This is a genomic window from Mucilaginibacter sp. UYCu711, assembly GCF_050433825.1.
Classification (GTDB): Bacteria; Bacteroidota; Bacteroidia; order Sphingobacteriales; family Sphingobacteriaceae; genus Mucilaginibacter.
In genome coordinates this window covers 288,358-403,700 of the sequence record NZ_JBNPWM010000005.1, presented here as the reverse complement: position 1 = coordinate 403,700, position 115,343 = coordinate 288,358, and the positions used below count along the sequence as shown (strand labels likewise).

At 42.0% G+C, this 115,343-nt stretch carries 112 protein-coding genes, 1 tRNA gene and 1 other RNA gene (1 of these 114 running past the window's edge); 81 read left to right on the top strand and 33 right to left on the bottom strand.

The window, feature by feature from the left end:
* Positions 1 to 168 precede the first annotated feature (168 nt).
* The 40 genes from ABIB50_RS13400 to ABIB50_RS13205 all read left to right on the top strand — a co-directional run bounded on the left by ABIB50_RS13400 (position 169) and on the right by ABIB50_RS13205 (position 41,645).
* Positions 169 to 735, top strand: coding sequence for an RNA polymerase sigma-70 factor (locus ABIB50_RS13400; RefSeq protein ID WP_429380234.1), 567 nt, complete (start codon positions 169 to 171; stop codon positions 733 to 735).
* A gap of 66 nt (positions 736 to 801) precedes the next feature.
* On the top strand, positions 802 to 1,935 hold the full coding sequence (locus ABIB50_RS13395; RefSeq protein WP_429380233.1) for a FecR family protein: 1,134 nt from the start codon (positions 802 to 804) through the stop codon (positions 1,933 to 1,935).
* 200 nt (positions 1,936 to 2,135) lie between these two features.
* Positions 2,136 to 5,426 carry a SusC/RagA family TonB-linked outer membrane protein gene (locus ABIB50_RS13390; protein ID WP_429380232.1) on the top strand — a complete coding sequence of 1,097 codons (3,291 nt, stop codon included), beginning with the start codon at positions 2,136 to 2,138 and terminating at the stop codon, positions 5,424 to 5,426.
* 11 nt (positions 5,427 to 5,437) lie between these two features.
* Complete coding sequence (locus ABIB50_RS13385) at positions 5,438 to 6,802, top strand: RagB/SusD family nutrient uptake outer membrane protein (protein WP_429380231.1); 1,365 nt, start codon at positions 5,438 to 5,440, stop codon at positions 6,800 to 6,802.
* Positions 6,803 to 6,948: 146 nt separating this feature from the next.
* Positions 6,949 to 7,881 (top strand): ABC transporter ATP-binding protein, encoded by a 933-nt coding sequence (locus ABIB50_RS13380; RefSeq protein ID WP_429380230.1) that lies wholly within the window; start codon positions 6,949 to 6,951, stop codon positions 7,879 to 7,881.
* Complete coding sequence (locus ABIB50_RS13375; RefSeq protein ID WP_429380229.1) at positions 7,882 to 10,185, top strand: Gldg family protein; 2,304 nt, start codon at positions 7,882 to 7,884, stop codon at positions 10,183 to 10,185.
* 1 nt (position 10,186) lies between these two features.
* The gene (locus tag ABIB50_RS13370; RefSeq protein WP_429380228.1) at positions 10,187 to 11,524 is read left to right on the top strand and encodes a MutS-related protein; all 1,338 of its coding nucleotides are present in this window, start codon (positions 10,187 to 10,189) and stop codon (positions 11,522 to 11,524) included.
* Positions 11,521 to 12,855 (top strand): MutS-related protein, encoded by a 1,335-nt coding sequence (locus ABIB50_RS13365; protein ID WP_429380227.1) that lies wholly within the window; start codon positions 11,521 to 11,523, stop codon positions 12,853 to 12,855. The genes ABIB50_RS13370 and ABIB50_RS13365 overlap by 4 nt, the downstream gene beginning before the upstream one ends.
* A gap of 12 nt (positions 12,856 to 12,867) precedes the next feature.
* Positions 12,868 to 14,004: a redoxin domain-containing protein gene (locus ABIB50_RS13360; RefSeq protein ID WP_429380226.1), complete on the top strand. Its 1,137-nt coding sequence runs from the start codon at positions 12,868 to 12,870 to the stop codon at positions 14,002 to 14,004.
* A gap of 19 nt (positions 14,005 to 14,023) precedes the next feature.
* Positions 14,024 to 16,861, top strand: a complete 2,838-nt coding sequence (locus ABIB50_RS13355) for a M16 family metallopeptidase (RefSeq protein ID WP_429380225.1) — start codon at positions 14,024 to 14,026, stop codon at positions 16,859 to 16,861.
* Positions 16,862 to 17,197: 336 nt separating this feature from the next.
* Positions 17,198 to 18,043 carry an RteC domain-containing protein gene (locus ABIB50_RS13350; RefSeq protein ID WP_429380224.1) on the top strand — a complete coding sequence of 282 codons (846 nt, stop codon included), beginning with the start codon at positions 17,198 to 17,200 and terminating at the stop codon, positions 18,041 to 18,043.
* Between the two features lie 147 nt (positions 18,044 to 18,190).
* Entirely contained in the window at positions 18,191 to 18,691 is a 501-nt protein-coding gene (locus tag ABIB50_RS13345; protein ID WP_429380223.1) for a hypothetical protein, read from the top strand.
* Positions 18,688 to 18,981, top strand: coding sequence for a DUF4134 domain-containing protein (locus tag ABIB50_RS13340; RefSeq protein ID WP_429380222.1), 294 nt, complete (start codon positions 18,688 to 18,690; stop codon positions 18,979 to 18,981). The genes ABIB50_RS13345 and ABIB50_RS13340 overlap by 4 nt, the downstream gene beginning before the upstream one ends.
* A gap of 52 nt (positions 18,982 to 19,033) precedes the next feature.
* On the top strand, positions 19,034 to 19,342 hold the full coding sequence (locus ABIB50_RS13335; RefSeq protein ID WP_429380221.1) for a DUF4133 domain-containing protein: 309 nt from the start codon (positions 19,034 to 19,036) through the stop codon (positions 19,340 to 19,342).
* On the top strand, positions 19,329 to 21,758 hold the full coding sequence (locus ABIB50_RS13330) for a TraG family conjugative transposon ATPase (RefSeq protein WP_429380220.1): 2,430 nt from the start codon (positions 19,329 to 19,331) through the stop codon (positions 21,756 to 21,758). The genes ABIB50_RS13335 and ABIB50_RS13330 overlap by 14 nt, the downstream gene beginning before the upstream one ends.
* Positions 21,755 to 22,045: a hypothetical protein gene (locus ABIB50_RS13325; RefSeq protein WP_429380219.1), complete on the top strand. Its 291-nt coding sequence runs from the start codon at positions 21,755 to 21,757 to the stop codon at positions 22,043 to 22,045. The genes ABIB50_RS13330 and ABIB50_RS13325 overlap by 4 nt, the downstream gene beginning before the upstream one ends.
* The gene (locus ABIB50_RS13320; protein WP_429380218.1) at positions 22,042 to 23,283 is read left to right on the top strand and encodes a hypothetical protein; all 1,242 of its coding nucleotides are present in this window, start codon (positions 22,042 to 22,044) and stop codon (positions 23,281 to 23,283) included. Before ABIB50_RS13325 ends, ABIB50_RS13320 begins: the two co-directional genes overlap by 4 nt.
* The gene (locus ABIB50_RS13315; RefSeq protein WP_429380217.1) at positions 23,270 to 23,893 is read left to right on the top strand and encodes a TerB family tellurite resistance protein; all 624 of its coding nucleotides are present in this window, start codon (positions 23,270 to 23,272) and stop codon (positions 23,891 to 23,893) included. The genes ABIB50_RS13320 and ABIB50_RS13315 overlap by 14 nt, the downstream gene beginning before the upstream one ends.
* 5 nt (positions 23,894 to 23,898) lie before the next feature.
* A complete protein-coding gene (gene traJ / locus ABIB50_RS13310; RefSeq protein WP_429380216.1) occupies positions 23,899 to 25,092 on the top strand; it encodes a conjugative transposon protein TraJ in 1,194 nt (397 codons plus the stop codon).
* A 6-nt stretch (positions 25,093 to 25,098) separates the two neighbouring features.
* On the top strand, positions 25,099 to 25,710 hold the full coding sequence (gene traK, locus ABIB50_RS13305) for a conjugative transposon protein TraK (RefSeq protein ID WP_429380215.1): 612 nt from the start codon (positions 25,099 to 25,101) through the stop codon (positions 25,708 to 25,710).
* Positions 25,707 to 25,907 carry a hypothetical protein gene (locus tag ABIB50_RS13300; protein WP_429380214.1) on the top strand — a complete coding sequence of 67 codons (201 nt, stop codon included), beginning with the start codon at positions 25,707 to 25,709 and terminating at the stop codon, positions 25,905 to 25,907. Before traK ends, ABIB50_RS13300 begins: the two co-directional genes overlap by 4 nt.
* 2 nt (positions 25,908 to 25,909) lie before the next feature.
* Positions 25,910 to 26,914 carry a conjugative transposon protein TraM gene (gene traM / locus ABIB50_RS13295; protein WP_429380213.1) on the top strand — a complete coding sequence of 335 codons (1,005 nt, stop codon included), beginning with the start codon at positions 25,910 to 25,912 and terminating at the stop codon, positions 26,912 to 26,914.
* Between the two features lie 4 nt (positions 26,915 to 26,918).
* Positions 26,919 to 28,115 carry a hypothetical protein gene (locus ABIB50_RS13290; protein ID WP_429380212.1) on the top strand — a complete coding sequence of 399 codons (1,197 nt, stop codon included), beginning with the start codon at positions 26,919 to 26,921 and terminating at the stop codon, positions 28,113 to 28,115.
* 122 nt (positions 28,116 to 28,237) lie between these two features.
* On the top strand, positions 28,238 to 29,008 hold the full coding sequence (locus ABIB50_RS13285; RefSeq protein ID WP_429380211.1) for a DUF547 domain-containing protein: 771 nt from the start codon (positions 28,238 to 28,240) through the stop codon (positions 29,006 to 29,008).
* A gap of 83 nt (positions 29,009 to 29,091) precedes the next feature.
* Positions 29,092 to 29,685 carry a sigma-70 family RNA polymerase sigma factor gene (locus ABIB50_RS13280; protein ID WP_429380210.1) on the top strand — a complete coding sequence of 198 codons (594 nt, stop codon included), beginning with the start codon at positions 29,092 to 29,094 and terminating at the stop codon, positions 29,683 to 29,685.
* 2 nt (positions 29,686 to 29,687) lie between these two features.
* Positions 29,688 to 29,960, top strand: a complete 273-nt coding sequence (locus ABIB50_RS13275; RefSeq protein ID WP_429380209.1) for a hypothetical protein — start codon at positions 29,688 to 29,690, stop codon at positions 29,958 to 29,960.
* Between the two features lie 61 nt (positions 29,961 to 30,021).
* Positions 30,022 to 30,333: a DUF6660 family protein gene (locus ABIB50_RS13270; protein ID WP_429380208.1), complete on the top strand. Its 312-nt coding sequence runs from the start codon at positions 30,022 to 30,024 to the stop codon at positions 30,331 to 30,333.
* A gap of 60 nt (positions 30,334 to 30,393) precedes the next feature.
* The gene (locus tag ABIB50_RS13265; RefSeq protein ID WP_429380207.1) at positions 30,394 to 32,574 is read left to right on the top strand and encodes a TonB-dependent receptor; all 2,181 of its coding nucleotides are present in this window, start codon (positions 30,394 to 30,396) and stop codon (positions 32,572 to 32,574) included.
* 204 nt (positions 32,575 to 32,778) lie between these two features.
* Positions 32,779 to 33,174: a TlpA family protein disulfide reductase gene (locus tag ABIB50_RS13260; RefSeq protein WP_429380206.1), complete on the top strand. Its 396-nt coding sequence runs from the start codon at positions 32,779 to 32,781 to the stop codon at positions 33,172 to 33,174.
* Between the two features lie 65 nt (positions 33,175 to 33,239).
* Positions 33,240 to 33,659, top strand: coding sequence for a DUF6789 family protein (locus ABIB50_RS13255; RefSeq protein ID WP_429380205.1), 420 nt, complete (start codon positions 33,240 to 33,242; stop codon positions 33,657 to 33,659).
* Between the two features lie 282 nt (positions 33,660 to 33,941).
* Complete coding sequence (locus ABIB50_RS13250; RefSeq protein ID WP_429380204.1) at positions 33,942 to 34,277, top strand: arsenosugar biosynthesis-associated peroxidase-like protein; 336 nt, start codon at positions 33,942 to 33,944, stop codon at positions 34,275 to 34,277.
* On the top strand, positions 34,277 to 35,326 hold the full coding sequence (arsS, locus tag ABIB50_RS13245; RefSeq protein ID WP_429380203.1) for an arsenosugar biosynthesis radical SAM (seleno)protein ArsS: 1,050 nt from the start codon (positions 34,277 to 34,279) through the stop codon (positions 35,324 to 35,326). The genes ABIB50_RS13250 and arsS overlap by 1 nt, the downstream gene beginning before the upstream one ends.
* Positions 35,327 to 35,340: 14 nt before the next feature.
* Positions 35,341 to 35,988, top strand: a complete 648-nt coding sequence (locus tag ABIB50_RS13240; protein ID WP_429380202.1) for an MIP family channel protein — start codon at positions 35,341 to 35,343, stop codon at positions 35,986 to 35,988.
* Entirely contained in the window at positions 35,985 to 36,959 is a 975-nt protein-coding gene (gene arsM / locus ABIB50_RS13235; protein ID WP_429380201.1) for an arsenosugar biosynthesis arsenite methyltransferase ArsM, read from the top strand. Before ABIB50_RS13240 ends, arsM begins: the two co-directional genes overlap by 4 nt.
* The gene (locus ABIB50_RS13230; protein WP_429380200.1) at positions 36,901 to 37,578 is read left to right on the top strand and encodes a TIGR04282 family arsenosugar biosynthesis glycosyltransferase; all 678 of its coding nucleotides are present in this window, start codon (positions 36,901 to 36,903) and stop codon (positions 37,576 to 37,578) included. The genes arsM and ABIB50_RS13230 overlap by 59 nt, the downstream gene beginning before the upstream one ends.
* Entirely contained in the window at positions 37,575 to 38,270 is a 696-nt protein-coding gene (locus ABIB50_RS13225) for a TIGR04283 family arsenosugar biosynthesis glycosyltransferase (RefSeq protein ID WP_429380199.1), read from the top strand. Before ABIB50_RS13230 ends, ABIB50_RS13225 begins: the two co-directional genes overlap by 4 nt.
* A gap of 11 nt (positions 38,271 to 38,281) precedes the next feature.
* Positions 38,282 to 39,718 (top strand): dihydrolipoyl dehydrogenase family protein, encoded by a 1,437-nt coding sequence (locus tag ABIB50_RS13220; RefSeq protein WP_429380198.1) that lies wholly within the window; start codon positions 38,282 to 38,284, stop codon positions 39,716 to 39,718.
* Positions 39,719 to 40,081: 363 nt separating this feature from the next.
* Positions 40,082 to 40,795: a sterol desaturase family protein gene (locus ABIB50_RS13215; protein ID WP_429380197.1), complete on the top strand. Its 714-nt coding sequence runs from the start codon at positions 40,082 to 40,084 to the stop codon at positions 40,793 to 40,795.
* An 18-nt stretch (positions 40,796 to 40,813) separates the two neighbouring features.
* A complete protein-coding gene (locus ABIB50_RS13210; protein WP_429380196.1) occupies positions 40,814 to 41,080 on the top strand; it encodes a hypothetical protein in 267 nt (88 codons plus the stop codon).
* A gap of 46 nt (positions 41,081 to 41,126) precedes the next feature.
* Entirely contained in the window at positions 41,127 to 41,645 is a 519-nt protein-coding gene (locus ABIB50_RS13205) for a DinB family protein (RefSeq protein WP_429380195.1), read from the top strand.
* A 124-nt stretch (positions 41,646 to 41,769) separates the two neighbouring features.
* Here the strand turns inward: ABIB50_RS13205 and ABIB50_RS13200 are convergent, their stop codons facing one another.
* The 8 genes from ABIB50_RS13200 to ABIB50_RS13165 form a co-directional block, all read right to left on the bottom strand.
* Positions 41,770 to 42,084: a hypothetical protein gene (locus tag ABIB50_RS13200; RefSeq protein WP_429380194.1), complete on the bottom strand. Its 315-nt coding sequence runs from the start codon at positions 42,082 to 42,084 to the stop codon at positions 41,770 to 41,772.
* 25 nt (positions 42,085 to 42,109) lie between these two features.
* The gene (mobC, locus tag ABIB50_RS13195; RefSeq protein WP_429380193.1) at positions 42,110 to 44,020 is read right to left on the bottom strand and encodes a conjugal transfer protein MobC; all 1,911 of its coding nucleotides are present in this window, start codon (positions 44,018 to 44,020) and stop codon (positions 42,110 to 42,112) included.
* A gap of 2 nt (positions 44,021 to 44,022) precedes the next feature.
* Positions 44,023 to 45,219 carry a relaxase/mobilization nuclease domain-containing protein gene (locus ABIB50_RS13190; RefSeq protein WP_429380192.1) on the bottom strand — a complete coding sequence of 399 codons (1,197 nt, stop codon included), beginning with the start codon at positions 45,217 to 45,219 and terminating at the stop codon, positions 44,023 to 44,025.
* Positions 45,186 to 45,596: a plasmid mobilization protein gene (locus ABIB50_RS13185; RefSeq protein ID WP_429380191.1), complete on the bottom strand. Its 411-nt coding sequence runs from the start codon at positions 45,594 to 45,596 to the stop codon at positions 45,186 to 45,188. The genes ABIB50_RS13190 and ABIB50_RS13185 overlap by 34 nt, the downstream gene beginning before the upstream one ends.
* A 558-nt stretch (positions 45,597 to 46,154) precedes the next feature.
* The gene (locus ABIB50_RS13180) at positions 46,155 to 46,763 is read right to left on the bottom strand and encodes an AAA family ATPase (protein ID WP_429380190.1); all 609 of its coding nucleotides are present in this window, start codon (positions 46,761 to 46,763) and stop codon (positions 46,155 to 46,157) included.
* Positions 46,764 to 46,782: 19 nt separating this feature from the next.
* Positions 46,783 to 47,094 (bottom strand): hypothetical protein, encoded by a 312-nt coding sequence (locus ABIB50_RS13175; protein WP_429380189.1) that lies wholly within the window; start codon positions 47,092 to 47,094, stop codon positions 46,783 to 46,785.
* A gap of 58 nt (positions 47,095 to 47,152) precedes the next feature.
* Positions 47,153 to 47,473 (bottom strand): helix-turn-helix domain-containing protein, encoded by a 321-nt coding sequence (locus ABIB50_RS13170; RefSeq protein ID WP_429380188.1) that lies wholly within the window; start codon positions 47,471 to 47,473, stop codon positions 47,153 to 47,155.
* 172 nt (positions 47,474 to 47,645) lie between these two features.
* The gene (locus ABIB50_RS13165) at positions 47,646 to 48,293 is read right to left on the bottom strand and encodes a LytR/AlgR family response regulator transcription factor (RefSeq protein WP_429380187.1); all 648 of its coding nucleotides are present in this window, start codon (positions 48,291 to 48,293) and stop codon (positions 47,646 to 47,648) included.
* Between ABIB50_RS13165 and ABIB50_RS13160 the strand changes: the two genes are divergently transcribed.
* Positions 48,293 to 48,547 (top strand): hypothetical protein, encoded by a 255-nt coding sequence (locus ABIB50_RS13160; RefSeq protein WP_429380186.1) that lies wholly within the window; start codon positions 48,293 to 48,295, stop codon positions 48,545 to 48,547. The two genes, ABIB50_RS13165 and ABIB50_RS13160, sit on opposite strands and share 1 nt — an antisense overlap.
* Positions 48,548 to 48,817: 270 nt before the next feature.
* On the opposite strand, the gene ABIB50_RS13155 is transcribed toward ABIB50_RS13160, so the two are convergent.
* From ABIB50_RS13155 to ABIB50_RS13105, 11 genes are all read right to left on the bottom strand, one after another.
* Positions 48,818 to 49,153 carry a hypothetical protein gene (locus ABIB50_RS13155; RefSeq protein ID WP_429380185.1) on the bottom strand — a complete coding sequence of 112 codons (336 nt, stop codon included), beginning with the start codon at positions 49,151 to 49,153 and terminating at the stop codon, positions 48,818 to 48,820.
* Between the two features lie 54 nt (positions 49,154 to 49,207).
* Complete coding sequence (locus tag ABIB50_RS13150) at positions 49,208 to 49,930, bottom strand: nitroreductase family protein (protein ID WP_429380184.1); 723 nt, start codon at positions 49,928 to 49,930, stop codon at positions 49,208 to 49,210.
* Positions 49,931 to 49,998: 68 nt separating this feature from the next.
* Positions 49,999 to 50,706, bottom strand: a complete 708-nt coding sequence (locus ABIB50_RS13145; RefSeq protein WP_429380183.1) for a hypothetical protein — start codon at positions 50,704 to 50,706, stop codon at positions 49,999 to 50,001.
* A 111-nt stretch (positions 50,707 to 50,817) separates the two neighbouring features.
* A complete protein-coding gene (locus ABIB50_RS13140) occupies positions 50,818 to 51,249 on the bottom strand; it encodes a hypothetical protein (protein ID WP_429380182.1) in 432 nt (143 codons plus the stop codon).
* A gap of 32 nt (positions 51,250 to 51,281) precedes the next feature.
* On the bottom strand, positions 51,282 to 52,142 hold the full coding sequence (locus tag ABIB50_RS13135) for a universal stress protein (RefSeq protein ID WP_429380181.1): 861 nt from the start codon (positions 52,140 to 52,142) through the stop codon (positions 51,282 to 51,284).
* A 47-nt stretch (positions 52,143 to 52,189) separates the two neighbouring features.
* A complete protein-coding gene (locus ABIB50_RS13130; protein WP_429380180.1) occupies positions 52,190 to 52,606 on the bottom strand; it encodes an Hsp20/alpha crystallin family protein in 417 nt (138 codons plus the stop codon).
* Positions 52,607 to 52,725: 119 nt separating this feature from the next.
* A complete protein-coding gene (locus ABIB50_RS13125; RefSeq protein ID WP_429380179.1) occupies positions 52,726 to 53,088 on the bottom strand; it encodes a hypothetical protein in 363 nt (120 codons plus the stop codon).
* Between the two features lie 352 nt (positions 53,089 to 53,440).
* Positions 53,441 to 54,160, bottom strand: a complete 720-nt coding sequence (locus ABIB50_RS13120) for a TIGR00730 family Rossman fold protein (protein WP_429380178.1) — start codon at positions 54,158 to 54,160, stop codon at positions 53,441 to 53,443.
* A 9-nt stretch (positions 54,161 to 54,169) separates the two neighbouring features.
* Complete coding sequence (locus ABIB50_RS13115; protein WP_429380177.1) at positions 54,170 to 54,364, bottom strand: cation-transporting P-type ATPase; 195 nt, start codon at positions 54,362 to 54,364, stop codon at positions 54,170 to 54,172.
* Positions 54,365 to 54,714: 350 nt separating this feature from the next.
* On the bottom strand, positions 54,715 to 57,225 hold the full coding sequence (locus ABIB50_RS13110) for a cation-translocating P-type ATPase (RefSeq protein WP_429380176.1): 2,511 nt from the start codon (positions 57,223 to 57,225) through the stop codon (positions 54,715 to 54,717).
* A 99-nt stretch (positions 57,226 to 57,324) separates the two neighbouring features.
* Positions 57,325 to 57,627 carry a hypothetical protein gene (locus ABIB50_RS13105; protein ID WP_429380175.1) on the bottom strand — a complete coding sequence of 101 codons (303 nt, stop codon included), beginning with the start codon at positions 57,625 to 57,627 and terminating at the stop codon, positions 57,325 to 57,327.
* Positions 57,628 to 58,002: 375 nt separating this feature from the next.
* Here ABIB50_RS13105 and ABIB50_RS13100 point away from each other — a divergent pair, with 375 nt between their 5' ends.
* The 3 genes from ABIB50_RS13100 (at position 58,003) to ABIB50_RS13090 (ending at position 60,586) form a co-directional block, all read left to right on the top strand.
* Complete coding sequence (locus ABIB50_RS13100) at positions 58,003 to 58,110, top strand: hypothetical protein (RefSeq protein WP_429380174.1); 108 nt, start codon at positions 58,003 to 58,005, stop codon at positions 58,108 to 58,110.
* Between the two features lie 66 nt (positions 58,111 to 58,176).
* The gene (locus ABIB50_RS13095) at positions 58,177 to 58,938 is read left to right on the top strand and encodes a patatin-like phospholipase family protein (protein WP_429380173.1); all 762 of its coding nucleotides are present in this window, start codon (positions 58,177 to 58,179) and stop codon (positions 58,936 to 58,938) included.
* Between the two features lie 25 nt (positions 58,939 to 58,963).
* The gene (locus tag ABIB50_RS13090) at positions 58,964 to 60,586 is read left to right on the top strand and encodes a L,D-transpeptidase family protein (RefSeq protein WP_429380172.1); all 1,623 of its coding nucleotides are present in this window, start codon (positions 58,964 to 58,966) and stop codon (positions 60,584 to 60,586) included.
* Here ABIB50_RS13090 and ABIB50_RS13085 read toward each other — a convergent pair.
* Positions 60,561 to 61,007, bottom strand: a complete 447-nt coding sequence (locus ABIB50_RS13085; protein ID WP_429380171.1) for a universal stress protein — start codon at positions 61,005 to 61,007, stop codon at positions 60,561 to 60,563. The two genes, ABIB50_RS13090 and ABIB50_RS13085, sit on opposite strands and share 26 nt — an antisense overlap.
* A gap of 968 nt (positions 61,008 to 61,975) precedes the next feature.
* On the opposite strand from ABIB50_RS13085, the gene ABIB50_RS13080 reads away from it, so the two are divergent.
* The 3 genes from ABIB50_RS13080 to ABIB50_RS13070 are packed head-to-tail and all read left to right on the top strand — an operon-like array spanning position 61,976 to position 66,919.
* Positions 61,976 to 62,362, top strand: coding sequence for a response regulator transcription factor (locus ABIB50_RS13080; RefSeq protein ID WP_429380170.1), 387 nt, complete (start codon positions 61,976 to 61,978; stop codon positions 62,360 to 62,362).
* Positions 62,355 to 63,443, top strand: a complete 1,089-nt coding sequence (locus ABIB50_RS13075) for a HEAT repeat domain-containing protein (protein WP_429380169.1) — start codon at positions 62,355 to 62,357, stop codon at positions 63,441 to 63,443. Before ABIB50_RS13080 ends, ABIB50_RS13075 begins: the two co-directional genes overlap by 8 nt.
* Before the next feature lie 5 nt (positions 63,444 to 63,448).
* Complete coding sequence (locus tag ABIB50_RS13070) at positions 63,449 to 66,919, top strand: sulfatase-like hydrolase/transferase (protein ID WP_429380168.1); 3,471 nt, start codon at positions 63,449 to 63,451, stop codon at positions 66,917 to 66,919.
* Between the two features lie 30 nt (positions 66,920 to 66,949).
* On the opposite strand, the gene ABIB50_RS13065 is transcribed toward ABIB50_RS13070, so the two are convergent.
* Positions 66,950 to 68,191 carry a YaiO family outer membrane beta-barrel protein gene (locus tag ABIB50_RS13065; protein WP_429380167.1) on the bottom strand — a complete coding sequence of 414 codons (1,242 nt, stop codon included), beginning with the start codon at positions 68,189 to 68,191 and terminating at the stop codon, positions 66,950 to 66,952.
* Positions 68,192 to 68,307: 116 nt separating this feature from the next.
* A complete protein-coding gene (locus tag ABIB50_RS13060) occupies positions 68,308 to 69,195 on the bottom strand; it encodes a universal stress protein (protein ID WP_429380166.1) in 888 nt (295 codons plus the stop codon).
* Positions 69,196 to 69,771: 576 nt separating this feature from the next.
* On the opposite strand from ABIB50_RS13060, the gene ABIB50_RS13055 reads away from it, so the two are divergent.
* From ABIB50_RS13055 to ABIB50_RS13005, 11 genes are all read left to right on the top strand, one after another.
* Positions 69,772 to 71,109 carry a TolC family protein gene (locus ABIB50_RS13055; protein ID WP_429380165.1) on the top strand — a complete coding sequence of 446 codons (1,338 nt, stop codon included), beginning with the start codon at positions 69,772 to 69,774 and terminating at the stop codon, positions 71,107 to 71,109.
* A 9-nt stretch (positions 71,110 to 71,118) separates the two neighbouring features.
* The gene (locus ABIB50_RS13050) at positions 71,119 to 72,231 is read left to right on the top strand and encodes an efflux RND transporter periplasmic adaptor subunit (RefSeq protein WP_429380164.1); all 1,113 of its coding nucleotides are present in this window, start codon (positions 71,119 to 71,121) and stop codon (positions 72,229 to 72,231) included.
* Positions 72,232 to 72,236: 5 nt separating this feature from the next.
* Positions 72,237 to 75,461, top strand: coding sequence for an efflux RND transporter permease subunit (locus ABIB50_RS13045; protein ID WP_429380163.1), 3,225 nt, complete (start codon positions 72,237 to 72,239; stop codon positions 75,459 to 75,461).
* A complete protein-coding gene (locus ABIB50_RS13040) occupies positions 75,458 to 75,763 on the top strand; it encodes a hypothetical protein (RefSeq protein WP_429380162.1) in 306 nt (101 codons plus the stop codon). The genes ABIB50_RS13045 and ABIB50_RS13040 overlap by 4 nt, the downstream gene beginning before the upstream one ends.
* A gap of 18 nt (positions 75,764 to 75,781) precedes the next feature.
* Positions 75,782 to 75,979, top strand: coding sequence for a YgaP family membrane protein (locus tag ABIB50_RS13035; RefSeq protein ID WP_377124446.1), 198 nt, complete (start codon positions 75,782 to 75,784; stop codon positions 75,977 to 75,979).
* Positions 75,980 to 76,063: 84 nt separating this feature from the next.
* A complete protein-coding gene (locus ABIB50_RS13030) occupies positions 76,064 to 76,300 on the top strand; it encodes a hypothetical protein (protein WP_377124448.1) in 237 nt (78 codons plus the stop codon).
* A 57-nt stretch (positions 76,301 to 76,357) separates the two neighbouring features.
* Complete coding sequence (locus tag ABIB50_RS13025; protein WP_429380161.1) at positions 76,358 to 76,669, top strand: rhodanese-like domain-containing protein; 312 nt, start codon at positions 76,358 to 76,360, stop codon at positions 76,667 to 76,669.
* 77 nt (positions 76,670 to 76,746) lie between these two features.
* Entirely contained in the window at positions 76,747 to 77,382 is a 636-nt protein-coding gene (locus ABIB50_RS13020) for a Crp/Fnr family transcriptional regulator (RefSeq protein ID WP_377124452.1), read from the top strand.
* 454 nt (positions 77,383 to 77,836) lie between these two features.
* Positions 77,837 to 78,283 (top strand): OsmC family protein, encoded by a 447-nt coding sequence (locus ABIB50_RS13015; protein WP_429380160.1) that lies wholly within the window; start codon positions 77,837 to 77,839, stop codon positions 78,281 to 78,283.
* 11 nt (positions 78,284 to 78,294) lie between these two features.
* Complete coding sequence (locus ABIB50_RS13010; protein WP_429380159.1) at positions 78,295 to 79,560, top strand: NAD(P)/FAD-dependent oxidoreductase; 1,266 nt, start codon at positions 78,295 to 78,297, stop codon at positions 79,558 to 79,560.
* A gap of 60 nt (positions 79,561 to 79,620) precedes the next feature.
* On the top strand, positions 79,621 to 79,830 hold the full coding sequence (locus ABIB50_RS13005) for a YgaP family membrane protein (RefSeq protein ID WP_377124458.1): 210 nt from the start codon (positions 79,621 to 79,623) through the stop codon (positions 79,828 to 79,830).
* On the opposite strand, the gene ABIB50_RS13000 is transcribed toward ABIB50_RS13005, so the two are convergent.
* The 3 genes from ABIB50_RS13000 to ABIB50_RS12990 all read right to left on the bottom strand — a co-directional run bounded on the left by ABIB50_RS13000 (position 79,732) and on the right by ABIB50_RS12990 (position 82,024).
* Entirely contained in the window at positions 79,732 to 80,346 is a 615-nt protein-coding gene (locus ABIB50_RS13000) for a DUF1016 N-terminal domain-containing protein (protein ID WP_429380158.1), read from the bottom strand. The genes ABIB50_RS13005 and ABIB50_RS13000 overlap by 99 nt on opposite strands.
* The gene (locus ABIB50_RS12995) at positions 80,334 to 81,635 is read right to left on the bottom strand and encodes a site-specific integrase (RefSeq protein WP_429380157.1); all 1,302 of its coding nucleotides are present in this window, start codon (positions 81,633 to 81,635) and stop codon (positions 80,334 to 80,336) included. Before ABIB50_RS12995 ends, ABIB50_RS13000 begins: the two co-directional genes overlap by 13 nt.
* 315 nt (positions 81,636 to 81,950) lie before the next feature.
* Positions 81,951 to 82,024 (bottom strand) — tRNA-Ile (locus ABIB50_RS12990).
* A gap of 90 nt (positions 82,025 to 82,114) precedes the next feature.
* Between ABIB50_RS12990 and ABIB50_RS12985 the strand changes: the two genes are divergently transcribed.
* Both ABIB50_RS12985 and ABIB50_RS12980 read left to right on the top strand, forming a co-directional pair.
* Entirely contained in the window at positions 82,115 to 83,092 is a 978-nt protein-coding gene (locus ABIB50_RS12985) for a sugar phosphate isomerase/epimerase family protein (RefSeq protein WP_429380156.1), read from the top strand.
* A 2-nt stretch (positions 83,093 to 83,094) separates the two neighbouring features.
* On the top strand, positions 83,095 to 83,727 hold the full coding sequence (locus ABIB50_RS12980) for an HAD family hydrolase (RefSeq protein ID WP_429380155.1): 633 nt from the start codon (positions 83,095 to 83,097) through the stop codon (positions 83,725 to 83,727).
* Between the two features lie 15 nt (positions 83,728 to 83,742).
* On the opposite strand, the gene ABIB50_RS12975 is transcribed toward ABIB50_RS12980, so the two are convergent.
* Positions 83,743 to 84,921: a proline dehydrogenase family protein gene (locus tag ABIB50_RS12975; RefSeq protein ID WP_429380154.1), complete on the bottom strand. Its 1,179-nt coding sequence runs from the start codon at positions 84,919 to 84,921 to the stop codon at positions 83,743 to 83,745.
* 140 nt (positions 84,922 to 85,061) lie between these two features.
* Between ABIB50_RS12975 and ABIB50_RS12970 the strand changes: the two genes are divergently transcribed.
* From ABIB50_RS12970 to ABIB50_RS12930, 9 genes are all read left to right on the top strand, one after another.
* Positions 85,062 to 85,268: an RNA-binding S4 domain-containing protein gene (locus ABIB50_RS12970; RefSeq protein ID WP_429380153.1), complete on the top strand. Its 207-nt coding sequence runs from the start codon at positions 85,062 to 85,064 to the stop codon at positions 85,266 to 85,268.
* Between the two features lie 6 nt (positions 85,269 to 85,274).
* On the top strand, positions 85,275 to 86,372 hold the full coding sequence (gene aroB / locus ABIB50_RS12965; RefSeq protein WP_429380152.1) for a 3-dehydroquinate synthase: 1,098 nt from the start codon (positions 85,275 to 85,277) through the stop codon (positions 86,370 to 86,372).
* Between the two features lie 316 nt (positions 86,373 to 86,688).
* Positions 86,689 to 87,594 (top strand): prephenate dehydratase, encoded by a 906-nt coding sequence (locus ABIB50_RS12960; RefSeq protein WP_429380151.1) that lies wholly within the window; start codon positions 86,689 to 86,691, stop codon positions 87,592 to 87,594.
* Between the two features lie 48 nt (positions 87,595 to 87,642).
* Positions 87,643 to 88,773, top strand: coding sequence for a chorismate mutase (locus tag ABIB50_RS12955; RefSeq protein WP_429380150.1), 1,131 nt, complete (start codon positions 87,643 to 87,645; stop codon positions 88,771 to 88,773).
* 8 nt (positions 88,774 to 88,781) lie between these two features.
* On the top strand, positions 88,782 to 90,062 hold the full coding sequence (aroA, locus tag ABIB50_RS12950) for a 3-phosphoshikimate 1-carboxyvinyltransferase (RefSeq protein ID WP_429380149.1): 1,281 nt from the start codon (positions 88,782 to 88,784) through the stop codon (positions 90,060 to 90,062).
* 38 nt (positions 90,063 to 90,100) lie between these two features.
* Positions 90,101 to 91,198 carry a chorismate synthase gene (gene aroC / locus ABIB50_RS12945; protein ID WP_429380148.1) on the top strand — a complete coding sequence of 366 codons (1,098 nt, stop codon included), beginning with the start codon at positions 90,101 to 90,103 and terminating at the stop codon, positions 91,196 to 91,198.
* Positions 91,199 to 91,419: 221 nt separating this feature from the next.
* Entirely contained in the window at positions 91,420 to 92,652 is a 1,233-nt protein-coding gene (locus ABIB50_RS12940) for a serine hydrolase domain-containing protein (protein WP_429380147.1), read from the top strand.
* 239 nt (positions 92,653 to 92,891) lie between these two features.
* Complete coding sequence (locus ABIB50_RS12935) at positions 92,892 to 94,067, top strand: serine hydrolase domain-containing protein (RefSeq protein WP_429380146.1); 1,176 nt, start codon at positions 92,892 to 92,894, stop codon at positions 94,065 to 94,067.
* Positions 94,068 to 94,223: 156 nt separating this feature from the next.
* Complete coding sequence (locus tag ABIB50_RS12930; protein ID WP_429380145.1) at positions 94,224 to 95,480, top strand: MFS transporter; 1,257 nt, start codon at positions 94,224 to 94,226, stop codon at positions 95,478 to 95,480.
* Here the strand turns inward: ABIB50_RS12930 and ABIB50_RS12925 are convergent.
* A complete protein-coding gene (locus ABIB50_RS12925) occupies positions 95,461 to 95,973 on the bottom strand; it encodes a DinB family protein (RefSeq protein WP_429380144.1) in 513 nt (170 codons plus the stop codon). The two genes, ABIB50_RS12930 and ABIB50_RS12925, sit on opposite strands and share 20 nt — an antisense overlap.
* Positions 95,974 to 96,157: 184 nt before the next feature.
* Here ABIB50_RS12925 and ABIB50_RS12920 point away from each other — a divergent pair, with 184 nt between their 5' ends.
* Positions 96,158 to 97,582 (top strand): L,D-transpeptidase family protein, encoded by a 1,425-nt coding sequence (locus ABIB50_RS12920; RefSeq protein WP_429380143.1) that lies wholly within the window; start codon positions 96,158 to 96,160, stop codon positions 97,580 to 97,582.
* Positions 97,583 to 97,677: 95 nt separating this feature from the next.
* Entirely contained in the window at positions 97,678 to 98,337 is a 660-nt protein-coding gene (locus ABIB50_RS12915) for a porin family protein (protein ID WP_429380142.1), read from the top strand.
* A 63-nt stretch (positions 98,338 to 98,400) separates the two neighbouring features.
* Here the strand turns inward: ABIB50_RS12915 and ABIB50_RS12910 are convergent, their stop codons facing one another.
* From ABIB50_RS12910 to ABIB50_RS12900, 3 genes are all read right to left on the bottom strand, one after another.
* On the bottom strand, positions 98,401 to 99,186 hold the full coding sequence (locus tag ABIB50_RS12910; protein ID WP_429380141.1) for a murein L,D-transpeptidase catalytic domain family protein: 786 nt from the start codon (positions 99,184 to 99,186) through the stop codon (positions 98,401 to 98,403).
* 186 nt (positions 99,187 to 99,372) lie between these two features.
* Positions 99,373 to 99,951 (bottom strand): nitroreductase family protein, encoded by a 579-nt coding sequence (locus ABIB50_RS12905; protein WP_429380140.1) that lies wholly within the window; start codon positions 99,949 to 99,951, stop codon positions 99,373 to 99,375.
* A 71-nt stretch (positions 99,952 to 100,022) separates the two neighbouring features.
* Positions 100,023 to 102,455, bottom strand: coding sequence for an alpha-ketoacid dehydrogenase subunit alpha/beta (locus ABIB50_RS12900; protein WP_429380139.1), 2,433 nt, complete (start codon positions 102,453 to 102,455; stop codon positions 100,023 to 100,025).
* A gap of 274 nt (positions 102,456 to 102,729) precedes the next feature.
* On the opposite strand from ABIB50_RS12900, the gene ABIB50_RS12895 reads away from it, so the two are divergent.
* From ABIB50_RS12895 to ABIB50_RS12850, 10 genes are all read left to right on the top strand, one after another.
* Complete coding sequence (locus ABIB50_RS12895) at positions 102,730 to 103,143, top strand: DUF1573 domain-containing protein (RefSeq protein ID WP_429380138.1); 414 nt, start codon at positions 102,730 to 102,732, stop codon at positions 103,141 to 103,143.
* 164 nt (positions 103,144 to 103,307) lie between these two features.
* Entirely contained in the window at positions 103,308 to 104,543 is a 1,236-nt protein-coding gene (locus tag ABIB50_RS12890) for a pyridoxal phosphate-dependent aminotransferase (RefSeq protein ID WP_429380137.1), read from the top strand.
* An 80-nt stretch (positions 104,544 to 104,623) separates the two neighbouring features.
* Positions 104,624 to 104,993: a transfer-messenger RNA gene (gene ssrA / locus ABIB50_RS12885) on the top strand.
* A 234-nt stretch (positions 104,994 to 105,227) separates the two neighbouring features.
* Positions 105,228 to 105,464 carry a hypothetical protein gene (locus tag ABIB50_RS12880; protein WP_429380247.1) on the top strand — a complete coding sequence of 79 codons (237 nt, stop codon included), beginning with the start codon at positions 105,228 to 105,230 and terminating at the stop codon, positions 105,462 to 105,464.
* On the top strand, positions 105,406 to 105,669 hold the full coding sequence (locus ABIB50_RS12875; RefSeq protein WP_429380136.1) for an AraC family transcriptional regulator: 264 nt from the start codon (positions 105,406 to 105,408) through the stop codon (positions 105,667 to 105,669). Before ABIB50_RS12880 ends, ABIB50_RS12875 begins: the two co-directional genes overlap by 59 nt.
* A gap of 74 nt (positions 105,670 to 105,743) precedes the next feature.
* The gene (locus ABIB50_RS12870; RefSeq protein WP_429380135.1) at positions 105,744 to 108,047 is read left to right on the top strand and encodes an InlB B-repeat-containing protein; all 2,304 of its coding nucleotides are present in this window, start codon (positions 105,744 to 105,746) and stop codon (positions 108,045 to 108,047) included.
* 107 nt (positions 108,048 to 108,154) lie between these two features.
* Positions 108,155 to 110,095 (top strand): OmpA family protein, encoded by a 1,941-nt coding sequence (locus ABIB50_RS12865; RefSeq protein WP_429380134.1) that lies wholly within the window; start codon positions 108,155 to 108,157, stop codon positions 110,093 to 110,095.
* 490 nt (positions 110,096 to 110,585) lie between these two features.
* A complete protein-coding gene (locus ABIB50_RS12860; protein WP_429380133.1) occupies positions 110,586 to 111,401 on the top strand; it encodes an SDR family NAD(P)-dependent oxidoreductase in 816 nt (271 codons plus the stop codon).
* Between the two features lie 21 nt (positions 111,402 to 111,422).
* The gene (locus ABIB50_RS12855; RefSeq protein WP_429380132.1) at positions 111,423 to 112,322 is read left to right on the top strand and encodes a helix-turn-helix domain-containing protein; all 900 of its coding nucleotides are present in this window, start codon (positions 111,423 to 111,425) and stop codon (positions 112,320 to 112,322) included.
* A gap of 24 nt (positions 112,323 to 112,346) precedes the next feature.
* The gene (locus ABIB50_RS12850) at positions 112,347 to 112,781 is read left to right on the top strand and encodes an SRPBCC family protein (protein WP_429380131.1); all 435 of its coding nucleotides are present in this window, start codon (positions 112,347 to 112,349) and stop codon (positions 112,779 to 112,781) included.
* A 928-nt stretch (positions 112,782 to 113,709) separates the two neighbouring features.
* Here ABIB50_RS12850 and ABIB50_RS12845 read toward each other — a convergent pair.
* The 3 genes from ABIB50_RS12845 to ABIB50_RS12835 form a co-directional block, all read right to left on the bottom strand.
* On the bottom strand, positions 113,710 to 114,486 hold the full coding sequence (locus ABIB50_RS12845; protein ID WP_429380130.1) for an SDR family oxidoreductase: 777 nt from the start codon (positions 114,484 to 114,486) through the stop codon (positions 113,710 to 113,712).
* 29 nt (positions 114,487 to 114,515) lie between these two features.
* Positions 114,516 to 115,142, bottom strand: a complete 627-nt coding sequence (locus tag ABIB50_RS12840) for a methyltransferase family protein (RefSeq protein ID WP_429380129.1) — start codon at positions 115,140 to 115,142, stop codon at positions 114,516 to 114,518.
* A gap of 94 nt (positions 115,143 to 115,236) precedes the next feature.
* A protein-coding gene (locus ABIB50_RS12835; protein WP_429380128.1) for a Crp/Fnr family transcriptional regulator crosses the window boundary here: on the bottom strand, positions 115,237 to 115,343 show its 3' portion. 484 nt of this gene lie beyond the right edge of the window; 107 of the gene's 591 nt are visible here — the last part of the coding sequence; its start codon lies off the right edge, out of view; it ends in the stop codon at positions 115,237 to 115,239.

Sequence of the window (115,343 nt, the reverse complement as noted above, 5' to 3'; positions counted from 1 at the left end):
GCAGAGGAGGCCGCTTTACAAATAAAACTAAACCTTTACGATGACGCGTTTGGAATTTATTAAAACTTATCGCAATAATACACTTTTTGGATTATTGTGCTTAAACTTTGAAATTGCTCGTTTTCGTTTACAAATAAAAATTAAGTAAATTCGTTCTTTACATAACTGATGGTCAAACCGGGTGCGCTTTTGGATGAGGAGTTGCTGCTGCTTTTAGCAGGGGGAGACCGCGTAGCGTTCGAGGAGTTGTTCTTACGTTATGATACTTTGTTATTTAGTTATGCTTTTCGGAAGTTGCAGGATAAGTATGAGGCGCAGGATGTGGTGCAGGAGGTGTTTATTGCTTTATGGAATAAACGGGAATCATTTATGTTGCAGACAACTTTGCGGGGCTATTTGTATAAATCGGTGTTGAATCGGGTACTGGATATTTTTAAGCATCGGAAGGTCAAGGCGGCTTATAGTAGTCAATTCGTGGAAGTGGATAGCGCCCAGACTGATTATTTGCTAAGGGAAAAAGAGATAACGGCGTTAATTGAGAAGGAGATAGCTATGATGCCACCGAAAATGCGGGAGATTTATGAACTGAAGCGCAAGGATTTCCTGTCGACCAGGGAGATCGCTGGAAAACTGGACATTTCTGAGCATACCGTTAATACCCAAATGAAACGGGCTTTAAAACACCTGCGTGTTAAATTGGGGGTTTTAGTTTACCTCTTCTATATCTTACATTAACAATTTTTTAATTTTTTTTTAACGCGTTGTACCTAATCGGTATTTCATGATCGTCTATGTCTTATAATGGAGCAAAAAACGATCACCGAGTTATTAGAGAAAATAAAAAACTGTACTGCAACTCCAGCTGAAGAAGCAAGTGTTAAAGCCTGGTTGCACAAACTGAATGAAGCAAATGCTTCCGGTCTTTCCGACGAAGACCTTTTACATGGCCGTACCGCCATGTGGCAGGCTATTTACTCTGCGACTACGCCTCGCACACGCTCTCTTTGGCCGCGCATAGCCGCTGCCGCGTCCATATTATTTGTATTGTCATTCGGAGGTTATTATTTACTATACAAGCAGGCTTTCCAGACAGTAGCTGTAACCTACAAAATTGATATTGCGCCTGCCCTTCATCATGCAACTTTAACTTTAGCTAACGGCCAGCAAATTGCCTTAACCAAAACGGTCGCCGGAAAGCTGGCCCAGCAAGGAAATACCGCTGTCGCCGTATTGGCAGGAACAGGATTGACTTATTCGACCATTCCGGAAGATAATAGTACAAAAGTTGAATACAATACACTTACTACTGTAAGAGGCGAACAAGCACCATATCCATTGCAATTGGCTGATGGGACAAAAATTTGGTTAAACGCCGCTTCTAGTATTACTTTCCCGGTGGCTTTTAATGGTAATGAAAGGAAAGTAACGGTTACCGGCGAAGCTTATTTTGAAGTTGTGCACAACGGCGCAAAACCATTCCGGGTATCGGTGAAAGATCAAACGATTGAAGATATAGGGACTCATTTCAATATAAATGCTTACGATGATGAGGCAGTTATTAAAACTACGTTATTTGAGGGAAGTGTCAGTATTGCTAAAGACAAGGCTAAGGTTGTTTTAAAACCAGGTCAGCAAGGTATAACAGCTGCAAATATATCCGGAATTAAAGTTAATAATGTGGATACAGAGGAGGCATTGGCCTGGAAAAAAGGCCGTTTCTATTTCGAACACGAAACATTACAAAGTGTAATGCGGAAGATTTCGCGCTGGTATGACGTTGATGTACAATATCCAACCGACCAGACATTACACACAAATTATTGGGGCAGGATGTCCCGTGAGACTAATATATCTGTGGTATTGAACAGGCTTGCGGTAACTAATAATGTACGATTTATAGTTGACGGAAAAAAGGTCATTGTTTTAAAGAAATAACTTATAAAACCTAAATAAAAACTATTAATTAATCTCAAAGTATAAGGCGTATGAATAAATAAGGAAACCGGCAACTAAGGTGATCAGTGTAAAAAATAAAGCGGAAGTGTTCTAGCACTCCCGCTTATTATCTGGCCAACCTCTCCAGGAAAGGAGGAATTATTATTGAGCAATATTTCACAATTAAACCAGACCATCAAATGTATAAAAAATTTACCCAATTTTTTTGTACGCCGGAAGGCTACATCCATAAATTCTTGCTGATCATGAAATTAACGGCAGTTTTAATCATCGCAACACTTTTACAGGTGAGCGCAGCAAGCTTCGCTCAGAAGATAACCTATGTCAATAGCAGCGCATCTTTAAAACAAATTTTTATAGAAATTCAGAAGCAGACGGGTTATGATATTTTAATTTCGGGCGATGCATTGAACACAGAACCCAATCAAGTAGTTAATTTTAATCGAACCCCTTTAAAAGAAGTCTTGGATAAGTCTTTGCAGGGGCTGTCACTTACCTATGAAATAGAGGGTAAAACCATTTTAATAAAAGAAAAATCATTTTTCAGCAAAATACTTGCTGCGGTATCAGCAAAGAATGTTAACGGGAACGTTGTTGATAAAGAAGGAAACCCATTAGTAGGGGCTACAGTTATTGTTTTAGGTACTACCAATTCAACTTCAACATCCCTATCTGGTAGTTTTTCCTTAACAAATGTAGATGAGGGTGCCACCATTCGCTTTTCCTATATAGGCTATATTTCCAGGGATATTAAAGCAAGTGCCGACTTATCTGTTATTAAGTTGGAAATTGGCAACTCTAAATTAGATGAGGTAAAGGTTATCGCCTATGGTACTACCACGCAAAGGTTAAGTACCGGTAGCCAGGGAAGCATAAATGCAGCAGACATTGAAAAACAACCGGTGAACAATATTTTAGATGCCTTAGTCGGCCGCATTGCCGGTCTGCAAATTACCCAGACTAGCGGAATTTCAGGAGCCGCGCCTAAAGTAAAGATCAGAGGTCAGACTTCTATACTTGCTACAACAGATCCCTTATATATATTGGATGGCGTTCCAGTTAGTAGCGCGCAAGCTCTTACCGTATCCGGCGCATTAGACAACCGATCATTAAACCTGTTAACTAGTCTAAATACAACTGATATCGAATCGGTAACCGTTTTAAAGGATGCCGATGCGACAGCTATTTATGGATCCAGAGGTGCAAACGGAGTTATTCTAATAACCACTAAACGCGGTAAAGTGGGTAAGATGGCCATCAATATAAGGGCTTCAACAGGCATACAGCGGGTAGGCAATCGGTTAAATCTGCTTGATGTAAACCAGTTCCTCGCCATGCGTAAGGAAGCCTTCGCCAATGACGTTACTTATGGGGGGTCCACTACTGTTCCTACGGTAACCAATGCGCCGGATCTTTTATTGTGGGACCAAGCTAATGTACACGACTGGCAGAAAGAGTTTATAAGCAAAACAGCGGTAAGCAATGACCTTGGGCTTTCTATTAGCGGGGGTAACGAGAATACAAAATACTTGATTAGCGCGGGCTACCACAAAGAAGGTACAGTAATGCCCGGCGATTCAAAATTTATCCGTAAATCTCTTGCGGCGAATATCAGTAGTAGTTCAGAAAACAAGAAGTTTAATATGGAGGCACGCACCACCTATAGCGAAACCACTATTAACCTTTTGCCTACGGACTTAGTACAATCCATTTTCCTGGCACCCCATTATCCGATTTATAATTCTGATGGCAGCCCGAACTGGACCTATACTACTTTTCCATTGTCTTATACCCTGCAACACTACTATGCGCCAACTACAAACATTGGTATAAACGGCCTGATGAGCTATGAATTTATACATGGCCTCAAACTTAAGTTGACCGGTGGCTTTAATACAACTACATTAAAAATGTCGCAGGAGCAACCGCTCGGTTCTTTTGATCCGACCAGCAGTTCCGCAACCGCAACATTGGACAAACAGACTACCGACAATAAAAACTGGATACTTGAACCCCAGTTGGAGTACAGCCACACTTTCAATAAACATCACATCACTGCCTTGCTTGGCAGCACTTTCCAAGAAACTAAATATAATTCCCTCTTACAAAAAGGTACGAATTTTCCTAATGACAACTTGATAAGTAATATAGGTTCGGCGGGAACAATTACCACAAGCAGTCAGTATACGCCTTATAATTACAACGCCTTTTTCGGCCGCTTATCTTACGATTTTAATCAGGAAGTTCTGGCAAATGTTACTTTCCGTCGCGATGGGTCATCCCGTTTCGGCCCCGGAAATAAATTTGGAAATTTTGGCGCGGTAGGTTTGGGCTGGATATTTACGCAAAGGGAATGGATAAAAGATAATCTTCCATTCTTAAGCTATGGAAAAATAAGGGGCAGCTATGGTATTACCGGAAATGACGGGATCGGAGATTTTGCCTATCTGAATACTTATTTCTCAGGCTTTGGAGGATATAATGGTTCACCTGGCCTGGTGCCCGCGGGAATTGCGAATCCGGACCTGCATTGGGAAACAACTAAAAAACTGGAAGCTGCGTTAGAACTTGGATTTTTAAATGACCGCATTTTATTATCCGGCACTTATTTCAGAAACCGTTCAGGCAACCAACTGGTAAGTAACAATGTTTCAACACAAACAGGGTTTTTCAATTATCCAGCCAATTTCCCTGGTTTGGTTCAGAACAAGGGCTATGAACTGGAGCTTAATACCAAAAATATAGCTGGTGCTTTCACTTGGAATACTAGTTTTAATTTCTCTAAATCAGACAATAAACTGGTGGAGTATCCTGACTTTGCTTCATCAGCATATACATTTAGATATGCGCTCGGTGAGTCATTAAACGTTATCAAGGCCTACCAATTAGCCGGGCTAAACGCAAAAGGTTTACCAATTTATAAATTGGCAAACGGTACTACGGGCGAATTCCCGGGCAATGATGACCGTATTATTGCGGGCGCTGCTGACCCTATGTATGGCGGTATTTCAAACGAATTTAGCTACAAGGGATTTACCTTTAGTTTCTTTATACGTTATGAGAGGCAAGTAGGAGTGCCTGCATATTATCCTAACAATAACGTAGGAGGCAGTTCTACTGCCAACTGGAGTACTTTTGTACTTGGCAGGTGGCAAAAACCTGGTGACGAGGCTAATACCATTATCCCGAGGTTTACGAGAAACTTTGCCTATCAGTCTTTTTATTACCTGAGTGCTGACCAACTTATCCAGACCAGGCATATTTTTAGGTTAAGTAACGCAGCATTGGCCTATACACTGCCCGCTGCGTTTAGCTCTAAACTAAAAATGAAACGTGTGCAACTATACGTAAATGGTCAAAATCTCTATGTTTTTGATCAACACAGAGCGTATGAACTGGATCCGCTAACCGGTAACCAATCTCTGCCACCGCTCAGAACAATAATATTTGGTATGAATGCATCATTTTAATCTGATTTTATATGAAAAATTATCATAAACAAACTATAAAAGCCATTTTCGGTATTCTGCTAATCAGTCTTCCACTATGGTCATGCAAAAAATTTGTAGACATTAAGCCGACGACAAGCCTTTTGGGCGAATTTATTTTCGACAATGATGCAACTGTAAAGTCGGCATTAAATGGAGTATATATAAAGTTTTCCAGTAACTATAGCTCGGCTTATACAGAGCCGGCTTTGTACGCAGATGAACTTACCTATGCCTACGATAAGGTACCGGAACTTAATGCTTATACTCCAGATATCTCCAATGGTTTTTTTGACCGATATTATGCTACAATATATAGTGCAAATGCCATCCTGGAAGGGATAGGTAGCGCATCGAAGATAACCCCCGCCACAGCTGCTTTAGTAAAGGGCGAAGCACTTTACTTGAGGGCTTTCAGTTATTTTCAACTGGTGAACTATTATGGAACTGTACCCTATGTCACGATGACCGACGCCAATATTTCCGGCCAGGTAGGGAATACACCGGTTGCTACCATTTATCAGAACATCATCGCCGATTTGAAAACATCTGCCGGTTTGTTAATGAATGCTTATCCTGTGCCGAACCGCACAAGAATTAACAAACAGGCGGTCAATGCGCTATTGGCCAAAGCATATCTTTACACTAAAGATTGGGTAAATGCGGCCAGTACCGCAGACTTGGTTATAGGTTCTGGTATTTACAGTATTAACAATGATTTAAACGCTGTGTTCGCTGCAACTAGTAACGAAACGATTTTTCAGGTATGGAATTCAAGCGGTACAGCATTGGGTAATCAGTTCCTGCAATATAGTCCGACCTCTAGCGTAACTTATCCGATAAGACCGGAATTGGTAAATAGTTTCGCGGCGAATGATCTGCGTAAAGGAACTTATATTAAGCCTGGAACGGGACCCGCTTTAGCAACAAATACCTACGTTGTAAGTAAATATAAGGCAAATGGCGCAACCGCCGGACAACCTGTGGAATATCCTATCATTTTCAGGTTGGCAGAAATCTATCTGATCAGGGCTGAGGCACTGGCACAGCAAGCTACACCAGCGTCGATAGCTGCAGGTGCGTCCGATCTGCAGGTAATTCGCACCCGTGCGGGTTTAACAACGCCATTAGTAATCAGCACATCAACGCAACTGCTTACTGCTTTGGCCGATGAAAGAAGAAAGGAATTATCATTTGAATTAGGAAACCGCTGGTTCGATATAAAACGCACTGACCAGGCACTTGCTGTTCTACAGCCACTAAAGCCCGGTATTGATGCGCATATCTTACTGCTTCCTTTTCTAAGAAAATACACAACGCTTAACAAAAACCTTATACAAAACTTGGGCTACAAATAAATAATAAACCTTTAAGTTACGGTGTATGCTAATAAGCGAATTAACGTACACCGTGCTTTTTATTTATCAAATAACTTACCATTTATTAACCAATATGCACAGCTATGATATCATGGACTGGGAGAAATTCGTAAAAAAAATATTTAATGAAGAATCAAATTTTAAGAATTGAGCATTTATCGCACCGTTATAGTAGTAATTGGGCCATACGCGATATTAACTTGGAGATAAACCAAACAGGCATTACCGGCTTGTTAGGCTCCAACGGCGCGGGCAAATCTACTACTATGAATATCATGTGTGGGGTGTTGAATCAAACTGAGGGTGAGGTTTATATTGATGGTATAAATATGCGTAAAGATCCAGAAGCTGCAAAGAAATTGATAGGCTTTTTGCCGCAAAATCCCCCTTTATATCTTGATCTTACTGTAGATGAGTATCTAACCCATTGCGCGTATTTACGCCTGATGGATAAGAGCCAGTTAAAAGCTGCGCTTGACGATGCAAAAGAGCGTTGCGGCATAACCCACTTTAGCAAAAGACTGATAAAAAATCTTTCGGGAGGCTACCGTCAGCGTGTGGGCATTGCCCAAGCCATTATTCACCGCCCCAAAATGGTAGTATTGGATGAGCCAACAAACGGCTTAGATCCTAACCAGATTATTGAAGTCAGAGCATTAATAAAAGAAATTGCCGAGGACCGTACGGTGATATTTTCTTCGCATATTTTATCAGAGATCCAGTTGTTGTGCAAGGATATTACCATGATCGAGGGCGGTAAGATCGTATTTGCCGATACCATGGATGCATTTAACAATTATGTGGAGCCTCATAGCGTGCTGGCACAGCTATACAATCCGCCGCCAAAAGAAGAGCTATTGAATATACCGGGCGTTACACAAGTTGAATTTCTGACCGAAAGACAAGTACGCTTGTTTTTTACCGGAGATGCAGCGATTTCTGAAAAGATTGTGGAGGTCAGTGTTAAAAAAGGCTGGCAGTTAAGAGAGATCCACCTTGATAAAAGCTCTGTTGATGAAGTATTCGCCCAATTGTCAAACAAATCAAAAACTAATTAAATGAAAACTATCTACAAAATAGCCAAATTAGAACTTAGCACGCTATTTTACTCGCCCATTGCATGGTTTTTAGCCATTGTTTTTCTATTTCAGGCAAGTATGGCGTATACGGGAAATATACATAGTTACCTAAATCTTCAAGATCTGGGCGGGGCTAATTTATTATACCTCAGATATCTTACTTTACATGTATTCGGCCCCCCTTTTGGGATGTTTTCAGTGGTCATGTCTAAAATATATCTGTATCTCCCTTTGCTTACTATGGGGCTGATCAGCCGTGAAGTTAGTAGCGGCACCATCAAACTTCTTTATTCATCCCCAATAAAAGTAAGCCAAATCGTTCTCGGAAAGTTTTTTGCTATGGTGGGTTATAATCTGTTGCTTATTGCCCTATTGGGTATTTTAGCTATATCAGGCCATTTTAACATTAAGTCGCCTGATACCGGGGTGTTGCTATCAGGGATGCTGGGTATTTTCCTGTTGCTATGTGCCTATTCGGCCATCGGGCTGTTCATGTCCTGCCTTACTTCTTACCAAATCGTGGCGGCCATCAGTACTCTGGTGGTATTTGCTGCTCTGGAGTATGTTGGAGAACTATGGCAGGGTATTGACTTTGTCAGAGACCTTACTTATTTCCTTTCTATCTCCCAGCGTACAAATCATTTCCTTTTGGGCCTCATGGAGACTAAAGACCTCTTATATTTTGTTATTATTTCGGCCCTTTTTCTTGCCTTCAGCATTATTAAACTACAATCAGATCGGTCAACCAAATCATTTATTGTCATAGCGGGCAGGTATAGTGTTGCCTTCGTTTTGGCCCTAGCACTAGGTTATATCAGCGGTATTCCCGGCTGGATTGGCTACCTCGATGTAACATCCACCAATATCAACACACTTACACCCAATACGCAGAAGGTGATAGCGCAGATTGGGGATGAGCCGTTAGAGATCACTTCTTATGTGAACCTCTTGGATCCGCATTTTTCTTTAGGTGGCCCGGAACATCGAAATGCTGATCTCGACCGTTGGGCAAGGTATTTAAGGTTCAAGCCCAATATCAAATTGAATTATGTATATTACTATGCCGCACAACTTGATCCAAACGCAAATTTGGGAAAGTACTATCCGGGAAAAACGCCTAAGCAACTTGCCAAGCGGTTTGCTGATACTTACAAGGTTGATTTTAAAAAATTTAAAACCCGGGAAGAAATAAATCAGATCATTGATCTCCGGGCTGAACAATATAGAAATGTGGCGCAAGTGAAGTTTAAAGGTAAAACCACATTTTTGCGGTCCTTTAATGACCAAGAATATTGGCCTGGGGAGGCCGAGGTCACTGCTGCGTTAAAAAGACTGACAGTAAGCCTTCCCAAGATAGCATTTTTACAAGGGGAGTACGAGCGAAGTATCGATAAATTAGGCCCCCATGACTTTGGCGCGATAGCGAATGACATTACGTTTAGATACGCTTTAATCAACCAGGGATTTGATGTTGAGACTATAACACTGCAAAATCAGGATATCCCTAAAGGCATTAGTGCGCTGGTAATAGGCGACCCCAGGACTGCATTCAGTCCCGTAGTTTTAGGAAAAATTCGAAAATATATTGCCGATGGCGGTAACCTTCTTATTGCAGGTGAGCCGGATAAAAAGGCTGTTCTGGAACCCATACTTGAGACTTTGGGCGTAAAAGCAATGGATGGCTTATTACTGCAAACCAACAAGGATAATCCCCCGGACTTGGTAAAACCACTGTTAACCAAAGCTGCAACCGAACTCTCGGCTGGGCTGATAGAACCCTTTACTGATAGCGTAGGCGTAAAAATGCCAAGCGTAATGGGATTAAACTATAGGCCTAGTAACTCTTATCGGGTAAAACCTTTATTGATGACAGACGCAAAAATAACCTGGAACAAAAAAGGCAAGGCTGTGCTGGACTCTGCGGCGATCGAATATTCTGCCGTTGATGGCGACGATCATAGTTCCATTTCAACCGTATTGGCATTGACCAGGAATGTTAATGGAAAAGAGCAGCGCATTATTGTGGCGGGGGATGCCGACTTTCTAACCACAACTGCAATGACACCTTACGGAAATTCCAACTTTGCATTTAATACACAGCTATTCAGATGGTTCACCTATGGGCAGTTCCCGATTGATACCAGTCGGCCAGAATCACAAGAAACGAAAATTAATTTAACCAGTTCAAGTTTTGACACCCTCAAAGTTTTCCTTTTAGGAATCTTGCCCGGAATCATCTTAATATTTGCCGTTATATTCCTGATCAGGCGTAAAAGAAAATAATATGCTATTTACTACCGACCAGCAAACTATTGAGGACCTGAACATATTCGGGAAGCATTCGCGCGCTTCAATATATACCTTGTTTAATCATACGCATACAAGGGGTGCCGCGGATCTGTTGGAAGAGATGTTCAGGTTCCCACTGTCTGATGCCGCTGCTATTAATAAGCGCAGCGGCGTCATCAGGTATTTTTCTATCATTCCCTCATTTCCTTTTGATGCCGAGCTTTTTGATATTGTAGAACAATACCTGGGTAATACAGACGAAAGGACAAAACTATCGCGCGAAGGCGACACCGTTATAAAAAGGCTCAATAACTTAATAGCCGAGGATAGCAACTATAAATTTATAAACAATGGTGTATCTGCTTTTGTAGCGATCGTAAACGCGCTTAAAGCATTTACAACGTCGCTTACGTCAGTAAATAAAACAGCGTATCAGCAGGATAAGGAAGCTATTGATGGTTTACTTAATGAGGCGTTGTTTAAACAGGTGCTTCTAAATAGTAATAACAGCAAGTTATCCTTTGAAAAACTATCCGAACTGGATATTTTATTCCGGTTTCAGTACCGTGAAACACTGATGAAGCTATTACGCTATATTTATTATATAGATGTTTATATATCAGTCGCGCGCATTGCTGTCGAAAATAATTTTGTGTTCCCAATAGCGCTGGAAGGCAATACACATAGCATGCGGGTAGAAGGCGTTTATCATCCGCAGTTAAAAGGCGCGGTAGCTAACAATTTTGATCTCACGCCGGCAGGTAATGTTGTGTTTTTAACCGGGGCAAATATGGCCGGTAAATCAACCTTCATGAAATCATTAGGTACTGCTATGTACCTGGCACATATGGGTTTTCCGGTAGCGGCAAGATGCATGGAGTTTACCGTAATGGACGGGATTTACACCACCATTAACCTGCCCGATAACCTTGGCTCCGGTACCAGTCATTTTTACGCTGAGGTATTGCGGGTAAAGAAAGTAGCCAAGGAACTGAGTTTAGGTAAAAACTTATTTGTAATCATCGATGAGCTTTTTAGGGGTACCAATGTAAAGGATGCCTACGAAGCCACGATAGCTATCACCGCAGGTTTTGCTAACAAGCGCAACTCTATGTTCGTTATTTCCACCCATATTATTGAAGCAGGCGAAGTATTGAAAAGGATGTGTGAGAATATCAGCTTTAGCTATCTGCCTACCCTTATGGATGGCAATAAACCTGTGTACACTTATACGCTTGAAAAAGGTATTACCGACGACAGGCACGGAATGATCATAATTAATAATGAAGGTATTATAGACCTGCTGAAAAACGGCACAAAGAAAACAGCATGAGTTTTATAGCAGATAAACAAACTCTGGATGACCTGAACCTCACGGGCAGGTATAAACAGGATTCCATATTTAATCTTTTTAACGGGGTAAAAACAACCGGCGGCGAAAAGCTGCTCGAAAAAATGTTCCGCCAGCCACTGGCTGATCCGGAACAAATGAACCTACGCACCCGGATCTTCAAATATTTTCAGGGTAAAGCGTTAACCTTCCCTGCAGGCAGGCAGGAGTTTGATGTAATGGAAAACTATATCAGCGGGGGTACACCAAACCCTAATTTAATATTTGCCGGCACGGGCAATTTACGTAAACTGGTATTGGCAGCGGCGATAAAAGACGAACAGTATGTCACTATGCAAACCGGGATTCTTGCTACGATAGCCATATTAAAATCCTTTGCGTTGTTTATAGATGAATTTGATGACAAGGACAACCCTTACGCACAACAGCTACAAATTGCGAAAGCATTTTTTAATGACAATCGCCTTAACTGGCTTAGTTGGGAAGACGCTAAAAAGCTATCATTTAGTAAAACCACTTTTTACGATCATTTACTAAGGCATACCCTGCAAAAAGAGATGCAGGTGCTTATAAACATCATTTATCACATAGATGTATATATAGCTGTTGCCGGCATTGCTGAAGAAAAAAACTTCACTTATGCAACCGCATTACCAAAACAGAGCAATCTTATAAAGGCAGAAGGGCTTTATCACCCATCATTAAAAAACGCGGTAAGTAATACGCTAAGCCTGCACCAACAAAGCAATTTGCTTTTTTTAACAGGCGCTAATATGGCCGGCAAATCAACGCTGATGAAAACGTTTGGTGTGGCCATGTACCTGGCGCATTTGGGTTTCCCGGTTGCGGCTAAACAAATGGAGTTTTCTATTATGGATGGTATTTATTCATCCATCAATGTGCCCGATGACCTGAGTATGGGTTACAGCCATTTTTACGCGGAAGTATTGCGGGTAAAAACAGTGGCTGAAGAAGTAAGCAATGGCAAAGATATGGTAGTAATATTTGACGAGCTGTTTAAAGGGACCAATGTTAAAGATGCCTTTGATGCAACGCTTGCGGTAACAGAAGAATTTTCCGCTTACAAGAATTGCTTTTTTATCATTTCTACGCATATTATCGAGGTTGGCGACAAGCTGATGGAAAAAGAGAATGTGCAGTTTGGTTATATGCCTACTTTAATGGATGGGAATGTGCCCACCTATCCCTACACCATGTCAGAAGGCATCACTACCGACAGGCAGGGTATGATAATTATTGAAAATGAGGGCATACTGGAAATATTAAATAGCGCATCAACAATACCAAATTAAACAACAAATACCATGAAAAAACTAATTCTATTGGCCCTCGTTATAGTTCCGGCATTGGTTTGGGCGCAAGACGGCACTTTTACCTTGAAAGCTAAAATTGGTACTGAAAAAGCACCGGCCCAAGCATACTTAATTTACCCGATAGCCGGAAAATATATTATTGATTCTGCTTTGCTTGATAACGGGGCCTTTACTTTTAAAGGAACATTAGCCGAGCCGACAAGCGCGCAATTGGTAATGGATCACCATGGCGTTGGACTGGCTAAACTGCGCGGCAAACCGGGCGATCTGCAAGCATTATACCTGGACAAAGGCACCATAACTGTTAACGGGAAAGATTCGGCGAAGACAGCTATAATTACAGGTTCCTCTATAAACGAAGCGTATAAAAAATTCATACTGGCAACTTCACCCCCTGATAAAGTGATAGCCAGGATCAATGCCGATTATGCAGCAGCAACCGCAGCTCAAAAAAACGATCAGGCGTTTGTGGCTGGTCTTCAAGCCCGTTTAAGTAAGGCAAACGAAGAAAAAAAAGCGCTGTTGTTTGATTTTGCAAAAAAAAATCCCACCTCTTACATTGGGCTTGTGGCATTAACTCAATTTGCCGGTGATGTCATTGATGCCGAACAAATTGAGCCGGTATTTAAAACTTTACCTGCTGCTATACAAAACACTCACTTGGGCGTGCAGATTGCCAAAGCGATAGCTTCAACACGTGCTACAGCTATTGGCGCTATAGCACCATTGTTTATTCAGAACGATGTAAATGATAAACCGGTGTCGCTGGCAAGCTTTAAAGGTAAATATGTACTGCTTGATTTTTGGGCATCGTGGTGCGGCCCATGCCGCAAGGAAAACCCTAACGTAGTAAAAGCCTATCATCAGTATAAAGACAAGAACTTTACCGTGTTAGGCGTTTCATTGGACATGCCAGGAAAAAAAGCAGACTGGCTTGCGGCAGTTAAAGCTGACAGGCTCGAATGGACCCAGGTATCTGATCTTAGGTATAGTGAGAACGCGGTTGCAAAACTTTATGGCATCAATGCTATCCCGCAAAACTACCTTATTGACCCCAATGGTAAAATTATAGGTAAAAACCTTCGCGGCGATGAATTAGCAAAAAAGCTGGCTTCAATATTTAATTAACCCAACTAGTACTAAAAATATGAAACTTAAAAATGCACATTTAATATTTGTGTTTTCAGCCTTGCTGATCACAGCAAATTGTGCTAAAGCACAACTAAAGCGTAAAGCACCGGTTAAATCAAGCGAGCAGGTTTTACCTTTTGATAAAGCAGTTAGAACAGGCAAACTCGCCAATGGATTTACTTATTATATTCGCCATAACGAAGAGCCAAAAAACCGCGTGGTAATGTATTTGGTTAATAAAGTCGGTTCTGTTTTAGAGGACGATGACCAGCAAGGTCTTGCTCACTTTATGGAGCATATGAGCTTTAACGGTACCACGCATTTTCCACATAACGAAGTAGTGAATTATCTACAAAAATCGGGCATCAGGTTCGGAGCAGATATTAACGCTTATACCAGCTTTGATGAAACAGTGTATGAACTGCCGTTGCCGTCTGATAAGCCGGAGATCTTTCACCAAGGCATAGAGATTATGCATGACTGGGCGCAAAGCGCCACGCTGGATGCAGGTGAGATAGATAAGGAGCGCGGGGTGGTGCTGGAAGAAAAAAGATTAGGCAAAGGCGCCGGCGAACGCATGCAGCGCCAATACTGGCCGGTTATTTTAAATAATTCGCGCTATGCCGTGAGAGTACCGATAGGGTTGGATACGGTACTGAATAATTTTAAGCGGCCCACCATAGCCCGTTTTTATCATGACTGGTACCGACCCGACCTGCAGGCGCTGATAGTTGTTGGCGACATTAATGCAGATAGTTTGGAAAAAGTGGTGAGAGCTAAATTCAGCGATCTAAAGAACCCAGAACATGAAAGGCCAAGGCTTCCATATGGTGTACCTATTGATGGAAAGAACCATTTTATAGCGGTTACAGATAAAGAAATGACCGGCACCGTAGCGCAGGTGCTTATCAAACATTCATTACCGCCGCTTAAGACCGCCGCAGATTACCATAGAAGCATCGCTACCGCGCTGTTTAACCGGATACTGGCTGCACGATATGCCGAGCTATCGCGTACCGCGAACCCACTTTACTTGCAGGGTAATGCAGGGATATCCGGCTTTATAAGCAACCTGAACAGTTTTAATGTCAGCATAGCTGCTAAACCCGGCGAACTCGAAAGCGGCTTTAAAGCTGTATGGCGTGAGGTAGAAAGGGTGCGCCGTTTCGGCTATACCCAAACCGAATTGGATAGGGTTAAAAAGGATTTCCAGGGCAGCATGGATGAGGCATTGAAAGAAAAAGACAAAACAGGTTCAGGCAGCTTTGTAAAAGAATACCAAGAATATTTCCTGAAAGGCACTGCCGCCCCTGGTATTGTTAAAGAATATGATTTGGTTAAAGAAAGCCTGCCTGCTATCACCTTAAACGAAGTTAACGGTTTAACCAAAACCTATATTACCAACATTAACCGGGATATACTGGTAATGGCGCCCGAGAAAGAAAAGAGCGGGTTGCCTAATGAACAGACATTTAACAACTGGATAAATGCTGTTGCTGCCGAAACTCTGGAACCTTACCAAGACAAGATGAGTAACAAGCCATTGTTAACTACTGAACCGATAGCCGGAAAGATTATAGCTAAAAAGCATGATAACGCATTAAATATTACCGCACTTACTTTAAGCAACGGTATAGAAGTTTTACTAAAGCCAACCGCGTTTAAGAATGACCAGATTATTTTCAGTGGGTCTTCAGCGGGTGGCAACTCTCTGTCAACTGATGCAGAATATCAGTCAGCTGCCAGTGCCGCGAGTATCGTAACGGCCGGAGGGGCAGGTAATTACTCACAAACCGAACTGCAGAAATACCTGAGCGGGAAACAGGTTGGTGTATCAGTTTTCATTGCAGAACGTAACCAGGGTATCAGCGGATCATCAACAGTAAATGACCTCGAAACAGCTTTACAACTAAGCTACGCCTACCTTTCTGAACCGAGAAAAGACAAAGAAGTGTTTGACGGAATAATTAGCCGCAGTAAGGCTGCTATATTAAATCGGGGGAATGATCCTAAAAGTGTTTTTAACGATAGTGTAAGCGCTGTGTTGGGTAATCATAGTCCGCGCCGCACCGGCCCCAGTCTGGACAAATTGAGCCAAATCAAATTGGATGTGGCTTATGATTTTTATAAAGCACGTTTTGCGAACGCTACCGGCTTTACATTCACCTTCATCGGTAGTTTCGATGTAGAAAAGATAAAGCCATTACTGGAAAAATACCTAGGTGGCCTGCCAAGCCTTAGCCAACCAGAAATGGCAAAGGATTTGGGAATCCAGATCCCAGAGGGGAAATTAGAAAAAACTGTTTACAAAGGCACTGAACCTCAATCTACAGTAATATTAGTGTATTCTGGCAAATATGATTATAACGCCGAAGATAATATTAGCATGGATGCTTTAAAGGAAACATTAGAGATCAGGCTGATACAAAGGCTCCGTGAGGAAGAAAGCGGGGTTTATAGCCCTGGTGTATTTGTAAGTACCGGCAAATATCCACAAGCTCGTTTTAGTTTGGTGGTGCAATTTGGTTGTGCCCCGAAAAATGTGGAAAAGTTGATAGCCTCGGCAAAAGAGGAAATCAATAAACTGAAGACAGACGGTCCATTACAGGATAATGTGGATAAATGGCGAACGGAAACTAAAACCGTGCAAGAAACTGCGTTAAAAACTAATGGCTTCTGGTTAAATTACCTGAATAAGCAACTGGAAAATAAGGAAGATGTCGACCAGGTAAACCAGCTTTCGGCTGTGCAAGATCAGGTTACGCCAGCAAAAATCAAACAAATTGCAGCAAAATATCTAAGCGGTGATAATTACATCCGTTTGGTACTGTTGCCTGAGCAAAAAACACCCTAAATTTTATTTCAAACCAAGTACTCTCCCCGTTCTTTTCATTTTTTCATGTCAGTTATGAGAAAAGCTAGTTAATTAATAAAAGCGCCCGCTGATGGAGCGGCGGGCCTTTTTGTTTTGCCAAATTGCAATCAGATCAAATATGAAAACTTAGGATAAAACATAAAACGAAATAATACCCCGTATAAGAAAACTGGTAATTTTTAATAGGGACGGGAACATGCTATGCCTGCTGATACGCGGGCTGGCTTGTTCTGTCCCTGGCATACCAGTGCCACTTATACAGTTCAGGTCTGTCCCGCGTATAAGTATTAACTAATACAACACCTACCTGAATCTATGAAAACATTTACCGAGCGCTTCCTAAGCGCTTTAGAAAATCAATTAACTGAGATATCGCTCAACAACCAACCCCTGCCCGGCCAATTCAAAGCTTCTGTCCTGGTCTCCAAAAAAGCAATGACGAAACTCAAAAACTACGTCGCCAGCTACGCTTTTGATACTGTGGCCGAAGAGGTCCACTTCTTCAAGGAGGTCAAACCCAAATTCTACAGCAGATACATTTATTTTATCAGCCTGTATAATTTCGCTATGCAAAAGCCCAGCGGCGGCGAAGATATTCAGCGGGACTATATCCGCATGCACCTTTCCGAACTCAAAACTTTTTTTGACCACAACCGCGCATTTTATGCCTATTACCGCTCAGGTATGAAGCAACTGGATGAACTTTATTTTACTCGCGGAGGCTTCGATGTCCATATCGAGCTGGAAGACTTTGAAGAAGATGAACAATTCTCCACGAGTCACGATTATAAATTATCGAAGCTTATTGCGAACGAAAAATTCCAGGATTATCTGAACCTGGAGCTGGCCAAAATTGGCAACGAGGATTTGGCTAACTTAAATGGCCATAAAGTTTTTCCTTTCACTCACCCAAGTTGGACCGCCAGCCCTACTGACGCAATTGAATTGATCTATTCCTTAAAAGCCTCCGGTTCGGTCAATAACGGCAATGTCGATGTAAGTGAGCTCGTCGGCATTTTTGAATTTGTTTTTCAAATGGAGATCAAAGAATCCTATCACAAATTATTGGATATCAGCAAACGTAAAAAAGTCACCCCACTCTTCTTGAATAAACTGAAAGACGGACTGATCCGCTTAATTGAAGACAAGTTAGGCCTGTAAATGTATTGCAGTCTATAAACAGCCATAACAGTCCTTCATTCAGGGAAAATCACACCACCTGCGGAAGTGTTGTGAAAGAAAAAATCAGGCACTCACCACTTTTGTTTTGCCCGGCGGCATGGTGTCGGCGGGTTAAAACAAAAGGATATGTTAAACGCGATCTCCTGGCAGCAATATAGCACTGCCCTCCTCCTACTCTCCTTACTCTGGTATGGCTACGTCGGTCTGCGCTATTATCGCGCTGAAATTTTCGCAAAGCTTAAAATTGCACCACCGGTACAGACTATAGTTCCTGCAGTTGCCAAGGTCGTAATGGGTGAAGCAAAACCGGAAACTGATACGGGGCTGTTTGATCCAGATGAACTGATTTTCAGTAATTCCCAACCCGACGATATCAGCGATCAAACGCTGCCTAAAGGGCCCGCCAATGACTTGCTGGCGGAAGCGGAAACATTGGTTGCTGCCTTTGCCGAAACCGATAACAAATCCGAGTTTCTTTCGCTGCTCAAATTACTTATTGACAAATACGATGTATACGCTGATGAGATTAGTCTGCCTGCTATTATCAGTTCGTTAAAAACTTTCGCGGCCACCAAACTTCCATTTACGATACAGGCTGCGGAATGGCCTTTAACTTTTACATCATGAAAAAGATAACCGCAATCATCTCCCTGCTATTGATAGCAACGGTAACGATGGCTCAGGACGGCAATGCCGGCATCAATGAAGCTACCAATCAAGTTAAAAGTTATTTCGCGACAGGAACCAATTTAATGTATGCCATTGGGGCTATCATAGGGTTAGTCGGTGCTATCAAGGTTTATAAAAAATGGAATGATGGCGAACATGATACAGGCAAAGTCGCCTCCAGTTGGTTCGGCTCCTGCATTTTTTTGGTAGTGGTGGCTACCGTACTTAAATCATTTTTTGGCGTATGAAGCCCCACCCAAACCCTCCCCGGAAGGGAGGGCTTAAATAAATGAAAATACTATGAGTTATATAATTAACAAAGGCATTAATAAGCCAATAGAATTTAAAGGGTTGAAAGCACAATACATTGGCTATTTAGGCGGTGGATTAGTTGGCCTATTAATCCTATTCGCTATCCTCTATTTAGTTGGTATGGCCGTATATTTCTGTATCACCATCATTGCCGGTTTAGGAAGTTTATTATTTTATAAAGTATTTGGCTTAAGCCATAAATATGGTGAACACGGCCTTATGAAACGCAATGCCCGCCGTTACCTGCCGACCTATTTAAAATTCAAATCAAGAAAGCTATTCTATGAAAAATGCTGAAGACATATTCCCGATCTACCGGGTAGAAAATAACGCGATGCTATCCGCACAGGGTGACCTGACCATCGCATTCGCGGTGACGCTGCCCGAGTTGTTCACTTTGTCGAACGACGAGTATATGGCCTTTCACCAGACCTGGGTAAAAGCGATCAAGCTGCTGCCAAAGAACAGCATCTTTCATAAACAGGATTGGTTCGTCGAAGACAATTACAAAGCAACCTTTGTCGACCAAACCTTTTTAGGGCAAGCCAGCGAACGCTTTTTTAATGAACGGCCCTATTTAGCGCACCATTGTTTGGTGATGCTGACCAAACGCCCCGAAAACTTCAAAGCAGTGAACAGCGCGGCGAGTAGTCTGATGCGCAAACATATTACGCCCACTGCTTCCAGCGAAGCGTTCAGCGATTTCATAGATAGCGCCGGGCAATTCAAACGCGTGTTAGAAGATAGTGGCCTTTTAAAACTACGTCGCCTCAACGATGACCAATTAACCGGCACATTAACAACGCCTGGTATTTTGGAACAATATTGCTTCTTATTAGGATGCAACGATGAACCCATACTCAAAGACATTCATCTGCGCGATGAATTACGCATCGGCGATAACCGTTGCCAGTTATTTACGTTGGCCGAAGCCGAGCACCTGCCAGCATTAGTTGGCCCTCGTATCACTTACGACCAGTATAGCACCGACAAAACCAAATTCAGTACCGGCTTTGCCAGTCCCATCGGCGCGCTACTCGACTGTAATCATATTTATAACCAATATTTATTCATAGAAGATAGTGCCAAGACCTTAAAGAAACTGGAAGCCAAGAAGCTGCGTCTGCAATCGCTCTCGGCATACTCCCGCGAAAACGCAATTGGCCGTGATGCTACCCAGGAGTTCCTGCACGAAGCGATCAGCCAGCAAAGGCTTCCGGTTAAGGCACACTTTAACATCCTGGCTTGGGGCGAACCCAAGGACATCAAAAACAAAGTCAGTTCCGCACTTGCACAGTTGGATGCTATACCCAAACAGGAAACGGATGGCGCACCGCAGATCTGGTGGGCCGGCTTGCCCGGCAATAGTGGTAACTTCCCGATGAACGACACCTTCGATACGTTCGCGGAACAAGCAGCCTGCTTTTTTAATCTCGAAACCAATTACCGCAGTTCTTTATCGCCTTGCGGCATTCGCCTGGGCGACCGCATATCGGGCAAACCGCTGCATGTGGATTTAAGTGATGAACCGATGAAAACCGGTACCACCACTAACCGTAATAAATTCATCTTAGGCCCATCCGGCAGCGGTAAATCCTTTTTTACTAACCACCTGCTCCGCAGCTATTATGAGCAGGATGCGCACATCGTTTTAGTCGATGTCGGCCATAGTTACCAGGGGCTTTGCGAATTCGTTGGTGGCTATTACTTCACCTATAGTGAAGACAGCCCTATCAGTTTTAATCCCTTTTATGTAGGTAAAGGCGATACACTGGATACTGAAAAACGCGAAAGCATCAAAGCAATGATCCTCGCACTCTGGAAAAAAGAAGATGAAGGCGTACAACGAAGTGAATACATCGCCATTTCAGATGCGCTGTTTCATTATTATGAAGCCGAGCCGGAGTTTGCCAGCTTTGACAGCTTCTATGAATTTTTGAAAGGTCCATTTTATGAAACTATGAAGGCCTCTAAAGTAAAAGATGCGAATTTCGATATAGACAACCTCATCTTTGTTTTGCGGCCCTATTACAAAGGTGGCGAATATGATTATTTGCTGAACGCCACCGAAAATTTGGATCTGTTGCAGCGCCGCCTTATTGTTTTTGAACTGGATAATATCAAAGATCACCCCATCCTATTCCCGGTCGTCACCCTCATTATCATGGAGACTTTCGTGAGTAAAATGCGCAAGCTGCCCAAAGATGTAAGAAAGATGATCCTGATCGAAGAAGCCTGGAAAGCCATCGCCCGTGAAGGCATGGCCGAATATATTAAGTACTTATTCAAAACGGTTCGTAAATACTTCGGCGAAGCTATCGTAGTAACACAGGATATTGAAGACATTATTTCTTCACCAGTTGTAAAGCAAGCCATTATCAACAACAGCGACTGTAAAATCCTATTAGACCAGCGCAAGTACCAAAACGACTTTCCAAAAATTCAGCAACTACTCGGTATAACCGATAAGGAAACCGCACTCATCATGAGCATGAACCGGGCGAATGATGAACGGTACAAATACAAAGAAGTATTCATATCGCTCAACGGCCAGCTATCGCGGGTCTACCGCACAGAGGTGAGCCGCGAAGAATATTGGACCTATACCACCGAATCAGCTGAAAAAGCAAAAGTTCAACAATACACCCAAAAGTACGGCGATATCCGGAAGGCTATCGCGATGATCGTGCTCGAAGAAAAACAAGCCGCATGAAAAAGTTCCTTTATATCGCGCTGCTACTCTCAGCCTGTAACATCAAGAATAATGATGGCATCTATGTCAACCATACTAATGGGCAATACTCTGTGGTAGATGACACGCTCATCATCCGTGATACAGTCGTCATCAATCATACGGGGTTTCAGAAAATACGCAATGGGCAGTTATTACCTAAAGCGTATAAAACACGTCAATGGACGCTACATAGCCCTGATGCGCCGCCGATGATTGTCGGCGAAGAAATTCAGATCGGTAACACTATTTATACTAAACTGCCATGAAAAAGCTAATTGTTATTATACTGCTATTAGTAGCAACCAATAGCCAGGCCCAATACCAAATTGTGACTGCTGTAGTCAAGAAAGTGATCAAGGCCATTGATCTCAAGGTGCAGCGCATGCAGAACCAAACCATCTGGCTGCAAAATGCGCAGAAAACCATCGAGAATGAATTGTCCAAATTCAGGCTTAACGAGATCTCCAACTGGTCGGATAAACAAAAGACGCTTTATGACGACTATTATAAGGAATTAAGCCAGGTCAAATCAACCATCACCTATTACCAGCGAATCAAAGACCTGACCCTTAAACAAGTTCACATGGTTAGTGAATACCAAAGGGTTTGGAACTTATTCAAGTCAGATAAGCATTTCCGGGCTGAAGAGATCGACCAAATGCAACGGGTTTACTTAGGCATTTTAGATGCCAGTGCCAAAAACCTTGACCAGATCATGCTGGTCATCAATCCCGGCCGCACCCAAATGACCGATCAGCAACGGCTGGAAATGATCAACCAGGCCGGGAACCGGCTGGATGAGAATTACGGTGACCTGAAGCAATACAACAATCAAAATATCTTATTAAGCCTCAACCGTAGTAACGGGCTAAACGAAGTACAAACCATCAAAAATTATATGGCATCCATTAAAATCATCATCGTTCTGTTGCTTTCCGCCAATTGCGCCCAGGCGCAAACTTTCGCGGAGTGGTTCAGCCAAAAGAAAACGCAAAAGAAATATCTCTTGCAGCAAATTGCCGCTTTGCAAATTTATAGCGGTTTTTTAAAAACAGGCTATGGCATCGCCAAAGGCGGTTTAAGTGCTATCGGCAACTCGGCCAAATCAGAATTTGGCTTGCATACAACTTACTATAATCACTTAAAAACTGTCAGTGTGCCGGTCAAAAACAATCCGCAGGTCAATGATATCCTGCGTTGGCAACATGATATCCTGCTTCGGTTAAACACCATTGAAAAAACAACTTACAACAAAAAGGTATGCGAAGCTCTGCTGACGGATTGCGATGCGCAGTTAACTGATCTGCAAACGGTCCTGACGGATAACAAGGTTGAAATGAGCGATGAGGAACGATTACGACAGATTGCGCGGATTCATGCGAATATGCAAAGTAACTATCGTTTTGCAGCCAAGTTTAGCAATGATGTCAAAAATATAAATCTGCAAAGACAACAGGAACAAATTGATGTAAACACTTTAAAAAGTTTGTATGAAAACCATTAAAATAATTGCTGTAATCTTATTAGTCAGTATCAAAGTTCAGGCGCAAAGCGACGAACTGCAGCAACTCATGTTGAACATCGAAAAGCTGACTCAGTTCAAGAGTATCCTGTCCGATCTGAAACAAGGTTACCAAATCTACCAGCAAGGCTATAGTACCATTTCGAATTTGTCGAAAGGCAATTTCAATTTACATAATGCGTATTTGACCGGTTTGATGGCGGTCAGCCCCTCGGTGCAGAATTATGGCCGGGTCGCGGAGATCATCGGGCAGCAAAGCAGCATCGTCAGCGAGTACAAAAAGAACCTGAGCCGGTTCCGACAGAGCGGCACCTTCAGCGTTAATGAACTGAATTACTTTAATAATGTCTATAACCAACTCATTAAACAAAGCGGCCAAAATCTGGATGAACTCGGCAATATCATGACCGGCGGAAAACTCCGCATGTCGGATGATGACCGGCTTCGGGCTATAGACCGCATTTATAATAGTAGTTCTGATCAGCTTCAATTCCTAAGATTTTTTAATAGACAGGGCACCATGCTCAGCCTCCAGCGAAGCAAGGATTTGCACGATACCAAAGCACTTAAACAACTCTACGGCTTAAACTAAAACCTATGAAAAACAAAATAATTATAACTGCGCTGGCCGCAGTTACCGCGATAGCTCTGCCCCAATTCGCCCGGGCTGGCGACCTCTCGAACGACATCCACGGCCTGCAAAGCGTGCTGGACGGCGTATATAAAGATATGCTGCCCATGTGCAGCCAACTCATCGGTGTTGGCCGCGGCATCGCCGGTTTCGGTGCGCTTTGGTTTATCGCTGCCCGTGTCTGGCGGCAGATCGCCGCAGCGGAACCGGTGGACTTCTACCCACTATTGCGCCCATTCGCTTTAGGCATGGCTATCCTGTTATTTCCCACCGTGATCGCGGTGATCAATGGCATTATGAACCCAACGGTTACCGCCACCGCCAATATGGTGCAAAATTCCGATGCGGCGATAGCGCAGCTGTTAAAACAGAAGCAAGCCGCTATTGAAAAAACCGATACCTGGCAGATGTATGTCGGTGATGATGGCGAGGGCGACCGCGATAAATGGTACAAATACACCCATCCCGACGATCCCAAAGGCGATAAGGAGGGCATTTTTTCCGGCGTGGGAAATGATGTAAGGTTCGCGATGGATAAAGCCGGCTATAAATTTCGCAACAGCGTCAAGCAATGGATGTCCGAAGTGTTACAGGTGGTTTATGAAGCGGCGGCTTTATGTATCAACACCATCCGCACTTTTTACCTAGTGGTATTAGCTATACTGGGCCCGCTTGTTTTCGGTTTGTCGGTATTCGACGGCTTTCAGCATACGCTGACCACCTGGCTGGCCAAATACCTGAATGTCTTTCTATGGCTGCCAATCGCCAATATCTTCGGCGCTATCATCGGTAAAGTGCAGGAAAACATGCTCAAACTGGACATTTCGCAGGTCAATAATGCGGGTGATACTTTCTTCAGTTCAACCGATACGGCTTATCTCATTTTTTTATTGATTGGCATCGTTGGTTACTTCACCGTACCTGCGGTAGCAGGCTATATTATCAATCCCGGCGGCGGTAACGGCTTGCTCAATAAAGTCACCAATCTAACCTCCATCAGCCTGAGCTCGGCCAGTTCAGGTGCATCAGCCACTGCCGAACGCATGGCCGATGGTGCGAAAAACATCGTTCAGGCACCAGGTCATATTGCTGACGGTTACCGCAGTGCCGGCTCGAACGGCCATCAGGAAGAAAAACTAAACGGAAACCCTAAAAAATAAAGCACTATGTTCACTCATCTTAAAAATATCGAAACCGCTTTCCAGCAAAATAAAAAGATCGTCGCGCTGGTCATCTTGACCAGCGCCTTCATCTCCGTCGCAGCCATTTATTTTTCATTTGTTGCTTACCAAAAAGCCGATGGCCGTGTATATGTTCTGGCTAATGGCAAAGTATTGGAAGCTGTGGCCGCTGACCGGCGTGAAAATATCCCGGTTGAAGCCCGTGACCATATCAAGATGTTTCATTACGACTTCTTTACACTTGACCCCGATGAAAAGGTCATCGAAGCCAATATTTCAAAAGCTTTGTATTTAGCCGACGGCAGCGCGCGTAATCAGTATAACGACCTTAAAGAGAAAAGTTATTATAATAACCTCATCTCCGGCAATATCAGCCAGCAAATCAGTGTGGACAGCATTACGCTCAATTTAAATAGTTACCCATACTATTTCAAATGCTTCGCCACTGAAAAACTGATCCGTTCTACCTCGACCATCAATAAGTTATTGGTGACCCAAGGCTACCTGCGCAACGTCAGCCGCTCAGATAATAACCCGCATGGCTTTTTGATCGAACGCTGGGAAACCATTGCTAACCGTGATACGATCCTGCCATGAAAAAAATAACCCAATGGTTCAACAACCTGGCAGCAGCCAATCAACGCTGGGCCTTATTAGCCTTTTGCCTGCTATTCGCCGCATTACTGGTGGCCAGTATTAAGTGGCAGCAGACGGACATCAGCACAAAGACCACAGTTCCGACCAACATCGGCAGGGCTTCAGGAAAATTAACAGATACACTAAAAAAACAATGATTATGGACAAGCAACGCAAATTCCTACTGGTATTACCACTACTGGTGATCCCATTTATAACCATGGCTTTTTGGGCCTTAGGCGGCGGTAAAAACAACCGCGAACAAGTAACTAATACGCAAGGTCTTGACGCCAGTCTGCCGGAGGCACAGTTCAAGAAAAATAGTAATAGCAATAAAATGGCCGTTTACCAGCAGGCCGTCCGCGATTCCGTGCACGACGGTATCAGCCCCGGTTTTTTGAAGTCTATGGGGATGGATAAAACCAAGTCCACCGATTCGGTCGTGACCGCCGATGACCAGGCGCAGCGTATCCAGACTAAGCTGGCGCAGTTGAATAAACAAATTAATCAACCGCAACAAACACCGCAAGCGAGTTATGATGAACCTGAGCCTCAGAACGTAAAGCAGTTGCGCAAGATGATGAAACGCATGAACAGCAGCGAGCCCGATCCCGAAATGAAGCAGCTGAATCAAATGCTGGATAAAATACAAGAGATCCAAAATCCAGCTTCGGTTAAGAAAACCGTAAAGAACGAGGTCGCTACACCATTCCGCGCCATACCAGCGATGATCGATGGTAAACAAAAAGTAGCCGACGGCGCTGCGGTCAAACTTAAATTAACCGATACCGTAACCCTAAAAAACCAGTTGCTGCAAAAAGGTCAGCAATTGTTCGGCATCTGCCAGGTCACCAACCAGCGACTGTTATTGACTATTCAGAATATCAGGTTAGACAATCAAATTATCCCAGTTAATCTTACGGTGTTCAGCCAGGACGGAATGCCCGGCATACCCGCACCCGAAGCTGAACTGGCCGGAGCAGCAGGCGGCGGTGCCGATGACGCGCTGCAAAGCATGCAATTCATGACAATGGATCAATCCATCGGCGCACAAGCCGCCGCCGGTGGTGTCAACGCCGCAAAGGGACTGTTCAGTAAAAAAGTAAAGAAGATCAAAGTCAAATTGAAAGACGAATACCCCGTGCTTTTAAAGATCAATAAATAAAATCATGGAAGACGAACTGAACATCGACCCACGGGAAACCGATTATTTTGATGATTACGATATGGAAAAAGCCATGAATTTCTTCGAACTGAAACGCGAATTAGCTGACCTGGGCTTTTCAGAACCAGCGTTGGTAGATGCCCTCCGCCAAAGTATCCTTAATGCCGAATACGCCGTGATCTCTGCCGGGTACCGTGAAACGATCAATGACCTACAGTTCACCGGCTGGTTCGAGTTCCACCGCGATCAGGAAAGCGGTCAGTACCAACTGGAACAATACCAGGCCACCCTCTATAACCTCGACGGCAAAGCCGCCGATATGCTGCTCGATAAAGACATTTCTAAAACTGAAGCCCTGAAAGTCCTGCGGACCGAATGGGCCCGCGAAGAACCCGACCTCACCTTATACTGGCCGATGACCCGGCAAACCATGTCATCTTATTTTGAAACATTAAACAATAATACCATGAACACAGAAAATTTAAGTTACCTGCACAAACAATTGTTGAACACCGGCTTCGGCGACAAGTTAAACGATCAACTGGAAGAAAAGATCAAAAGCAAAGAAAAGGAGTTCACACTGAACACCACACAAGAGTACAACAAACAGAACGTCGATTATACCCTGCATTACAAGGCCGGTGATAAAGATGAAATGTACTTCTTCAATAAGTACGATGCCAGCCTGAACGACACCAAACAAACGTTCTATTTAAACAAAGGCCAGGGCATCACCGCCAAGGAGGCTTATAACCTCATGGATGGCCGTGCCGTACACAAACAATTAGAAAACCTCGAAGGCGAAAAATATAATGCCTGGATCGTCCTGGATAAAGAAAACAAAACCGAGAACGGCAATTTCAAATTACGTCCTTTTACCGACGGCTGGAACTACAAACCCGAAAAAGCCATTGACAAAATGGATATTGTCGGCATCAATGATGAGGGCGCCCGCGAAAAACTCATGAAATCGCTTGAAAAAGGCAATAAGCACCAAGTAACTGCCATGAAAGACGGCAAAGAAGTGAAGCTATTTATTGAAGCCAATCCGGCCGAACACCGGGTGAACCTAACCAATTGGAAAGGTGAAGCGCAGCAATTGGAGCATTATAAAAAGCCGGAAGCCAAGCAAGCGCAAAAAACCGAGCAAACCCAGGAGACTTCAAAAAAAAAGTCCAAGGGAGTTAAGCATAAGGTTTAACCCATCATAAGAGTCCCCTACAGCGAGTGTTTAGGGGGCTTTTTTTAAAAGCCTATTTCCAAGCAATTATATTCTGTTTTTCCAATTCAAACTTGCGCGCGGCAAATTGCGTATCTTAGGATATGCGTTTATCCCTACTGCTTTTTTTATTTACCGGGTTTTCTGTTACCCATGTGTTTGGCTCAAAGCAGGCCCCGAGCGTCAATTACATCAAAATATCTCAGGATTTTTTATACGCCGCCAGAACGCAAGACACCACAGCTGGTTACATAGATACCCTTAAAAATGCTGATGAAGCCGTATTAGCAATGGAATTGAACACCGATGATAAGCGCCTGGCATTTTGGCTGAACCTATATAATGGCTTTACACAGGTGATTCTCCGGAAAGATCCGGGTAGGTATAAATCCCGCAATTCATTTTTTTCGTCTCAGCAAATCAATGTCGCCGGGAACTGGTTAAGTTTAGACGATATCGAACATGGCATACTTCGCCATTCTAAGATCAAATGGAGCGAGGGCTATTTGGTTAAACTATTTCCTTCGGGCTTCGAAAAGAAATTCAGGGTTGAAAAATTAGATTACAGGATACATTTTGCCTTAAATTGCGGAGCCAAAAGCTGCCCGCCCATTGCCTTTTACGAACCTGAAGATATCGACAGGCAATTAACTATGGCGGTTAAAAGCTATTTACAGGGAGAATGTAGTTATGACAGCGTCGGGAACGTGGTGCATGTACCCGCATTTATGGGCTGGTTCAGGCGTGATTTCGGTGGAAAGAAGAACATGCTGAAAATCTTAAAGAATAATGCGATCATCCCGCAGGACAGCAACCCTGCCATTCATTTTAAAAAGTATAATTGGGAATTATATTTGAATAATTATAAAACTTAAAACGCCAGACTACAAATGTGGTGATACTAATTGACGTTAAATAGATACTTTTGTTTTGTGAGTCGCATTAACTACAGTTCCTTATGAATGTCAATCTCGTTTTAGCGGCTAAAGTTTTTGAATCCTGGGTCGAATTGTACACTAATAATTTGTATAGCTGGGCATTATTCAAAACATCAAACAAAGAAACAGCGGAAGATCTGGTACAGGAAACCTTTTTAACCGCACATCAGCAATTCGAAAAATTCAGGGGGGATAGCAGCCCTAAGACCTGGTTATTAGCCATATTGAATAACAAAATCAATGCACACTACCGGAAAAAATACCTGCAAATTAACTTTAACCAGAATCACGATACAGCCACAAAGGACTTGAATATTTTCCACCAATTGTTTGATGACAATGACCGCTGGAAAGACAAAGAAAAACCAATGAACTGGAATGCAGACGAAGGCTACCTTCTGGATAATAGGGAATTTAATATGGTTTTAACTTCTTGCCTCGAAAAATTACCCGATAACTGGCGTTCCGCCGTCAACTTAAAATATATCGAACAAAAAAAAGGCGAGATCATTTGTCAGGAATTGGATATTGCGCCCACTAATTTCTGGCAGATATTACACAGGGCTAAATTACAGTTAAGAAAATGCCTTGAAATAAACTGGTTTAAAGCATAATCATGATGAAATTAATGAACTGGCTCATGTTGTCCTGTAAAAAGGCTACCGAACTCATGGAAAAACAATCTCTTGTCGGCCTTTCAAAAAAAGAAAAATTCCGGTTGCGGATGCATACTTCTATGTGCGATGGCTGTACAGCTTACCAGAAGCAGAGCCTGCTGATCGACAATTTGTTGCATCACCATTTCGATGATATGTTGCCGAACGCTATGCCTGAAGTTGAGAACAAAGAACTCAGGGACCGTATTCTTTTGAATTTACCAAAAAACTAAACTTTCTAAGGACGACAAACATTGGTCTTTTAAAGCCAATAGGAATTAAATAGCTTTGTACGTGAAAATCATCTGCCTGATATTATCTTTTTACGTGGTATTACTTTCGATCAAGCCATGCTGCGCGGATAATGATTGTAATGATGCAGCGCTCCGAAAAGAACAAGCGGGTAACCGGCCCCATAAAAAAGAGTGTTCCGGATGTTCACCATTTTTTACCTGCGGCAGTTGTGTTGGCTTTATTGTAACCAAACCTTTAGCCATTGCTTTAGCACAAGCGGCAGAAGTACCTTTTAAACATAGTACAGCCTACCAGCAGCCATGTATTCCCGCAGTTTCGCTTGCCATCTGGCAGCCGCCGCAATTAAGTTAATACGCTTATACGGGGCCGCCTGCCTCTGTTCAATTGTATTAACTTTACACTTATTCATTTATGAAAAAATCGACCGTGCTTTTAATAGCACTCCTATATACTGTTGCGGCTTATAGCCAAAATACTTTCAAAGCATTTATCAAGGATGCCAAAACAAAGGAAACACTGATCGGCGCGACCGTCGTTTTACAAGGTACTGCAAAAGGCGCTGCCTCCGATACCAGCGGTTTGGTTAGACTGACCAATATACCTGATGGTCAACAGATCATCCGTTTCAGCTACGTTGGCTATGAGACAAAAACGGATACCTTAAGTTTTCCATTAGCCGAAACTCTGACCATACTGCTTCAATCAGCCGGAAAAGGCGATGGTGATGAACTATCCGAAGTGGTGATCGGCGCAACCCGAAGCAGCCGTACGATTGCCAATATTCCTACCCGCGTAGAAGTGATCTCCGGCGACGAGCTGGACGAAAAGGGCAACATGAAGCCCGGCGATATCCGCATGATGCTGGCCGAAAGCACCGGCATCCAGACACAACAAACATCGGCTACCAGCGGTAATTCCAGTATCAGGATACAGGGACTGGATGGTAAGTACACGCAGATCATCCGCGACGGTTTTCCTTTATACTCCGGCTTTTCAGGAGGTTTAGGGTTATTACAAATTGCCCCGCTTGACCTGAAACAAGTGGAAGTGATCAAAGGCTCCTCATCCACGCTTTACGGCGGTGGGGCCATCGCTGGCTTGGTAAATCTGGTATCAAAAACGCCAACTGATGTACGGCATCTTGATTTTTTGTTGAATGGAACATCCGCTTTGGGGTTGGATGCCAGCGCGTTCTATTCGCAGAAGTTCGGCAAGATCGGTATCACCACTTATGTTGGTTATAATCATGGAACGGCTTATGATCCATCAAATATTGGCCTGTCGGCTGTTCCCAGGTTTAACCGCTATACGCTTAATCCCAAATTGTTCTTTTACCTGAATGATAAAAACACGCTAATAGCAGGTATCAACTCCACCATAGAAAACCGCATCGGTGGTGATATGCAATACCTGGAAGGGAACGGTAATACCCAGCATTCCTACTTCGAGGAAAATAAGACAGGCCGTTATAGTTCGCAACTGGAATTTGACCACAAGTTGGGCGACAAAGAGAAACTAACCGTTAAAAATAGTGTCAGCTATTTTGACCGAAGCATCAGCCTGCCTGCTTACCGTTTTTCAGGTGTACAGGTTTCCTCTTATAGCGAAGCGAATTATGCTTATAATAGCGATAAAACAGATTGGGTCGCGGGGCTGAACTACCTGACCGAAAACTTTAACGAAGACCATAACAGCAGTTTCCCCTTACGAAGCTATAACTACAGTACTATTGGTGCTTTTGTACAAAATACCTGGAACGCAACGGAAAAGTTCACGCTGGAGTCAGGGCTTCGCGGGGATTATCATAATGCCTATGGATTTTTTGTATTGCCGAGAATATCAGGTTTATATAAGATCAATTCCCATTTCACCACCCGTTTAGGAGGCGGATGGGGTTATAAAGCACCTACCGTGTTTACCGAAGATGCGGAACGGATCGGGTTCAGAAATGTATTGCCGATAGATGTGCCCAACACTAAAGCCGAGCGCTCCTACGGAGCTAACTATGACATTACTTACAAAACGGGTTTGTTCGACAACATGGTAACTTTTAGTATCAACCAGCTTTTCTTTTATACCCGTATAGATAATCCCATCCTTTTAACATCGTTAAGTAATGGCAACCTGCAATACCTGCAACCAGGGGGCGACCTCAACACCAAAGGCATGGAAACCAATGTGAAGATCACTTATAATAACTTTAAATTGTTCTTGGGTTATACCTTAGCAGATGTTACGCAACATACCGGTAATACTATATCCACTTATCCGCTGGTGTCAAGACACCGGTTAAATAATGTATTGGTTTACGAAGTGGAAAACAAACTCAAGATCGGCCTGGAAGGTTATTATTACAGCCCGCAGCAACTGAACGACGGTACCACCGGCAGAGGTTATTGGACAGCAGGACTGATGGCCGAGAAAATATGGGAACGATTTTCGCTGTTCGTTAACTTTGAGAACCTAACGAATACACGACAAACCAAGTTCGGCCCGATCTACACCGGCAGTATCACCGATCCCGTGTTTAAGGACATATATGCGCCTTTGGATGGTTTTGTGGTGAATGGCGGCATTAAATTCAAGCTCTAAAATGGAAAGTTAAACCCGGCAACAATATCAGTTCGCTTTAGGGCTAAGTATCTTTACCATTGCTTATAATACTGCGGAAGGGTTGGTATCCGTTCTGTTTGGCGCGCATGATAACTATAAAAAAATAAAAATACTTTGTCAGGTTTTCGAAATGGGTGCAACTACTTAGGTAATTAATCAAATAATTATTTAAATCAATTTACAATGAAAAAGTTATTAGTTGGAACATTCTTATTTATGGGTATTGCTGTTTCCGGATTTGCGCAGCAGGCAAAAGTTATTGCCTTAGTGAACAAAGCTTCCTGGTGCCCGGTATGCCAGGCGAACGGCCCGCGTTTTGAAAAAGACATTATGCCGATGGCTATGCAGAACAAAGATGTGCAGATCGTAATGAATGATCTTTCAGACGACAAGACCAAAGCCGCATCTTTACCAATGCTTGAAAAGGCCGGTATTGCTTCATTCGCCAAGAAGAACACCGGCACCGGCACTTTGTACTTTATTGATGCCAAATCAAAAAAGTTAATTTCAGAAGTTAGTCTTTCAAAAAGCGATGATGAAATTAAAAAGGTGTACATGGCAGCCCTTGCAAAAGGATAATCCAGGTAACTCATTGATCTTTCACAAGGGTTAGCCAGAGGGTTAACCCTTTAAAATTAAACAACATGGATTCTAAAAAACTAAAACAAGCCCTAACGGGCGGAATAATTGCAACATCAGTAATGACGATGATTATGCTGGCCGCACCGATGATGGGTATGCCTGATATGAAGATCGGTAACATGATGGCCGGCTTTATGGGTATTCCTGTTTGGCTGGGCTGGGCTATGCACCTGATGATCGGGATCGTTTGGGCTATGGTCTATGTATTTCTGATCAAAGACAGGCTTACCTTAAACCCGGCGATCAAGGGTATGCTCTTTGCCCTTCTTCCCTGGATACTAATGCAACTGATGGTGATGCCGATGATGGGTATGGGTGTATTCTCAGCTAATTCGCCAAATCCGGTTATGATGGTAGTAGGAACAATGATGGGACACCTGGTGTATGGTCTTGTATTGGGATTGAGCACGAAGGGCGAATAACATTAATAATTTTGAATGATGAACAATCAAATCATTTTAAAAAAGATAACCAGCCTGAGCTTTAGGCAGGTTATTTACGTGACCATCGGGCTTATACTATTGGTTAACGGCATAGTTGGAAAAGATTGGACAACAGGTATATTAAGTTTACTCTTTTTATATCAGGGTATATTTAACGCCTGCCTGTTCGGGTCCTGTGCTGTTCCCCGGCGCCGATAAAGCTGAGAGGTAAGAAACATTCGCTTTATTCCAGGGTTATGCTGATATTGAAAGAAAAAAGAAATGAGCGATCACTATTATAACGCTGGCGATCTGGCCAAATTTGGCAATATCGCAGAATATCAAAAGGAAATGGCTGATAAATTTTTCTCCTATTATGGGGATGTATTTAAAGACAGCCATTTAACTGCTAAAGAAAAGTCACTTATCGCCCTGGCGGTTGCCCATGCGGTACAGTGCCCTTATTGCATCGACGCTTACAGCAGCGATGCTTATGAAAAAGGCTACAGTGAGGCTCAAATGATGGAGGCTGTACACGTTGCGGCGGCGATCAAAGGCGGTGCGGTATTGGTGCATGGTGTACAGATGATGAATAAGGTAAAAGAGATAAGCATGTAATGATAAAGTCACTTCACGTTTTGCAACATCATTTGGCAGATTCCAACAATCAGCTGGCGATCCTTGAAGACGAAGGGCTGCACAAACACTCGTCATTCACAGAAAAACTGACCGGGCTGGGTGAATTTCCTTTACGGGCGACTGGCGTGGAAATCTTTCAGGTCAATGTTGGCAAAATGTGTAACCAAGTATGCAGGCATTGCCATGTGGACGCGGGGCCTGACCGTAAAGAGATCATGACACGGGAAACCATGCAGCTTTGTTTGGACGTGCTTGCTGTATCGGATATCAAAACGGTCGACCTTACGGGAGGCGCGCCCGAAATGAATCCCGACTTCCGTTGGTTTGTCACCGAGATAAAAAAACTGAACAAACACATTATCGTCCGATGTAACCTGACCATTATCTTGGCTAATAAGAAATTCCATGACCTGCCTGTTTTTTTTCGGGATCACCAGATTGAAGTGGTTTCATCTTTACCAAGTTTCACAAAAGACCGCACAGATAGGCAGCGGGGCGACGGGGTTTTTGAGGATTCCATCAAGGCCTTGCAACTGTTGAACGAAGCGGGCTATGGTGAACCCGGTAGCGGCTTGTTGCTCAATTTGGTCTATAACCCGGCCGGGGCGTTTTTGCCGCCTTCGCAGCAGGCGCTTGAACAAGAGTATAAAGATGAACTGCTCAAAAACTTCGGTATCCGGTTCAATAATTTATTTGCCATAACCAATATGCCGATCAGCCGTTATCTTGACTATTTGCTATCAACCGGCAACTATGATAAATACATGGAAAAACTTATAAATGCTTTTAATCCTGTGGCTGTTCATCATGTGATGTGCCGCAATACGATCTCTGTTAGTTGGGATGGCTATCTGTATGACTGCGATTTTAACCAGATGCTGGATCTGCCGGTGAGTATTACATCTTCCCGCCATCTCAGCGATTATGACCCCAACGCTTTAAATAACCGTGCGATTGTACTAAAACAGCATTGTTATGGCTGCACCGCCGGTGCAGGGTCAAGTTGCGGAGGCGCTGTTACAAGTTAACTTATTGGCACAAGATGAAAAAGCACCTCGCAGAATTTATCGGCACCTATATCATGGTCTTTTGCGGCACAGGAGCTGTGGTGATCGATGAGCAGGTGCATACGGTTACCCATGTAGGGGTCGCCGTAACTTTCGGCTTGGTGGTCATGAGCATGATCTATGCGTTAGGGAATATTTCAGGTGCGCATATGAATCCGGCGGTCAGCATCGCGTTTACACTGGCCAGACGTTTTCCCCTCCGGATGTTAGCACCCTATATTGTCAGCCAGTTAAGCGGGGCAACGCTGGCCAGCCTAACCTTAAAATATTTATTCCCGGGCAACCGCGATCTGGGATGGACGGTGCCGTCGGGCAGCAATGGACAATCATTTATTTTGGAATTGATCCTGACCTTTATCCTAATGCTGGTCATCATTAACGTAGCTACCGGAAGTAAAGAACAGGGGATGTTTGCCGGATTGGCCATCGGTGGGGTAGTATTGTTTGAGGCGCTGTTTGCCGGCCCTATCTGCGGCGCATCCATGAATCCCGCACGTTCCTTCGGCCCGGCTTTGATCACAGGTAATATGGGCACGTTATGGATCTATTTACTGGCACCCATTGCCGGGGCGGCGCTGGCCGTATTCTGCTGGAACTATCTATTTAAAACACAAGTTATATGAGTACAGGATATTTAGAAACAACCAAGAATATTTATAGAGAAGCGGCTGAACACCCGCAGGTCGGTTTATGCTGCACAACGACCCCGATCTGGTCACTACCAGGATTGAAAATTCCCAAAAGAATGCAGGAAATGAACTACGGTTGCGGAAGCACTGTAAATCCCCGTGACCTGGTAAAAGACCCGAAAATATTATATGTGGGTGTTGGGGGAGGGATGGAATTATTACAGTTCGCCTATTTCAGCCGTCAGACAGGGGGTGTGGTCGGTATAGATGTGGTAGATGAGATGCTCGAAGCGAGCAGAAAAAATTTCGTGGAAGCGGAACGGGTTAATCCCTGGTTCAAAAGCGAGTTTGTTGAACTCCGCAAGGGAGACGCCCTGCATTTACCTGTAGAAGATAACAGTATCGATGTAGCCGCTCAAAACTGCCTGTTCAACATTTTTAAGGAAGACGAACTGAAACAGGCGTTAACAGAAATGTACCGGGTATTAAAACCCAATGGCCGCCTGGTATTGAGCGATCCAACATGCGAAACTTTCATGCCCGGTGCCTTAAAAGATGATGAGCGCCTGCGGGCTTTATGCCTTAGTGGCGCACTACCGTTGAAGGACTATATTAAAATGATCACGGATATTGGATTTGGCACCGTAGAAATAAGGGCCAAACGCCCTTACCGTATCCTCGACCCTAAGCATTACGCTACGGACAAATTGATCTTTATAGAAAGCGTTGAAGTCTGCGCGATAAAAGACCCCATGCCGGATGATGGCCCTTGCGTGTTCACCGGAAAAACTGCTATTTATTTTGGTAACGAAGATTTTTTTGATGATCATAAAGGTCATGTGCTGATGCCTAATCAGCCATTAGCCGTATGCGATAAAACCGGGGGCAACCTAGCGGCTTTACAGCATGAAGATATTTATATTTCTGAATCGACCTGGTTTTATGATGGCGGAGGATGTTGCTAACCTTTATCATAAAACAGCAATGAGCAATGATACCTTATTGATATTCGCACGCAACCCGGTTTATGGCAAGGTTAAAACAAGGCTTGCCGCTACTATAGGAAACGATAAGGCCTTACAGATCTACCGGCAACTCCTTGAACATACAGCTGCGGTCACTCAACCTATAAATGCCGATAGGGTGGTGTATTATTCTGATTTTATAGCCGACAATGATGCCTGGGATAATAACTATTCTAAAGCAATGCAGCGGGGGATTGATCTGGGTGAACGGATGTCCAATGCGTTCAAAGATAAACTTGAAACCGGCGCTAAGAAAGCAATCTTTATTGGCACGGATTGTTATGAATTGAATACAGAAATTATCGCAAACGCATTTTCCGAATTGACTCATTACGATATCGTTGTTGGCCCTGCACTGGATGGTGGTTATTATTTATTAGGGATGAACAGCCATTACCCTAAACTATTCAACGATATAACCTGGAGTACGGACACGGTGATGAAAGAAACAATTGCCCGTTGTGCCGAATTGGGCCTGCGTTATTTTCTGCTGCCGGTATTGTCTGACATTGATGATGAAAAAGATTTGTTAAATCACCCTATTTTAAACGGATCATGATCAGCATTATCATACCCACCTTTAATGAAGCCGATCAGATCCTAACAACCATTGGCCAGGTAAACCAAACAAGGGCAGATGAGCAATTTGAGATCATTATTGCTGATGGGGGCAGTACGGACAATACGGCTGCATTAGCCAAACAAAGTGGTGCTATCGTATTAAACTCAACTCGTAAAGGTCGCGCTGCCCAAATGAATACCGGAGCGAAGCAGGCCAAAGGGGATATACTCTATTTTTTACATGCCGATACCGTTCCACCAAAAGGTTATTTGGCGGACATAAAAGAGGCGGTGGCTAATGGTTATGCCGCAGGGTGTTTTATGTTGTCATTCGATCATTCGCATTGGTTCTTAAAAGCCAATTGCTGGTTTACCCGTTTTGATGTTGATGCCATCCGTTTCGGCGACCAGAGTTTGTTTGTTACGAAAACCGCCTTTGAACAAGCGGGTGGCTTTGCTGAAGAACACATTGTAATGGAAGACCAGGAATTGATCAGGCGGCTCCGCAAAAAGGTTCGCTTTAAAATTATTAAGAAGCCGGTTATTACATCTGCCCGGAAATATTTAGAGAACGGCATTTATAAAACACAAGGCATTTTTTTTCTTATCTTTTTCCTTTACAAGTTTGGGTACTCGCAACACAAACTGGTACGGATCTATAAAAAACTAATGACCCAAAACAAAATTTAAGGCAGAACGATATGGCAAAACATGAATTTGATATTATCGTGATAGGGGCTGGTTCAGGTGGCCTTAGCGTGGGGCTGTTTATGAACCAGGCGGGTTTTAAAGTGCTGATGATCTCCAAATCTGATAAGGATATTGGCGGTGATTGCCTGAATGATGGCTGTGTACCGAGCAAAGCCCTGATCCATGCCGCCAAAATAGTGAGACAGGCAAGAGAAGCCGAAAATTTTGGTCTGCGGGTAACCGGTAATGTTGACATTAAAAAAGTAGTCGGCTATATTCAGGATAAACAATCGCTGATCAGATCACATGAAAACGCAAAATGGTTGCGGGATCAGGGGATTACAATGGCATTGGGCCATGCCTGCTTCGCCGGAAAGAATCAGGTGGAAGTAGCCGGTAAAATTTATTCAGGTAAGAAGATCGTCATCGCCACGGGTTCTAAACCCCGCAAACTGACTGTTGAGGGGATCGAAAAGGTAAGCTATTTCGATAATGAAAGTATTTTTCACCTGGATACTCTACCAGAAAAGATATTATGTATTGGCGGTGGCCCTATCGGTATGGAGATCGCGCAGGCGTTATCACGGTTGGGTAGCCAGGTAACCGTCGTTCATAAGGGAAAGACGATACTGGAACATGACGACGCTGCGGTTACCGATATTTTATTAGAAAGACTAAAAATTGAGGGCGTTAAGTTTCTATTGAATACCCAGGTCAGCAAGTTTATTTCCACTAACAAAGCCGATATTGTAAACAGCAATGGCGAAACAACAGTTGTGAATTTCGATGCTGTTTTTGTGGCAACAGGAAGAGTGCTTGCCCTGAAACCCTTATCGTTGCCGACCGCCGGGATTGAAGTTGATGGCGGAAAGATCGTTATCGATAAATACCTGAGAACAACCAACAAGAATGTTTTGGTCTGTGGCGATGTCGCTGGCGATCTGCAGTTTTCCCATGCGGCTGAATTTCATGCCCGGATCATTCTCAATAACCTATTTTCACCTTTTAAAAAGAAACTGAACAATGAGCATATGTCATGGGTGACTTTCACCGATCCTGAACTGGCCACGTTTGGTTTAAGCGAAAAGCAATTGAACGCGCGTGAAATTAGCTACCGCAGGTTGGAGAAGGGCTATACGGACGATGACCGGGCTGTAGTTGACAATTATCAATACGGGAAATTGATATTATTTGTGAGCGAAAAGAGCTTATTCGGTAAACAGGTAATATTAGGCGGAACGATGATTGCCCCTAACGCGGGGGAACTTATCCAGGAGCTTATTTTATCTAATACGAATCAACTTTCTGTTAAAGCGATATTTAATAAAGTTTACCCTTACCCTGTAGCCTCCCGAATTAATCAGAGCCTGGTGACCGACCTGATGTCTGAGGGGCTAACGCCTATGATCAAAACGTTATTGCAGAAAGCTTATCAAATCTTTAGCTGATGGAGTGGTTGACTACCATAAAAGATTGGTTTTTGGGACTTGGTAAACATTACCATGTCAACCCGTTTATATTTGGCGGGATATATGTTGGTGCGATACCCTTTTTCTTCGCATCACTTTATTGGGTCGTGCGCAATATCAGGAAGAAAAGGGCATTTTTGCTCCCATCATTGTTAACGGGTTTCTTTTTTATTTCAGCCTATTTGTACTTGATAGTAGTTGGAAAACATATCCCCGTTTGGGTATATATATTTTTAGCGTTGATGATAATTTATGGGGGATATTCCACCCTGATTAAGATCAAAGCGAGAACAAAGGAAAATAATAATTAAATGTTTGTGAAATCTTATCTTGATCAATCATATGAAATTTGATCCTCAATTTTTTCAGGCTTTTGGATTGGCCGTTTTGTTTGTCAGCCTCTATGTCGCTGAACATATCGTTCCCGCGCGAAAAATGGTATGGAGCAAAAAGCATGATCTCGTAAATATGTTGATCGGGGCGTTGAATTTAATTATCGTGTTTAGCGGTGGGTACCTTTTGGGAAAACTGCTTGCTTCCGTGCAGTCCCATCATTTCGGTCTGCTTAACTTATTTTTTATACCGCAAACTCTTCATTTGATTTTGCAGGTCATTTTTATCGACCTGGTCATGTACTGGTGGCACCGGATAAATCACCTTATACCGCTGTTCTGGCGCTTTCACAAATTCCATCATAAAGACGAACAGATGAACAGTACCTCTACCCTGCGGTTCCATCCGATAGAGCAACTGCTGTCTTCGCTGATGAAATTAGCATTATTTCCGTTATTGGGCTTAACTGATACGGGTATTTTTATTTATGGATTCCTGTTTTTTCCTGTGATCCTGATCCATCACTCCAATATTTGTATGTCAGAAAAAACCGATCACATTTACCGGAAGTTTTTTGTTTCGCCGCTCATGCATCGAACCCATCATTCCAGAATCAGGCAAGAGACCGATTCTAATTACGGATCGGTTTTCCCCTTTTGGGACAGGTTATTCAAAAGCTATACAAAAAAGCCTTTAGGACCTTTAAACTTCGGTATCGAATAAATATTTTAACCACGACTAATGAGTTGTAAATTTAGTATAAAAACAAAACAGGATATAGCAGAGACCTATCAGATCGCTCTTCGGGAAATTGAACGGTTTGGAGCGTCTTATAACGGTGACGCTAATGGCGGTAATTTTGAACTTGAAGTTTTAGGGATGCGCTTTAAAGGGACTATTCAGGTGAAAAGCAATATCATTGTAGTAAATCTGACAGATAAACCAATGTTAGTTCCCTGTTCCCTTATTGAAAGCAGTGTTAAGAGTTATGTTGATACCTTACAATAGCGCTTTAGGTCAACCCGTTTAAAACAGAACTTTAATAATTGATAAAATGAAACGAATTCTTACATTAATGATCTTTTTGACTACTGTTTTTACAGTAAAGGCGCAGTCAGCTGACAGTTTGCAGGTGCAGTTGGCCCGTAAATGGGTAAATAGTAAGGTCTATGCGTTGAAACTTGCTGCCTTGATGCCGGAAGACGAGTATGATTTTAAGGCTTCGCCAGAGGAGATGAGCTTCCGTGAGCAATTAATCCATATTGCGGAAAACATGACCTGGCTATCGTCGTCTTATCTTTTGGTCGATGCGCCTGTTAAAAGTACCGCAACGCAAAAATCATCAAAATCAGAAGTGTTAAAAGTGTTAGGGAATGCCTATGACCTTGGACTGGAAGCGCATATGAAAATGAATGCAAAACAACTGGATGAAAAGGTTAAGTTTTTTGCAGGCCCGATGACACGAAGACAAATATTGATCTTGATGCATGATCACCAAACCCATCATTTAGGGCAGCTAATTGTTTATCTGCGCTTAAAAGGGATCAAGCCACCGGATTATATAGGCTGGTAGTTTATTCCTTCAGGTTTTCCATACCGCAGCTAAATTAAAGCATTTTAGTCCTATCGATCCCAATCGATAAGCGCGCGGTGCCGCACAATACGCTGAGCATGGAAGCGAATTGAAACAGCATTGATTATTTACGTTGACGTGCTGGGTTGTAGGCAATGAGGTAGGTCGGCCGGAGTTGACGGGCATTCCGGGCATTCGTCTCTTCCGGTACAAGTGGCGCATGGTGGAGTTCGGTGTGCATGATTTCGGCTATGGTTTTTAATGCTTCGGTTTCCCCGCTGATATAGAGTATCGGATAATATTGTTTGTAGATGGCGGCTTTTTCTGCTTCGTTGGCCAGTGTCAGCGCCCAGTGCTCATCGGGTTTGAACCAGTGTTCTTTCGCTAAGTTGGCGAGGTCGTATAAAAATAAGCGGGCTTCGGCTTGGGGTTCGTTCATAGTAAAGCAACGCGGCGGGCGGGATTTAGTTTGCATTTGGCTGAGTTCTAACAATATCCTCTGTCAAGTATTTGACATCTTGCTTAATACGCTGGTAATTTAATAACACCTCTTTGATCGTAAGCTCACGAATGGCAGGTATTTCCTGGTAAGTATTTTCTTCCCGCCGGATAGCCTCATGGTCATTTTGAATTTGACAATGGAAGGTTTTCAATTCGATCTTATTGGTAGGGTCATCGGCGACCATACCGACAAATTCACCAGAAGAAAGTCCTGCTATTTTGGATGCCGGTATCGCATAGTCTAATTGCGTCGAGTGGCTAACGGACGTGTCGCTGCTGTTGATAGACACGCTTTCTTTTCGCTGGTTGATCTTGCCAAAACGTTCCGATAATTGCTTAGCGGTATCGCCGGTGACCTGTCCGCAAATGATATTGCCGACGATGTTCATGATGACTTCGGCTTGTTCGCGGCCATAGTCTTTCTTTAATTGAGAATAGTCCTGCACACCGAGCGTAACCGCTACTTTGTTAGAACGTGCGGTGGCAATCAAATTATCGATACCATTAAAATAAATGGTGGGGAATTCATCAAAGATCAAGCTGCATTTCTGCTGGTGCTTACGGTTCACCAGTTTATTGATGCGGTTAACATATAAGGATAATACCGCACCATAAACCTGCGACTTCTGCGGATTATTGGCCAAGCAAACGATCTTGGGATCATTTGGATTATTAATGTCTAATGAAAAGTCGTTTCCACTCAAAACATAATATAATTGGGGTGAGGACAATCTCGCCAATGATATTTTCGCACTGGCGATCTGACCTTCCAATTGCTCGTAAGCCTCATTCTTCCAGGCGGACACAAAAGGGTTAATTAAAACTTCGATCTCAGGCTCGCTATTTAATACCGCGAACAGATCTTTGTAATCAACTAATGAAAGTTCTATTACATGCGGCAGCGTACAATATCTACCACCCTGATATTTTTTAAGGAACCAAATCAGTGCCGTGACAAAGTTGATGGGCGATTCGACAAAGAAGTCGCCCTGCTTTTTGATCCACTCCCGGTTCAGTCCCAGCATGATGGTGCGGGCTGATTCAATAGCGTCGGTAATATCGAGCATGGTATCCGGTTCCAACGGATTACTGCGGTGCATGATCTTTTCGAAGTTGATGACATAAAATGAACGGCCGCCATGCTGCCTCAGTGCGTTATAAGCGATCTTACTGAGGTCATCGTATTTGAAGTCATAAATGAGCATACTGAACCCTTTGGCGATATGCTGGGTGATGATATGCCTGATCACAAAGTAAGATTTACCGGCACCGGGGCTACCACCCACTAACGTGCCCCTAAAAGGGTTGATGATATTGATCCAGCTGTCACGCTCTTTACCTTTGAGTTGGTATTTGGTAGGCAGGTTAATAGAGTATTCGTTTTCCAATAAGCGTTCTTCCTGGGGAAACGTTTCGTTTTCCTTATTAAAGATATCATCGCCCAACTGGAGTTTGAGCATACGGAACAGCAAACCACCGCCAGTCATAAATAATAGATAACCTAATGAAGTCAGCCCCATATAGAATAGCGGTAAATTGATCAGGTAGCTGCTGACAAAATAAAGTGAAAGGCCAATGGCGCAGTAAGTAACGATAGTTCTCGGCCTGATCTTTTCATCTTTCTTGCCTTTGCTGCCGACCAAGGAAACAATGAGTAAGCCGAGCGCGCTGAGCTTTGCCCAAAGCAATGTTTTGAAAATGGCCATTTTAGATAGCGGCAATAAGATATGGTCAACGATCTTGTGCGTCAGGTGCCACTGCTGAAAAGAAATATAACAACTCAAATAAAAATGGATGATTAGTATGGCAATGCTTAATAAGCGCGTGAAATCGATGATCTTCCGCAGGGCTTGTTCGTTTTCTCCGGTTTGCATAATTATAGATTTTGTCCTTTACGTTTCTTCTTTTTGAATTTGTTAAGCGCAGCCATATCATCGTGTTCTGGTGCGAACAAGATGTAGAGTAAGTCGTCGCTGGTATTCTTGGCTTGTTGTTCGTATTGGTGTTCCGCCTTGATGGCTGGTTTGGGATCAGGCAGCAACTGAGCAGCCAGTTGGTTGGCGCTGTAGGCTTTGCCGAGATCGCTGCCGTTGAACACCGCTTTATTTTTGAGGTCGATGAACGTCACGCCGTAAATGCGGCCCTCATCATTCTGTCTTAAAATGACCTGAACGCCTTTTTCGCGTAGCACTTTTTGGAAATCACGTTTGGTATGCGGTTTCGCCAGTACCTCATCTAATATTTTAATGAGGCCATCTTTAAACGGCTTGCGTAATTGCGCATTAAGCTTGAATTTTTCCTCCAGTGTTTTCAGCGTAGGTTTACCATAGATCGTACTGGCCTTTATCGGCACACCGATTTTGTTGCCCTGTTTATCCAGTATCCAGTAAACCAATCCTTCGCGGGCATACATGTGGGAATCTTTGGAACCCCGGTCGGCAGCGATATTATATTGTTGTAGAACAGCGTTTAATTCCGGGATACTGGTGTACTTATAAGCCCGGATGACAAAGCCCAGTATATTGGTGATCGTCCGCTTGGTTTCGGCTTTGCCATATTCGGCGGCAGATACATCAGCCTTTAGGTTTGGTTTTTGTTTCGTTTGTTCTTCGGCTTTGGTCAAACCATATTTGATCTCGATAGCTTTCCTTACTTTCTCCGATTCATTTTGCCCAAGGTAATGCAGGCTGATCCGCTCCCCATCCCGTTTGATGTTGGTGGTGACGATATGGACGTGCGGGTGCCCGGCATCCTCGTGGCGGTACACCAGGTGAGGTTGCATCGCAAATCCGACACCACTTAAATAATCCTGCACAATATCATTCAGCTTATCGTCGGCCAGGTTTTCACCATTGGGAAAATTCAGGGAGACATGCACCGCATTTGTTTTCGCACGCTGGTTCATTCCGGCCAGGTCGGTCAGCCGGAAAAGCTTATCATCAAAAGATAATTCGTTCGGCTCTTTAAAATATTTTGCCGCACCGATCAATATTGCTTTCCCTTGCTTCACTTTGTTCTCATTATAGTTGAGCGCGCCGATCAGGCTTTTGCCGCTCTTAATTTTTGCGACCATATATCCGCGTATTGGTTCATCCTGTCTTTAATTTGTTTGATCGACGGTTCCAGTTTCGTGTTGATCATACTGAGCAGATTCATCCAAAGCCGGGTATCAGCATTGCCATGGGTGCTATTGATATTGCGCATGGCCTGGTTCAGGTTATTGCCGATGGCATTCAATTCCTGCCTTAACAGTATCATTTCTTCCAGCACATCATCCATCGCTTTATCGCGATAAGTCACCGTTACCGGCTTCTCCAAAAGCACGCTGCGCATATATTCGCTGAGCTTCCTGAATTGGGTCTTTTTGAACCTGCCGTTCAGCAATTGGTACTCATCAGGCTTGAGCCGTATATTGTACCACCTTGATCTTTTTTCTTCCTGTTCACTCATGATCGTTGTCTTTAAAAATCCGACTTCGGAGGATTTTAACCTGGACCCGCAGCCCCTTTGGCGCGGAGGGCAAGATTCAATTGTGACACAATTGTACATCTTGCTGACTGCTGCGAAGCGGGCGGTCTTATCCTGCTGTTAGTGTTTTATTCGGCATTTTTTGTTGTTTGTTCTGGCTTCGCCTTTTGGCTGAGATAGAGTTCAAGTGCCTGTATATTGATGTCTTTAAGTGATTCATCATATTCCACTCCAAAGGTTTTAAGCCGTTTTAAAAGGCCTTTGGGTATCCGGTTATTGAACTGTACTTCGGGCTCATTTGGGACAGGCGCTACCTTCACCGGGAGCACTTCCTGGATGGGTGTTCGGGGCTGTTCCTTTTTGAGTTTGTCGGCCAGATTGCCGAGCTTATTTTTTTAATTCTCCATTTGCTATCAAAATAGTTTACTATCAATTGAAGCTGATTTGCTATCATGCTACATTGCTATCAGGACTTGCTATGATACTATCATCATATTTTGCGATCATGCTAGCTTGCTATAGAAATAAAAAGCTATCAAACTAGCCGGCACTGATATACTCGACAACTTCTTCCGTCAGCGACATGAGCTCTTCTTTGGCGCGTTTGTCCGTGCCATTTAAGATACCTGCGGTCATGGATGACCGCGCGATACTTACCCGGTCATGCACCCTTGTTTTCAGCAATGGCGTATCCATGCTTTGGAGCAATTCGGCCACATCCTGGGTGATGCCCGATCTTGGTTTAACCATATTAAGCACAATGCCCGCTTTAAGGTGCGGCGTTTTGCGCTGCGCTTCTTTGATCAACGCCAAGGTGGAACGAATAGCCATCACGTCAAAAAAACCGGCCTTCGTCGGCACTAAAATAAAATCTGAATACTGGAACAGTTCCGGCAATCGGCTGGACAAATAAGGCGGGGTATCTACAATAATAAGATCATAGGCCAGTTTTTGAATGTCATTAAATTTGTCGGCACCGATGATGGCCAGTTCCGGAAAATCTTCCCGGATATGATATAAACTACCCTGTAAGTCGGTATCCACCAACGCTACGGATAACTGATCCTGGAAACAAAGCGCCAGGTTGATCGCTAAGGTACTTTTACCTACGCCACCTTTCTGGTGGGCTATGGTGATGATCTTTGCCATGATGTTAGATTTTAATAGTTTAAATGGACAGCGCATTCTCGCGTTGGCGTTTCTTCAGTTTTAGCGCTTGCTGGAAATCGTAGATCCAGTCAGCGGCTAACAGTTTCCAGTTTCGGTAGGGCGTGCCTTTGGGGCTGCTCCAATTGGCCGCCTCGAAGAAATTATAAAATTGTCCGGCCTGGTCGCTCAATTCTTTTTGATCGAAATAAATTTCGACCAGCTGCTTTTGCGGCGGCATCTCGGTACCGAAACCTTTTTGATGAATTTGCTCCGGTTGGGGAATAGACCTGCGTTCAGCAGGTAGTCGTTTGGCTTTACGTTTGAATAACATAGCATTAAAATTTAAAAAGCCGGCCTGCTAAGGCAGGTCCGGCAGGTGTGCAATAATGTTAAGCGCTTTTGTTAGTAGACATCATAAAAGTGATATCCTCATAGTCATAATAAATGGAGCCACCAATTTTGGTGAAAGGCAGTACGCCGCTATCCCGTAAAGATTGTAGAAAGCCGTGCGAGATACCGAGTAACTTTTTTACCTCTGCTGATTTGAGCCATTTCTTGCCAGGCTGCCCAGTGGTGCATTCTTTAATGATGCGCTTCAATTCCTGCACCATGTCTTCCTTAAATTCTACGAGGTCACCAATGGTGAGGATCTGGTTCCGGTTAGGAACGGTGCCGGGCATTTTTGCCCGTTCTTGTGTTGTTTTATCCATAACATTCTGATTTATCGGGCTTCAAAGTTGGTGATTGCCAAAATCAGAATATGACAAGATTATTCCACGTTGTGGTATTTTATTGGATTGCTGTTTGTTGAGGGTTGACTACTGCCCTATTATCAAAGCCAGCAATTCGTTGCAAAAAATCACCAATAAATTATTCGATGTATTATGCCTTCCCTATTGTCTTAAAAACCAACTCTCTATAACTTTCACCGATAGGGATCTCCTGTATGCCGATCTCCAGGTCATTTGCCGTAAAGGCAGTGACATTTTTAAGGTTTACAATAAAAGAGCGGTGGATACGCAAAAACCCTTTTGCGGAAAGCTCCGCCTCCATATCGCTGATGCGGGCCTTGGTCATGACCGGGCCGTCGATAGTATGGATCTTCACATAATCCTTCAGGCTTTCCAAATATAAAATATCGTCCGGATTAATCTTGATCGTCTTATAACCGGATTTGATAAAAATATCAGCCGGCGCGGTCTGAATCGGAGGAACTATTTGCTCGACTGTTCTTAAATAGCTTTCCACGGCTTTAAAAAAGCGGTCGAAGGTGATCGGCTTCAGCAGGTAGTAGACTATATCCAGGTCATAGCCTTCCAGCGCATATTCCCGGTAAGCAGTGGTGATGATCACTTTTGGCGGGTTGCGCAGCATTTTTAAAAAATCGATGCCGGTGATAGCAGGCATGCGTATATCAAGGAACATCAAATCAATTTCGGCTATTTTTAATGCTTCCATTGCTTTAATCGCGTTGGGGCAGGTACCCGCAACCACCAGGAAATCCAGTTGGGCAACATGCTTTGTCAGCAATGAAACGGCTAACGTGGATCGCCTGGTGGACACTTAATACTGTAGCTATACGGGTGATTATGGTCTGGCTGTTCAATAACATGGGTAAAAGCATTTTTGCCATGGCGCTCTTCCATATGATACTCAATCTCGGGTGGCAATCGTTTCCCATTAACGGCTCGTTTTTCGATCCATGCATTACTGAATTAATTATGGCTGCTGTGACAGGCATTGTAGTAATACTGGGTAGGCCACGAAATTTAGATAAAAATTGATAAATATTAAATATCGCTGGTCATTCGATGTCTCTCCGCAGGATTTGCCTACTCTCCTCAAATTCTTCCTTTGTGATCTTCCCTGCTGCGAAACGTTTTTGCAAATATCAAGCGACGGTTTTTTGGGTTTGCGCCGTCATGGAATATCGTAATGCGCAATAAAGATCCACAGCATTAAGATGATCCAAATAAACCACAAAGCATGTCCATTCCAAAAAATTGACAACCATTATACATCATGACTTTGAAATTTAATAATGTTATTGATAATCAAATTCTAACAAATCTGCTTACAGGCCTCCTGACAGAAACTACTTTAGGGTATTTTTCGATATATCCGCACCTTAAAACAAATTGTATCGGATCTGCTATTTTCATGGCTTTGTTTATAGTTAGGGAAAATGGAGCTTCTTCTAACACCTGGGTCATGGGGTGAATAGCGATGCCTTTTTCTCTAATTTTTAACAATAAGCGTTGTAAACGCTTTCCGGTTTCCATTAATGACGCGACAGAATCATCTTTACTTGTGATCAGCAACCAACCTGCTGATCTGTTCACCTGTGTTTTTACCTCATCTAACCCCTGCTCCCGGAAACTTTTACCCATCACAGATGATTTGTTATAAAAGTTTCTTACCACCCAAGCCGTAAGCCCTGTCATTTACATACTGGCGGGTGTTAAGCCGTCAGTATGTTGCGCTGCATCTTTACTCGAAAATCGTATCCAGTCGCCTAATTCTTTTTCCGCGGTATCCCTGTACATCTGATGCCGATTGGCGGCTATCGTTTGTTCATTGAGCCAGGTAAATTCCTTTGTTTCCCTTGGGAAATAGTGGAAATATGTTTCTTCTCCAGTGGTCAAACTGTACAAGTCGTCGCCTTTAAGGTTATCATCGAGAAAGTTGGAACGTACTATTCTGCGTTGCTTTATTTTTGAAATATCAAACCGGTAAATATCCTTTACTTTCGAAAGTATCACTTCAGTGATTTGTTCATCCTGGTTTACTTTAGCAAGTGTTTTCCATTCGCAGCAATAACCATAATAACTCGCCGCATACTCCATGTTCTGGATAAAGGCACCAATGGACAAGATGGTTTCACGTTGGGTAGGATCAACCGCGGGCAGCCATTTAGACCGATCGTTGCAAATAATCCAATGAAAGGGAGCGATGTGTTTTACAAACCAAGGTTGTGTATTATGGCCGCTTGGCGCAAGTGAAGCTAAGTAGAGTATCTCCCCCTCGTCCGCATGAAGTAATTTATCAAGCGGAGTAAGTTTTTGATCGGAACGGACAAAATTACTTTTGTCGCTTATCAGGTAACCTACTCCTCCGGCAGCAAAAATAGTGCCGCCTGCAATACCTAAAAAAAATCTTCTTTTCATAGATCAACGATTACTTAATTTTTATTAATTGAAAGATTGGTGTTAATTTTTGTAAGCCCATTTATTAATTAAAATATACCCCTTAAACGGGCATATCCCCATAGCACATGCCAAAATAGATAGTAGATAAGTCTAAACAGATACATTGCGGTAAAGTCAAACTGCTTAAAAATTATTAGTTGTGTCAAATTAAATAAGTATAGGTTTATCCAAACCAATATTATTGCCCAGATTGGATAAGCAGCCATAGCAGATACTTGATAAATGGGTTCAAGTGTGGCAATAACAACTATGGAAAACCAAATTATTTTTTGGATGTCGGTATTTTCAAAAATAGAACTTAGGCAAAATAGCAGTACAGTCATTGGAAGAACATGAAAAAGGATCTCTGCTAAAAAACCAATTAAAGGATAGAATAAAAGCGATTCAGGAAACGCAATATTCATATCAATAGGAAAATGGATTTTTATGTCAATCAAAATAGTTATTGATACAAATAAAACGGCGAGTCCTAATGTTCTTAATAGTTTAAGCGTATCATTTTTCTTGTAAATTTTAAACCAACTTTTATTAAGTAAATAAGATAAACATAGAATACCAAGTATGGTAATTACAAAGCATGTAATTACGGGGTTTAATCCTGCAAAAAATCTGTCAAAAACATGCCTGTTTGAATAATTTAAAACTCTTGTTAGTATTACTACCGCAATTACTAGCATACTGTAAATAATAAGAAGCTTTTTATTTATAAAAAGGAAAGTTTTAAGTGTTGACATAATTGTAATACAATTTCGCTAAACAGTTGGGCAAAAGCATCATACGCCCTATAGCTAACGTAATTATAAATACCGCAATCAAACTGATAGTCATTTCAAACAAGAAACGCATCATTGCGTTTTAGGAACAATGAATATTTCCTCATTCACGGTCAATGGCGTATAATGTACCTTCACATAGCGTAAAGCCACATCTTTTTCCATGCGATCGGTAACCAATAACTCTTCACTGATATGTTTGAGCGACTTGTTGTTCAAGAGTTCTTTTTGCAACTCAAACTTTGCTGAGGAAGGGCCAAAGATCAAGATGTGGTGCGCGTTCTCCAGTTTTTCTATAATGGCCTTACAAAACTTTCTCATCTGTTCATTCCGATGTTGCTGAACGTGTTCCTCATTCAGGTTTTTACTGGTAAGAGGCCCGTCATTTGTTATAGTTTCTTCCCGCAAAACTCCTTCGTTCATCGGATGGTCAAGGGCGATTAAATATGAACAATGATGATCGATATAAATTCCGTAGTCTATAAAGTTGCTTGCTGTTTTCATGTTGTCAATTTTTAGTATTTGTTTGAGCTATTTTAAAAAACGATCATGGATTTGACCGGGTAAGGGTAGATCAGCAGGGGCATTTCACTATCTGCGGCCGTATGCTGGCTGTTGCTCCTTGTAAAAAACCTTTCCAGCAAACTCTTGTGCCGGTGTACCATGACCAGCATATCGATCTGACCTTGTTCAATGAGCCAATTGAGCCCATCGTTTACCGACATATCTTTTAGCGGTCTGAAATAAATTTTATGATAATCTACGTTATTCGTGACCTTATTCAGGAAAGTATCCACCAGCTCATTATCGTCCGTTTTAGTCGTATGTGCGATCAGGATCTCCGCATCAAAACTCCGGGCAAGGCTGGCTAAGGAATGAATAAATTCGATATCGCCTCCATGCAAATCAGTCGCGAAAGCTATTTTATGAATAGGTGCAAAAGTTTTATATTCGGGAATAATTAATACAGGCAATAAAGCCTTGTCAATTAACTCCCGCATATGGTTGGCGGTCATTAAGGTTGCTACCCCCTTTTTATGGCTGCCCATCACCAATACGATAACCTCCCTGTCAGCCAGTAGTTCATCCAGGTTGTCGACTAAATTTCCTCCGTGGCTCCCACATTCAATGGCGGGTGTAAACCCCTCTGGCGATAGGGTTAATTCTTTTTTTAATTTAGCGAGCAACAATTGCATTTCCTTTTCGCTATCATGTTGCAGTTCATTAAAATCCTCCATTGGCCAAGCTACCTGCGCGCTTAACTGATGGGCAGAGGCTACAAAAAAGGAGTTATAGAGCAATACATTTACTTTTAGATGTTGAGCCAGATGCACAGCATACATGGCTGCGTTATCAGCTCTTTCAGAAAAATCGGTCAATACGGCAATTGTTTTCATTTGGTATGTTTTTATAGGTCTAAAGTTCCATGTTTTAAACTATTCGCTTAATCGACTTTTATATGTTTTTTGCCGATTAGATATCTATCGGTTTTTTTGAGGTCAATGATCAGCATCCCGTTATGATATTTGGCATCCACATGATCAATGATCACATTTTCCGGCAGGCTGAAGGCGCGGCCGAATGAAGATCTTGAAAATTCCTTGCGGATATAGTAGTCCTCATTCGCAGTTTCTTCCGATTCGGTATCTGCTGTGATAGTCAACAATGCGCCATGTGTCGTGATATTAAAATCGCTCTTTTTAAAGCCAGGGGCCATCAATTCTAGTTCGTACTTATGTTCAGTTTCCCGAATATTCACGGCATATTTGATCTCGGCTGAATTTTCCGGCGTAATTGGGTTGCAGAAGTCTTCGACCAGGGATACCGGATCGGCTTTAGTTGTTTTTTTTGTGTCTGACATGGTAGTTTGCGTTTAACATTGAGGAACAAATGTGGGATGTAGAATGTGGTTTTTATCTGATGGCTATCAAGTCATAGTTTGACGTATGTCACTAAATTCAGATCAGGTTATGGGTAGTGTTATAGGGTATAGATATTTCTGTCCGGTGACACCAAATAAATCATTTCGAGTGGTTTTGGTATATAATTTTTACTACCTGAACTCATGATGATTTTCTTTATATCAGGACAGGCTGAAAGTCTTAATACAGGGATTTTTTTCGGGGTATCACTTGCTTCAAGTTGTTCGAAAACATTCCTGGTACCCTTCGATGACAATAATCGTTCTAACAGGATAAGTTCCGGCATAAAAAGATTAACGTGATCTATTAAGTCATCGGTATTCAATAGTCCGTTTATCTCATAACCGGACGTTCCATTGATAACGGATAAAGCCTCAAGAATTGCGGTATCATTATCAATAGTAAGCAGGTTCTTTGACATTTTGTATCAGTTTAATGCTTATTAATCATTCAGGACAGCACAATACCTTCGCGGACGTCCTCGGTTGATTAGCCGCAAATCGGATGCCGTTAAAACATTTCCGCCTGATAATCATTGATTTATAAATTATGAGCTTTAAAAAAACACGTATTTAACAGCCAGCCAGCACAATACAAGTTTATTGCTTAATTATTAGGGAATTATAAAAATCAAAGGCAAAAGACGGCCCGGGGCTTTTAAAAAATATTATTCGGATTCCTACTAAAAACGGATGTTATTCAATACACTATAAAAAAAGGATGTGCAAGGATTAGGCGAACTGGCTGGAATAAAGCTTGAAGTACCAGCTTTTTTAGGCGCGTTCAAACAGCCAACCAAATGGTTTTACTCTGCTTTTCGGTTTTAGCCCATATTGTTTAATGCTTTTTTCTACGATCAAAGCCGTCGCTTCTTCTATGCTATCGGTGACTATATACAAATTGGTATCACCTTCCCCTATCGTTCCATTGGCTTTCATCATTTCAATATGCGCCTGTAATTCCTTATGGTAGGCCATTCCGAAAATGATCACCGGGAAATTTTTGATCTTGTGAGTTTCAATCAGTGTCAATGCTTCGAAAAATTCGTCAAGGGTGCCATACCCTCCGGGCATGACCACGAAAGCAAATGAGTATTTGACCAGCAGTACTTTTCGCAGGAAAAAATGCTTCATAATAATCCACTTATCCAGGTAGGGATTGGGAGATTGCTCAACAGGCAGCTGGATATTACACCCAACAGACCGACCTCCAACGTCTCTTGCCCCTCGGTTAGCCGCCTCCATTAAACCAGGGCCGCCACCCGTCATGATGGTAAAACCCAAGCGAGCAAAGGCAGCACTTGCCTCCCTGGTAAGCGCGTAATAAGGATGGTCTTCTTTAAACCGGGCAGAACCGAATATGGTGATACAAGGCCCGATAAAATGAAGTGCCCTAAAGCCCTTTATCAGTTCTACCATGGTTTGAAACGCAAACATTAATTCCTTGAAACGAGAATGCGGTCCATCCAAAAATACAATTTCTGATTTGTTCATGATAGGTCTTTAAAATTGGGACAAAAGGAGGATTAATAAAGAAGCCTTTGATTGGGCTTTTAAGGTATTTAACCAATATTGTTTTACTCTTTGCGCTACTTCACCGGCAGCAAGTCCGCCCTGACGGCTTGATAACCGGGTAAGTGCCTCCACAATATAGAGGTGCCAGAATTTATACAAGGAATGGTTATCGGTTGCTTCCAAAATAGTTCAAATAAGAAAGGTGGGTAAAGAAAGCCAAACTGGCTGCTGAAAAATGGTTGTTAACTAAAAAGACAAATTTCATTAATGGTTAAATCAGGACTGATTAAAAAAGTTGGATGGAACAAGCGAAAGGTAGTACAATAACAACTACAAAGCATTACCCCGTTTGTTTCGGGCGGTCATATTGTTTTGCAGGAGGGCCATACACCCGGCAATCAGTGCTACCATTCAACGAATAGCCCATACCATTTAAATGGAATTTCAGCGTATTAAACAATTATTTATTTAGCCGGTGGATGAATGATCTTTAAAAGTAATAGGTAGACACCCATTTAGGTGCTGTCCGTGATTCATGATTTAACTGGTTGTTTTAATCTTTTATGCCATTTTACTGCCTCATACCATATTACTGACAGGAAACCTATTGCTATGCTTAATATTAGTTCTGAAAAGCTTAAAGCCTCAAATTCAAAGAACTTGGTTAGCGGTTTGACATAGAGCAATAAGGCTAATATCGCTACGGTAATGCCGATCATCATTGGTACCAGGTTATTACGATATTTTATTGTGGAAATAACAGAATAATAAAACGAACGGTTGACAAGGGTAAGCATAATGTTGGCTGCGATCAATACAGTGAATACCAATGTCCGGGTATGGGCCTCATCAAATCCGAGGTAAACGGCATACTGATAAGCTACAAGTGTTCCAGAGGTAATTGCTAAGCCTTGAATAATACTGGTGGTTAATTCCTTGAAATTGAAAAATGTCGAAGTAAACGGCCGTGGCTTTTCGAACATAGTGTCCTTTCCCATGGGTTCGTTTTCATAAACGATGGAACATGTAGGCCCCATGATCAGTTCTAAAAAAATAATATGGACCGGCGAAAATATATTCGGGTAGATCCAGCCTAAAGCCAAAGGGATAAACACCGTTAATATAATGGGGATATGTATGGATATAATATACTGGATCGCTTTCTTTAGGTTAGCATAGATCCTTCTGCCCATCGCTACGGCATCCACCATTTTAGACAGGTCATCATCCCGTAAGACCAGCGAAGCGGCCTCCTTGGCGATTTCAGTGCCCTTTTTGCCCATTGCTATTCCGATATGCGCGGCTTTTAATGCTGGTCCATCATTTACACCATCTCCGATCATGGCCACGATTTGATGGTTGGATTTTAATGCGGTAATGATTTTTAGCTTGGCTTCCGGGAACATCCTTGTAAATACATTCGTATTTGCCACCTTTTCGTTTAAATCACTGTCCTTTAGTGCCATCAGTTCATCGCCGGTTAAACTTTGGTCGTAACCCCGGAACCCGATTTGCTTGGCGATCGACATTGTAGTAGCGGCGTTGTCGCCAGTGATGATCTTTACAGCAATACCGGCCATATAAAACTCCTCGAATATTTTTGAAATATTTTTCTTTGGTGGGTCATAAAAGGCAACGATCCCTTTAAACGAAAAGTTAAAGTCATGTTGTTTAACGGGGAAATTATTGCCGGTAAAATGGGCTTCGCCTACACCTAACAGCCTGTATCCATCCGCAGCTAATTCTTCTATAGCATGGTCTACTTGCTTTTTTTCTTTTTCAGAAAGATTCGATACGGCCATCAATGCTTCGGGAGCACCTTTTGCACTTATCAGGCGTTGCCCGGATGCATTCTCAAATAAATGGGTCATCATAGGCGGCTTACCACCTATGGGATATTCATGAATGATGTGATATAACGGCCTATCATCGGCCTCAAATTCCGCCGCGTAGGCCATATGCAGCGCTACTTCCATCGGGTCGAAAGGGATGGGCTCGCTGGCCCACATGGCCATCCTTATCAATTCCCTTTCTTCCCGGCCCAATACTGCATCAGCATCAGAGATCTTTTGCGAAGCCAGGACGAACAGTTTTGCCAGGCTCATTTTATTTTCGGTTATTGTCCCGGTTTTATCGGTACAGATCACCGTCGCGCCGCCCAGGGTTTCCACCGTTTTCATTTGTTTAACCACAACCCCCATTTGCATTAAGCGCCATGCACCCAGAGCCATAAAAGTGGTAAACGCAACCGGGATCTCTTCCGGCAAAATACTCATGGCCAGCGTAAGCGCTTTTAATAAACTATCCAGAACCAAACGGGAATGAAAATAATTGATCCCCCAAACCACCATAAAAACCGCGGCTCCGGCAATAACCATATATTTTACAAAACTGCCAATTTGCACTTCCAATGGTGTTTTTTCTTCGGGTATGCTTTCCAGGCTCTTTCCAATTCTCCCCAGTTTGGTTTTATTGCCGATGGCGGTAACCTCGGCAATGGCCAACCCACTGTTCACTGTCGTGCCTCGATAGATTATCCGTTCCTTACTTTCCTTGTCCTTATAAATAGGCAAGGATTCACCGGTCAGTATAGCTTCATTGACTGAAAAATCGTTAGAATGGATGATCGCTCCATCGGCTGTAATAGCTATCCCTTCTTCCACCATCAAGCTATCGCCGATAACCAGGTCATCGCTGTTAATTTCTATCACCTTGCCGTCCCGTATCACCCGGCATTTAGGCTGCGTAAGGTCTTTCAGTTTTTCTAAAGCTTTCCGGCTCCTGAAATCCTGGTATAAAGAAATACCGGCGACCAACACAATTGCGCTTGCAAGAAAAATCCCGTCCCCTGTTTTCCCACTGATAAAGTATATAGATGATGCCACCAGTAATAAAACCACCATTGGCTCTTTGGCTAAACTTTTTATAGCATCCAACGGGTTGTTTTCCTTTTTAAATTGCAGCGTGTTTTTTCCGAATTGCTGCCTGGAGTCCAATACCTGCTCCTGGGTTAGCCCCTTGATGTTAAAATTATTTTCAGCCATAGGGGAGAAATTTAGTGGAAGCCAGAGACGATAATTACACCGGTTAGTTTTACTATATTAGTAAGCTATTTACGCCCATTAAGTTTGAAAAGCACCCGATTATTTTAAGCGTTTAGGGTGTTGTAACTGATTATCCCGGTTATGGATGATCCAGTTGCTGACTTGCTGATGTGTTTGTTCCTCATTGGGGAGGCTGACCAGCATGGCTTCCATTTTTTTCGCAGCGTTTAATGTTGAATGATCATGTTTGTCCATCAACTGATTGATCAGAAAAAGCACTTCATTACCCTGATGCCTGTTAAAAAACGCGATACCAAGGAACCGGATATCCCCGTTTTTTTCATTACTCCAATGATAACGGTTCTTAAACAAAAGGTCGTTTTTAGCAAATAGCATTTTCATATATTAATTGTTTTAAAGGATTGGATTTACAGTACAAATGTATCTGTATACCCATATTTTAAGGTGTACTGTGTCATGGGCATCAATGATCTTGGTCACATTTTGCCCATATCCCGCTGTCACCCAAATAAAGAGTGAAACAAATGCGCCATCCGATGCTTAACATTGTATAGCGCATGTATGAAGGAAGCATTAACGACTGTCCGACACCAACAAAACTTGAACCTGTCAAGCATATTCCACCCAGGAAATATTTAATAAGTACATCTTAAACGGATTTTTCGCTTAAGTTCAACTGGAAATAAAAATGATACTGATCATCAATGCCGGATCATCCAGCATTAAATTTGCTTTATATGCATCGGGACATTTGATATGACCGTATTAAATGAAATGGATCGTTTCCATTCAGTAATGGATGCGATAGGCAGACTGCCGCAAACAGGAAACAATGGCACCTACTTAAACAAAAGTAAAAAATAAGTTAATTAAACATAAGGAATTTATAAATGTTAATGGAGAGGATATGCCCGAGATAAGGAACTGGAAGTGGATAAGGTAGGTTTAGTGCTTTCGGGAGGAGGTGCACGGGGAATTGCACACCTTGGGCTTTTGCAGGGACTTGATGAAATGGGCATTAAGGTCGGCGTGATATCAGGCGTAAGCTCGGGTGCTATTATAGGCGCATTATATGCTGCTGGTTACACACCGCAGCACATATTAGCGCTTACGAAAGCGCATTCCGCTACCACCATTATTGGGGTTATACTTTCAGCCGGCGGGCTTTTTTCACCAACAGGCTTACGGGATGTATTAACGTCAACTATACCTAAGGGGAATTTTGAACATCTGTCTATCCCTTTGTTCGTCACTGCTACAGATATCGTCACCGGCACAGCCATCACTTTTTCAAAAGGGCCTTTATATGATGCGTTGGTGGGGTCATCTTCCATCCCGGCATTGTTCGATCCTATTAAAAGCGGTGACCGATATTTGGTTGACGGAAGTGTGCTGAATAATCTTCCGGTTGATTGTTTGAGCGGCCAATGTGATGTGATTATGGGATCGCATGTAAATAGGCTTTTCCATCAGCAAAAGGAGCCATTGTCCAGATTACAGGTATTTGAGCGGTGTTTCCAACTAGCGATCGCAGGTACCGTGGCGGCTCATGGAAAAAAATGCGATGTTTTTATCGAACCCGATCTATCTTCCTATAATATGTTCGAAATGAAATACGCGGATGAGATCTTTGAAGTAGGGTACCATACAGTTAACGCGCACAGACAACTCATAGAAAATATACTAAAATAACCAGGTGATATAAAACCCCAAAACTATGTACTGCAATCAATGGAAATATAGGTTAGCTTGCCTATTGATCATCGCCAGCTCACTTAACAGCTGCGGCCAGAAAATTATTAAAAAAAAACCTGTCGATACTTTAGCTAAAGAATGGGATAAAACTATTCCGGGTAGCTTCAGTAACCAATCAAAAACAACCTTTGACAGTACCCAAATAGCTGTTTTTTTGAACCATTACCCCCTATTAAATGAGTTCGCAAAGGATATCAGTGGCTTTTACCGTAAGAGGCAATTTGCTTACGCGTGGTATGAAGATGGCAAGATGATCGAACAGGCCGGAAATTTAACTAACCGAGTGTTAAATCTTCAAAACGAGGGCCTTCATAGTGTTACGCCTTATCAGGCCCAACTGGATTCCTTGTTTTATAACGCAGATACGATTAATGATAAGCCTAATACCCAGTTGGAGCTGATGCTGACCGCCCAATATTTTGTATTTTCCAAGCTGGCCTGGCGGGGTATGAATGATTCTGCCAGCCGATCTGCCAACTGGCACCTGCCCAGGAAGAAGGTATCCTATGCGATGTACCTGGACAGCCTTTTAAAAGTCACCGGTATTCCACAAGCCAGCGATGAACCCGTGTACCGGCAATATGAACTCCTGAGAGGCTATTTAAAAAAATACAAGGACCTGGACAAATCCGATTCATGGTTGCCCATTATTTCCAAATCTTTGAAACCCGGCGATTCGTCTGAAATTGTACGCGAGGTTAAAAGCCGGTTATTTAAACTTCAGGATTATAAAGGGGATACCACTACACATATATTCGATGCGAGTTTGTTAGCAGCTGTAAAACATTTCCAGGAAAGGCACGGCCTTAGCCCCAGCGGCTCAATAGATAAGGCGGCTTTCTCGGAGCTTAACGTGCCATTAAAAAAGCGTATCCAACAAATATTAGTGAATATGGAACGAAGCCGGTGGCTACCGGTACGCTTAGAAGGCGACTATCTGGCCGTCAATATTCCCGAATTTAAATTGCATGTTTATCATGCCGATAGCCTATTGTGGAGTTGTGATGTGGTGGTGGGCAAAACGGTGCATCAAACTGCGGTATTTTATGGCGAAATTAAATATGTGGTTTTTAGCCCATACTGGAATGTGCCCCCTTCTATCGTTCGTAAGGAGGTCATCCCCGGCATGAAAAGAAACGGCAACTATCTGGAAGCGCAAAACATGGAAATTACAGGTCACCTGGATGGCCTCCCGGTCGTCCGGCAAAAACCTGGCCCTTTAAATTCGTTAGGATTAGTCAAATTCCTTTTTCCCAACAGCTATAATATTTATCTGCATGACACCCCATCCAAATCTCTTTTTGGTGAATCATCCAGGGGTTTTAGCCATGGTTGCATCCGTCTGAAAGAGCCGGTTAAACTTGCCAATTTCCTGCTGAAGGACCGTGCTGAATGGAATGCGGGTGCTATTGATCTGGCCATGCACTCCGGCACGGAAAAATCTGTTACTTTAAAAGATAAAATACCCGTTTTTATCGCCTATTTTACAGCATTTATTGATCGCGATCATACAATTAACTTCAGGAAAGACATTTATAACAGGGACGATAAACTTGTTGCTATGCTGATGTCGGGAGCTTATTAGCGGGGATCAGGAGCAATGGTATTTCAGACCTCTTGATAATTTCATCAAAGTCATTTGGAGTGTAATACTGGGAGTTTTCCAACCTGGTGTGAATACCCATAACAATGACATCTGCTCCTCGTTCACTGGCAATTTTTAAGATTGTGGAATAAGGTTTGCCTTCTTCTACACAGGTCTTTACCGGGTAATCTTTAAATATCTTTTCCACCAATTTTTTTAGGCTTCTTTCATAATTAGCTCTAAGCTCTCCTCTGATTTCCACTGACGTGCTTCCGTCATTACTGATATCCGCAGTGGGTTTTACGACGCTGATTAAAGTGATCTCTGCATTTAATGGTTGTCCATATAATAAGCCAGTAAGGGCTATTTTTTCCGCATCCGGTCCGCCGGCCAAAGCGATCAGCATTTTAAATTTTTTCATGTTATTTTCTTAAAAAGTAGTAATTCTTTTCCCGCCGACGAAAAACTATTGTGAGCTAAAAACCCGGTCCACGCTGCACCGCCGAAAGCATTGGGCTTTTTTATTCAGCAAGCAAACGGCAATCTAATTATTTAAAACAATTGACGTATCTGCACAAATTTTAACTTTTTGTTTAATACTAAACCAAAAACTTTGATTTTTGTTGACCTTTAAATATGAAAAGTAAAAGGTATCTTTAAATTAAGAAAAACGATTTACGAGTTTATCCATTAATAGATCTGATACTTTCCATCAGCCGTTCAAAGCAGTTGGACGTTGCGGTCCCTCCTTCCCAGATATCTTTTTTAAGCTCGCGTGAATTTGTAGAATTAGTGGCGGATAACCTGGAAGAAAAAATCGAATTAAAAGCTTTTCTTGTGAGATTATTGATGACATGACGTTTTAAAAAAAGAGATGGACAATTATTAGGATCTGCCAGTGATCCGGGTGATTAGCCCAGCTATAATACAGCGAAATTATTTGCAGATTAAGCAGAATATACAGAACATTATTAATCTGGAAAATAGAGCGGTTGTTGAGTGATCCTTATTTGTCACATTTGATTATCAATAAGTCCTGGGGCATTCCAGGTTTTCTTTGAACTACCCTGCTTTCATATTTTGAACCAAGGAAATCCATGAAATATGTTGAGTATTTCGTTAGTGATCAAAAGCATTAAATAAAGTGTTTAAAATCACGGCAGGACATTTGGCATTTACGAATCTTTACACCAGCGTAAGCAAACCTATTCACAATAGATAAGCCCGTACAATATAGCAATTTTAACATTTGATAATTTTTTGGACAGTAATTTCCTAAGTAGAATTTAGTTTCGATGAGCCATAAATTTGTTTTTTGGCTGATTTGCTCTTTGGGAAGCCCGCTAGTGTTATAATTATTTACATTAAAAATCAAATTTATTCTATTTAATGCATACAGTTTTACTTATTGAAGATAACCCATTAGTAAGCACCATGATTCAGTTAAAACTTGAAGAAGCTGGATTTAAGGTCAAATGCTGTAGCGACGGAAGGGAAGGGCTTGCAAGCCTTACTGCTGAGATGCCGGATATCGTTCTTACAAATATAATGCTCCCGTATATTTCAGGTTTGGAAATTTTGAGGGCAGTTAAGAAAATAAAAAAGAAAGATATTCCGATTATTTTATTGTCCTCTTTAAAACAGGAAAGTGTCGTTGAAGAAGCGTTTAAATTGGGAGCGGATGATTACATAACGAAGCCATTCCAAATGGCTGAAATCGTAGAGTGTGTTAACAGGCTGATTTCAAAAGCACAAATAACGTATTCCAATGGCTGATCATCAAGAATTTTACCGGTTAATAGACATTAGTTACTTCCAGATACTTGCGCTGCTATTTAGCGGCATGACAGTGGGTATAATCGTTGCCACTTACCTGTTTCTATATCTTAAAAGGAGAAAATTCAATTCTCAACAGGAAATGTCATATAGGCTAAACGAATGGATCAGCAAAATAATGATCAAAGAGCCCCAAGAGGAGTTAGAAAATTATATCACTCCTGAATTATTGATTTATTTAAAAAAAAGGAATAGACGTGAATTCGCTATTAAGCAGCTGATTAATGTTGATATCAATTTAGCAGGTTCAGCAGAAAAAAATATGGTTCAATTGTATCTGCGGTTAAATTTAAAAAAAAACTCATTAAAAAAATTTTACAGCAGGAAATGGAATATTAAAGCAACCGGGATTTATGAACTGTATATGATGGAACAGGCGGATATGCAGGATGAAATCTTTTTAGACACGAATCATCCTAATGAGTTTGTGCGGATGGAAGCTCAAATTGCAATGATCAGTTTTCAGGGATTTAAAGGATTAAATTTCTTAACCGATCTCACAATGCCGTTAAATAATTGGCGACAAATCAAACTCCTCGATGAATTAGCCCGATTTACGCCTACAATTATGGAGGATGTACCGGTATGGCTCCTTTCAAAAAATGATTATGTAACATTATTTGCACTGCGTTTGATTGAGATTTACAGGCAAGCAGGTGTTCACGACATTGTTGTATCACTCTTGAATCATAAAAATCAGAAAATTAAAATACAGGCTATCTGTACATTGGGGAGTATAGCTTTGGAGGGCACAAATTTAATATTAAAGGAAATCTATGTAAAGGAAGATCCCGAGTGCAAGCGCCAAATATTGAAAACACTTAGAGGCACTCAGAAAAATGAAGACCTTAGTTTTTTTATAAGTAAAGCGTCGGAGGACGATGATTTATTGAAACTTGAATCGATACGGGCAATAATCAGTAATTACAAAAACGGCGAGCATATTGCTTCAGGATTGTCATCGGATGGCCGAGTGCCAAAAACGATGATTAATCAGGCTATATACGAAAGTAACCATTAAGTTTCATGTCGACGATATTCTCTATTTTAATTAATGGCTTCCTGATTTATTCGGTGGTATTGCTTTCTTTCTATTTGTTATTAGCCTTTCTTTCTATAGATAAAGTAGGCATATACCTGAAAAGGAATGCCTTTACCGATTATCGCCTGCTCGCCTCTTCGTCATATATGCCTTCAGTCAGCATTCTTGCTCCAGCCTATAATGAAGGTAAAACAATTATCGAGAACGTTAGATCGTTGCTTTCACTATATTATTCCAACCTGGAAATTATAGTAATCAATGATGGAAGCGAAGATGACAGCATGCAACAACTTATAGAAGCATATAACCTGGAGAAAGTAGCGTTTCATGTCAGTTATCATATCCCTACTAAGGAAGTTAAGGATGTATATAAAAGCACAAATCCGGTATATAAAAATCTGTTTGTTATTGACAAAATAAATGGCGGCAAGGCAGATGCCTTGAATGCTGGGATTAATATCTCCGAAAACGATTATCTAATTTCTATTGATGCTGATTGTATTTTAGAGCAAGATGCTGTACTTAAGATGATCAAACCCTTTCTTGAGGAAACCACAAAGAAGGTGATCGCCTCCGGGGGTGTCATAAGGATTGCAAATTCATGTATTGTAGAAGACGGAAGACTGGTTAAGGTCAATCTGCCTGAGAACTATTTTGCGAGAATGCAATCCTTAGAATACATCCGTTCTTTTCTCTTAGGTCGTATGGCCTGGACAAGCTTGAACGGTTTGTTGTTGGTGTCGGGAGCTTTCGGAGCCTTCGATAAAAAAATAGCAATTGCCTGCGGTGGATATAATATAAATACGGTAGGCGAAGATATGGAACTGGTGGTGCGAATGCGAAGATATATGGAAGAAAAAAGAGTTCCACATGAAGTTACGTACATTCCGGATCCTCTTTGCTGGACGGAAGTTCCTGCTTCAGCTAAGATATTGCAACGGCAACGAAACCGTTGGATCAGGGGGACAATCGAAACGCTAAAAATACATAAAATAATATTTATGAATCCCTTTTATGGGGTGTTAGGAATGTTAAGCTATCCCTTCTGGTTCTTCTTCGAAATGCTGGCCCCCCTGGTTGAATTTTTTGGTTTTGTGATTTTTATAATTTTTGCGCTAACCGGACGCGTTTCGTGGGATATATTTTTATACCTCTTTTTATTTGTTACGTCCTTCGGGTATATGTATTCCGCATTTGCCGTATTTATGGAGGTTCGGACTTATAACCTGTATAATAGGCGATCTGATGTGATGAAGTTATTAATAGCAGCTTTCACGGAGCCCTTCTATTTCCGTCCAATCTGCATCTGGGCAGAGATACGTGGTTATGTTGATCTTCTTCGCGGAAAAAACAAGTGGGGAACGATGACCAGAGAGGGTTTTTCAAAGGCTTCAGTTAATACCGGGGTCGCGCCTGCTGGTTTTCGGTCCCCATTCATTAACTTATTTAACAAAGGGTTTGTTTTCCTGGTCGCCGCTTTTAAATACTTCTTAAGTCATTCTTTGCTTTTACTGCCTTTTATCTTACTGATACGGGCCTTTGAAATCATTTATAATAATATCAGGCATGGGGTACCGGAGACACTAGGAAATATAGTCCTGCTTAGTGTAATTAAGGATCTTTACTTTTTTATACAGACCTGTATGTGGCTGTTCCCGGTATTCGCATTGATATACCTGATCAATAGGCGTGCAGCACACCTGTTTTTTCTACTAACGGCAACCCTGCTTTTATTTTTACAAGTTGTACTTGTTCAATACTTCTCGATAGCGCTGGTGCCTCTTGGTGCAGATCTTTGGGGATATACAATCGATGATATTTCTCAAACTGTGGGTGCGGCAGGAGGTATTAGTTTTTATCTGATTATTAGCCTTACATTACTGATGCTCTTGTTTATTTTGTCTTTTGCTTATCTCCCAAAAAGAATTAAAGTCAATAACGGTGTGGCTGCTTTTTTTTGTTTTTTGTTTATTGTGCTGAAATTTGCCAACATTTCTGATGTGGGCGATAAGTGGAAAATTGAGGGAGAGTTTAATAATAACATTTCTGTTAATAAATCCGCCTATTTTTTCCAGCAGACTTTTCGGCACTTTTCCCCGGAAAAATTACCCGTAAATCATTTCCAGCCAGGCATTACATCATCAAGGTTCAATTATGTCGACAAACAGAACTATCCCTTTCTCCACACAATCGACAGCACTGCTGACGTACTTTCACCATACTTTACAAAAAGCGCCCGTCCGCCTAATATCGTTATTATAGTTATTGAAGGTTTAGGGAGAGCTTTTACCAATGATGGTGCATACTTGGGAAATTTTACGCCGTTTATTAATTCGCTGGCTGGGAAAAGCTTGTATTGGAAGAATTTTCTAAGTGAAGGAGGAAGAACGTTTGCAGTATTACCTTCTATATTAAGTTCCCTGCCTTTTGCTGAAAGCGGCTTTACGGAACTGGGGGATAAAATGCCAGAGCATCTCTCTGTTGTGAACCTTCTTTCAAACAATGGCTATTCCACTTCATTTTATGCCGGCTTTGATTCCAAATTCGATAACATCGACATTTTCCTGAAAAAAAATAACATTGGAAAGATGTACGATGAAAAAACGTTTCCATCCGGTTATTCTAAACTGCCTGCGTCCTCCTCGGGGTTTTCATGGGGATATGGTGACAAAGAGTTATTCAGGAGATATTTGGAAGTTAGTCAGAAAGTTGATCAGCCTTATTTGAGTATAATTTTAACGGTTTCTACGCATAGCCCTTTCCTTATTAATCAGCAAGCATATTATTCACAGCGATTTGAGGAGCGAATGTCGCAACTTGGTTTCACCGAAGAACGAATGAAAATGCAGCGGCACTACAAATATCAGTATGCCAGCATATTATTTATGGATGATGCTGTAAAAGGTTTCATCCAGCAATATCAGGCCAGGCCGGAATTTAAGAATACGGTATTTCTTATTACTGGGGATCACCGGATGCCTGAAATACCTATGAGCACCAAAATTGATCGTTATCATGTGCCGCTGATTATTTATTCGCCCCTGCTGAAACGGACTGCTATCTTCTCTTCTGTTTCTACTCATTTTGATATTGCACCAAGTCTGACCATGTGGCTTAAAAAAAGTTATAAGCTTAAGATGCCCTCATTAGTGAATTGGATGGGCGGCGGATTAGATACGGCAAGACAGTTTAGAAACATCCATGCATATCCCCTGGCGCAAACCAAGAATCTGTTAATAGATTTTGTGATGGGCAAATACCTATTGAATGGCAACCAACTGTTTCGCATAGAAAACGATATGGGCCTGACACCTATATCAAATGAGGACAAAACAAGAGAATTAAAATCAGCGTTTAATAGGTTCAGAGCAGATAATCAGTCTTTCTTTAAAACGCTGAGACTGGCGCCGGATAGTTTACTCCGAAATTACACATTGCAGGGCGCTAAGCGATAATTTGCGAAAGTTTAATAGAGCATTGTATTGTTAAAAACGCAACAGCCAACCCAAACTAATCTGATATTGATTACCTCTGGTTTGGGGACGATAGTCCTGATTATACCAGTCGGCATCAAAACTCAATACGTTGGTGCGCGAAATCTTCTTTTTAAATGAAAAACCGGCTTTATAAGATGTTAATCGGATCTTATTATCGAGTTGAATAGAATTAAGCCTGTCGTCAGGAGAAATGCCATAACCCGCGGTAACGCCTAATACATCATCGGCACTGCCATAATAATACTTGGCTGAAATACTGTAAGAAGCAGAAAGTGTGCTGGTATAAGTACTTGGAGTAACATAGGTGCTGCCGCTAAACAACCAGCTCTTATAGTATTTGCCAAGATAGGCGGTGTAGATCCACGTAGGATCTCCTGAAAATTTTAAATAACGTACACCGGCGCCTGCTTCAAAACTCTTCGGAAGGTTTGCATATAAAGAAAAACCACCACGCCAATTTGGAAAGACTCCTACTTTGTCTGAATAACCAACATTTACATAACTATAAAATATATCTGAAAGGTGCGGATAAGATTCCAGCTCGAATTGATAACCATTGTCCCGGAAACGGTTAGCATAATTCAATCGGCCTGTAATAGTGCCAATACGCGTATTTCTGCCATAATCTACCATCGCGTAATGCCATGGATCAGAAAATTGCTTATCAAAATTCACATACTCATAACTCAGATTTAATTTATTTTTGGAGGATAACTCTTTAATCCTGTCAGCTAATGAACGAGCGGCAGGGTTATTTTTATTGATTATCAAAAGCTGCTGTACGGTTAACTCTGCATCTTTATACCTCTTCATGGCATTAAGTATTTTTGATTTACGTAATAAAAGTTCCTGAGATTGCGGATGAAATTTCAATCCACTTTCACAAATAATTAAAGCGTGTTCAATGCGGTTATTCCAATATTCCAGATCGGTATAGGCGATATAACAGTCCTCGTATCCCGGATCCGTTTCTATTACCCGATTAAAACAAATCCTTGCACTATCGGGGTTGTCTGTCCACGTATAGATCCTCCCCAGAAATATTCTGATATCAGAATAATCGGGGCTCTTCTGCAATGCGTGGTAGAGATAGTCTTTGGCTTTAGGATAATCCTTTCGATCAAACACGCTCTTTCTGGCAGCTTGGAATAATTCGTCGGAAGAAAAAATACTTTGTCCGAAAGAATGAATAATGAACATGATGCAAAAAGCTGTTAAAATATATTTCATTATTTGCTTTAGATATATGCAATGTGTTGCAGGACTATTTATACATTTCCGTAGTTAAGATATGATACCTCATTATAGGTTCTGATGATTTATTATAAAGCGGAAGGATTTTGAAGCTATTGAACACATTCCGGTTCATGGGGCAGCACTAAAAGCGGAATGTGAATATGGTCTGTCATATGGCCGGTATGGCCGCTGCTAAACACCCTGCTTAAAAAACCATGATGCTGGTGTACCATTGAGAGCAGGTCGATCCCTGCGCTTTTGCAAACCTCGTTCAATCCCTCTTCAATAGTTTTCCCGTCAAAAAGTTTAGTGGTTATCTGCGGAAATTTATCTTTGTTGCCAATGGCTTTCAAAACCCGTCTTAAATGCCTTTCAGAAGCATGTTTTTCTTCCTGACTATTGTAAATATGGATAAGTATAATGTTTGCCTTCAGGGGTTTTGCAAAACTGACTAATTTCCGTACCGCTACGATATCAAGATCCTCGTTTTGTAGTTCAATAGCAAAACCGATTTTATCTATCGGTTCGAAAGAGGCGTTGAAAGGAATAACCAATAGCGGAAAGTTAATATCCCGAATCAGTTCTGTAACATTATTGGCCAGGAAAATATCACTTAGGCCTCCATTATCATGAGTGCCGGTAATAATCAATACATTATTGTCATTTAAGATTACCTCTTTAATCACATCAGAAAGATTTCCAAGAGAACTGATTAAATTGATTTCCGGGTAAAAATCTCCGTTTTCATGATGATTTTCCTCCTGCTTATTTAAAAAACTTTTAAGCTGATTCAACTGAAGCAAACTATTGTCGCTGACCAAAGTGTATTCTTCCGCCGAAAATGACATACCGCCACCCATTTCCGGAATAGCGACCGGTTGCTGAAAGGCATTACATAGCGATAAGTTAGCTTTTATTTTCTTTCCGAAGTATAAAGCGTATGCCGCAGCGTGAGTGGAATTTTCGGAAAAATCGGTTAAAACGAGTATATTTTTCATTGTAGGTTCCATTTAAAGATTTAAGTAAAGATTATCCAACAGGCGCAATAAAAGAATGATAAGCGTCATGATCTCCAATGATACCTATCAGGTTTTGCAGGTAGTAAAAAAGCATAGTTTTACAAATTATCAGGTCCAGGTTGAGTATTAGCGATCATTAATCGATCCACTGGACAAAACAATGAAATTTTGACCGTCATCAAATTTTATACTTACCAGCATCATTCCATGTTAAAACTATTGTCACCACCTTGCTGCCGTAGAAACAAGTAAAAAGTAAGTAAGCTATTGGTCATACCTATCAACAGCAAATACAAGATAAAGACTTTATAACGTCGCCCTTGAGTTCTGCAAACGGAGCGATGTGATATAGCAGTACCTCGGTAAAGATGAAGCAACCATCACCATTATTGACCAAAAATAGTTGCTAACTTTTGTACCTAATATTCCACTACAGGTTTTGGCGAATATTAACCCGGCATTAGAAAATTTTAAAATACTTCCTTTCAACGTGCGTAACAAATGTTACCAACTACCTTATTCAATGCCCGTAATTTTGCTAAAAATATAATAGTGATGAACAGTAAAACATATTTCCTTTCATTGGCTTTTACCACCATTGTTTCTTTAAATTTATTTGCTCCCTGTGCCTATGCCCAAGGTGGCACTAAAAATTTAAGCCTGCAGGAAGCCATCGAAAAGGCGTTAAGGAATAATGCAGGTATCCGCTTAGCTAAACTGGATCAGGATATAGCATCGGCCAATTACAAAAAAACTGAAGCAGTTTTTCTGCCACAGGTTGCCTTGTCTTACACAGCTATGACAACCAATGAACCACTTAATTCCTTCGGGTTTAAACTGGAACAACGGACAATCACACCAAACGATTTTAATCCTGTTCTTTTAAACCATCCAACTAGCACGCAGGATTATATGGCCAAACTGGAAGTACAACAGCCTTTATTAAATGTAGATATGCTGTACATACGCAAAGGGGCTCAAAAGCAAACAGAAGTTTACCAGTATAAAACGCAGCGCACCAAAGAGCACCTGACCTTTGAGGTACAAAAGGCCTATTTGCAATTGCAATTAGCCTATAACGCTGTTAATGTATTAGAGGAAGCACTACAAAATGTACAGTCCGTTTATACTTTTACCGACAATCATTTCAAACAGGGACTGATCCAAAAATCTGACCTGTTAAATGCACAAGTACAAGTCACCTCGGTTGAAAGTAACCTGAACAAAGCAAAAAGCAGTATCAGCAATGCTTCAGACGGGCTCAGTTTGCTGATGGGTCAGCCATCGGGTGTTGTTTACAAAGCTGACCCTACTGAGGCGAAACAAGTTGCCGATACCACACTAAAAATTACCGCTTCAAGATCGGATTTTATGGCTATGAACAAGGCGATAGAGGCATCCGGCCTGGTGATCAAATCCACCCAAATGAGTTACCTGCCAAAGTTAAATGCCTTTGGAAACTATCAGTACAATGACAGCCATTTAACAGGCTTTGGTGCCAACTCCTATTTTGTCGGTGTACAGGTATCATGGGATATTTTTAAAGGGAACAAAAGAAAGAATACGATCACGATACAAAAATTAGAACGCGACAAACTCAGTGAAGAGCTAGCACAACAAAAAGACCAGAGCCAGGTGGAACTGAACAAAGCCTACCGTGGCCTTTCGGATGCCCGCTTTGAGATCGACCAGGATCAGGCAGCGATCACGCAGGCAACGGAATCCCTGCGTATTTTAAAAAACCGCTACCAGCAGGGATTGGTGAATACCACAGATGTCCTAATGGCCGAAACGCAGCTTTCTCAACAAAAGTTCGCGCTGGTGCAGGCGCGGTTCACCCTTAACCTTACCGGCTATTACATTCAATTATTAACATCAACTACTATTAAATAGACCATAAAGATGAATACCAATATAAACTCAATCAGGATAATGCAATTGTTTGCAGGCATCAGTTTGCTGGCGATCTCTGCCTGTTCTTCCAGCGAAAAAAAGGAAGCTATCGCTGTTACAGATACAGCCATTGTAGTAACTGTCGCCACCCCATCAGCTAATGGTCAGGCCGATTTAAATGTGAGCGGCCAGGTTGAAGCCATTCAATCCGCCAATATCAGTACCAGGGTAATGGGGTACATCACCAAGCTCAGTGTAAAAACAGGCGATCATGTGGCGAAAGGACAGCTATTGGTAACGATCAGCAATGATGATATTTTGGCCAAAAGAGCCCAGGCTGATGCCGCTATCTCAACAGCCGAATCGGCCTATAAAAACACCCAAAAAGATCTGGACCGTTTTAACAACCTGTATAAGCAACAAAGCGCCACGGCAAAAGAAATGGATAATATCACGCTGGCCAATCAGGCAGCCAAGTCCCAACTCGAACAAGCTAAGCAGATGCGCAATGAAGTGACCGCCACGCTGAACTATACCAACCTAACGGCACCTTTCGCTGGTATTGTCACCCAAAAATTAATGGACGCAGGCAGTATGGCAACACCGGGTTCGCCGATATTGACCATCGAACAAAGCGGAAGCTACCAGGTAAGCACGGCTGTTCCTGAAAATGTGATCAGCCAGGTTGGGCAGGGAACAACAGCTATCGTTACCATTACCGCCTCCAATAAATCCATCATAGGAACAGTTAGCCAAATCAGCCAGTCCTCGCAGTTTACCGGGGGACAATACCTGGTAAAAGTGAAAATCCCTGATGATCAAAAGCAAGGGTTGCTTAGCGGTATGTACGCGAATGTTTCGATTCCGGTGAAAGGTGTTGCAGCAAACCCCGCAACCGACGGACAGGTTTTGGTGCCATTATCAAGTATTGAATATAAGGACCAGTTAACTGGGCTATATACCATAGGAAATAATAATACCGCACTCCTGCGCTGGGTGACATTGGGAAAAGTTGTAGGGAACCAGGTAGAAGTGCTAAGCGGCCTTGCCCCGCACGAGCAATTTATTGTAAGTGCAGCTGGCAGGTTGTTTAATGGCACGGTAGTTAAAATCAAAAACTAATTGAGATGAAAGACGGATTTGCAGGAAATATAGCCAAGGCATTTATACAGTCGAAATTAACGATACTGCTGATGATCGCTTTCTTAATGATCGGCGCGTACAGTACCTTTTTGATTCCGAGGGAAGAAGAGCCACAGATACAAGTTCCGATGGCTGACATTTTTATCGGTTATCCGGGTGCATCCCCTAAAGATGTGGAAACCAAAGTGTCTGCCCCCTTAGAGAAAATGATCTCCAATGTAAAAGGTGTGGAATATGTATATTCTACTTCTTTGCAGGGCCAGGCGATGATCATCGTCCAATTTTATGTGGGGGAAGATGTGGAGCGTTCATTGGTGAAGCTGTACAGCGAACTGATGAAAAATATGGACAAAATGCCGCAGGGCGTTACCCTTCCGTTGATCAAAACAAGGGCCATTGATGATGTCCCGGTTTTGGGGTTAACCCTCTGGAGTGACAAATACAGCGACTACCAGTTAAAACAGATCGGACAGGAACTAACCAACGAAATTAAAAAGATAAACGACGTTTCGGACATTATCATTATAGGCGGCCGCAACCGCGAAGTAAAAGTGTTATTGGATAAAAATAAGATGGCCGAAAATCATGTTGATTTTCTATCACTCAGCAAACAGATACAGGGCAGCAATATGCAAATGCAGGGTGGAAACCTGCTGCAAAGGGATACTGCCTTTTCTGTGACGACCGGTAATTTCTTAAACACAGCGGACGACGTGGGTAACCTGGTAGTTGGCATTAATCAGCAACAGCCGGTTTACCTAAAGCAGATCGCTAAAGTTGAAGAAGGTGCGGAAACACCCAACCAATATGTGTTTTTCGGTTACGGCAAAGCAAATCCGGCAGATGCCAAAGCGTTTAAATCTAACTATCCCGCGATAACTTTATCCGTAGCCAAGAAGAAAGGTGCGGATGCCATGAAATTATCAGAACAGATTCTTTCTAAGGTGGAGCACCTGAAAAAAAACCTGCTGCCCAATGATGTGCATTTAACCGTTACCAGGAATTACGGTGAAACAGCGTCAGACAAAGTATCTGAACTATTGTTCCACCTGTTTATTGCAATTGTGGTGGTCACTGTTTTTGTAATGCTGGCAATGGGCTGGCGTGGCGGCCTGGTGGTGTTCCTGTCGGTACCGGTAACCTTCGCGCTCACGCTGTTTGCTTACTACTTTATGCATTATACGCTAAACCGGATCACGCTGTTCGCGCTGGTGTTTATTACTGGTATTGTGGTGGATGATTCGATCATCATCGCAGAAAACATGCATCGCCACTTTAAAATGAAGAAGTTGCCGCCTTTACAGGCTGCCATTTATGCGATCAACGAAGTGGGCAATCCAACTATCCTGGCAACCTTCACCGTAATTGCCGCTGTTTTACCGATGGCCTTCGTATCGGGTATGATGGGCCCTTATATGAGCCCGATGCCTATCGGCGCTTCCATCGCGATGATCCTGTCATTGATCGTTGCTTTGACCCTGACTCCGTACCTGGGTTATATATTTTTGCGGGAAAAGGAAAAAATTAGTGGATCGGAGGAAGAAAACAAACCACAATCGGTGGAAGAGACCCGGATCTATAAAATATACCGCTCATCCATACAACCCTTGCTGGAAAGCCGCTGGAAGCGCTGGACGTTTATCTTGAGCATCGTGGTGATCTTGTTCGCATCGCTGTCTATGTTCTATACCAAAGCGGTAGCGGTAAAAATGCTTCCTTTTGATAATAAAAATGAGTTCCAGGTGGTGATTGATATGCCGGAGGGAACAACGCTCGAAAAAACGCAGGCTGTGGTCAAAGATATAGGCGCTTATATAGCCAATCGACCTTTAGTTAGAAATTACGAATCCTATATAGGCACTTCGGCCCCGATTAGCTTCAATGGATTGGTGCGTCATTATGATTTACGCAAGGGCGATAACGTGGCTGATATTCAGGTTAACCTGGTGGATAAAAAAGACCGGAGTATACAAAGCCATGCCATAGCTAAAGAAATGCGTGGACCGATACAGGAGATCGCCAAAAAATATAACGCAAATGTAAAGATGGTCGAGGTTCCGCCGGGACCACCAGTTCTGTCCACGTTGGTCGCAGAAATTTATGGTCCGGATTATAAAGAGCAGATGAAAATAGCGAACCAGGTAAAGAACTTGCTTAACAAAACCGACAATGTTGTGGATGCAGACTGGATGGTGGAGGATGATCAGCCAGAATATCATTTAGAGGTTAACAAAGAAAAAGCGATGCGTTATGGCATCGCAACTACGCAGGTTTCTACGATAGTAAATGCCGCGTTATCAGGCATGCCTGTTGGTAATATTTCTCAACCAGTATCTTATAATCAAACAGCAATCAAGTTACAGTTAAGCAATGCCGATAAAACCAATATAGATGATATACTGGATCTGAAAGTGATCGGTATGCAGGGCAATGCAGTTCCGATAAAAGATCTGGTTACTGTAACCATGCAGACAAAACCCAAAAGTATTTACCGCAAAAATCAAAAAGAAGTGGTGTATGTGTTAGCCGATATGGCGGGCAAATTGGAAAGCCCGTCCTATGCGATCTCAGATGTGTCCGATCATTTAAAATCGGTAAAGGTGCCCAAGGGGTTCTCTTTAAAAGAAGAATATACCCATCAGCCCGAACTGGAAGATAATTACAGTTTAAAGTGGGACGGCGAATGGCAGATCACTTTCGAGGTTTTCCGCGATTTGGGTATCGCCTTTGCGGTGGTGATTATTATGATCTACATCCTGATCGTTGGCTGGTTCCAGAATTTTATCGTGCCGTTGGTGATGCTGGCTGCCATACCCCTATCCTTGATCGGTATCGTGTTGGGGCATTGGATGCTGCACGCTTATTTTACAGCCACTTCCATGATCGGCTTTATCGCCCTCGCGGGTGTCATGGTCAGGAATTCAGTCTTACTGATCGATTTTATCAATATTCGTCTAAGAGAAGGCATTCCGTTAAAGCAGGCCATTATTGAAGCCGGTGCGGTACGAACAACCCCAATTTTACTAACCGCAGGCGCAGTGGCCCTGGGGGCTGTGATCATTTTGTTTGACCCGATCTTCCAGGGATTGGCTATCTCGTTGATGGGCGGGACGATAACTTCCACCTTCCTAACGCTTATAGTTGTGCCTTTGCTGTACTTTAAAATGATGCGGAAAAATGGCATTGAATCTTTAAAATCTAAATCATGAAACTATTAGTAATAACATGTTTAAAAGAATATTTAAGTGATGTCGCTGAAATATTCAAACAGGGAAATATCGAGGTATTCAGCACTTCTGATATCATTGGTCACCGTAACGGTGCATCGCACAACATTTTGGAGGATTGGTTTGTAAGCGGAGGTGAAAAGGTCGAGTCGATCATCATCTTCACTTTCACGAGCGAGGAGAACGTTGCCATTGGGCTAAAGTTGGTCAAACAATATAATGAAACAACGAAGTCTGACTTCCCGATAAGAGCATTTATAATGCCGGTAGATCAATCTGTTTAACACTTAAAATCATAAATCATGAAAGAAAGAATAGTACGAGCCGTTGCCGGCACTATAGTATTAGTTAGCATCGGTCTTGCTTATTTTGTAAATATCCAATGGCTTTGGTTGGGTGTTTTTGTTGGCGCTAATCTTTTACAGTCATCCTTTACTAAATTCTGTCCGCTGGAAATGATATTGGATTATTTCGGTGTGAAGAGTAACAAAACTGTTTGAGCTTTACAAAAATTGTGTTGGTCTGAATGTAACCTTTGTTACACATGAAGCCCCTGGCCGTAGTTACCTTTGAAAAAGTACAATATGAAAAATAGGATATTTAATAACTGGTCATTTCCGCGTATCATTCGATTGATTATCGGAATAATAATAATTATTGACGCAATTTATTCCAAGGATGTTCTTATTGGGGTATTAGGATTTTTTTTTACTAGTATGGCTGTTTTTAGTCTTGGCTGTTGCGCGGTTGGCGGTTGTTATTCGCCAACAAAAAATGGTTTGGGAAGTGCTGAAAATGTCAACTATGACGAGGTCCATTAAAATAAAGTGGAAAATACGATAAGAGTATTAAAGACTAATTAAGAACATAAACAAAAAATGACCATATTTAAGCAATTATTCGGCAGTGCAGAAACTGTAGATTTGGGAAGCATCATTAAAGAAGGTGCATATTTGGTAGATGTAAGAACAGCGGGCGAATTTGCAGGCGGTCATGTCAAAGGTTCGGTGAATATCCCCTTAGACAGGGTCAATTATGACCTTGCCAAATTCAAGAATAAAAAGAACATCATTGTATTTTGTCAAAGTGGTGCCAGGGCCGGCCAGGCAAAAACTATACTTCAACAAAATGGATTTACAAACGTTGTGAACGGTGGAGGTTGGAATAGTGTAAGCCAGCTTGTAAAATAGGGCAATTAATATTTAATAATCGGGTTAAATAACTCTTTATCTTAGGTTGAATATACATTTTCAGCTAAATTAATAATATGGATATACTGCCCCAATTTGAATCAATATTTGAGCCTGCGCTGATGAAAGAAATTCAGGAATTTGGCGTATTGAAGCCTTTTAAGGAAGGCGACATCATTATGGATTATGGTAGGTATATTAAGATGATGCCTTTGGTTATCCGCGGATCATTAAAGGTGCTAAAAAAAGATGAGCGTGGTAAAGAGATCTTGCTGTATTACCTTTCCAGCAGTGAAAGTTGTTCTATGGCTTATAGCTGTTGCCTTGAGGCCAAAAAAAGTGAGGTAAAAGCTATTGCGGAAGAGGATGGTGAACTAATAGCTATCCCGCATGATAAACTGGACGAATGGCTGTGCAAATACCCCAGCTGGAAAAACTACATCATGCGCAGTTTTAATGAGCGGATGTCTGAACTTTTAAAATCTATCGAAAGCATCGCATTTCACAAACTGGACGACAGGTTGATTGCCTACCTCAAAGAAAAGCAGCGGGTTTCCGGTTCCAGCTTAATAAAAAGCTCTCATTACCAAATCGCGGATGAGCTTGCAACCTCCAGAGTGGTCATATCCCGACTACTTAAACAGCTGGAAAATGACGGAAAGATTCTGTTGTATAGAAATGAGATAAAACTCTTGAATGAGTTCGATCATTAGCGCAAATTAATTCCCACATGGTCACTTATTCTTAAAATAATTCCTCTGGTTTCTGATAATCCGGTATGACCTGAAGTGGCGTACCAGCATAAAATTTGCACTTTCATTATGCCTTCCTACGGTGCCGCACAGTTTATAAATATAGCCTGACTGAGTTTTACTTAAAGTTGGGCCATCCCACGCTGCTCTTCGGGCAAAAAGTTAGAGCATATCTTACAAGATTTGGATATTGATAAGCGTCATATATTTTACTGACCGTAATCATACCCTATCTGATCTATTGTCGGCACCTTGCCAAATATAAACCAGGATGTGCGCCGTATGAATTATCAATCAATTATAGAGAAAATAGAGGAATGATATCTATCGCTGAATAGTTCAAATAAAGGATGAAGGCAAAGCATAGTAGCCTTCGTAACCCCGAATAGGCAAATGGAAACAGAAAACAATCAATATGGAAGAAATACATCAATATGAAGTTAATCTTCAATGGAACCACGACAGGAAAGGTACTTTAAGCTCGTCGGATCTACCCCAACAGATCGAGGTGGTTACGCCGCCGGATTTTTATAAGGGCATCCCTGGATTTTGGTCACCTGAACACTTATTTGTGGCCTCAGTTGTCAGTTGTTTTATGACCACTTTTTTAGGTATCGCTGAAAACTCCAAACTGGAATACACTAATCTCGAAATACAAGCGAGCGGTGTAGTTGACAAGGTAGAAGGCAAGTTCCAGGTAACAGAGATCATACTCAAACCGACCGCAACCATACCTTCTAATATGAGCACCGAAAAGGCAACACGGGTAATTGAAATGGCGGAGAAGAACTGCCTGATTGCCAATTCCGTCAAAACTATCATTCACCTGCAATCTAAGGTTGTTATGGCCCAGATCGCTTAAAAATTTACGTTATGGCCAAGCCCCATATACTTATTCTCGGTTGTAATTTTGCAGGCCTCACTACTGCAAGATATATTCATGCATCAGTAATGGATGAAGCGACTATTACCATTATTGATCGCAAATCTTTGCTCACTTTCGTGCCAAATATTCCTTTGCAGGTTTTAGCCAATATTAATCCGGCCATCGACCTCCAGTTCAAATTTATGTCGTTTTTAGAACACGACGGCAGCGATTTTATACAGGCCGAGGTGATCACTATAGATCCGGAAACCAACGTCGTTTTTTACCAGCCCAATGAAAGGCTTGGGCATCCGGTGCGTAAAATAAAATACGACTACTTGGTGATTGCATTAGGTAATCGCTTGGCTTATGATCAAATTGATGGCTTTGCAGAAAACGGGCATAGCGTTACCGATGTGTTTTTAGGAAACCGGTTGAGGAAATACCTGCATAACGAATACAAGGGCGGCCCCATTGCCATCAGTTCAGCCGTGTTTCACCAGGGGAAAAGCGATAAACTCCCTACTGGTCTGCCTGTGGCCCTGACCGCTTGCGAAGGCCCGCCAGTTGAAATGTCATTCTCACTGGCTCACTGGTTGGGAAAAAATCATAAAGGCACCGCTTCCACTATCTACCTATCTACACCGGCAAAAGTAATTGCCGAAGATGCAGGGGAAACCATTTTACATCAGTTGTTACCAATGATGCAAGGCATGGGCTATCATTATCAGGCAGAAACCCTGGGTATCAAAAAAGTTTATGGTGGGGGTATAGAGTTTAATGACGGAACGAGCCAGGAAGCAGAGTTAGCCATACTTTTCCCGGACTGGCAGCCGCATACTTTTTTAAAAGAAATGCCATTCACCGATGATCAGGGATTTGTAATTACTGACTTTTATATGCGAAATCCTGACTATAAAAACATATTCGCTGTGGGTGACGCAGCATCTATCACAGTTCCTAAGATCGGCTCGTTAGGGCACATGGAAGCCGAAGTTTTAGCCAATACATTAGCAAAAGACCTGGGAATAATTTCAGGCGACGTGAAACCTATGGAGTTTGAGCTGCTTTGCATGGGAGATATGGGCGGTATAAAAGGCTTCTACATGCGCACGAACGAATGGTGGGGTGGAAAGGAAAGTCATTTGAAAATGGGTGTTACACCCTATGCCCTCAAAATGGGCTTTAAACAAATGTATTATACGCTGGGAGGGAAAATACCACATTGGGGCCTGGCACTAAGTGAGATCGTAGGCGATCACACTGTTTTATAGGGTTTGATCTATAATATAATCAAAGAAACAACATATCATTTTAACAAAAAACTTAATCATATGAAAAAGAACATGGGAATAACTGACAGGGTTTTAAGGGTTATCGCCGCTGTCGCCATAATTGTTTTATACTACACGAGCGTAATTTCAGGCATATTGGCTATAATTTTATTAATTGTTGCTGCCATATTTATAGTAACCAGCTTTATTAGCTTTTGTCCGTTGTATTATCCTTTCGGCATTAAAACCGTTAAAACGAATGCTCATTAATATGCTTTCTGTACATAAAAGTAAGAAACCGGCTTTCATATTCATTCCATTTACCGGGATTTTAGTCAATGTAATGTGATTACGATCATACTTCAAGTTGACTTGATCGACCTTCATCAGCAAGAGGTAATGTGACCAGCCAACCTTGAACTGTTCTGCGAAAACCGTTAATACACTTGCCAGCGGAAGGCCCTCTGCCTTCCTTTCGAATTGTGCAAACAGTGTTTGCACAATTCGCTCCCGGTAGCACAAATAGAACTGTTTGAAATAATCAAGGTTTCGTTTGGAAAAACCTTTCCCATAAGTAGCGGTCAACGATATATTGAGGTCTTTGACTACCGTTTCGGCGTAGCCGGCACGATCACTTCCTTGCTGTTCTTCTTCAACGATCATTTGACTAATGGTGTAATTCGTATAAAGCATGGTCGTGTTGACATTCCTGACGACTTGGGTTCGCGCATTTTCGATCAGTTCCCTGACTGACCGAAAAAGTTTATCATTGTTTATTGGTCCCATTGGCTTACTCTTTTAAGATGGTTCTTGGGTACGCCCTTACGACCTGCGGCTCTTTTTGGCTGCTGTTCGAATTTTTCTTTAAGCATGCTCATATCCTCGCTGATCTTTTTGAGTAAAACCCGCGCATAGATCTGGGTAGTGGCGATCTTGGTATGGCCCATCATTTTGCTGACCGTTTCGATAGGTACGTTATTGGCCAGGGTGATGGTCGTGGCGAACGTATGCCGGGCAACCCCAAAGGTGAGTTTCTTTTTGATGCCGATGATCTTGGCGACCTCTTTAAGGTGCATATTAACCTTTTGGTTGGTGATGGTCGGAAAGACTGTGCCCAAATAATTTGCCCTCGGGTTATCCTTATATTTTTCCATGAGCGCAAGTGCCGGAGCCAGCAAAGGAATATTGGTCGCCTCATTACTTTTCTGGCGGAAAAGCTTGAGCCATTTCCCGCCGTCCTCGCCGTTCACTACATTGCGCTCCGTCAAATTCATCAGATCAACAAAAGAAAGCCCGGTATAACAGGCATAGACAAAAAGGTCGCGGATCATGATCAGCGAGTCGGACGCGAACTCATGATTTTGGATAAGCGCCAGTTCTGCGGTCGACAGGAAAGCGGTCTCGACTTTCTTATAGCGGAATTTATAGCGTTTAAAAGGGTCTTTATTGATCCATTGCAGTTTGAATGCCAGGGTGGTCATTTTACGCAGGCGGATCAGGTGTTTCATCACCCCGTTGTTATTCAGTGGCTGGAAATGGTCTGCCGGTTTGTGGTTACGGAGATAGGTTTCGAAGTCGATGATGAATTTATAGTCGATCTCATGGATATGGATATCGCTCGTTTTCCGTTTCTCTTTCAAAAATTTTTCCAGGTAACGACGGGTAACTGCATAGTGTTTAAGTGTACTCCAGGTCAGTGCCGCCGAAGCAACTTCGTGATGATAGTCCATCAGTTTACTGAGGTTGTAGGTCTCTTCAATAGCTTCTCCGAGGAAATGAGACTTGAGCAGTTGCGGGCTGATCTCTTTGCCCGCGATCTGTAGTTGTTGGTAATAAGTGGTAATAGTGAATTTAACTTCTTCGAGATAGGCGTTTGTTTCTTTAGCATCCAGCGCTTTGACTTTCACGCTTCCACGACCATAATCCCAGCTTTCCACCTCGACCTGGTGCTTGAGGGCGATAAAGCATTTTTCTTTGTTGACAATGATACAGGCATAGACGTTTGTCCTGCCGTCCTTGTTAGCCTTTTGTTTTTTGATGGTGAAGTTGACACCAAATGACTGCGATGTTTTCATCTTTTAACAGTTTTTAAATGAATAAATGATTAATTAACATCCTGAGATCACCTAATTTTAGGTATCCGGATTTCAGGCTAAATCTGTTTTTTTGAGTTTTTTTGAGTTTTTTCTGATCTTTTTGAATTTACTCAAATAGCTGTATAACAAACAGTTAAGCCACTTTTGGATACCAAATGTAAAAAATGAAAACAGGTAGCCAGATTGGTATTCTACCAGGTGTACTTTTAAGGATTGAAAAGGATTGCAATAAAACAAAAAACCCTGTAAATCAACGATTTACAGGGTACAAATAAACGCCACTCGGTGCATTTGTGCGCCCACCTGGGCTCGAACCAGGGACCAAAAGATTATGAGTCTTCTACTCTAACCAACTGAGCTATAGGCGCGCAGAAATCTTGTTAAATTTCAGGCTGCAATGTTACAACTTTCTGCTGAAAATTGCAAAGCCTTATTTTAATTAAAATACTATATTTTTGATGGCAGTACTTAAACAAGGCGCTATTGTTAACATGGACAAGCTATCACAAAACCGCAGGCAGGCATTACAAACTTTAGGGTTAACAGCCGGGGCCGCGTTATTAAATACGTCTGTATCAGCCATGAGAGTTTCAAGAAAAACTAATGCGGCGTTTAAATACTCGCTAAACATGAGTACCATTCGCGGGCAGCAATTAGGATTTATTAAAGAGCTGCAGGTAGCCGCTAAAGCGGGTTTTACTTCCGTAGAAATTTGGATAGATACTTTTCAAACCTACCTGCAAACCGGCGGAACAACAACTGAAGCAAATAAAATCATTGCCGACCTGGGCATCACCATAGAAAATGCCATAGGTTTTGCCAAATGGATAGTCGATGATAAAGCTACCCGCCAAGCCGCCCTTAAACAATTACAAACAGAAATGGACCTGCTTGCGCAGATAGGTTGCCATCGCATTGCCGCGCCACCTTCAGGGGCTACCGGATTACCATTGATAAACCTTGATGTGATCACTGAGCGTTATGTCACCATATTAGAAATGGGCACCAAAACCGGCGTAATACCCATGGTGGAGATGTGGGGCGGATCGGCCAACTTAAAGCGTATTGCCGAGGTCTTATATGTTGCTACTGCAAGCGGCCATAAAAATGCGCTGGTACTGTTAGATTCATTTCATATTTATAAAGGCGGGTCAAGTTTAGAGAGTTTAGCGTTTGTAGGTAAAAACGCCATAGAGATCTTTCACATGAACGACTATCCGGCGGGCATCGTCCCGGCTAAAATATCAGAACCCGACCGTATTTATACCGGCGATGGTATCGCTCCGCTTAAACAAATTCTACAAACTATTAAAAATCCCAATAAACCCATAGTACTGTCGCTTGAAGTATTTAACGAAAGCTATTATAAACAAGATGCTTTATTAGTAGCCAAAACCGGCCTTGCTAAAATGAAGGCAATTACTGAAGATATTTAACCATGAAACCTATAAAGAACATCATTTTTGATTACGGCAACGTAATATTCCATATCGATTTTAATAAAGTGGCACAAGCCTGGAAAGATCTGGGTATAACCAACGCTGATGAGTTTTATGGGCATCGCCAGCAGGATGATGTATTTAATGCTTTAGAGAAAGGGCAAATAAGCCCCCAGGCATTTGCCGATAGGATAAGGGAACTAACTGGCAAGCCCGAGCTTACCAACGAGCAAATTAACAATGCATGGAACCAAATATTCATTGGTATCCCCAAAGGGAACCATAAATTGCTGCTGCAACTAAAAGACAAATACCGTACTTTTTTATTGAGTAATATTAATGCCATCCATTACGATTATGTACATGATTATTTAAAACGCGAATATGGTATGGATGATAACAGCGGCTTGTTTGAAAAAACTTACTATTCGCACTTAATGGGTAAGCGTAAACCCGATACCGAAATTTTTGAGCAGGTATTACAGGAAAACAACCTTGATCCGGCCGAGACGTTGTTTATTGATGATAGTCCGCAGCATTTAGAGACTGCCAAAAAACTGGGCCTGCAAACCTATTTAATGACCGCGCCCGATAACATTCAGCAATACTTTAAAACCAACGGATTACTTTAGCTATCAATAACTAGCCTATAGCTTTCTCCTCTCCTTCTCTTTAACTATCAATCCAAGCTCACGGCTCATTTGCCCGGCTATGGCTGTATTTTCCTGCGCGCGGCGGAACAGGTAGGGCAACACTGCTTTTATTGGCCCGTAAGGCACATATTTGGCAACATTATAATCTGCATCGGCAAGGTTAAAGCTCAGGTTATCGCTCATACCTAATAGCTGCGCAAAATACACGTGTGGGTTTTTATGATCTATTTTCTTTTTATCTAAAAGCTCGGTTAATAAACGGCAGCTGTCCTCATTATGCGTACCGGCCACAAAGGCAACGCTTTTTATATTATCTATACAATACTCAAGCGCCAGGTTAAAGTCTTTATCACTGGCCTCTTTAGTAGGTTGTATGGGCGATGGATAACCCCTTTCTTCGGCACGTTTGCGTTCTTTTTCCATGTAAGCACCGCGTACCAGTTTAGCCCCCAGTATAAATTTCTCCTTTACAGCCACTTCATTGTCATCCATTATAGAGGTCAACTTGTCATGCCTGTAAAGCTGGTAAGTATTATAAACAATAGCCTTTTCTTTATTAAACTTACGCATCATGTTCAAAGCCAGCAGGTCAATAGTATCCTGGATCCAGGTTTCTTCGGCATCTATCATTACCGGCACATTTACTGAATGCGCTTTTTCGCAAATTGCCAATACTCTTTCCTGTACTTTTTGCCATTCTTGCTGTTCGGCATCGGTAAGTGTGGCTTTAGCGTCAAGTTTTTCTAACAAGCCAAAACGGCCAACCCCGGTTACTTTAAACACGGTAATAGGTATAGCTTTGTCTTTTGCCGCACGTTTTATGGTGCGGATGATCTCTTCGCAGGTTTCGTCAAAAACTTTTTCATCGTCCTCGCCTTCTATCGAGTAATCTAAAATAGTACCCACGCCGCCGGTCTCCAGGCTCTTTATTGTTTTTTCGCATTCGCGGATTGTTTCGCCGCCGCAAAAATGTTTAAATATGGTAGCCTTTATCAATCCTTTAATAGGTAAACCTATTTTAACAGCAAAATTGGTAATGGGCGGGCCTACCTTCACCAAAAAATTAACATTAATTATTTTGAACAGCCAGTAGGCACGTTTCAGGTCGGTATTTGATGAGTGGCGGAAAGCAATTTCCGTGTTTTCAAAAGACAGGCTATGTTTTGCAGTCATAGTAAGAGTTAGTGGTTCATTATATTATTCCTATCCAACCAATAAGATAAGCTACTATTGAACCGTTTTGCGTGGTGCAAAATTATAAAATGATAGTTACATAACTCATTATTCTGCGAATAGTTTATTTTTGCCCCCAAATGATAGAGTTTAAAGTTACCGGCGATTATATCCCAATGATACAATTACTAAAAGCAACCGGCTTGGTTTCAACCGGCGGCGAGGCGCAAATAGTTGTAGATGAGGGAGAAGTAAAACATAATGGCGAAGTTGATTACCGCAAACGCTTAAAAGTAAAAAAAGGCGACGTGGTTGAATTTAGGGGTAACAAAATAAAAGTTATTTGATTTTTTATGAATACGATTGATACCGATACCTGCACATTTGATGTTATGGATACCATACAGAGCAATAATTACAATATATACTTCGACAATAGTTTAGGCGAGCTTGCGACTTTTATTGAGCAGGGCCGCTACTCGCGCTTTTTTGTTTTAACAGATGAAAATACCGCGAAATACTGCCTGCCGTTGTTAAGGGAGCGTTTGGGTAATCCTGACAACTTTGATATCATAGAAATTAACGCCGGCGAAGAAAGCAAGGATATTGATTTTTGCATAGGCGTATGGAAAATGCTGATAGATTTTGGCGCCGATCGTCAAAGTTTACTGATAAACTTAGGCGGCGGTGTTATAAGCGACCTTGGTGGTTTTGCAGCATCAACCTTTAAACGCGGTATTGATTTTGTACACGTGCCTACTACTCTGCTATCGCAGGTTGATGCTTCGGTTGGTGGTAAAACAGGTATTGATATTGATAGCATTAAAAATATCATCGGTACATTTACACAGCCAAAAGGGGTGTTTATTGAGTATGAGTTTTTAAAGACCCTGCCTGCCCGCCAAATCCTGTCAGGCACAGCCGAAATGCTAAAACACGGCCTGATCTGCGATGCCGAATATTGGAACTTACTTAAAGAAAGCGACCTGAGCAGCACTACTGCCGAAATGGTTTACAAATCGGTAGCTATTAAGAATAAGGTAGTGATGGAAGATCCACATGAAAAAAACATCCGCAAATCATTAAACTTTGGCCATACTATTGGCCACGCGGTTGAAACATGGTCGTTGATTAACGATACAGATTCATTATCGCACGGCGAGGCTATTGCTATCGGTATGATCTGCGAAGCTTACCTGGCTTTCAAAAAAACAGGCTTAAGCGCCGACGAACTACAGGAAATAACCCAGGTATTAACCAACCTGTATCCGCGCTACGAACTTAAAATGGAACATAGCGATACACTTTTAGAGTATATGCTAAAGGATAAGAAGAACCAAAACGGCAAGATCAATTGCACGCTACTAAGTGCAATCGGCCAGTTTAATATCGACAATATCTGTACTGCCGATGAGCTTTTGGAAGGTTTGAATTATTACGCTAACTTATAGTCCGCAAAAATTAAAACCGGAAAAACATAATATTCCAATCATCAACCGAATAATATACTGCTAAAATAATTTACACCATATAAAGTTTGTTTCCGCCTGTTAATTTTAAAAAAATAAAAATTATCTGTTGACAAATCAATTTTAACTGCTACATTTACGGCATAATAAAAACAATGAAATTAACAACCGCATATTTTTATGGCTACTACTTTTACTTTACCAAGTAAGAGCCGGGACTAATATGCACTAACACACATATAAAGAAACTTAAAAAGTCCCGGCCCATAAAGCCGGGATTTTTTGTTTTAACGCAGTTATGAAGAAAGACAAACCAAGAGTAGCTATACAGGGCATCCGCGCTTCGTTTCACGAAGAAGCGGCCTTTAAATACTTTGGAGAAAACATCCAGACTATTGAGTGTAACTCTTTTAAACAAACATTTGATGCTTTAGAAGCAAACGAAGCTGATTATGTAGTAATGGCTATTGAGAATAGTATTGCCGGCAGTATACTGCCCAACTATTCTTTATTGTTAAATTATAACTTCCCGGTTATTGGCGAAATTTACCTGCCTATACAACTGCATTTAATGGCGCTGCCGGGTGTTGCATTTGAACAGGTAAAATATGTAACTTCGCACCCAATCGCTATACGCCAGTGTGTAGACTTTTTTGATGAATACCCCCATCTTAAAATAGTTGAAAGCAGTGACACCGCCGCTTGTGCCAAACGGATAGCAGAGGAAAAATTAACTGATACTGTTGCTATTGCCAATACCTTAGCAGCCAAACTATATGGTTTGGATATTATTGAGCGTCGTATCGAATCCAATAAAAAGAATTTCACACGTTTCCTGATATTAACAACCCATGAAAACGCGGTTAAACAATCTGCTAACAAGGCTTCGTTATGTTTCCAGGTAAGCAACCAGGTAGGCGCATTGGCCAAAGTGTTGAATATTTTTGCTAACCAGGGTGTTAATATGAGCAAAATACAATCAATGCCGGTTTTGGGTAAACGCAACGAATATAATTTTTATGTTGATGTAGAATGGGAAGAAACCAAGCAATATGACAGCGCTGTAAAACAGATTTTAAAATACACACATAATTTTAACATACTGGGCGAGTATAAGCGTCATGAAGAAGAGACTGAGAAATCACTTGCAGCGCCGGCCAAACCCGAAAGGAAATACATCAGCGTAAAAAAAGCAGTGAAATAAAACAACAGACAATTAAATAGTAAACAACGACATTACAATAACATACAAATGAAACTTAATTTAAACATCCAACCATTAAGCACCTGGATAACAGCTGTTAATCAGCCATTATTAATAGCCGGTCCCTGCAGTGCAGAAACTGAAGATCAGTTGGTAGCTACTGCTCATTTATTAAAAGCAACGGGTCGCGTTACGGCGTTACGTGCCGGTATCTGGAAACCACGTACCCGTCCCGGAGAGTTTGAAGGTATTGGCAGCATTGGTTTAGAGTGGTTAAAACGCGCTAAGGCAGAAACTGGCTTACCTACAGCTGTTGAGGTTGCTACTGCAAAACACGTTGAAGAAGCCTTAGCTGCCGGTGTTGATATCCTTTGGGTAGGTGCACGCTCAACTGCTAACCCTTTTACCGTACAGGAAATTGCCGACGCTTTAAAAGGTGTTGATATCCCGGTAATGGTTAAAAACCCGGTTAATCCCGATATATCTTTATGGATCGGCGCTTTAGAGCGGATTAACAATGCCGGTATCACTAAATTGGCAGCTATACACCGCGGCTTTTCATCGTACGAGAAATCAGCTTTCCGTAATGAGCCGATGTGGGATATCGCTATCCACATGAAAACTTTGGCACCACATTTACCATTGATCTGCGATCCAAGCCATATCTCTGGTAACCGCGACCTGATAGGTTATGTATCTCAAAAAGCGTTGGACCTGGATATGCAAGGTTTGATGATCGAGTCGCATATTGACCCGAGCGTTGCCTGGACCGATGCCAAACAACAAGTTACACCGGCTGCTTTGGCTGAGTTAATTGATCACTTAACGCTTCGTAAACCTGAAACCAGCAATGCGCAGGTTAATGATAAATTGAGCGAGCTACGTACCAATATCGACAAAATTGACGACCTGATCATCCAAAAGATGGCAGAACGTATGAAAATTGCTGAGGAGATTGGTACTTACAAAAAAGATAATAACATCACTATCCTGCAGGTTAACCGTTGGGATGAGATCTTAAACAAACGTATTAACTACGGTAAAGCATTAAAACTAAGCCCTGATTTCACAGAGAAATTGTTGGAGCTGATCCACGCAGAATCAATCCGCAAACAAACTGAGATCATGAACGCGGGCCAGGAAGCTGGTCAGCAGGCAGAGAAACTTACCCACGTTTAATAAATATAATGAGTCATAATATCCTGCTTACTACAAAAAGCAAATCGGTAAATGGCGAGGTGCGTCTTACAGGCTCAAAAAGCGAGTGCAATCGTGCGCTGGTAATTGAGGCTTTAAGCCATGATAAGGTACGGGTTGAAAACATCTCAGACGCCGCCGATGCGGTTACCTTATCAAAAGTACTTGGCCTTACTTTACAAACCGTTGGTTACGAAGCATCGCCTATTACGCACCAGTTAGAGCATAAAATTGTTAACATAGGCCCTGCGGGCACTGCCATGCGTTTTTTAACTGCTTATTACACTTTGCAAGACGAAGAGGTTGTTTTAACCGGCAGCGAGCGCATGAAGCAACGCCCGATAGGTATTTTAGTTGATGCGTTACGCAAGTTGGGTGCCGAGATCAGCTACGAGGAAAACGAGGGCTTCCCTCCCATCCGCATAAAGGGCAGCATTCAACAGCAAACCAATATTATCAGCATAAAAGGCGATATCAGCAGCCAATATATTACGGCGTTATTGTTGATCGCCCCAAAACTACCACAGGGCTTGGAACTGCATATTGAAGGCGACCTTACATCACGCCCCTATGTAGAGATGACCCTGGCGATGTTACAACAGGCAGGTATACAGCATCAATGGAACGGCAACGTCATCAGCATAGCTAACCAGGAGTTTAAAGAGACCGTATTACCGATTGAGCCAGATTGGAGCGCAGCATCATACTGGTATGCTATTGCAGCTTTAGCTGATACTGCCGACTTGTTTCTACACGGCCTTACCCAATACAGTTTACAGGGCGATAGCGTAATAACCGAGATCATGGCTAACTTTGGTATTACCTCGCAATTTAGGGATGGTGGGGTGCATTTGGTGAAGGAAGCAAAACCTATCAGCCGCAAGATCTTTGATCTTAAAGAGTGCCCTGACCTGGCTCAAACCATTATAGTTGTTTGTGCGGCCTTAAACCACGAAGCTACCTTTACCGGCCTGGAAACTTTAAAGATCAAAGAAACCGATCGTATAGCAGCCCTGCAAAACGAGCTGGGCAAGATGGGCGTTAAGCTGATAGAGAAAGGCCAGACCTATAAGTTGGATTGCAGCGGCAAGTTTATCCCTGAGCGTATGTTCATCAACACCTACGATGACCACCGGATGGCTATGGCGTTTGCGCCACTGGCATTGGTGATACCTGAGCTTGAGGTTGAAGACTCACTGGTAGTAGAAAAATCATACCCTGCCTTCTGGACCGACCTGGAAAAAGTAGGATTTGAAGTAAAAGATATATAATAAACTCATAACTCAATACCCATTACTCATAACTTACAATGGCAGGCAATTCATTCGGGCAATTATTCAGGATAACCACATTTGGCGAGTCGCATGGCGAAGCTATAGGAGTAATTATTGACGGTTGCCCGTCGCAGTTACCGGTGGATATGGAATACATCCAGGGTGAGCTGGATAAACGCAAGCCCGGCCAGAGCAAGATCACCACGCAACGCAAAGAAAGCGATACTGTCCGCATCCTGTCAGGTGTATTTGAAGGTAAAACTACCGGCACCCCTATCATGATGCTGATCCCGAACGAGGATCAGCGCAGTAAGGATTATAGCCACAATACCGACGTGTTCCGCCCCTCGCATGCTGATTATACTTATCAAACCAAGTATGGTATCCGCGATCATCGGGGTGGCGGCCGTTCATCCGCCCGCGAAACTGCGGCGAGGGTTGCAGCAGGCGCGTTAGCGAAGCTTTTGTTAAAAACACAAGGCATCGAGATCGTAGCTCATGTAAGCAGTGTGGGCAAAATAGAGGCCCCTAATGTAGAGATCAGGAGCGCGCAGGAGTTTATTGACGAACGCGAGAAAAACATTGTACGCTGCGCGGATCCGGCGACAGCCGAAGAAATGATAACGTTCATCGACTCGGTACGTTTGGATGGCGATACCGTTGGCGGTAAAGTAAGCTGTCATATCCTGAACTGCCCGGTTGGCTTAGGAGAACCTGTTTTTGACAAGCTGCATGCCGATTTGGGCAAGGCCATGTTAAGCATTAATGCGGTGCACGGCTTTGAATTTGGATCGGGCTTTGCGGGTAGCGAGATGCGCGGGTCAGAGCATAACGACATCTTCGTTAAAACGCATTTGGGCGACGTTAAAACCATTTCCAACTATTCGGGGGGGATACAGGGTGGTATCAGCAATGGTATGCCTATCGACTTTAAAGTGGCCTTTAAACCGGTTGCTACCATCATGCATAACCAACAAACTGTTGACGCTGACGGTAACGCTGCCGAAATCTCCGGCAAGGGTCGTCATGATCCTTGTGTTGTTCCCCGCGCCGTACCTATTGTTGAGGCTATGGCCGCCCTGGTTATTGCCGATCATTGGTTGAGGAACAGGAACACCATCCTACCCCAATAAGCACCTAAGCGATCCACTTTAAAATGTGGATCACCCGGATCGCCATTTTCTTGTAACTATCTTAAAATCAACCATTTAACTTTTTGAGCGGATCGCTGTGGATCACCCAGTATCCGTCAGGATTTTTAAGTTCATTATTGGGTTAATTTATTGATAATCAGCATAGGCAAAAAACGGCCTTTTTGGGGCACTTTTTAGGAGTGGATCGCTAAAAGTGGATCATGCCTAAGCAACTTAGGTATTTATCGCAATCTTTGCACCGTCGTACACGTTTTGTATATTCGTACATGCCTGTCTCCATCAAATCATACAAATACTTATTCTGCGCGCTATTATTTGCTATCGCGATAAACGCACGTGCTCAAATAACCGCTAGCCAACCCTATCCTAAAGGTTTTTACCCGGTTGATATTCATAATGTGGATATCATGGTAAATAGTTTCATGCAAAAATATCATGTCCCTGGGTTATCATTTGCTATAGCGAGGGGCGATAGCTTAAAAATACAGCGCACCTATGGTTATGCCGATTCATCCAGAAACGAATTGGTAAAACCCGAAAGTCTCTTCCGCATAGCCAGTATAAGTAAAAGCTTTACCTCGGCAGCTATTATGTTGTTGATGGAACAGGGCAAATTAAAATTGAACGATAAAGTGTTTGGTGACCGCGGCTTATTGGGTGACGACTATGGCAGCAGGCCCTATGGTAAATGGGTTACCGATATAACGATAGCTAATTTACTGGAGCATACTACAGGTGGTTGGGATAGAACGGTTAACGACCCTATGATGAACTATTCAATAAGTCGGCGCGATTTGATTAGCCTGACCATAAACACCAGGCCATTGGTTTACAAACCCGGCACGCACTATGATTATTCAAACTTTGGTTATTGCTTATTGGGCCGGGTGATAGAAAAGATAACCGGAACACCCTACGCCACCTTTGTTAAACAAAACGTTTTAGACAAATGCGGAATTACTACCATGGAAATTGGCAGCAACATCCCTGCAACAAGAAAACATAATGAGGTTTATTATTACGATAATACCGGCTGGGCTTATAAAGCGGACGAGCACCGTATAGATAGTAATGGTGGCTGGATAGCTACAGCTACCGACCTTGTTAAATTTCTGGTAAGGTTGAATAATAACCCCGAAAAACCTGAATTATTAAAACAGAGAACCTTAGCTACGCTATACGACGCTGACATCCCAAGTTCAAATTATGCCAAAGGCTGGCAAGTAAATAATTTCGATACCCATTGGCATAGCGGCAGTATGGCCGGTATGCAGGCTTCGGCGGTAAATACTGCTACAGGGTTTAGTTGGGCGGTATTAGTAAACACCCGCGCGGATAACGAAACCCAGTATGCGCTTGATTTGGACAGATTAATGTGGAGCGTAAAGCAAGCAATACAAAAATGGCCTGATATTGATTTGTTTGAAAAGTAGCCACCAACAATTACAAACAAGAGGCGTAGCCTCGGCCAATAATGTAAAATTTCATAATAAATAAGAGTCGTAGGCTACGGTCCATATAATTTACAATATGTGTCGTGCCTACAGCACTCGTTTGTCTATTGATTCTATATGCTGCAGACGGCACTCGCTCAAATGCTGTCACTACTTATCGCGGGGATAATCAGGAAAAAGTTCTAGCTATCATATAGCTTCATCACGTATATTCGTATATGCCAGCCAAAACCCAATCCTACAAAAGCCTATACAGATCCGTATGCTGTATATTATTATTTGCTATCGCGACAAACGTTCGGGCTCAAATAACTGCTAACCAACCCTATCCTAAAGATTTCTACGTAGTTGATATCCACGATGTGGACATCGCGGTAAATGCTTTTATGCAGAAATATTATGTGCCCGGTTTATCCTTCGCGATAGCCAGGGGCGACAGCTTAAAATTACAACGCAGTTATGGCTACGCCGATTCGTCTAAGAATGAACTCGTAAAACCAGGAAGCCGTTTCCGTATTGCAAGTGTGAGCAAGCCATTTACATCGGCAGGTATTATGCTATTGGTTGAGCAGGGCAAGTTGAAATTAAGCGATAAAGTTTTTGGCGAAGGTGGTGTGCTTGGTACCGCCTACGGCAGCCAACCGTATAAAAAGTGGATCACCGATATTACCATAGCAAATTTACTTGAGCATACCGCAGGTGGCTGGGGCAATAGCGGCAACGACCCCATGTTTATGAACCCCAGGATGAGCCAGCGCGAACTCATAAACTGGACCTTAAATAATATGCCACTGGTTAACCAACCGGGTACGCACTATGAATATTCAAACTTCGGTTATTGTTTACTGGGCCGGGTTATTGAAAAGATCGCCGGTACCCCTTACGCAGACTTTATCCAAAAAAACATCCTTGACAAATGCGGCATTACCACCATGGAAATTGGCGGCAATACTTTGGCCGAACAAAAAGTTAATGAAGTTTATTATTACGATAAAGGCGGATGGGCCTATAAAATGGATCAGCGCCGTATGGATTCGCATGGTGGCTGGATAGCTACAGCTACCGACTTAGTTAAGCTGCTGGTTAGGTTAAATTATAATCCATATAAACCTGAACTATTAAAAACTCAAACGCTGAAAGAGCTTTATACGCCTTCGTTATCCGGCTCAAATTACGCCAAAGGCTGGGCGGTGAACAGTGCCAACAACCATTGGCACAACGGCAGCTTACCCGGCGAGCAGGCGTTAGCTGTAAACACATCAACTGGCTTTAGCTGGGCGGTATTGGTTAACACCCGTACCGATGGTAACTTTGGCGGCGACCTGGACAGGTTGATGTGGCGGATAAAAGAAGCAATAAAAAAATGGCCGGATATTGACCTGTTTGATAAGTAATGGTTTGTCATCCTGAGCGATAGCGAAGGATCTTATAAGCGCGATAAAAATGGTGTATAGATTCTTCGCTGTCACTCAGAATGACAATTGCGCACCCACAAAATATTATTTGGCATATAGGGTTACCTTTCTGCTTTTAAAGGTATAAACATCAGGATGTCAATCATACCGGTATCCCGAAAAACCTTTACTGCCATGCTTGCCTATACTATCCAATTATACAAAAACGCTTACACTGGTCTTGCTAAAAATAGCTGGTACCTGTCTGTTGTGATGTTGATAAATCGGGCAGGTACAATGGTGGTACCTTTCCTGAGTATTTACTGTATCCAGCAATTACATTTTAGTATTGTACAGGCGGGCATTATCATGACTTTGTATGGTGCAGGTGCGCTAAGCGGATCATTTACCGGCGGTAAACTAATAGACAAAATTGGCTTTTACGATTTACAAATCGGTGCATTAATAAGCGGTGGGTTATTTTATATATCGATAGGCTTTTTACATAGTTTCATCATCCTGGCTATAGGCACATTTGTGCTTAGTTTCTGTAATGAATCTGTACGGCCCGCTAACTCGGCAGCAATTGCACACTATAGCTCAGACGCTAACCGTACCCGCTCCTACTCGTTAAACCGGTTAGCCATAAATCTTGGCTGGGCCGTTGGTGGTGGTTTGGGTGGCTTCCTGGCAGCCATCAATTATCATTTATTGTTTTGGGTTGATGGTTGCACCAATGTGCTTGCCGCAGTATTGCTGCTATTTATAATGCCACGGGCGGCGGTGGCAAAAACCTACAAGAAAAAAGATGAAACAGTAATAAAAACATCGCCTTATAAAGACAAACCTTATTTATGGTTTATAGTATTGCTTACGCTATATGCTACCTGCTTCTACCAATTTATGGTGATGCAGCCCGTATTTTTTAAACTAAACTGGCACTTTAGCGAACGTGTTATTGGTTTGCTAATGGCGCTTAACGGTGTTTTAATTACCGTTATTGAAATGGTGATGGTACATAAGTTAGAGGGCCGCCGCAGCGGGATGTTTTATATCTACACCGGTGTAGCATTGTGCAGTGTAGCCTTTGCGTTTTTAAATATTCTACCGGCCACAGTAATTTCTGCCGTTATAGTGGTTATAATAGTAACCTTTAGCGAAATGCTGGCCATGCCTTTCATGAACTCGTTTTGGGTGAGCCGCACCACTCCGCATAACCGTGGCGAATATGCCGCATTGTTTAGCATGTCCTGGTCGGCCGCCCAGATCATTGCTCCGTTTTTGGGAAGTAATGTTATTTATTATGGCGGATTTAGCGCTTTGTGGTGGTTGCTGGGTGGCTTATGCCTGGTGAGTTCGGCGGGGTATTGGTTTTTGCACCGGTACCAAAGCACTACCCCCGCAACATCTTAGCGGTAACCAACAACTGCCCCACGTGTCGCATGATATGCTCGGCAGCATGGGTATACAAACCTATTACGGTTGATGGTAGCTGATTGCGCCCCACTCCTCTTGTATGTGTTAGTGTAAGTTCATCTGCGTGGCTTAATTGCCTGATAGCATCATCAACCTGGCGGTTAAATATTTCCAGTAAAGTATTAACACTGTATGTTATTTCGGGCATTTTTCCTTCCATCGCTAATTTCGTAAGCTGGTGTTCCGTCAATTGTTGGCCCCGTGCATAAGTAAATAACCGGTCAAGCACCCCGGCCAAATGCTGTAAATGAAATGCCGGCGAGGCCAGGCCCGATGGCTTTACCCATAATAGTATCTCGGGGAAATCGGCCATAAAGGCGTTTACTTCCTCGCGTGCCTGTAATAATGCATGGGCAACGGGTTGCAATAATGGTGGTACGCCATCTAACGGACCGCGCAGCCATACTTCAAGCTTTTTATCATCTGCCATGTATTTTATATTTATGTAGGCAATTTATTGCATCTTTATAATATGTGGTATAGCTATTGCTATTAGCAATTTATATTAATTTAAACTTATGCTAACTGATACTAAAAAATTCGTCAAAATAACTGCAATGCTACTGCTTGCATTTACGTTTGTTTTTCAAAGCTGCAAAAAAAGCCGCTCGGATATGGGTAAGAACCTGTATCTGAAAACCAAAAATAAAGTTTTTAAAGATGTAACGCCCGAAGGCTGCGCAGAAGTATTTCAAAAAGTTTTAGAGGAAGAAAAATCCAAACTGAGCTACCCTAAAACTATAAGCGCGTTTTATGAAGCCAATGGCTATGACCCTATATTTGTAATGGATCATATCTTTAATAAGGACCTGAAAACCGCGGTAATGTATTACGCGAAAGCCGGCGAGCATGGACTTAATCCTTCCATGTTTAACGCTGACGAAATGGCCGCTCTCATTAATAAGTTTTATAACAAAAAGCAGATCAAAACACTCGACCAGGCTTACCATGCTATTGCCGAGTTGGAACTGCTTACTGCAAACTCGCTTATAAAATACAGCAATGCCCTGCAATACGGTGTGGTTAATCCTAAAAATATTTACGCAAGATATTATACCAAAACCGTGCGTCCGGATAGTACGTCGGCGCAAAGGATCTTCCAGATAACAGATATAAAAACCTATTTAGACAGTATCCAGCCTAAAGACCCATCGTATATAGCATTACAAAAAGCGCTTGCAAATGGCACTGCAATAACTGGCACATCACCCGAAAACGCTAAACGCGTGATTATTGCAAATCTTGAGCGCTTAAGGTGGAAAAACAAACCGTTAGAGAAAAAGTACGTGGTAGTAAACATAGCTGACTACAGGCTTGATGTGGTGGATGATGGCAAATCTGTGTTAAATATGAAGGTTTGTGTTGGACAAGGCCGTAATCCTTACGGCAAAACCGATCTGACCAACTATGTAGATTCCGATAAAGTTGACAAGCCAAATCAACACTCTACGCCGCAGCTAAACAGCAACATCCATAGTGTGGATGTTAACCCCGTTTGGAACATCCCTGAAAGCATTGCCAGTAAAGAAATAATGGTAGAGGCTGCTAAAGACAAATATTATTTAGAAAATAAAGGTATTAACGTTTATAAGAACGGTAACCTGGTTGACCCTGATGATATCAATTGGGCCACCGCAGCAAAAGGCGACTATGAATTTAAACAAAAGCCGGGCGATGATAATTCGCTGGGTAAAATAAAGTTTATGTTTAAAAATCAAAGCAGTGTTTATTTGCATGACACCCCGGCTAAATTAGCTTTTAACAGACCCATGCGTGCTATAAGCCACGGCTGCGTACGTTTAGGCGACCCACAAGGGCTTGCGCATAACTTATTTGGTGAAGGCCCTAAATTCGACCTGATAGTAAAGGACATGGCATCAGACAAACCTGACCCGACAACTGTTAACCTAACCCCTAACATCCCGGTATATATTACTTATATAACCGCCTGGGCCGATACTACTGGCGCCATACAAATAAGGCCCGATGTGTATGAGTTGGATACGGTATTGTATAATGCATTGGCACAGGTGAAGTAAACATAACATTTTGTAACTACAACAAAAATGCCCTTGGATCTCAGGGGCATTTTTGTTAAATAAGTTTATAACTTAGTCTTGTTAAACTTATCACTATGAAGTCAATACTATTCACTCTCTGTCTAATGGGCGCCACGTTTTTTTCTTTCGGCCAAAATTATGGCGATACCAAAATCACATTTGGTTTGGCTGGTGGGTCTAACTTTTCAACCTTTTCAATAAAGGCTCCAAATCAACTTTATGTTGAGCCGAATTTAGCATATCCGTTTTCAATTGGCTTTAATGCCGATATTACATTTAATGATTACTTTTCTATTAGACCTTCAATATTTTATCAGGGTAAGGGTTCGACAGTTAATGAACAAACTACTATATACAATGTTGCCGACATTTATAAATTACATTATTTAGAAATTCCGGTAGATCTTATCGGCCATATCCCTCTTAATGATGAGGGAACCAACATATTTTTAGGAGGAGGTCCTTTTATTTCGTTAGGGTTGAACGGCACCAGGGAGAAAACAATAAATGACGTTACGACAAAAGAAAAATTGACATTTGGTAATAACGGCGATTTTAAATCTATTGATTTAGGGCTTACAAGTGTTTTAGGTTTTCAAACAGCGTCAGGCACTGCTGTAAGTATTAATATTGATTTTGGGTTTTCTAACATCCTTCAAAACAGTGATTTAAACATTGGCGCCACGTCAGCAAAAACGGGGACGTTTTATCTATCTATAGGCCAATCGTTTTAATAGTCGGAACATAACAAAAACGCCCCTGATTTCTCAAGGGCGTTTTTGTTAAATAATTATTTGTTACAATCTTACAGAATCTGTAGTTGTAACCTCCGGCGAAGTAAAATTCGCTAATACATTCTCGCTTAAATATTTTGAGTTGTAGCTTGGGTTATTACCGTTAATAAAGAAAACGGTTTTACCTTTTATAGTATTGATAACCTGCGACACAACCTCGGGCGATACAGCAGGGCAGCCAAAGCTGCGGCCTAAACGGCCTACCCTGGCTATATTACTTTCGCTTACATAATCTGCAGCGTGTACTACGATGCCACGTGCACGCGCACTGGTGTTAAAGCCTGCATCTAAGCCATCCAAACGTAATGAACGACCATGTTTACCCACATAAACATCATCAGCTAAAAAAAAGCCTAAACTGCTTTGGTGAGACTCGTTAGTGTCCGAAAAGTTTGTAGCCATATCGTCGCCACTACCTTGTCCGTGAGCTACCCAGGTATTTAATAAAAGATGCTTGTTAAACAGATCTATTATCCACATGCGTTTTTCGCGGCTTGACTTTGTAAAATCGACTACAGTAATAACCGAGCCGTTTTGCAATTTATTAGCCGACTTGATATTGAAATAACCTGTTAAAGCCTTTTGAAAAACTTCGAAAGTTAACCCTGTTTCCTGCAAACGCGCTGTTTGGTAAACAGTACTTACGTATTGCGCAAATAATTCTTTTGCAGTAGGGATTGTTGTTTTGTAAGCTGCCGTAGTTCTTGTAGCGTTAACCGGCTTAAAGCCAATAACACTTATAAATAATACTAAAGAAACGCAGCCTATCCACCAAAAATGTTTTCTCATACTTTGTTGAGTTTTAAGTCAATAATTTATTAAAAATCAGGAGTGAGTTGTTATAATTGCTATACAAATATACTCAAAAATTACCAATAAATAAAATTTATTAACGATTATTTAAAAACTGACAAAGCAATTACATCAGTAATTAAGTTATAATTGGTTTTACGAAAAGGCATAAAAAAGGTTGTGTTATTTTACCCACTTAACTTTATCAGTTAACGCCACCTGCCTAACACCCTGCGGACGCTCATCAGCGTAACCCAAATATAACACACCTATTACTTCATCCTCGCCGCGTAAGTTTAAGAACGCTTTCATGGCAGGTTTTAGTATCATGCCTCCCGTACTCCAAAAAGAGGCCATGTTTAAAGCTGTAGCCCCAAGCAAAATATTTTGGATAGCGGCTGAAACAGCGGCAATTTCTTCAAAAGCCGGTATTTTAGGCAGATCGCCTCGTCGCATAACCGCAATAATTACGTGTGACACTTTATTACCCTGGTTATAAAAGTTATCATAAACACCCTGTGTAAACTCAGCAGCAGGTGTGTTTTGCTTGTATAGTTCGGCATGCTTATGGCAAAACTGCGATGGATCAGCATAAACTGTAAAGCGCCATGGCTCGGTAAGGCCGTGGGTTGGCGCCCAGTCGGCCAGTTCTAAAAGTTCAGTTATTTGTTCATCGGGTATTTTATTACCGTTCATCATAAAAGGTTTTATTGTGCGGCGGTTTTTGATGATGGTGGATATAGTGGAGAATGTATCAAACATAAAATAAAACGTTTTAAAATAAAAATGAGTGACTGTCAGTCACTCATTCAATAATTCTGTAATTCAATAATTTAATATATCGCCGGATATTTACCCGGATTGCTTTCATGCATCATGCCGTAAACTGCTTCGATGACATCATCAACTGATGGCTTGGTAAAATAATCGCCATCCGAGCCATAAGGCGGGCGGTGATCTTTGGCACTTAAGGTACGTGGCGGCGAGTCGAGAGCATAATAGCCTTTTTGAGCCTCCAGCACTTTTTGCAATATATAAGCCGATGCAGCACCCGGAAGGTCCTCATCAACCACTAAGAGCTTGTTTGTTTTATATAAGGAGTTGCCGCATACGTTATCAATATCAAATGGATATAGTGTTTGCGGGTCGATTACTTCTATGTTTACGCCCAGTTTTTCAAGCTCAGCAGCCGCCTCCATAACAATACGCAGGGTTGATCCGTAAGAAATGACGGTCATATCACTGCCTTCTTTTAATATCTCAACCTTACCCAACGGTACGGTAAACTCGCCCACATTAGTTGGTAATTTTTCCTTCAGGCGATATCCGTTAAGGCATTCAATAACTATAGCCGGCTCATCGCCACGAAGCAGAGTATTATACATACCGGCAGCCTGGGTCATGTTACGCGGCACGCAAACATGCAATCCGCGTAGCGCATTTAATATAATACCCAGCGGCGAACCCGAATGCCAGATCCCCTCTAACCTGTGCCCGCGAGTGCGCACAATTACCGGCGCTTTTTGCCCGCCGGCAGTGCGGTAGCTTAAGCTTGCCAAATCATCACTTAATACGGTGATGGCATATAACAGGTAATCTACATATTGGATCTCGGCAATTGGTTTTAACCCACGCATGGCAAGGCCCATGCCTTTACCAATAATGCTTGATTCGCGGATGCCTGTATCAGTTATCCTTATATCGCCATACTTAGCTTGCAGGCCGGCAAATCCCTGGTTAACATCCCCAATAGCACCCAAATCTTCACCAAAGGCTACTATGGTTATGTCGCGCTCAAAATTGGCATCAAAGCAGGCGTTCAATATTTCGCGGCCGTCTAAAAGTGCGGCATCTTCCTCATAATGGGCAGGTACCACATTAACATTTAATGGCGACGATGACGAACCTGTAAACAGTTTAGAATTAAAGCGCTCTTTGTTCTTTGCGTTTTCCTCGGTCAGCCACTCAATGAGCGCGTATTTCTCGTCAGAATTTTCCGAAACCGTTAGGCGTAATGCTTTACGTATGGCCGATGCGGCGTCTTTACGGCCCGGATCCACACAAGCCAAAAGTTCGGCAGAAACATCCTCCAGTTCATTCTTTAACTCGGATACATGGCTAAGCGCATTTATCAGCTGTACCGCCTCGTCTATTTCGGCTTTTATTTTATCACCTAAAATATTCCAGGCTTCACGCTGGCATTCGCGCACATATTTTTTGGCCTCATCTTCTAAGGCGGTTATATCTTCTTCAGTAATAATTGCCGATTCAACCATCCAGTTACGCATCTGTAATAAACAGTCGTAATCACTTTCCCAGGTAAGGCGGTCCTTTGTTTTATAACGCTCGTGCGAACCGGAGGTAGAGTGCCCCTGCGGTTGTGTCATCTCCACCACGTGGATCAATACCGGCACATGCTCTTCACGGCAAACGGCTATTGCGCGTTCATACGTTTCGCAAAGGGCCACATAGTCCCAACCGCGTACTTTAAATATTTCGTAACCGTTTGTCCCGGTCTCGCGCTGAAAGCCGCTTAATATCTCAGATATATCCTCTTTTGTAGTTTGGATACTGGCGGGTACAGAAATAGCATAAGCATCATCCCAAACAGAAATTGCCATAGGCACCTGTAGTACACCGGCAGCATTAAACACTTCAAAAAATAAACCTTCTGATGTTGCGCCGTTACCTATAGTGCCAAAAACAACCTCATTACCATTAACAGAAAAATTAGTTAATGGCGCAAGATCACTGTTCTGGCGGTATAATTTTGATGCATATGCTAAGCCTAATAAACGAGGCATATGACCGCCGGTTGTTGATATATCAGCTGAACAATTCATGGTTTCGGCCTGGTTTTTCCAGCTGCCGTCCTCATTTATAAACCGGGTGGCGTAATGGCAATTCATTTGGCGACCTCCTGATGCGGGATCTTCTGTTATATCGGGGTTTGCATAAAGTTGGGCAAAAAACTCTTTAAGGTTGCTCATGCCCGTGGCAAACATAAAAGTTTGGTCGCGGTAATAGCCCGCACGCCAGTCGCCCTTTCTAAATACTTTAGCCATGGCCAGTTGGGCAACCTCTTTACCGTCGCCAAATATTCCAAATTTGGCTTTACCCGTAAGTACTTCGCGGCGGCCAATAATACTGGCCTGCCTGCTTTCATAACCTATACGGTAATCCTTAATTACAATACTTTTGAAATCATCAAAACTCAGCTCAGCAATAGTATTGTTACCGGCACCAGGATTTGCAGTTTCAGGCATAGATATTTATTTAAGATGTAAAAATATAAAATTCTAATTTGTAATTGGTATGTGCATCTTTAAAACATCCGCATAACCTATTAGTTTTTACACAAGATAGCAATTGTATCTTAACCTGTAATAATTGGATATGCGGCCCCTACTTAAATACATCATAATCAACGTGAAAAAAAATTAGCAGTGTATCGTAATATCAGATAGTAAAGTAAATTTGAAACTATATAATTTAATTTCCGTTAAACCTTTTATATTTGTAATACTCAAAGAACTAATTATGAAAAAATTAATTTTAATGTGTGCAGTGGTTTTAGGCTTTGCCTTTAATGCATCGGCCCAAACTGATAACAAAGCTGAATTTAAATTCAACGAGGAAAAACATGATTTTGGCACTATACCACAGGGTAAACCGGTAACTACCGTTTTTACTTATACTAATATTGGACAAGAGCCACTTATTTTAACCGAAGTTAAACCAACCTGCGGCTGTACTATTGCCGATTATACCAAAACACCTGTTTTAAAAGGCGCCACCGGTAAAATCACTATTACTTACAACGCAGCAGTTGTAGCACCATTTGATAAAACTATTGTGGTAACAAGCAATGCTAAAACCCCACAAAAATATCTAAAAATTATTGGCGAAGTTGTAGCGGCACCTGCGGCCAAAGCGGCACCAAGCACACGGTAGTTGTTTAGGTTAACCTTGCGCTACCATAACAGGCAGGCACAGGGTCAATAACAAAATTAAAAAAGGCCCGAAATATTTCGGGCCTTTTTTGTTTAGTTTACTATCCAATACATAATCTACTAATTCTATCGACATAATTATCACCTTTTTATTACTTTTGCCAAATGCCAAATATATCCCGAAAAGGGCAGCGAATGCCTGCTTCACCTATCCGTAAGCTAACACCCTTTGCCGACAAAGCCAAGCTCCAGGGCAAAACTGTATATCACCTTAATATAGGCCAGCCTGATATTGAAACCCCTACGGGGATGATAGAGGCCGTTAAAAATATTGATTTTAAAGTTTGGGCATATACCGCGTCAGAGGGTACGCTATCTTATCGTAAACAATTAGCCAAATATTACAATAAGGTTGGCTACAACATTACTACTGATGATATTATTGTTACTACAGGTGGATCTGAAGCGATATCAATAACCTTCATGACCTGTCTTGATGCCGGCGACGAGGTGATAGTACCAGAACCGTATTACGCCAATTACAACGGTTTTGCCAGTCAAAACGATGTTATAGTAAGGCCGATTATGTCGTATATCGAGAATGGATTTGCCTTACCTCCTATCAGCGAGTTCGAGAAAAACATTACTGACAGAACCCGCGCCATTTTTATTTGCAGCCCTAATAACCCTACCGGGTACCTGTACTCGCGCGAGGAGATGGAAGCGCTGAAAGCGCTGGTGTTAAAACATGATCTCTACCTGTTTGCTGATGAGGCTTATCGGGAGTTTTGTTATGGCGATCAGCCTTTTGTATCACCCATGCATTTAGATGGGCTGGAAGAGAACGTGATTATAATTGACACAGTAAGTAAGCGTTACAGTGCCTGCGGCGCTCGTTTGGGTTGTATTATTAGTAAGAACCGAAAGTTTTGGGAGGTTGCAATAAAATTTGCCCAAGCCCGCCTTAGCCCCGGCTTAGTTGAGCAAATTGCAGGCGAAGCGGCTATAGACACGCCAGACGAATACTTTGAGCGCGTAAAAGCGGAATATACTACCCGCCGCAACACCGTTGTTAATGCCCTTAACCGCATGGAAGGCGTATACTGCCCTAATCCAGGCGGTGCGTTTTATGTAATGGCGCAGTTGCCTATTGACAACTCGAACAAGTTTTGCCAGTGGGTGCTGGAAGAATTTAGTTATGAAAATCAGACGGTTATGATGGCCCCTGCTACCGGATTTTACAGCACACCCGGGGCGGGCATGAAAGAAGTACGCCTGGCCTATGTTTTAAACAATGACGACCTGGCTAAAGCGATGATTTGTTTAGAGGAAGCATTGAAAGTATACCCGGGGAGAACAATTGCTGAAAGCTCAATGCCAAAAGCAGAAAGCTTTTTATAAACAGAAAGCTTAAGCTTTGGTCAAAGTTTAGTACCTTTGTCAAGCTTTAAGGTTTATTCTTTCAGCTTTTACCTCAAAATGGGGTCGACCGGAATTGACAGGATGGAGATGAGTATGTAAGCATGCAGCGCGTTGGATGAATTAGCGCTTAAATCTGAACGTTCAAACTTACAAATGGCGAAAATAACTACGCCTTAGCTGCCTAATTTAGAATTAGCATAGCTTTTGTCCCGCCGGTTTTCCGTTTCGTTGGATCGGCAATCGGGGCATCGTAAAACGAAAATAGCCTGCTTAATGGTGTGCATAGCAGGCGAAACAAAACACCTAAGGAAGACGGTACAGGTAAGCAGCTGACCTTCCCCTTCCCTACAATTAAACAGATGCTAAGCACGTAGAAAGCATATCTTGTACCATGTTTGGACGAGGGTTCGAATCCCTCCGGCTCCACTTCGATATCTCATAACTAATTTAATTTCAATTAGTTATGAGATATTTTATTAATTATGGGGCCAAGTGTGGGGCTGAAATTAGTAGCTGTTCTCAAACAATGATAATTGAATTTTCAAAATAATTTTTCTTCCACCAGGTCTTTCCAAATAATAAGTCCTTTTGGGTCTTCTGAATAGTCATGTACAATACGACTAAAATGTTCGGGATTGGTTTCGAGATATTGCTGCCGACCTTTTGTTATCTTCCGACCAAACTACCAACCTTAAAGTAGTGCTGCATAAAGCAGGGTTAGAATTGATAGATAACAAAAAAGCTATATTAATCGAAAAGATAAAAAACGCGGTATTAGATAGGTTAAATAATTCTGATGTTATAATAAAAACCAACTTTTCTACTTACTTAAGTAAGAAACTTGACCTGGATATACTTACCTGGCCAATATATTTTCAGAACACCAGGGATCGACCATAGAAAATTTTATTATTACCAACCGGATAAAAAGGTAAAACAACTCATCTGCAACCAAGACCTTAACATTACCGAAATTTCGCGGAATTTAAATTATAGCAGTGTTGGCCACTTATCTACCCAATTTAAAAATATTCCTGGCGTAACCCCTTCCTGTTTTAAGCACCTTACATATAAAAGCCCTGTCGTACTGGAAATGTGTGAATAATTTTATAACATATGACACCTGATCAACGTATAAGACTTCAAGTCATTTAATTACATTATTTAAAAACAAATTTCATGAGACAAAAATTTACTTTGACTATGGATAATACGCCAGTGCTTAACCGCCCGAGCTATCCAAAAATGTTTAACGCCATTTGGTGTATGGCTGCCTTGCTTGTCTTATTAAGCATTGGTTGTAAGAAAGATAAGTTTGTTGCTGTACAAGGCGTATGCCCCACAGTGTTGACCGATCCGATGGATAAAGCAGTAGATGTGGCCCTTAATAAGGTGATCACTGCAACCTTTAATACGCCTATGGATAGCACTACTATTAACAATTCTACATTTGTAATTAAACAGGGTGCAACAACTATTGGAGGCAAGATAGCTACGACAGCTAATCCGGCTGTTTATACTTTTACGCCAACCGTAGCATTGTTGCCATTTGCTGTATACACAGGCACGATAACTACCAGTGCGGCTGATCGATTCCACACCGCGCTAACCAGCGATTTTGTTTGGACATTTACCACAATACCGCAAATTACTGTAACGGTAAGCCCTGTTGCCGGTGGTGTTACCACTGGTGCCGGTAATTTCGCGCAGGGATCGACAACTACGGTTACTGCCACGCCTAATACCGGTTTTACTTTTAAAAACTGGACAAATGCTGATGCAACTGTGGCATCAGTAAGCGCAAATTATCAATTTGTAGTTGCTGGTAACCGCACATTAACCGCCAATTTTGTAGCCGTACCGGCCGGGCAGTTTGCTGTAGTAGTATCTGCAGTACCTGTAAATGGTGGAACAACCGCTGGTTCAGGATCATATGACGCAGGTACCAACGTAACTGTAACAGCAACGCCAAGCGCAGGCTTTAGCTTTGTAAACTGGAAAAACACTGATGGTTCAATTGCTTCAGTTAGTCCAGCATATACGTTCCAAATAGTTGCAAACCGAACTTTAACAGCCACTTTCTCCGCTGTTCCGGCTTCGCAATTTGCCTTGGTACTATCATCAAGCCCAATTGCTGGTGGCTCGACAACAGGCTCCGGCTCATATTCAGCAGGCACGTCTGTAACGGCTACAGCTACAGCCAACCCTGGTTATACTTTTGTTAACTGGACAGATAACGGTGCAATCGTTTCAACAAGTGCTGCGTATACTTTCCCGTTAGCTGCTAATCGTGCATTAGTTGCCAACTTTACACTAAACACTTATACGTTAAACGTAATAGCAACAAACGGAGCTGTCGATAAAAATCCAAATCAGGCTGTGTATAATTTCGGTACTACCGTAGCACTTACCGCTACGCCAAATGCCGGTTTCACATTCACTTCATGGAGTGGCGATGCTACAGGTAATGCAAACCCATTATCGGTAGTCATGAATGCTAATAAAAACATCACCGCCAATTTTACACAAAACACTTATACATTAAACGTAACAGCCACAAACGGGACGGTAGCTAAAAATCCAAGCCTGGCTACATACAATTCAGGCTCTACGGTAACGCTTACGGCAACGCCAAATGCCGGCTTTACGTTTTCGTCATGGACTGGCGATGCTTCAGGTAGTGCTAACCCACTATCGGTTCTTATGAACGCTAATAAAAACATTACCGCCAACTTTATAGCTACACCCGCAACACCGCCTTTATTCTCGTCTATTTTTGGCGCGTTTGGTGGTGCTGCAGGTATAACTAATCAGGGTATAAATACGGTAATTAACAACGGTTCAATTGGCACCACAGCGGCAGCTACTTTAATTACCGGTTTCCATGATGGTTTAACTGCCGATGTTTATACCGAAACGCCGCTTAACGTAGGTTTAGTAACCGGCGGTATATATTCAGCACCGCCTTTCCCCGGTACTGCTGCAAAATTCAATACCGCTACACTTGCGCTGGCTGCAGCCAATGCTTTCTATATCAGCATTTCGCCGGCTAACAGGCCGGGTGGTACTGATCCGGGCGCGGGCGAGTTAGGTAATTTAACCCTTGCACCGGGTACCTATAAATCTGCAGGTGGTTCATTTAAAATCACCAACGGCAACCTTACGCTTGATGCGCAGGGCGATCCAAACGCGGTATGGGTATTCCAGGCACCAACATCATTAACAGTTGGTATTGCAGGCCCGGCAGGTGCACGTAGCGTTTTGCTGGTAAACGGCGCTAAAGCGCAAAATGTATACTGGTATGTAGGTAGTGCTGCAACAATCAATGCCGCCGGTGGCGGGGTAATGGTTGGTACGATCATTTCAAGTGCAGGAGTTACCTTCTCTACAGCGGGTAATACGGTTCAAACCGTACTTAACGGCAGGGCCATATCGCTTGTAGCTTCTGTTACCATGGTAAATACAACTATCAACACGCAATAATCCCTATTAATTTATAGATCGATCCATTCCCCGTTTCATCAATTTTTGAAACGGGGGCACGGTCGAACCCCTATCCATAACCACACATTAATATTAAACAAAACATTATGCTCAATACATATAAAACTATCAAAAGATCCATCATAGCTTCTATGATGCTATTTTTAGCCAGCACCACAGTGGAAGCACAGGTTACCCCACCAACATGGTGGTTCGGCTTGTCTGGCGCTGCAAATGCCAACTGGTATGACGGTACAACCCAAACGCTTAACAGTAATTTAGTTGTGCCTACGGCTTTTCATAAAGCGTTTGGCATCCGTCCTTACGGATCAGTTTTAATTGAATATCGCCCTACGCCTATTATAGGTGCCATGCTTAATGTAGCTTACGACGGCCGTGGTGCAAAGTATACCGATGTTATTGCGCCATGTAATTGCCTTGCTACGTTACACACAAATATCGACTATGTCTCAGCCGAACCAAGCATTCGTTTAGGGTTTAAAACCAACAGAACTTATTTCTTCGCGGGCCCAACATTTTCTTATAACATCAGAAACGAATTTACATACACGCAAGAGAAACAACCAAACAGGGCCGGCAATTTAAGTGACACCAAGAAGTTTATGTTTGGCGGGCAGGTAGGCTTAGGTTATGATATTATGCTATCGGCACCTACAAACATACACCAGGTTAGTTTATCGCCTTTCGCCTCTTACCATCCATATTTTGGACAGGAACCACGTAGTATTGAAAGTATGTCAGTACAAACATTGCGTATAGGTATGGCTTTAAAATTTGGCAAGGGGCATAAAGCACCAGAACCCGTTGTGCCACCAATGGTTGTTATACCGGCTGCCGCACCGCATGAGTTTACATTAGCTGTACGCGGACCAAAAACAATGGGGCCGCGCCGCGAAGTGAGCGAAACCTTACCATTGCTTAATGCTGTATTTTTTGATGAAGCGTCTGCAACTATACCAAGCCGTTACGTATTGTTAAGTAATAGCGATGCGGCTAACTTCCACGAGATGCAATTGCAACAGCAAAAGTCTACAAGCATTCCCGGCCATTCTGCCGGTCAGTTAAATGTATATCATAACCTGTTAAACATTATCGGCGACCGTATGCGTGCCAACCCAGGCACTTTTATAGTATTAAACGGAGCATCAGTTAATGGCCCTTCCGATGGCAAAACACTTGCCGCTTCTGTTAAACAATACCTGGTTACTGTATTTGGGATTGAAGGTTCACGCATTGCGGTACAAGGCAGCTTTAAACCACGCCCACCGTCAGGAAAAATAGGTGGCACCAAAGATCTCGCCCTTTTAGGCGCAGAAAATCGTCGTGTTGATATTGAAAGTTCGTCGCCCGAATTATTAGACGAAATTGGCGGTGGCATGATGAAACCGGTTAGTTATATGGAAAACGAGGATCCGCTTGACAGAAGTGTTGTTTTAACGGTTGATTCTGCACAGCAGTTATTAAAATCATGGTCGGTTGATGTTGCGCCTGCAAATGGCCCGTCACAACACTATGGTCCTTATACCAGTAACGTGGCAAACATACCAGCCCAAACAATATTGGCAAATAGCCCGGGTGGCGATTATACCATCACCATGAATGGCGAAACCACCAACGGTACGCCTGTTACCAAAACAAACTCTGTACATTTAGAGCGCCCCGACCAAACGGTTATAAAAGGTGTGCGTTATAGCATTGTATTTAGCTTTGATAAATCAACCACTATTGCCCAGTACAATAAATTCCTGACCAACACGGTCGCGCCGTTAATAACAAGCGGATCAAACGTAGTTATTCATGGTCATACCGACGTTATTGGCGGAACTGTTTACAACCAAAAACTGTCTGAAAGCAGAGCGAAAGAAACGCAGCAAATAATTGAACGTGCACTTGCAAACAAAGGTGTTAGCAATGTGAAATTTGATACTTCAGGCTTTGGTGCCGATGCAAGTCATGCGCCGTTTGATAACAATCTGCCCGAAGAACGTTTTTATAACAGGACAGTTATTATTGACATTAATAAATAATTAGCGGATAAAATAATAAAGCCCGGAGTTACCAACACCTACAGCGGATATTTTATCGTTAGCTGTAGGTGTTTTTACCACATTATCATTCGTCGATATCACTATCAGTAATTAACCATAACTAACCATTAATTCAAAATCCGCAAGCAATTATCTACACCGCTTAATCGACCATAAAAGAGATGGTAATAGAAATTTCCAAACATTTTGAAACAAGGTTTTTCCTTTGATCAAAAGCTAAGGAGCCGGATTTTAAGAGAGAGAAATTATTTTCAGTCTACACACTAAGTATTGGAAAATTGAAAATCGCTATTTTTGAAAATTAGCCCATACCGCCAGTAATGAATTTACAACGTTATCAATATCAGAACAGCAATGACTCTGAGATTATGAATTCCTTTTTGGATACAATGTTAATAATCTTCATTTCAGTTAGAAAAATTCTTGGTTTAGATAACTTTAACAAAATTCCTTTACACAACTTTGTGGTATGGAATTATCAAAGATGAAAGTTACTTTAATTACAGGTGCTTCCGGGGGAATTGGCAAAGCGTTCGCCAGAAAATTGGCAGCAGAAAAGCATAATTTGCTTCTTGTAGCGCGATCCCGGGGAAAATTAGACGTATTATGTAAAGAATTAATTGAGGAACATCATATAACGGCGCAATATATTGCGTTGGATCTGATCACTAAAGATGCAGATCAAATAATATTTGAGGAAACTGAAAAGCGAGATCTAACTGTTGATTGTCTCGTCAATAATGCGGGTGTTGGGTCGGCAGGAGATTTCATTGATCTTGATCTTCATAAAGAACTTGATATTATCAGTTTGAATATTTCATTTCTCACCTCACTAACTTTCAGGTATTTAAAACAAATGCGTGAAAGAAATAGTGGTACCATAATAAATATTGGCTCTATGGCAAGCTTTCAGCCCACACCTTTTCAAGCTGTTTATGCAGCAAGTAAAGCATTCGTCCGCTCATTCACAGAGGCGTTGGTAGCCGAGAACAAACCGTTTAAAATCAATATCTTATTATTGTGCCCGGGGTTAACGGAAACCAATTTTTTTCAAGGCGGCGAGATGTCTATCCAGGACAAAAAGACACTTGCGGGAAATATCAGTTTTCAATCCCCTGAAGAGGTGGTTGAAGAAGGGTTGACAGCGCTGAGAAAACATAAGACAAGCATTATTTCGGGATCAAAGAACCGACTATTAATTAGCATGGGTTATTTGTTCCCTAATTCAATGCTCTCAAATATTATGGCTAATAAATTCCGTTCACATTTTCAGCCTAAAAAATAATTACGACGTCAACCAAATATTATGTTGATTATCAAATCAATAATCCAGCAACACCAACTACTCAATATGCCTGAACCCAGGCATCCGCTCGTCAGCATCATCAGATTCGAAGATGCTAAAGCGATTGCCACAGAAGACACAGTTGATTTTAGGAACAAATTTTACAATATTTCATTAAAGAAAACCTGTTCCTCCAATGAAAAATACGGTCGGAACGATTACGACTTCAATCATGGATTCATGATTTTCTGTGCGCCTGATCGTAAAATGGTATGGGATGTAAATGACAGGATGCCTGCTGCCGGTTGGAACCTAAGTATCCATCCTGATTTTTTGATTGGATACCAGTTATGGGAAAAAATAAAACACTGTGACTTTTTTATATATGGAATGACCGAAGCGCTTCACCTGTCATTATCTGAAGAAGCTATTATCGAAAATATACTCAATGGCATTAACCAGGAGTATCACGCATCCATAGACGTTTATAGCCAAGACGTCATCATTTCACAAATCGAAACGTTAATTAATTACGCTTTAAGATTTTACACCCGCCAGTTTATAACCAGAAAACATATTAACAATGAATTACTTCATAAAACTGAAAGTATTTTAAACCTTTATTTCAATAGTAACCAAATTAGGGCGGATGGATTACCTACCGTTAAATATTTGGCAGATCAACTGAATCTATCTCCGAGTTATTTAAGTGATCTTTTAAGAAATCTCACAGGGCAGAATGCACAGCAACATATACATAATAAATTGATTGAAAAGGCAAAAGAATTATTAGTCAACACGAGCCTGCCGGTGAATGAAATTGCCTATCAGTTAGGCTTTGAATACCCCCAATCTTTCAATCGGTTATTTAAGCAGAAAACCGAGCTGTCGCCTTACCAATTTAAGTCCTCACTTAATTAAACGCAAATACTTTTACACAAGTCAATGACTACTAAAAAAATAAACGGACCTGTCTATTTTAAAAATTCCATTATCATCAATGCGAAGTGCAAGCGTGTATGGGAAGTTCTAAGCCAAATTGGCCTTTGGACTAATTGGCAAAGCAATGTTACAGAATCCAAACTTACCGGTGATTTTAAAATTGATAACACATTTGAATGGAAAAGTCATGGCGTAAAAATACATTCAAAATTGATAAGGATTGATCAGGGTAAATACTTAATATATACAGGAAAAACGTTGGGTATGACTGCCACGACGACTTGGGAACTATTAACCAACGGTAACCAGACCAAAGTGATATTCATTGATAGCATGGATGGATTTTTCGCAACAATTCTAAAAGGAATGCTCAATAAAAATATTTCTAAAGGCGGTCAGAAATGGATGGAATCGCTAAAAGCAGAATGCGAGCGTTAAATACCATCTTTTAAATCGAAAGGTAGTGATTGTAATGCATAGCCGTAAGTTCCACCCCTTAAAACTTTCCTGATTATCGGGGGTCAGGTGATCTTCTGTTAACCAACCAAAAGCGGGAGAAGCGGCGCTGTCAAGGGAATGTGGAACAAATGGCCTCGTAGATGAATGGGTTGCGGGTTTATTCCGCGAAAGTCCCTTTTCTGCACTATCTTCGGAAGCTATCTTTGCTGCAACAGATGATCAACCAATCTACCCCCACGCAAAAAAAACTCACAATGTGTAAAATGTAAAACATATAAAAACGTAAAAACTTGATTGTAGCCGACAGATTAGTTCCTATAATGCATCGGGCTTCGGAAAATCCCTTGATGCAATCAACTGAAAGTTTAGACCGAATTTTCTTCAAGTTAAATTGAAACCTTGCTGCTTTTTCTATAAATTCTAAGAAAAGAGAGCTGCTGAATGTATACAGAATACCGGAATACATTTACATTTTTACAATTATGAAATTTCCATCAAACAATAAGACACTTCTATCAATGAATCACGTTAGAGGTTTAGCTGTTTTATTATTTTCAGTGCCTTAATACATCGTTTTAGACTATCAGTTAAAACTTTGTCGAATCTAAATGGTGGAAGTTTTGTTTGGTCTTAAATAGCTCGCTGAACGCCGACATGTTTAGAAAAGTAACAATGTAAAACTTAGGCCGCTTTGATGCAAATTGGTAGTTTAAAAAATCCTCGAAATCGCCAATGTATATAAAAATGAAAACATGCACTAAAAGGTATCGCTCATAGACATATTTTCACTGATGGATACGAAACGGAGATTTTTCTTTCTCAATTCTTTTGCAAAAAGAGTGTATAGAAAAAAACTTTTAGCACTCTAAAGCTTTTAATATTATTGGCCTGCCATTAATCGTAGTCACTACCAGATTGCCCTATTTGCGCCGCCGTCTACCTGTATGGTAGTTCCGCTGATATAGCTGGCCTGGCTGGAGGCTATAAAAACAACCAACGCGGCAAGTTCCTCAGGTTTGCCAATACGGCCAAGAGGAATGCTTTTCGAGATTTCTTTAAAGGCTATTTCAGCATCAGCACCTTCGGGCAGGATATGTTTAATACGCTCTGTTAAGATAATACCAGGGGCTACATTATTTACGGTAATATTATAAGGCCCTAACTCGTCTGCCATTAACTTGGCCATACCAACAACCCCCATTCTCATAGCCGTCGATAATATGGAATTAACCAGCACTGCCTTTACCGATCCGCTGATGATGTTAATAATACGTCCGCTACCTGTCTTTTTCATATAAGGCAGTACTAGTCTGCCGGCCCGGGCAAAACTGAGTAGGTTTAACTCAAAAGCTGTTTGCCATTGGCCGTCGTCGAAATTTTCAAATTTATCAAATGGCGGCCCCCCGGCGTTATTGAGTAGAATGTCTATTTGACCATACGTTTCACCTGCCTTTTTAATAAAATCAGCCAGTTGACCGACATCCGCAACATCGACCGTTATCGCAGTTACCGGGTTACCTGTTTGCAGGTTAATTTCATCTGCGGTTATTTGCAAATCTTTACCATTACGGGAACCTATAATAACTTTCGCGCCTTCTGCTGATAAGCTCATGGCTATAGCTTTACCCAGGCCTTTACTGGCTGCTAATACTACAGCCACTTTATTATTTAATTGTAAGTCCATTTGAAATTATCTTAAAACCTTATTACTAATTAACTATTAAAATATTTGGGGAATAATTTTCCAGTTTGGCTTTCATATTTCGCAAAACCCGGGTGGCGGCTCATAGACCGATCTTTTCTACCCATGTTATAAAGTAGAAAGCCCACCCATATTATTAAAAAAACTAATGGCTGCCAATGCCAGGCAACAAGGGTTAATCCGGCGTATATTAATATCTCTCCTAAATAATTAGGGTTGCGGGTGTGTTTAAAAAAACCATCCTCGATCAAACCTTTTTTTAACTTAAGTGTGAAATATTTTTGGGCATCACCAACATAATGAAAAAAGATGCCCATGGTATAAAGGAATAGGGCAAGGCCGAAGACCCAATCCGGAATGACGGTATGCTGAGATATAAGCAAGTATGGTGCAATATAAAATCCAGTTAACGGTAAAAATATGATAAAGATTGCTATCCAAACAGGCACTAATTGTTGGAAACTTTTATCGGGATATACCGATTGTTTAATAAGCCAAAGAATAGTATAAGTACCATGCAAACCAAAATATAGAAATGCAGTACTGCTCCAATTATGGAAGTGCCACATCAAAAACAGCAAGAGTGGACTAACTATTACTTTATGAGCATTTATTGTAGCATTGACGGTGATTTTCATAAATTATACATTTATTTGGTAAATCTGTCTCATGAACAGCTAAATCAAATATCGCCTTGTAATGCAACTTCGTCTGAAACAAATGTTACAATCGTTATTGCCCAGCTATTTTTTTTCTGATCCGGCTAAGGGAGGGTCGTTCAATACCTAAATAGGAAGATAGGTGAGTAAGTGAAATACGGTTGAATAGATCAGGATTTT

What these genes read in the sequence shown, in the direction of transcription:
- ABIB50_RS13400 (WP_429380234.1), top strand. Translation starts at nt 169, where the DNA reads ATGGTCAAACCGGGTGCGCTTTTGGATGAGGAGTTGCTGCTGCTTTTA.
- ABIB50_RS13395 (WP_429380233.1), top strand. Translation starts at nt 802, where the DNA reads ATGGAGCAAAAAACGATCACCGAGTTATTAGAGAAAATAAAAAACTGT.
- ABIB50_RS13390 (WP_429380232.1), top strand. Translation starts at nt 2,136, where the DNA reads ATGTATAAAAAATTTACCCAATTTTTTTGTACGCCGGAAGGCTACATC.
- ABIB50_RS13385 (WP_429380231.1), top strand. Translation starts at nt 5,438, where the DNA reads ATGAAAAATTATCATAAACAAACTATAAAAGCCATTTTCGGTATTCTG.
- ABIB50_RS13380 (WP_429380230.1), top strand. Translation starts at nt 6,949, where the DNA reads ATGAAGAATCAAATTTTAAGAATTGAGCATTTATCGCACCGTTATAGT.
- ABIB50_RS13375 (WP_429380229.1), top strand. Translation starts at nt 7,882, where the DNA reads ATGAAAACTATCTACAAAATAGCCAAATTAGAACTTAGCACGCTATTT.
- ABIB50_RS13370 (WP_429380228.1), top strand. Translation starts at nt 10,187, where the DNA reads ATGCTATTTACTACCGACCAGCAAACTATTGAGGACCTGAACATATTC.
- ABIB50_RS13365 (WP_429380227.1), top strand. Translation starts at nt 11,521, where the DNA reads ATGAGTTTTATAGCAGATAAACAAACTCTGGATGACCTGAACCTCACG.
- ABIB50_RS13360 (WP_429380226.1), top strand. Translation starts at nt 12,868, where the DNA reads ATGAAAAAACTAATTCTATTGGCCCTCGTTATAGTTCCGGCATTGGTT.
- ABIB50_RS13355 (WP_429380225.1), top strand. Translation starts at nt 14,024, where the DNA reads ATGAAACTTAAAAATGCACATTTAATATTTGTGTTTTCAGCCTTGCTG.
- ABIB50_RS13350 (WP_429380224.1), top strand. Translation starts at nt 17,198, where the DNA reads ATGAAAACATTTACCGAGCGCTTCCTAAGCGCTTTAGAAAATCAATTA.
- ABIB50_RS13345 (WP_429380223.1), top strand. Translation starts at nt 18,191, where the DNA reads ATGTTAAACGCGATCTCCTGGCAGCAATATAGCACTGCCCTCCTCCTA.
- ABIB50_RS13340 (WP_429380222.1), top strand. Translation starts at nt 18,688, where the DNA reads ATGAAAAAGATAACCGCAATCATCTCCCTGCTATTGATAGCAACGGTA.
- ABIB50_RS13335 (WP_429380221.1), top strand. Translation starts at nt 19,034, where the DNA reads ATGAGTTATATAATTAACAAAGGCATTAATAAGCCAATAGAATTTAAA.
- ABIB50_RS13330 (WP_429380220.1), top strand. Translation starts at nt 19,329, where the DNA reads ATGAAAAATGCTGAAGACATATTCCCGATCTACCGGGTAGAAAATAAC.
- ABIB50_RS13325 (WP_429380219.1), top strand. Translation starts at nt 21,755, where the DNA reads ATGAAAAAGTTCCTTTATATCGCGCTGCTACTCTCAGCCTGTAACATC.
- ABIB50_RS13320 (WP_429380218.1), top strand. Translation starts at nt 22,042, where the DNA reads ATGAAAAAGCTAATTGTTATTATACTGCTATTAGTAGCAACCAATAGC.
- ABIB50_RS13315 (WP_429380217.1), top strand. Translation starts at nt 23,270, where the DNA reads ATGAAAACCATTAAAATAATTGCTGTAATCTTATTAGTCAGTATCAAA.
- traJ (WP_429380216.1), top strand. Translation starts at nt 23,899, where the DNA reads ATGAAAAACAAAATAATTATAACTGCGCTGGCCGCAGTTACCGCGATA.
- traK (WP_429380215.1), top strand. Translation starts at nt 25,099, where the DNA reads ATGTTCACTCATCTTAAAAATATCGAAACCGCTTTCCAGCAAAATAAA.
- ABIB50_RS13300 (WP_429380214.1), top strand. Translation starts at nt 25,707, where the DNA reads ATGAAAAAAATAACCCAATGGTTCAACAACCTGGCAGCAGCCAATCAA.
- traM (WP_429380213.1), top strand. Translation starts at nt 25,910, where the DNA reads ATGGACAAGCAACGCAAATTCCTACTGGTATTACCACTACTGGTGATC.
- ABIB50_RS13290 (WP_429380212.1), top strand. Translation starts at nt 26,919, where the DNA reads ATGGAAGACGAACTGAACATCGACCCACGGGAAACCGATTATTTTGAT.
- ABIB50_RS13285 (WP_429380211.1), top strand. Translation starts at nt 28,238, where the DNA reads ATGCGTTTATCCCTACTGCTTTTTTTATTTACCGGGTTTTCTGTTACC.
- ABIB50_RS13280 (WP_429380210.1), top strand. Translation starts at nt 29,092, where the DNA reads ATGAATGTCAATCTCGTTTTAGCGGCTAAAGTTTTTGAATCCTGGGTC.
- ABIB50_RS13275 (WP_429380209.1), top strand. Translation starts at nt 29,688, where the DNA reads ATGATGAAATTAATGAACTGGCTCATGTTGTCCTGTAAAAAGGCTACC.
- ABIB50_RS13265 (WP_429380207.1), top strand. Translation starts at nt 30,394, where the DNA reads ATGAAAAAATCGACCGTGCTTTTAATAGCACTCCTATATACTGTTGCG.
- ABIB50_RS13260 (WP_429380206.1), top strand. Translation starts at nt 32,779, where the DNA reads ATGAAAAAGTTATTAGTTGGAACATTCTTATTTATGGGTATTGCTGTT.
- ABIB50_RS13255 (WP_429380205.1), top strand. Translation starts at nt 33,240, where the DNA reads ATGGATTCTAAAAAACTAAAACAAGCCCTAACGGGCGGAATAATTGCA.
- ABIB50_RS13250 (WP_429380204.1), top strand. Translation starts at nt 33,942, where the DNA reads ATGAGCGATCACTATTATAACGCTGGCGATCTGGCCAAATTTGGCAAT.
- arsS (WP_429380203.1), top strand. Translation starts at nt 34,277, where the DNA reads ATGATAAAGTCACTTCACGTTTTGCAACATCATTTGGCAGATTCCAAC.
- ABIB50_RS13240 (WP_429380202.1), top strand. Translation starts at nt 35,341, where the DNA reads ATGAAAAAGCACCTCGCAGAATTTATCGGCACCTATATCATGGTCTTT.
- arsM (WP_429380201.1), top strand. Translation starts at nt 35,985, where the DNA reads ATGAGTACAGGATATTTAGAAACAACCAAGAATATTTATAGAGAAGCG.
- ABIB50_RS13230 (WP_429380200.1), top strand. Translation starts at nt 36,901, where the DNA reads ATGAAGATATTTATATTTCTGAATCGACCTGGTTTTATGATGGCGGAG.
- ABIB50_RS13225 (WP_429380199.1), top strand. Translation starts at nt 37,575, where the DNA reads ATGATCAGCATTATCATACCCACCTTTAATGAAGCCGATCAGATCCTA.
- ABIB50_RS13220 (WP_429380198.1), top strand. Translation starts at nt 38,282, where the DNA reads ATGGCAAAACATGAATTTGATATTATCGTGATAGGGGCTGGTTCAGGT.
- ABIB50_RS13215 (WP_429380197.1), top strand. Translation starts at nt 40,082, where the DNA reads ATGAAATTTGATCCTCAATTTTTTCAGGCTTTTGGATTGGCCGTTTTG.
- ABIB50_RS13210 (WP_429380196.1), top strand. Translation starts at nt 40,814, where the DNA reads ATGAGTTGTAAATTTAGTATAAAAACAAAACAGGATATAGCAGAGACC.
- ABIB50_RS13205 (WP_429380195.1), top strand. Translation starts at nt 41,127, where the DNA reads ATGAAACGAATTCTTACATTAATGATCTTTTTGACTACTGTTTTTACA.
- ABIB50_RS13200 (WP_429380194.1), bottom strand. Translation starts at nt 42,084, where the DNA reads ATGAACGAACCCCAAGCCGAAGCCCGCTTATTTTTATACGACCTCGCC.
- mobC (WP_429380193.1), bottom strand. Translation starts at nt 44,020, where the DNA reads ATGCAAACCGGAGAAAACGAACAAGCCCTGCGGAAGATCATCGATTTC.
- ABIB50_RS13190 (WP_429380192.1), bottom strand. Translation starts at nt 45,219, where the DNA reads ATGGTCGCAAAAATTAAGAGCGGCAAAAGCCTGATCGGCGCGCTCAAC.
- ABIB50_RS13185 (WP_429380191.1), bottom strand. Translation starts at nt 45,596, where the DNA reads ATGAGTGAACAGGAAGAAAAAAGATCAAGGTGGTACAATATACGGCTC.
- ABIB50_RS13180 (WP_429380190.1), bottom strand. Translation starts at nt 46,763, where the DNA reads ATGGCAAAGATCATCACCATAGCCCACCAGAAAGGTGGCGTAGGTAAA.
- ABIB50_RS13175 (WP_429380189.1), bottom strand. Translation starts at nt 47,094, where the DNA reads ATGTTATTCAAACGTAAAGCCAAACGACTACCTGCTGAACGCAGGTCT.
- ABIB50_RS13170 (WP_429380188.1), bottom strand. Translation starts at nt 47,473, where the DNA reads ATGGATAAAACAACACAAGAACGGGCAAAAATGCCCGGCACCGTTCCT.
- ABIB50_RS13160 (WP_429380186.1), top strand. Translation starts at nt 48,293, where the DNA reads ATGAAACGGCTAACGTGGATCGCCTGGTGGACACTTAATACTGTAGCT.
- ABIB50_RS13155 (WP_429380185.1), bottom strand. Translation starts at nt 49,153, where the DNA reads ATGGGTAAAAGTTTCCGGGAGCAGGGGTTAGATGAGGTAAAAACACAG.
- ABIB50_RS13150 (WP_429380184.1), bottom strand. Translation starts at nt 49,930, where the DNA reads ATGAAAAGAAGATTTTTTTTAGGTATTGCAGGCGGCACTATTTTTGCT.
- ABIB50_RS13145 (WP_429380183.1), bottom strand. Translation starts at nt 50,706, where the DNA reads ATGTCAACACTTAAAACTTTCCTTTTTATAAATAAAAAGCTTCTTATT.
- ABIB50_RS13140 (WP_429380182.1), bottom strand. Translation starts at nt 51,249, where the DNA reads ATGAAAACAGCAAGCAACTTTATAGACTACGGAATTTATATCGATCAT.
- ABIB50_RS13135 (WP_429380181.1), bottom strand. Translation starts at nt 52,142, where the DNA reads ATGAAAACAATTGCCGTATTGACCGATTTTTCTGAAAGAGCTGATAAC.
- ABIB50_RS13130 (WP_429380180.1), bottom strand. Translation starts at nt 52,606, where the DNA reads ATGTCAGACACAAAAAAAACAACTAAAGCCGATCCGGTATCCCTGGTC.
- ABIB50_RS13125 (WP_429380179.1), bottom strand. Translation starts at nt 53,088, where the DNA reads ATGTCAAAGAACCTGCTTACTATTGATAATGATACCGCAATTCTTGAG.
- ABIB50_RS13120 (WP_429380178.1), bottom strand. Translation starts at nt 54,160, where the DNA reads ATGAACAAATCAGAAATTGTATTTTTGGATGGACCGCATTCTCGTTTC.
- ABIB50_RS13110 (WP_429380176.1), bottom strand. Translation starts at nt 57,225, where the DNA reads ATGGCTGAAAATAATTTTAACATCAAGGGGCTAACCCAGGAGCAGGTA.
- ABIB50_RS13105 (WP_429380175.1), bottom strand. Translation starts at nt 57,627, where the DNA reads ATGAAAATGCTATTTGCTAAAAACGACCTTTTGTTTAAGAACCGTTAT.
- ABIB50_RS13100 (WP_429380174.1), top strand. Translation starts at nt 58,003, where the DNA reads ATGACCGTATTAAATGAAATGGATCGTTTCCATTCAGTAATGGATGCG.
- ABIB50_RS13090 (WP_429380172.1), top strand. Translation starts at nt 58,964, where the DNA reads ATGTACTGCAATCAATGGAAATATAGGTTAGCTTGCCTATTGATCATC.
- ABIB50_RS13085 (WP_429380171.1), bottom strand. Translation starts at nt 61,007, where the DNA reads ATGAAAAAATTTAAAATGCTGATCGCTTTGGCCGGCGGACCGGATGCG.
- ABIB50_RS13080 (WP_429380170.1), top strand. Translation starts at nt 61,976, where the DNA reads ATGCATACAGTTTTACTTATTGAAGATAACCCATTAGTAAGCACCATG.
- ABIB50_RS13075 (WP_429380169.1), top strand. Translation starts at nt 62,355, where the DNA reads ATGGCTGATCATCAAGAATTTTACCGGTTAATAGACATTAGTTACTTC.
- ABIB50_RS13070 (WP_429380168.1), top strand. Translation starts at nt 63,449, where the DNA reads ATGTCGACGATATTCTCTATTTTAATTAATGGCTTCCTGATTTATTCG.
- ABIB50_RS13065 (WP_429380167.1), bottom strand. Translation starts at nt 68,191, where the DNA reads ATGAAATATATTTTAACAGCTTTTTGCATCATGTTCATTATTCATTCT.
- ABIB50_RS13060 (WP_429380166.1), bottom strand. Translation starts at nt 69,195, where the DNA reads ATGAAAAATATACTCGTTTTAACCGATTTTTCCGAAAATTCCACTCAC.
- ABIB50_RS13055 (WP_429380165.1), top strand. Translation starts at nt 69,772, where the DNA reads ATGAACAGTAAAACATATTTCCTTTCATTGGCTTTTACCACCATTGTT.
- ABIB50_RS13050 (WP_429380164.1), top strand. Translation starts at nt 71,119, where the DNA reads ATGAATACCAATATAAACTCAATCAGGATAATGCAATTGTTTGCAGGC.
- ABIB50_RS13045 (WP_429380163.1), top strand. Translation starts at nt 72,237, where the DNA reads ATGAAAGACGGATTTGCAGGAAATATAGCCAAGGCATTTATACAGTCG.
- ABIB50_RS13040 (WP_429380162.1), top strand. Translation starts at nt 75,458, where the DNA reads ATGAAACTATTAGTAATAACATGTTTAAAAGAATATTTAAGTGATGTC.
- ABIB50_RS13035 (WP_377124446.1), top strand. Translation starts at nt 75,782, where the DNA reads ATGAAAGAAAGAATAGTACGAGCCGTTGCCGGCACTATAGTATTAGTT.
- ABIB50_RS13030 (WP_377124448.1), top strand. Translation starts at nt 76,064, where the DNA reads ATGAAAAATAGGATATTTAATAACTGGTCATTTCCGCGTATCATTCGA.
- ABIB50_RS13025 (WP_429380161.1), top strand. Translation starts at nt 76,358, where the DNA reads ATGACCATATTTAAGCAATTATTCGGCAGTGCAGAAACTGTAGATTTG.
- ABIB50_RS13020 (WP_377124452.1), top strand. Translation starts at nt 76,747, where the DNA reads ATGGATATACTGCCCCAATTTGAATCAATATTTGAGCCTGCGCTGATG.
- ABIB50_RS13015 (WP_429380160.1), top strand. Translation starts at nt 77,837, where the DNA reads ATGGAAGAAATACATCAATATGAAGTTAATCTTCAATGGAACCACGAC.
- ABIB50_RS13010 (WP_429380159.1), top strand. Translation starts at nt 78,295, where the DNA reads ATGGCCAAGCCCCATATACTTATTCTCGGTTGTAATTTTGCAGGCCTC.
- ABIB50_RS13005 (WP_377124458.1), top strand. Translation starts at nt 79,621, where the DNA reads ATGAAAAAGAACATGGGAATAACTGACAGGGTTTTAAGGGTTATCGCC.
- ABIB50_RS13000 (WP_429380158.1), bottom strand. Translation starts at nt 80,346, where the DNA reads ATGGGACCAATAAACAATGATAAACTTTTTCGGTCAGTCAGGGAACTG.
- ABIB50_RS12995 (WP_429380157.1), bottom strand. Translation starts at nt 81,635, where the DNA reads ATGAAAACATCGCAGTCATTTGGTGTCAACTTCACCATCAAAAAACAA.
- ABIB50_RS12985 (WP_429380156.1), top strand. Translation starts at nt 82,115, where the DNA reads ATGGCAGTACTTAAACAAGGCGCTATTGTTAACATGGACAAGCTATCA.
- ABIB50_RS12980 (WP_429380155.1), top strand. Translation starts at nt 83,095, where the DNA reads ATGAAACCTATAAAGAACATCATTTTTGATTACGGCAACGTAATATTC.
- ABIB50_RS12975 (WP_429380154.1), bottom strand. Translation starts at nt 84,921, where the DNA reads ATGACTGCAAAACATAGCCTGTCTTTTGAAAACACGGAAATTGCTTTC.
- ABIB50_RS12970 (WP_429380153.1), top strand. Translation starts at nt 85,062, where the DNA reads ATGATAGAGTTTAAAGTTACCGGCGATTATATCCCAATGATACAATTA.
- aroB (WP_429380152.1), top strand. Translation starts at nt 85,275, where the DNA reads ATGAATACGATTGATACCGATACCTGCACATTTGATGTTATGGATACC.
- ABIB50_RS12960 (WP_429380151.1), top strand. Translation starts at nt 86,689, where the DNA reads ATGAAGAAAGACAAACCAAGAGTAGCTATACAGGGCATCCGCGCTTCG.
- ABIB50_RS12955 (WP_429380150.1), top strand. Translation starts at nt 87,643, where the DNA reads ATGAAACTTAATTTAAACATCCAACCATTAAGCACCTGGATAACAGCT.
- aroA (WP_429380149.1), top strand. Translation starts at nt 88,782, where the DNA reads ATGAGTCATAATATCCTGCTTACTACAAAAAGCAAATCGGTAAATGGC.
- aroC (WP_429380148.1), top strand. Translation starts at nt 90,101, where the DNA reads ATGGCAGGCAATTCATTCGGGCAATTATTCAGGATAACCACATTTGGC.
- ABIB50_RS12940 (WP_429380147.1), top strand. Translation starts at nt 91,420, where the DNA reads ATGCCTAAGCAACTTAGGTATTTATCGCAATCTTTGCACCGTCGTACA.
- ABIB50_RS12935 (WP_429380146.1), top strand. Translation starts at nt 92,892, where the DNA reads ATGCCAGCCAAAACCCAATCCTACAAAAGCCTATACAGATCCGTATGC.
- ABIB50_RS12930 (WP_429380145.1), top strand. Translation starts at nt 94,224, where the DNA reads ATGTCAATCATACCGGTATCCCGAAAAACCTTTACTGCCATGCTTGCC.
- ABIB50_RS12925 (WP_429380144.1), bottom strand. Translation starts at nt 95,973, where the DNA reads ATGGCAGATGATAAAAAGCTTGAAGTATGGCTGCGCGGTCCGTTAGAT.
- ABIB50_RS12920 (WP_429380143.1), top strand. Translation starts at nt 96,158, where the DNA reads ATGGGTAAGAACCTGTATCTGAAAACCAAAAATAAAGTTTTTAAAGAT.
- ABIB50_RS12915 (WP_429380142.1), top strand. Translation starts at nt 97,678, where the DNA reads ATGAAGTCAATACTATTCACTCTCTGTCTAATGGGCGCCACGTTTTTT.
- ABIB50_RS12910 (WP_429380141.1), bottom strand. Translation starts at nt 99,186, where the DNA reads ATGAGAAAACATTTTTGGTGGATAGGCTGCGTTTCTTTAGTATTATTT.
- ABIB50_RS12905 (WP_429380140.1), bottom strand. Translation starts at nt 99,951, where the DNA reads ATGTTTGATACATTCTCCACTATATCCACCATCATCAAAAACCGCCGC.
- ABIB50_RS12900 (WP_429380139.1), bottom strand. Translation starts at nt 102,455, where the DNA reads ATGCCTGAAACTGCAAATCCTGGTGCCGGTAACAATACTATTGCTGAG.
- ABIB50_RS12895 (WP_429380138.1), top strand. Translation starts at nt 102,730, where the DNA reads ATGAAAAAATTAATTTTAATGTGTGCAGTGGTTTTAGGCTTTGCCTTT.
- ABIB50_RS12890 (WP_429380137.1), top strand. Translation starts at nt 103,308, where the DNA reads ATGCCAAATATATCCCGAAAAGGGCAGCGAATGCCTGCTTCACCTATC.
- ABIB50_RS12870 (WP_429380135.1), top strand. Translation starts at nt 105,744, where the DNA reads ATGAGACAAAAATTTACTTTGACTATGGATAATACGCCAGTGCTTAAC.
- ABIB50_RS12865 (WP_429380134.1), top strand. Translation starts at nt 108,155, where the DNA reads ATGCTCAATACATATAAAACTATCAAAAGATCCATCATAGCTTCTATG.
- ABIB50_RS12860 (WP_429380133.1), top strand. Translation starts at nt 110,586, where the DNA reads ATGGAATTATCAAAGATGAAAGTTACTTTAATTACAGGTGCTTCCGGG.
- ABIB50_RS12855 (WP_429380132.1), top strand. Translation starts at nt 111,423, where the DNA reads ATGTTGATTATCAAATCAATAATCCAGCAACACCAACTACTCAATATG.
- ABIB50_RS12850 (WP_429380131.1), top strand. Translation starts at nt 112,347, where the DNA reads ATGACTACTAAAAAAATAAACGGACCTGTCTATTTTAAAAATTCCATT.
- ABIB50_RS12845 (WP_429380130.1), bottom strand. Translation starts at nt 114,486, where the DNA reads ATGGACTTACAATTAAATAATAAAGTGGCTGTAGTATTAGCAGCCAGT.
- ABIB50_RS12840 (WP_429380129.1), bottom strand. Translation starts at nt 115,142, where the DNA reads ATGAAAATCACCGTCAATGCTACAATAAATGCTCATAAAGTAATAGTT.